This window comes from Synechococcus sp. MIT S1220 (genome assembly GCF_047303025.1).
In the GTDB taxonomy this organism is placed as follows: domain Bacteria; phylum Cyanobacteriota; class Cyanobacteriia; order PCC-6307; family Cyanobiaceae; genus Parasynechococcus.
On the sequence record NZ_CP138939.1, the window covers coordinates 283,789 to 398,592 of the forward strand.

Genomic DNA, 114,804 nt, shown 5'->3' on the forward strand with positions numbered 1-114,804 from the left:
CGAAACCCTGGCCGATTTGGCCCGACAGGGCCTGGAGTGGAGCCAGTCCGCCAGAAACGAGCAACACGAGCAATACAAGAAGCAGCCTGAACCAGAACTCCAAGTGATGGAGCCGGAACCTGCTGCATCGGCCCTCGAGTCGAGACAACCCCTATCCGAACTTCTGCGCGATCCCTTCCTTCAGGGATCCAGCGCCCCATCTCCCGCCCATGAGAAGAGAGATCACACCGGAGCCAGCAGCTCGAAGCAACGACCAACCGCCATGCCCTGGCTGGAGGATCTCGCCGGGGCTGCGAACGACGATCAACAAGGGGGCTTAAACAACGATCGACCCTCTGAACCGCAGCCCGAAGCTGTGGATGAGATCAACCTCGACACCCTTGACGCGCCAGAAGCAGCTGCCACTGCCGACGGGGAGCCGGAGCCCAAGCCAAGCCTCCCTGAATCTGGACAATCGTCGGAGCCAGAAGCCACACCAACAGAAGCTGCAGCACCAGATGCTGAAACACAAAAACCGGTCAGACAGGCAGAGCCCGCAGCTGCTCTGGAATCGACAACGACACCAGATCTGGAACCAGAACAAGCAATCGAGCAGGACGAAAGCCCGAATCCTGATCCAGAACCTGAGGTTGAACTCGAGGATCCGATGGACGTGCTGCGCGACTCATGGCTGCGCGTCACGGTGAAACTGGCGGAATCAACTACTGGAGAAGAAAAGACAACAACAAAAAAGGGCGACGGTATCCCGTCGCCCTCCTTGCTTCAACGCCTGCGAACGCTGTTGAAGCGATCAGACGGCCGCTGAACGGCGACGGCGGGTGCGACCAGCGGGCATCTCCGGTTCAGGAGCGGGGGCTGCAGCCGCAGCTGCCGCGGCCTTGGGTTCCACCTTTTCGGCAACAGCGGCCTTGACTGGAGCAGCAGCACCTGAACCAGCTCGCACCGGTGCAGGCGCAGGCGCAGCATCACGACGACCACCGCCACCACCAGAGCCACTGGGGCTGCCATGACGGGCGCCGCGGCGGGGAGCGGGACGATCATCCTTCTCTTCCATCGCCTTGGACTTGTAAGCAGGGGTGCCAGCGGGTGCAGGCTGAACCAGGCAGAGAATCAACGGCTCCACCTGAAGCTCGCGGCGCATGCGGCGACCCAGACCCACTTCCACTTCGCGTTGAACGCCCATCCAGTCCACTTCAGGCGCCTTACCACCGGTGTTGCGGCAGAGCTGCTTCCAGCGATTTTCAAGCACCCAGCTGATCTCCCGCTCCGTCCACATCGACATCTTGCGGGCATCGGCGGTGGTGACCACACCCCGGAGGTTGACGCGCGGCGGCGCGACCATCTGACCATCGGTGCTGATGGCAGCAAGGATCGTGACCACGCCGTCCTCGGCCAGCTGCTGACGCTCCTTCAGCACCCGGGCATCAACGATGCCGTTGCGGGACTGATCCAGCAATTCAATGCCGGCCTTGACGGCATCGCCCTTGCGGATCGAATCGGCCGTGAGCTCGACCACATCACCGTTGTCGATGATCAAGGTGTTGTCGGCCGGGATGCCCATGGACTGACCGGTCTTGGCATGGCAAACGAGCATGCGGTGCTCGCCGTGCACCGGCACAAAGAACTTCGGCTTGGTAAGCGCCAGCATCAGTTTCTGGTCTTCCTGGAAGCCATGGCCGGACACATGAATGCCCTTGTCCTTGCCGTAAACGACCTTGGCGCCGAGCATCATCAACCGATCGATGGTGTTCACCACTGAAATCGTGTTTCCGGGGATGGGGCTGGCGGAGAAGATGATCGTGTCGGTGGTTTTCACCTTCACCTGGGGGTGCTCACCACGGGAAATCCTGCTCAGAGCAGCCAGAGGCTCACCTTGGCTGCCAGTCATCAGCAGCAGGGTTTCACGGTCGGGCACATCATTGATCTGCTTGATTGGAACGAACAGATCATCAGGAGCTCGCATGTAGCCCAGCTCCCGCGCCTTGGCGATCACGTTGAGCATGGAGCGGCCGAGCAGTCCGACCTTGCGACCGTTCTTGATCGCCAGTTCCAGGATCATCGAGACCCGGTGAATCGAGCTGGCGAAGGTGGTGACAATCACCCGACCCTCCGCAGTCGCAATATGACGATCCAGGTTGGGGAAGACGGAACGCTCCGGGGGGCAGAAGCCGGGCACTTCAGCGTTGGTGGAATCGCTGAACAGACAGAGCACCCCCTGTTCGCCGTGATGGGCGAGGCGAGCCATGTCGAAATATTCACCGTCGACGGGGGTGTGATCGAACTTGAAATCACCGGTGAAAATGATGGTTCCCACAGGCGTGGTGATCGCCAACGAGAAGCTGTCCGCCATCGAGTGGGTGTTGCGGATGAACTCCACAGAGAAGTGCTGGCCCACCTTCACCACATCCCGGGGTCCAACGGTCTGGAGCGTGGTGCGGTCGCTGACGCCGGCCTCCTCCATCTTCCCGGTGAGCATGGAGAGGGCCAACCGTGGCCCGTGGATCACCGGGATATCGAAGTGCTTGAGGTGGTGGGAGATGCCACCGATGTGGTCTTCATGACCATGGGTGACAATCATGCCGCGGATCCGCTTCTGATTCTCGCGCAGGAAGCTGGTGTCGGGCAGCACCACGTTGACGCCGTGCATGCCATCACTGGGGAAGGCGAGGCCGGCATCCACCAGCATCAGATCATCGCCGTACTCAAAAACACAGGTGTTCTTGCCGATCTCATGCAGTCCACCAAGGGGAATCACTCGCAGGGAGGGTTCCTGCCCCTTGGCGGATCGTGCGTTGTTAGCCATGGAAAAGGATTGAAAAAAGGTTTGCTTGCGTGAGCCGTTAAGCCGGACCGAGCTAGGTCTGACGAAGGGCAGCCATGGTTTTGGACAGGGTCGTTTTCATTGCTTCTGGAAGAGGGGACAAGGGCGGACGGGGAGTTCCGACGGACCAGCCATTGAGTTCCAAGGCGGCTTTAACGGGAATCGGATTGGTGCTGGCGAACAGGGCCTTGAAGAGAGGAATCAGCGCTTCGTGATGGGCGAGGGCCATAGCTCCATCGCCGTTCAGGTAGGCCTCAATCATCGCGCGGATCTGAGAACCGACCACATGACTGGCAACACTCACAACTCCCACAGCTCCGACAGCCAGCATCGGAAGGGTGAGGCCATCATCGCCGCTGTAGATCGCCAGGCGTGGACCGCAGGCCAGGCGCAGCTGGGTCACTTCCTCGGTGGTGCCACTGGCAGCCTTGAAGCTGACGATGTTGGGGCAATCCATCAGACGTGCAGCCGTCTCAGGCTGCAGGCTGCAACCGGTTCGACCAGGAATGTTGTAGAGCATCAGTGGCAATTGCGGTGCGGCGGCCGCGATCGCACGGAAATGGGCTTCCAGCCCGTCCTGAGGAGGTTTGTTGTAATACGGAACGACAACCAGGGCACCATCTGCCCCCGCCTGCGCGGCTTCCCTGGTGGCCTCCACCGCTTCTGCAGTGCTGTTACTGCCGGTGCCGGCCAAAACCTTCGCATCAGCACCTACCGCCTGTCGCACCGCCTGGAGCAACTGGAGCTGCTCCTCCCAACTGAGCGTTGGCGATTCACCCGTGGTTCCGCACACCACCAGACCGTCGGAGCCCTGATCCACCAGATGGCGGGCCAGCCGCCCAGCCAAGGACAGATCCACGGCACCCGAAGCATCAAAAGGTGTCACCATCGCGGTGATTAATCGTCCGAAGGGGGTTGGAGACAACGCGGCGGCAGATGTCATGACTGAATCAGCAGTTCGGCGATCTGGACAGCATTGAGCGCTGCACCCTTTCGGATCTGATCCCCGCAGAGCCAAAGCTCGAGGGCATTGGGATCACTGATGTCCTGGCGAATCCGTCCGATCGCCACCGGATCTCGACCCGTGACATCGGTGGGCATCGGAAAGCGGTTGCTGGCGGGGTCATCGATCAACTCAACTCCTGGGGCATCAGCCAGCAACTGGCGTGCCTCAGTGACGGGGAATGGCTGATCGAATTCAATGTTGACAGCCTCGGAATGCGCCCGCAGCACCGGCACGCGAACACAGGTGGCGGTGAAGCGAAGATCCGGGAGGTCCATGATCTTCCGTGTTTCGTTGACCATTTTCATTTCTTCTTCGCAGTAGCTGTTCTCCTGCAACGGCGAGTTGTGGAGAAAGAGATTGAACGCAAGCGAATAGGGCAGCACTTCAGGCGTTGGCGAGCCACCATCCAGCACGGTCTGTGACAGGGTCTTGAGTTCTTCCATCGCCCGCGCACCGGCACCGCTAGCGGACTGATAGGTGCTCACCACCACCCTGCGCATCGTCCGCCTGGCGGCCAGCGGTGCCAGAGCGAGTGTGAGCAGAATCGTGGTGCAGTTCGGATTGGCGATCACACCCCTGTGCTGGAACGCCGCAGAAGGGTTCACCTCCGGAACCACCAGGGGAATCCCCTCCTCCATGCGGAAGGCACTGGAGTTGTCCACCATCACCGCACCCGCTGATGTGATCGCCTCGCGCCACTGGCGCGACACACCGCCACCGGCGGAGGCGAGCACCAGATCCACTCCGGCGAAGGCGTCAGCCGAGGCCTCTTCCAGGATGAGATCCCTGCCGTTCCAATGCTGGATCCGGCCGGCGGAACGAGCCGAGGACAACAACTTCAGATCTGCAATTGGAAAATTGCGTTCCTTGAGAAGAAGAAGCAACTCCTGGCCGACGGCTCCACTGGCCCCGAGAACTGCAACGTTGAGAGGACGATTTGGAAAAGATCTGGACAAGCGGACGGGGGTAAACGACTCAGAAACTGTTGGCCTCAGTGCTGTTCATCCATCACCACGCAGAGAAGGGAATGGAACCAGAAGCTTGTTCACACCTTACCGGCCAATGAGCAAAACAACCCTCTAATTACAATGGCCCGCTGCCCCGTCGTGCCAAGAACACCGCCATGAGTGCTGCCGCCCTGAAGGTGACCACCGAAACCCGCCCCAGCAGCCGCCTGGCGGTGACGGTGACGATCCCTGGGGAACGCAGCAAAGCCAGCTACGAGGAGGCAATCAGCAGCCTTTGCCGGAACGTCAACCTGCCCGGCTTCCGCAAAGGCAAGGTGCCCCGCACGGTTGTTGTGCAACAGCTTGGTTCGGTGCGCATCAAAGCCACGGCCCTGGAAGGACTGGTGGACAGCATCTGGCGCGATGCCATCAAGCAGGAAACGATCGAACCGATCAGTCAACCGGAGCTGAGCGGAGGTTTTGACGGGCTCCTGGAGAGCTTCAAACCCGGTGAGGAGTTCACCCTCACCCTGGAAGCGGATGTCGCCCCGACGCCCAAACTGAAAAGCACCAAAGGCTTGAAGGCGGAATTCGAACCGGTGGCCTACGACGCCGACAAGGTGGACGCGATGCTGGAGGACTCCCGCAAACAGCTTGCCACCGTGGTGCCGGTGGAAGGCCGTGCCGCTGAAAAAGGAGACATCGCTGTGCTCGGTTTCAAGGGCAGCTTTAGCGATGACGGCTCCGAGATTGAGGGCGGCAGTTCCGACTCCATGGATGTGGACCTGGAACACGGACGGATGATTCCAGGCTTCATCGAAGGGGTGATCGGGATGAAGGTGGGTGACAGCAAAACAGTGGACTGCGAGTTTCCCGACGATTACCCGAAGGAGGATGCCCGTGGACGCAAGGCGGCCTTCGCTATTGATCTCAAGGATCTGAAAACCCGTGAACTGCCCGAACTGAACGACGAATTCGCCAAGCAGGCCAGCGAACAGGAAACCTTGGCTGAGCTGCGCAAGGACCTGGAGCAGCGGCTCAAGGACGACGCGGAGCGCCGTCAGACCAGCAACCGCCGCGATGCCCTCGTCGCCGCACTGGTGGAGCAGCTCGAGGTGGACCTGCCCGAAGCGCTGATCCAACAGGAGAGCCGCAACCTGCTGGAGCAGACCGCTGCTCAGTTCGCCCAGCAGGGCATGGACGTGAAATCCCTGTTCACACCTGATCTGGTCCGCAACCTGATGCAGAACTCCCGACCGGAGGCCGAGGAGCGCCTGCGCCGCAGTTTTGCGCTGACAGCACTGGCCGAAGCTGAGGCGATCAAATTGGATGATCAGGAGGTGGACGCCAAGATCACCGAGGTGAAGAAGGAGCTCTCAGACGAGAACAAGATCGATCCGGAGCGGCTGCGCCAGGCCGTGATGGATGACCTGATGCAGGACAAATTGATGGGCTGGCTGGAAGACAACAGCACCCTCACGGAAAAGGCAGCGGAGGCCGAAGACAAGCCTGCTGGCAAGAAATCAGCAGCCAAAAAGCCAGCGGCGAAAAAAGCTGCGGCCAAGCGCTCGTCCAATACGGACGCCGAGAGCTGAGCAACACCCATAGATTGACTCCATTGTTCAAGGCCCAGAGCGCGTGATCGACGCCCGCAGTCACCACCCCATCCAGAACCGCTGGCGCTCCGAGATGCCGATCTCCGCGCCCGGCCCTCTGCCCACCGTGGTGGAGCAGTCGGGCAGGGGAGATCGTGCCTTTGATATCTATTCCCGCCTGCTGCGTGAACGGATCATCTTTCTGGGCACCGGCGTTGACGACGCGGTCGCCGATGCCCTCGTCGCCCAGATGTTGTTCCTCGAAGCCGAGGATCCCGAAAAGGACATTCAGATCTACATCAACTCACCGGGCGGCTCCGTGACAGCAGGGCTGGCGATCTACGACACGATGCAGCAGGTGGCACCGGATGTGGTGACCATCTGCTACGGCCTAGCCGCAAGCATGGGAGCGTTCCTGCTCACCGGGGGCACCAAGGGCAAACGATTGGCCTTGCCGAACGCGCGGATCATGATTCACCAGCCGCTCGGTGGCGCTCAAGGACAGGCGGTGGACATCGAAATCCAGGCCAAGGAAATCTTGTTTCTTAAGGAAACCCTCAACGGCCTGATGGCGGAACACACCGGCCAACCGCTCGACAAAATCTCGGAAGACACAGACCGCGACTACTTCCTTTCCCCGGCAGACGCGGTTCAATACGGCTTGATCGATCGGGTGGTGGACAGTTCCAGGGACGGAGGAATCGTTACGGAGGGCTGACAGCAGCGCTCCTGTTCACGATCCTTAGTGTTCAGGGAGACCAGTCTCCGGTCGCGCTCTGCAAAGTCCCACGTCTGAAGGTCCTGGCGTTCGATGGCCAAGTTCGATGCCCATCTGAAGTGTTCGTTCTGCGGAAAATCCCAGGACCAAGTTCGCAAGTTGATCGCAGGCCCCGGGGTCTACATCTGCGACGAGTGCATCGATCTCTGCAATGAGATCCTTGACGAGGAACTGGTGGACAGCCAAGGCAACAGCCGCCACGGTGCTGAAGCCGGTCGAAAAGCAGCTCCGGCAACCCGCAAGAGCAGCAAGCCGGCACCGACCCTGGCCTCGATCCCAAAACCACAGGAGATCAAATCCTTCCTGGATCAACAGGTGGTCGGCCAGAACGCCGCCAAGAAGGTTCTGTCTGTTGCGGTCTACAACCACTACAAACGCCTGGCCTGGCAGGGGGATGGCAAGGGTGAAACGGAAGAAACCGCCACACGTCTCCACAAATCCAACATCCTGCTGATCGGCCCCACCGGCTGCGGCAAAACACTCCTGGCCCAAACCCTGGCGGAACTGCTGGATGTGCCCTTCGCGGTGGCCGATGCCACCACCCTCACCGAAGCCGGGTACGTGGGGGAAGACGTGGAGAACATCCTGCTGCGTCTTCTCCAGAAATCCGACATGGATGTGGATCAGGCCCAGCGGGGCATCATCTACATCGATGAAATCGACAAAATTGCTCGCAAGAGCGAAAACCCCTCCATCACCCGTGATGTGTCTGGTGAAGGGGTGCAGCAGGCGTTGCTGAAGATGCTGGAGGGCACCGTCGCCAACGTTCCTCCGCAGGGAGGCCGCAAGCACCCTTATCAGGACTGCATCCAGATCGACACCAGCCAGATCCTGTTCATCTGCGGTGGCGCCTTTGTGGGTCTGGAGGATGTGGTGCAGAAGCGGATGGGCCGCAATGCCATCGGCTTTGTGCCCAGCGATGGACGCGGCCGCAGTCGCGTCAATCGGGAGCTGCAGGCGGCCCAGGTGTTGCGTCAGCTGGAGCCGGACGACCTGGTGAAGTACGGCCTGATCCCTGAATTCATCGGTCGGATGCCAGTGAGCGCCGTCCTCGAACCGCTCGATCAACATGCCCTGCAGTCGATCCTCACCGAACCGCGCGATGCGCTGGTGAAGCAGTTCCGCACGCTGCTGAGCATGGACAACGTTCAGCTCGATTTTGAGCCGGGCGCGATTGAAGCGATTGCCCAGGAAGCGCACCGCCGCAAAACCGGCGCCCGGGCGCTGCGGGGGATCGTCGAGGAGTTGATGCTGGATCTGATGTACGACCTGCCCTCCGACAAGGCCGTGAAGACCTTCATGGTGACCCGCGATCTGGTGGAGCAGCACACCGGCGGCAAGGTGCTGCCGATGCCGGACACCAACCAGCAAAAGACCGCCTGATCACTTGGCTGCCGCTGATCATCTGCAGGTTCCACGCCAGCACGGGCTGTTCAATCACCACGGCATCGACCTGGGCGACGGAACAGTCGCCCATTACCTCGAAGGGCGTGAAATCCTGCGCAGCCCCGTGGAGGAGTTCAGCCAGGGGCAGCCATTGAGCGTGATCGGTCACGCCAACGCCTCGCCGGCTGGGGTAACGCTCAGACGGGCGATCAGCCGGATCGGCGAACAGAACTACAACCTGTTGTTCAACAACTGCGAACACTTCGCCACCTGGTGCAAAACAGGCCGGCACCGCAGCGGCCAGATTGAGTCGATGCTGGAACGGGCCCGGAACTGGAGCCAGCTGATGCCCTCGGCGCTGATGAGTGGCCTGGAGCTGCTGGTGCAGCGGGGATTGCTGGACGACAACGCCCGTGCCCTGGCCCGCGAAGGATTGGCAAAGCTCGAACGGCTGCGCGTGAAACTGCTGCAGAAACTGGATGTGCTGCTGCAACAAGCGGGGAAAGACAGCAACAAACGGCTGCTGCTCACGGGCCAGAGCCTGGCGGACGAACTGGAGGCCGTGGAAGACCTCAAGCAACGCATCGATGCTCTGCTGGATCAACCACCAGCCCTCCCTGGATCCCGCGAGCCTGAGTAGCCTCCCAAAACAGCCTGCGGCGCATGAGTACGGCCTACCAGCCGCTGCATCACAAATACCGACCCCAGCGTTTCGATCAGCTGGTGGGACAGGAGGCGATCGCCGCCACCCTCGGCCATGCCCTCACTAGCAACCGGATCGCGCCGGCGTATCTGTTCAGTGGCCCGCGCGGCACCGGCAAAACATCAAGCGCCCGAATCCTGGCCCGCTCACTCAACTGCCTGAGCAGCGACGGCCCGACTCCAGAACCCTGCGGAAGCTGCGAACTCTGCACCACGATCGCAGCGGGCACGGCCCTGGATGTGATTGAGATCGATGCCGCCTCCAACACCGGCGTCGACAACATCCGTGAACTGATCGAACGCTCACGCTTTGCCCCGGTGCAGGCGCGCTGGAAGGTGTACGTGGTGGACGAATGCCACATGCTCTCCACCGCCGCATTCAATGCACTGCTGAAAACACTTGAGGAGCCACCACCCCAGGTGGTGTTTGTGCTGGCCACCACCGACCCGCAACGGGTGTTGCCCACCATCCTCAGCCGCTGCCAGCGCTTTGATTTCAGGCGGATTCCTCTAGAAGCCCTTGAAACCCATCTGAGCTGGATTGCAGAACAGGAAGCGATTGCGATCCAACCGGAGGCCATTCATGTGGTGGCCCAGCGCTCCCAAGGGGGCTTACGCGATGCCGAAAGCCTGCTGGATCAGCTGAGCCTGCTGCCACCGCCGATTGAAGCCACAGCGGTGTGGGATCTTCTGGGCGCGGTGCCGGAACAGGAACTGCTGGAGCTGGTGCATGCGATGAGCAGCGCAGAACCGGTGGCACTGCTTGAGGCCACCCGCAACCTGCTGGACCGGGGCCGTGATCCCGGCGCCGTGCTGCAGGGTCTCGCCGGCATCCTCCGAGATCTGGTGCTGATGGCCGCCGCACCGGACCGGCCGGAACTCACCAGCGTGTCGCCCCAGTTCCGTGATCAGCTGCCGGATCTGGCCAAAACGATCGGCCGCGCCAGGCTGTTGCATTGGCAGGCCCAACTAAGGGGCACAGAACAGCAACTACGCCAGAGCGTGCAACCGCGGCTGTGGCTGGAAGTGCTGTTGCTCGGCCTGCTCGCTGAACCGATTGCGGCTGCGGTGCCACGAGCAGCGACGACGGCACCAGCACCGCCAATGCCAATGGTGCAAATCCAACCCGCAGCAACAGCCGCAGAACCAGCTGTTGCAACGAGCGGCACCAACCTGGCTGAGTTGTGGCAACAGATCCTTGGAAGCCTGGAGCTCCCCTCCACGAGGATGCTCCTGTCCCAGCAGGCTCAGCTGGTGCGGCTGGATCCGAACCGGGCCGTGGTTCAGGTGGCCGGCAACTGGATGAGCATGGTGCAGAGCCGAGCATCCTTGCTGGAACAAGCGGTGGCCAAAGCGCTGGGAGGCTCGCGCCAGCTGATTCTTGAACCCGGCAGTGGCGGCGCCCCCGCTGTGGCGGCCCCAGCACCAACCGTGCCGGTGCCAGTTCCAATGCCCCAGGTTCAAAGCCCACCCGCAGCAACAGCCGCCGCAAACGCCGCAAGCATTCCGGCGGAACCGACCGCAGCGCCGGTTCAAACACAGCCAACTGCGCCGCAACAGCGAACAGCACCGCAACAGCCAGCAACACCGGAACAGCCTGCAGCCGCGATTACGCAGGCTCAATCACCAGCAGCCCCACCCCAAGCCCAACAACATTCGGGACAAAAATCTTCAAGCCAACCGCCGGCCGGCCAACCAACTCACGATCAACAGCCGCCCGCACCACAGCCGTCCCACCCACAACCAGCCACGCCAAAAGCCGGGAAACCACAACCAACCTCATCCAGCCAACAACCAGCGACGCAGCAACCGCAACGGCCTGCTGAAGCATCGGGACTGGACCGGCAGGTCAAAAACCTGGCGGACTTCTTCAACGGCCAGGTGCTTGATGTGGATAGCGACGGGATCAACTGATCAAACGCAGACGAACAGGGGATCACAAGCACAGGAATACACCAAATCGATTCGATGCCGACACGGAATTGCTCCCTACCCGAACTCCATCGCCGCTGAATCGTTGGGATCAAAGCTCTAGAGAACCAATGCTGATTCAGCCTGGTTGCACCAACGAACGCAGACGCCGGCCTAGCGCCTCGAGCGGTGTCGCATCCTGAGGTGCACTGCAGCGCTGGCCCGATTCTCCATCCATCCACACCGGATGACGGCCGTGCCAAAGCATCGGTCGATCGGGCTGATCCCACCAACTGAGCATCAGATTAATTTCTTCGCCACTGCGGTAAATCTCCAATTCAATGTCGCGATCGGGGTGGCGTTGTCCATCGCCATCGCGGCATTCGATCCGCACATTCAAATCATCCAGCTCCGCTGCAGCGGAAGAATCAAGCGGCACCACGGCATGGCTCCAGGGCTTGAGGCAAACATCAGCAGCCTTGGCGATCAGCACCAACAAATCCATTGGATTAGGGAAGCGCGCGGATCGAGCGGATCAACAACCGGATCGGGCCAGGGCGAAAGCCAGGGTTGAGATTGCCGCCATCACCGAACTTGGAATGCAACACCTGAATCCGGGTGATGCCGGATCGATCGAAGCGCAACGGCAAACCCACCGGTTTGGCTCGCACGGTGGGGCGGAGATCCGCAAAGGGCACCACCACCTGAGTTGTTCCGTTGGGGTTGGTGGGAACATCAATCACCCAACGCAAACCACCGGGGATCAATTCCGTGAGGCCAAGTGCTCCATCGCGGCAACCGATGGCGATCTTGAGGGTGCGGCCTTCGCCATCCAGATCCAATTGCAGTGCCGAATACGGGGATAGATCCAACGGTGGTTGCAACCGGGGCGAGCGGCAGCTGACGAAACCGCCGCCACGTTCGATCAGCTCCCCCTCCAGGAGCAGGCCATCGTCGACCACACGGCAACCAGCTCGGGAGTTGCCGCCCATGATGGTGTCATTGAGGGAAGACCAGCCGTCTAGGCTGATGGGCTCTTGTTTCCCTTCAGTCTCGGCCATCGACTCAGCCATCACAGGCACGTGAACAAACAGTAGGAAGGCACCCAGAAGCAAGGGCAACCCGGCCCAGAAGCAGCTCTTCCACTTCAGACTTCCCAGGGTCCTGCACATAGCCGCACAGCCAACGCTTAAAGGTGTCAGGGTCGTTGGCCCTTAGCGCTGAGACGAGTTCATTCAGCAGGAACAGTGCAATGCGGGTGTCGAAGGTCATCGGTCAGACGTAACTGTCTGATGTGTTCCCCTCTCTGCTCAGGCAATAAAAATCCCCGCCATCCGCTCGGAATCCGCCTTGTTCATCTGGCAGCCGAAAGTGGTGATCCAGTAGCTGCCACGGTTGGAGGAAGCTGCTGGGGCTCCAGGCAGTGGTTTCGTTAACGGTGAAACTGTCATCGGATCAGTCTCGGACATTGGCCCGCCCAAGCTCATCGCTGCTCCAGAAGGCTGAGCTGTTGATTGGCGCGATCCACCTTGCGTGCTAAGTCGCGGTGGAGGGCCAAGATGATGTCGATCGCAACTTCCGGCTCCTCGTGCTGAAGCTGCTCGAAGGTGTCGCGGTGCAGCACAAGGCAGGTGCTGTCCTCATCCGCCACGAGGTCGGCTGTGCGGGGCAGGTTGTTGAGGAAGGCAATTTCACCGATGCATACACCTGAGCTGAACGTGGCGAAGCGGATCCGTTTGCTTGTTGTCGAACTCTCGATTCCTGCACTGATAAGGCCCGTCTCCACCAAAAAGAGTTCGGACCCTGCATCACCTTTGCGGCACAGCAGATCGTTGGTGCTGTAGTTGCGTCGCTCCAGCAGCGGCATCAAACGAGTCCTGGTTTGCTCGCCGAGGTCTGCCAACAGAGTGATGGAGTTGTTGGGGAGTCGTTCGCCAACCTGCGTGCAGTGCAACTGCTCCAGGAGGCGGTTCTCGACCGTTTCAAGTGCCCTATCAAGGCTTTCGAACCAGCCCACGGCTTCGCTTTCCTCTGTTGGCCAGAAATTTTTGAGGTGTTCTCCTCGACATGCCAGGCAACAAATTCCTTGCTTCTGCAGATTGCTGAGGGCATCGCGCAGCAATTGGACACTGACTTCCGGTAACGCCAACACCTGAGCCAGGTCGAGCACGACGAACGACTCATTCGTCGTGCTGCCTTCGAGGTGGGCCAGCAGTTCTTCCACGGCTGCAAAGTCAAGAACCCCTTGCACCTGCAGCACCTTGATCCGCTCGCCGTGTTCTTTCAGGAGATCGAAATCGACTTTGCTTCGCCAGCGGCGCGAATAGCGCTTTTGGCCACTGGTGGAGGAACGAATGACCGTTCCAGCACGATTGGGCTGGTCAAAGAGGTGCAGCTCGAGTCGTTTCGACAGCTCCTCACAAACAGCGATGCCCCGGCAGGAGTTGCCGTAGGTATCCAGGGGCGGTGAGTACACAGCGATGCCAAGGCGCCCTGGCACGACGGCCATCACGCCACCGCCGACGCCGCTCTTCGCAGGCATGCCCACGTTGTAGAGCCACTGGCCTGTGTAGTCGTACATGCCGCAGCTGCCCATCACCGCGAGGACATCGGTGTTGCACATGGCATCGAGCCCCACCACGTTCGTGATGGGATTTCGCCCTTGGCAGGCAAGAGTGGCCGCCATGACAGCAAGATCGCGGCAGCTCACAGACACGGCGCACTGTCGGAAATACAGCTCCAGCGCTTGCTCAGGTGAGGATGTGATCACATCAGAGTTGCGCAGCAGGTACCCAATCGCCCGGTTGCGGTGTCCGGTGTCCCTCTCGGAGCGGAACACGTCTTCGTCAACAGAGAGGCGTTTGCGTTTGCCAGCCATATCGGAGAGGAAATCCAGCAAGATCGATTCCGCTCGTTCGGGATCGTGGGCCCAGATCAGGGCAGTGGTGGCAATGGCGCCGGCGTTGATCATCGGGTTCCGGGGAATTCCTGTGACCGGATGAAGGCTGATGGCGTTGAAGGCATCGCCAGAGGGCTCAACTCCCACCTTCGCGAGCATGTGATCTGAGGAGAGGAGCTTCAGGGCCAGCCCAAACGCGAATGGTTTGGAGATCGACTGAATCGTGAAGTCCTTCGCTGTATCCCCCACTTCGTAAAGGCGACCATCGGTGGTGGCGATGACGATGCCGAAATCGTCGGGATTGGCCTTGGCTAACTCAGGGATGTAGTCAGCTGGCCGACCTTCGCGAAGATCTCTGAAGCGTGCATAAACATCCTCCAAGATTTGCTGAATTGCCGAGGAGTTGACCACGCGGTTTCCCATGGATGTTGGTGAGACTGAAAAGGGATTTGATTGATCTCACTGCTGAAACAGTGGGAGATCTGCCTCTTCTGTTACTGATTTGCCGGCTGCATGTTGCCCCTGCCATCCGAGATGGCTGGCCAGACTTCACCAATGCCCCGGTACCGCCCCAACAACACCTACAGAACTTCAACCCCTGAGGAGTAGCTGACGACCAAGGAGATCGCCACAGCACTGGATATCCACCCCAACACGCCAAAGCGCATCAAGACCGCGGGCCTGTTTGTCGAGGGCACTCACTTCAGGAAAATGAATCCGACCAAGCAGCGGAGCCGCCTTCGTTGGCACCTGGACCGCACTCGCGCCGGGCCATGGGGTTCTGACTGCGCAGCTAGCGGCTGCTAGTCATCGCGGAGAGCTAGCCCCACACGTTCGACAGCCTCAGACCTGAATATTTGCCCGTAGATTCTGCGGATGATCTCAACGCTCGAACCGAGCAGTGTGGCCACGTCGTAATCAGAGATGCGCTTGGCCGGGTCCGACTTAATTATCTGCCGCATGAGCCGCAGCGTTGCCGCTTGGCGCACCAATAGCGGATCTGTTCACCGGTCCTGATGATCCTGCTGCCGGTTTAGGTGCCGATACTGAACACTTCGTTGGCTCTGCAGCCCGTCACTGCCACAACCCCGACCATCCATGCCGTCTCAGGTGGGAGGAACTGTTCGACCTGGAGGATATCCAACAGGCGGCCGATCAGGTGATCATCGTCGACGTGCTCACGCGTGGGCGGCAAGGATTCCTTGTACCGGTACTTCTTCGGCACCTCGAACCCGACCAAGCCGGCCAACCTGGCCAGCCGGTATCAAGCGCCAGCCGCCCCCCTTCGGTGGGTCGTCCCTTGCTTGGTGGTCGCGATGAAGTCCACAAGGTTGGCTTGCGTGACCCTGCCCCCGCGTTCCTCCTCGATCTCATGGAGGGCCAGCAGCTCCAGATTCCTGAGCTTGTTCTGCAGCGCGGAGAAGATGGCCACAACACTTGCCAGTCCTATCCGTCTCTGCATCACACAGAACGTACAGAAGGAATGCCAGCAGTGATCAACGACCTCATCACGTCATCAAGGCTGGAGAGAAAAGATCTTCACCAAAGCGGGAGCATTTGACGGGTCGTTTTCGGTTACTGCGGCGCGGTCGCTCCGCTCATAACGCCTGTCAATCGATCAATCCTTGCACCTCTAGGCAATCAATATCATTGATTGGTCAATACCATTGGCATGCGAGGGTTATATTCATTTAGATTTAAATCATCAAACTACCCGTTCAGACTACCTCTACCTCAGCGCCGCCTGAAAGGGACTTCTTTGATTGGTTAATTTATTTGATTGTCTTCAATAATTCTTACGCTTGAATAGTGCAAAATGCAGGAATAGTGCAGTTTTGCCGCAAAGAGATTAGTATTCAACAACGAATTAACACACGCTCGTCCTTGATATTAACTCCTAAGTTTTTTGCGGATGCTGAAATTACAAACAATAGCTAAAGGGCCGCTACATGCCAATTGCTAAATTTTTATGAAAAAGTAACATTAAACATGAGAATCGCAAATCATGCTGCTATAGATGATCAACTCATGTCAAAAATAAAATGAGCACCGACGCCCCTTCACTGCTCTTTACAATGACTGGTCAGAAGGGACGGATAAAAAGACTGAATAAAAGTAGTGACAATTTTAAAATTTCCTTTGATATCAGCGACGATGGTTTGGTTTGGTTCCAGGATAGGCCGGGCAGGAATTCAGGAACTGGAGAGGTGTCATATTTCAGCGAGAAATTTAAAACTTTATTTGATGGCGACATGCCTAATTCTGCACTTTCCTACACGGATAAAGGCACTGGAGATAATCACACCCTGATTATCAAAAATAAATCCTTTAAGTACAACAAGAAAAAGGAAAGGCTTGTAACAAAAGCTGTCTTAGCAAATGATTACGATGAGACAGAGAATCCAGATGGAATCTCCTGTGGAATGAAAAATTCAATGTCAGATGACGAGCTAACTAATTACAAGGGAGCGAAATTTGATACCGGGAGTCTCTTTATTGATAATATGTCTAAAGATGATTGGGCTGCTATTGGTTATTGCGTTGGCTGCGCTGCAGCCATTGGAATAACAATTTACTTTTCAGAAGAATTAGCTGATATCATGAAGCAAGTTGTTCAAATTGATACCGCGATATGCAAAGCCTGTGTCAATGAAATAATCGCAGTAGAAAATCAGTAGACATTTGGATCCCATGACCATTACCAGATGTGATATTTGTTTCTGTTGATATGCAATAGCTCGCTTCATAATCTCATGAGAGCAATTGTCAATCGGATTAAATTAAATATTAAAATTATCAATGTGAGCGTTAGCTCCCAGCTCCTTAGAAGCGACGCTATCCAACTGAATCATTTCCAGATTCAGTTCCCTTCGGCACACTCACTTGTGGAAACCTCGGTAGCAGCAACACTTCCAATATAGTTATCCTCATTCCCACCAAAGCGGGTCAGATATGCAAATTTAATAATGTATGAGCCAATATTGTGAAAAACATTGTCATTGAAGCTGGCCCAGACTGCAAATTGCTGACCCTCAACAAGCATCTGCTCTGCGGCGGGGGGCTGCATCGTGATCAAGGGAATGCCCGTTATGCCTAGCAGGTTGATGCAGCAACTCAAGGCTCAGGTGCGATCCACTGCTCTAACAAAAGGGCAACAGGCATGACAAAGGGATTCACCAGCCGAACACCGCGTCAAGCCACACCGGAAGGCAGATCGTCCGTCCCAAACACTGAGCTGATCGGCACCACTGCCATCCATGGCGCAGGGCAAGGACTTCACTTTTGAAAACTACAATCGATGACACACCAGCCAAATAATTGCGCCGATTATGCGGTATGTACGGCACTTGCCGATCTACTTCTCCAAATAAAACATCAAACAACGACCAAAGATGTCCAACAAAAATCAGATGGGCAAACAATAAGGCAATATTTTCGAAGGAAGTCTCTTAATTTTTGCCAAAACGAAACGAGCCAGATCTCATCTAGATTTTGCGATTAAGAGTATATACACTTAGGAATAGAATCAAGCGACGCGGGCTTAACCTTAAAACAAATGGAAGTTCAATACACGTCAACTCGCGCAAGCTAAATTTAAAAAATTGCGTTAATGCTTATGGCAATTTTTGGCACGGCATTCGCTAACGCCGCTCTAAAAAGCGATGGATCTGTTGTTGTCTGGGGGGACAGTCGTTTTGGCGGCAATCCTGTAGATGTCGAGGGATTAAATTCAGTTAAAAATATTTATTCAAACATATATGCTTTTGCAGCACTAAAAAATGACGACTCTGTTGCTGTCTGGGGGGGCAGTGTTTTTGGCGGCAATCCTTCAGATGTCGAGGGATTAAATTCAGTTAAAAATATTTATTCAACTGAAGTCGCTTTCGCGGCACTGAAAAATGACGGCTCTATTGTTGCCTAGGGGAGTAATTCTTCTGGCGGCAATCCTGAAGATGTCAAGGGATTAAATTCAGTTAAAAATATTTATTCAACTGACCATGCTTTCGCGGCACTGAAAAATGACGGCTCTGTTGTTGCCTGGGGGCTTAATCGTTCTGGGGGCAATCCTGCAGATGTCGAGGGATTAAATTCAGTTAAACATATTTATTCAACCAGATTTGCTTTTGCGGCACTGAAAAATGACGGCTCTGTTGTTGTCTGGGGGGACAATCGTTTTGGCGGCAATCCTGCAGATGTCAAGGGATTAAATTCAGTTAAAAATATTTATTCAACTGAAGTCGCTTTCGCGGCACTGAAAAATGACGGCTCTGTTGTTGTCTGGGGGGACAATGATTCTGGCGGCAATCCTGTAGATGTCGAGGTATTAAATTCAGTTAAACATATTTATTCCAATGACCATGCTTTTGCGGCACTAAAAAACGACGGCTCTGTTGTTGTCTGGGGGGACAATGATTCTGGCGGCAATCCTGTAGATGTCGAGGGATTAAATTCAGTTAAACATATTTATTCCAATGACCATGCTTTTGCGGCACTAAAAAACGACGGCTCTGTTGTTGTCTGGGGGGACAATGGTTCTGGCGGCAATCCTGCAGATGTCGAGGGATTAAATTCAGTTAAAAATATTTATTCAACCAGCTTTGCTTTTGCGGCACTGAAAAATGACGGCTCTGTTGTTGCCTGGGGGAGCAATCGTTTTGGCGGCAATCCTGTAGATGTCGAGGGATTAAATTCAGTTAAAAATATTTATTCCACTGTCCGCGCTTTCGCAGCACTGAAAAATGACGGCTCTGTTGTTGTCTGGGGGGACAATGATTCGCAAGAATTTGCAAGTGTATCGAGTGAATTAGGGCCAGGGTCTATAGATGTGATTCTTCCATTAATCGAAACCGCAGAAATCAAAGGAAATAGCTCATCCGGTCTTCAACTAGTCTTGTCATTTACGGAAACAATTACCAACGCCATCGATGCTTTTCAAGGATTATCACTAACCAGCAATCAAAAAGAACTCTCATTGATTCCCATTGCTGAACAAAGCAACGGCAATGAACTTAGTTTCCGAATTGGAAATGACAACGCAACAATTGAACATGGAGAAAAGATCCTTTTATCTTATACGAAACAAAAGGATGGTGGAATTCACGATCAGGCCGGCAATTCACTGGAACCCTTTGAGATCCCCATTACCAATCCAATTCCCAAACCAAAAGCGATTGCTGAAACACCAACACAACCTGATCCAACTGTCGAGCCAAATCCAGTAGTCACACCTGATCCGGTAGTCAAACCTGATCCACTCACAGGGCAAGACACCGTTTTAGCCAATGCTCAGATCAATAAATCGGCAACACGCATCAGCCTTGAATTCACCGCTGCTCTCTCCACCGCAAACACCCTCTCACCATTCAACTTCGCCATCACAGGCAGCGATGGATCCGCGATCGATCTGAGGGCTGTCAGCGTCAGCAAGAACAACGCCAATCAGCTCAACCTCAAACTCAATCAAGGCAATCAATTTGCAGCAGGCAGCACCGTTCAGGTGGCCTACACCCAGCCCTCCAACAGCACAGCCCTAACAGATGCAGCCGGCAAACCCATTGAAAGTTTCAGCCAAAGCGGCATCTCCACCTACGGCACACCTGTGGCACCCCCACCCGAGCCAACAACACCCGAGCCAACAACACCAGAATCACCGCCAGCCAAGCTGGCACCCATCGCGAAGTACGACCTCTATCAATACGAAGGCGGTCAAGACAACCGCACGACAATTTCCTTTGGAGACAGCAAACAACGCCGCAAACGCGAAAGCGGTGTGCTCAAAAATGATCTCAATGTTGAACTCGATCCAACAAAGAATCCAACCACCTTCGTCACCGCGATTCGCCTCGGCGGGGCCGCAGATTCCGGCAAAGCAGGCATCATCGGCCAACCCATCACAGGCACCTATGGCCGCCTCACCCTGAACGCCGATGGCTCCTATGCCTACAACGCCACGGAACAATCAGCCGCTGATCTGCTCATTGGTGAAACCGGGTTTGATGATTTCACCTACACCATTTCCGATGGCACCAACAGCTCATCAGCGTCATTTAGTTTTGCCATCGCTGGCAGCAAGGAACGGCCGGTGGAACCAAATCCCGATCCAATAGAAACCCCGTCAACAACAACGCCAGAGGGCAACAACACCACACCCGCCACTGGCACCGGCACTACGATCAACATCGAAAACCTCACGATCAAGCTCGGCAAAGGCAAAACAATTGATTTAATCGGTGATCTGATCAGCCATGCCAAAACCAAAGGCTTCCTGAGCGCCAACCTCTTCCAGGCCAGCGATACCAGCAATCAACTCAAAGCCAAACTGCCGCCCCAACTGGGCTTAAGTCACCAGGGCACAGACGCCTCTGCAAACAGTAAACAGGCCAAGCTCATCCTCAAGGGGATCTACAGCACGCTCAACAGCAAAGACCGCAAGGCCCATCAACGGGATGCCATTCGTTATCTCAGTGGTCTGCCAGGCAAGCGGTCAGCGCGCGTAGATCTGCGCAGCATCACTCCTGAATCCCTGCGCAACGACAACCAACCCCTCAAAACCCTCGGCCTTGTTGGCACAACCAAAGGGCGCAACCTCAATGAGGCCTTGATTCTCGATGGCCGCAATCTGCCCAGCCAAACCAACATCCGGCTGGATCACATCGGTTTCCTCTCACTGTTTGGCGACATCCGCATCTCCAGCGGCAGAGGCGACAACCATGTGATCGGCGATCGCGCCGCCCAAACCATCAACCTCGGCAACGGTGAAGACACCGTGATCGGTGGTGCCGGCCAAGACACCCTCCATGGCGGCAAAGGAAACGACAGCCTCGATGGTGGCAACGGCGATGATGTGCTGATCGGCGGACCAGGTGCTGATCAATTCCGACTCTCCAAAGGCCAGGATCTCATTGAAGATTTCAACCTCAACCAAGGAGATCTGCTGATCACGAGCAACCCCGGCAAACTGAGCATCAACCAACAGGGAGACAATCTGCTGATCACCGGCCCCGGCGGTATCGACACCCTCTTGGCCGATATGGATCGCCGTGCCTTCCTGGCTGCTGATCCGTTTGGCTGATCGCCGTGATCCCTGCCACCGCAATTGGCCCTCAGCGGCATCAAAGCCACTGCCCCAGCAGCCACACCGCTCTGTTGCTGGTGGATGGGCACGCCCCCGATCTGCAGCATTGGCTTCCTGCGGCCAGGATCCCAGCCCAGACCATCCCAAGCAGCACTGATCCCCTACAGGCCATCAGTCGACTGCTGCATCAACAACGGCTGCAGGGTGCAGCCATTCAGGATCTGCATTTGATCGCCCATGGCAACAGCCGAGGTTTATGCATCAATCAGCATTGGCTCGACGCTGCAGCAATACAAAAACAACGATCACTGCTGTGGCGATGGAAGATCCAACGGTTGTTTCTCTGGAGTTGTGAGGTTGGTCAAAACCACGCCCTGATCGCATTGCTTTCAGAGCACAGTGGTGCCGACGTGTTCAGCAGCAAAACCAAGCTCAATCAACACACCCAGCAGCTGCTGCATTCCGCCACTGGCGCAACACAATGGCTGAATGATGTTGTTGCAGCATCGGCCATTCAGCAGTGGCAAGGCGAACTCAATACACCGCTAGACAATGCGGACTATGAATACAAAGCAGGCAAAGAAAAAACAAACACCTTAAAAACAATTCCAAGCGGTCACAACGTCACCTCTTTCACGATCAATGGCACAGAAGGAAGCGTTGGATCGGATATCTATGTTGATGGAACCTACGGGCGGTTCAAGTTAGATAGCGGCGGCAATTTTACCTACATCACCGACCGTGAAAGCGCCGTTGCCCTTGGGCAAGATGTGAAAGGCGTTGAACAGGTGAACTACGCCACAGCATCCAATGCAGATCCCTCCATCACGGCCTCAGGAACCATCTCTTTTACTGTCGTAGGCCTCAACGACACACCAGAGATCACGCTTCGCTCAAGCACAGCCAATCCTGAGTTCAGCCAAGGCTCAAGCAGCCTGATCGCCAATCAAACCAGCGTCGCCGAATTCAGCATCAATGATGTTGACGCCGGTGAAGCGATTCAAAGCATCAGCCTTGATCTCGACGACAATTCAATCCAGGCCTACAACCTCCAACCCAATCCACCGCTCAGCAGCTTGCCGGCCACGCTGAAGGTGGTACTAAGCCAAGCCGGCATTGATGCCATCAACGCTGGCAATCAACTGCCTGGCTTCAAACTCAACGCGACCGACCGCTCAGACGGTTTCGCCAAAACAGGAAAATCCGAAAAAATTCGACCAAAAGTCAACAGCAACCCAAGCCAACCCAATGGCACGCAACGTTCGCAAATCACACTCGAGGGGATCTTCAAGGTTAAGGAAGATGATCCCACCCCAGCCTCCGGCACGATCAGCATCAGCAATTCAGATCCCAGCAACAATCCAAGCTTTCCGGATCTCAATCTTGCTGGGCAATACGGCAGCTTCAGCCTTGCCTCCGGCCGTTGGCGATACGAACTAGACCAAAGCAAAGTTCAACATCTCACACCCGGCAATGCCAACAAAATCGGCGAAACATTCAACCTGAAAGCAACCGACGGCAGCAGCAAAAACATTGAAATCACGATCATTGGAACCAAAGATGACTCCGTGTTTTCTGGTGATCTCACGGGGAGTGTGCAGGTTGGCATCCCCAGCCGGGCCATCGCCACAGGAACACTCACCATCAACGATGCAGACCATGGCGACAACCCAACAATTGCTGGCAGCCAACAGATCGGCAACTATGGATCCTTTGGCTTTCTCAATGGCCAATGGCGCTACAGCTTGAACGCCGCCAAGGCGCAAACCATTGCCAAGCAGCAAAGCAAAACGGAACAATTCAAACTTCAAGCATCCGATGGTCAAACAACCACCATCACGATTGCCATTGACGGGCCAACACCAGATCTGACCAAAACCCCAACCACGACTCCAACCAAAACGGAGCCAGGGATCACTGGGACCATCACCCCAAAAAACACCAGCAACCTTCAAGGCCAGGGCCCAGCCGCAGCAATCCCAACCGTCAACAACACAAGCGTGACGGAGCTCAACATCGAGATCACTGACGATGAACAAATTGGGCTGCAACGCACGCTGATTCGCAACCAGCAAGCCACTGCGATTTGGCGCACGATCTCCGCCGATTCCAAGGCCAAAGCTGATGCAAACCAAGTGAGAATCAAGCTGCCTGCCCAACTGGCCTTAACCATTGATCAAACCCAATCCGGCTTCACTCGCGAAGACGCCAAAGCGCATCTGAAGGCCTTGCTGCACCGCATCAGTGGTGCAAAACAACGGCGGGCCATTCAACAAATTGCACGGTATGTGGAACAACAACCGCAAGACACCATCGGCGATCTTGATGCCGTGTTGCTCACCCCAAGGCAGCTCGATCGCGATCCAGATGAACCCTCTGCCTTGAGCCTAAAAACGCCACAACAGGACACTGAAAGACACCAACCGCTGGTCTTCGATGGGCGCGCCCTAGCCAAAGGCAGCCGGCTGAGGACGAACCAACTGGGATTTCTCTATCTGTTTGGCGCGATCGAAGTGCATGGCGGTACGGCCGCCAACCAGGTGATCGGCGATCGCTCCAACCAAACCATGAACCTTGGAGCTGGAGACGACATGCTCAGCGGTGGGCACGGTGATGATCAGCTCTTCGGGGGCCGAGGTGATGACCTTCTCGATGGCGGTGCGAACAATGACGAACTCACGGGAGGCAAAGGGGCCGATCTGTTCCGCCTCTCCAAAGGACATGATCAAATCCTGGACTTTCAACTGAACCGTGATCAGCTTTCGTACAAGGGGCCAATCCAGCAACTCTGGTTGACGCAACAAGGCGATGATCTGCTGATCGAGAGCCGAAATGGCATTCAAACGCTCCTGATCAACATCGATAAACGCGATGCCCTCATGAGCGACCTCTTTCTCACCTAAAACCAAACCATCTCCGCAAACACCATGCTCCTGTTCGCTGACCTTGCCCTAACACCGGCCTATGAACTGGTGTGCCGGCCTGATCACACACAAACGATCATGAATGGCCAGCCTGCTCCTGAAGATTCCAAGAAGGATGCGCAATTCAGCTTGAAGCTGGATGCCAGCGACGAACCCATAGCGATCGCTCCCACCAATCTTGCAGCGGACTCCGATCAAATTGTTCACCTCATTGATGAGAAGCCTGTGCGTGATGGTGAACGCATCACCTATCGGATTGGCTACATACAACCGATGTTTCCATCCAACGGCGATGCAACCCTCGAAGGCCTGAGCAAGCTGGCGCACATCGCCGTCAGCGGCGATCTTGCAGTGAATACCAAAACGCTCACCTTTCAGATGCAACAAACCTTGCGGATAAAATTAAACGTGAACATGCCGATTACCAAGCAAGAAGATCTCCACATGCAATTCAAGGGTGCATGTGTCAAACAAGCCTTGCAATCTCAGAGCTAAGGGCAGCACGTGAACACGCCAGCTTGAACCTCGTCAAGGAATCCTGATCAGCAATCAAGGCAGGGCAATGAACAAATAAACAAATGAAGAATCAATCAACCCAAATTGGTAATCGCATCATTGGAGATTGTGATAAACGACATCCCAGCGGCGTTGGCATCACTGAAGCCTGTTGATGTAAAGCCTTGCATGTACACCGTGTTTCCGTTGTAAGTCACTGTGGTGACGGCCGCGCCAGTGCTCACCGACACCTGGGAGGTGGTGTTGGTCGCACCACCAAAGGCCATCACGAACCCGGTTCCCTGCAGGTTGGATGAACTCATCCCCGTTTCAAAGATCAACGTATCGCTGCCATCATTGCTGCCAAAGAAATAGGTGGTGGCATTCGCCGCAGAGAATGTGGACTTGAACGTAAAGGTGTCATCGCCTGCACCACCGATCAGGCTTGTACTGGTCAGTTTGTTTCCGAATACGAACTGGTCCCCATCATCATGTCCACTGACAACGCTGTTAAGAACCTCATCTATGATCGATACCGTATCGGCGCCAACCCCACCGATCAGTGTTGATGATTTGAACAAGTCACGCGCATCGAGATAATCCGAACCAGCACCTGCATCAACAGTCGTTTTCGAATCAACAGCGCCATTGATATACAGAGTATCGTCGCCTGCGCCTGCATAAACGGCAGCGGTGTACACGCTCCCAGTCAAGGTAATGGAATCAGCACCAGCTCCAGACATCAAAGACGCTGTCCTTACAGCATAACCACCTGCTCCATCTGAAATTTCAATCGTGTCAGACCCTGCTTCTCCATAAAGAGTTGATTCAGTAATCCCTTTATTAAGGTCAACAAAATTTGATCCGCTTCCCGTGGACTCTGCACTCGAACCAGCAAACAAAACCGATTGACTTTTGACCACTTCCTTCACATAAAGCGTGTCATTTCCCTGACCTCCAAAAAGCGAACTGCTTTGAAGATCACCATCAATCACAGCGAGACTGTCTGATCCAATGCCACCACGAATTTCGGTGTCAATCGCATCAGGTGATCCATCAAAGATCAGTGAATCGTTTCCAGATCCGCCAGTGGCAGTCGATTCATTGAACACTTGAGTAAAGCCAGGTTGAAGAAAAATCGAATCATTTCCCTCGCCACCAGAGAAGCTGCCCTTGATTCCACCAGCATCAAAACGAATCGTGTCATCCCCGGCCGCCCCAGCAACAGTGGCGCTGTTGAATGTTTGCGTCGAACCCTGACCTATTTCAAGCTTGTCATCACCTTCATCCCCATTAACGCTGACATTTTTGGCCCTCTCGAATGGAATAAATTCTCCCGTTTCCGGTGTTCTGACCTTCATCGTGTCGTTTCCAGCACCGCCAACAATCGTTCCATCCTCCATCAGAAAAACATGAAGGCTGTCATTGCCCACACCACCAGCAACTGACACATTCTTATTGATATTGTCGTTTAATGTACCAATCAAAAGCGTATCTTCTCCCTTCCCCGCCATCACCGTTGATGTCAGGATCAATTCGGCTTTGATCGTGTCGTCGCCGCCGCGGCCATACACAGTTGATCCAGAAAGCTGTTCAATATCCATCGTGTCATTTCCATCCTTCTCATCACCTTCTTCTCCATCCAAAGACACCAACAAACCATTTAGTTTGGTTTTGCCGCCCAGCAGGTAATCTTCACCAGCACCCAATCGAATTTCAGACTGGAATAAATTATCAGCACCTGTATAAATATAATTTAGTGTGTCATTTCCTTGCCCTGCATAAACCGAGCTATTGACTAAACGACCAGACACGAATAGAGAATCATTGGCAGCACCTCCCTTGAGCAATGATTGAAACAGTTCCTGAGCAGCAGTAATCGACAGCGTGTCCTGCCCGGCTGAACCTAAAATTGTTGAAGTCAGAATGTTTTGCGTAACACCAACTTCAATCCAATTTTGACCAAGTTTTGTGGCCGCCTGATTACCCCCATAAATCGATACATTGACGAGTTCCCTCTGATTCGAAGCCAACGCAATTGTGTCGTCACCCTGCCCAGCCTGAAGCAAACTTGATCGCGCTAATCCTGATAGCACGAGGGAGTCGTTGCCGAGGCCACCGGAAACCGTTGATGTCGCGACATCACTGGCAAACAATGTATCTGAACCAGCACTGGTTGCCACATAGGCATTCGCAACAGTTTCAGACACCAGAATCGAATCTGAACCATCCTGAGCATCGCCAATTTCACGACCTCCCAGCACCGTGGAGGCTGAAATCGATCTGGCATAGATCGTGTCTGCACCAAGACCACCTTTCATGAGACTTTCTCCCTGAAGAGATTGTCCAACAGACAAGGAATCTGATCCTTCACCACCACCAACGATTGCTCCTTTCATCACAGTTCCAGCAATCATGACGCTGTCATTCCCCTTATTGCCCTGGATCACAGAGTTGGTGATTGATCCGCTGATTGTGATCGAATCATTACCATCTGATGCGCCAGGCAATCCTCCATAAAGCGTTGTCGTTCTAATCGAAGCCTGCACAACAATCGTGTCGTCACCAGTCTCTGCTGCGAGATAGCTTCTCGTTGGCGCAACAGAAAAAACAATCGAATCATTGCCCTGACCGGCAACAATGGTTGAAAAACTAAACGGACCCTTGACAGACACTCGATCATTACCTTCACCCCCCAAAATTGAACCACCCGTATATCGCAGAGGAAGCACTAAGGAGTCATCTCCCTGACCAAGTCGCACTACATCGCCTACGCCAACACCAAGTACCGTGTCATCACCAGCGAACCCCTGAATCCGATCCGATGCAGTCGTTGCTTGCAGTGAATCAGAGCCATCTGTGCCTGAAATCAAGTTCAGCGCCATAACCGCAGGAATCCAAAATTGCAACCCCACCGCAACGACCAAACCCATCAAAGGGATAACAGCCGCAGCACGGTTGATTGCCTAGGACTAACTTCTAACATTTTTTTCAGGCCACTCTCAGGATTCACTCAATTTGACAAGAATTCATCAAGAATCAGACCGTCATCGAACACCAACAAACATATACAGCCATCCATTCGCCAAAACTCTTCTCCATAAACAATGAAGCACCACGTCTAAGTCAGTGCAAACTCCACCCTCCAATCACTTGAAAACACCTTGTCATCTGAACAAGGGAACGAACCCTGTCGTCCCAAAAGATTCACCCAAAACAATGCCCAAAACATGCATGATCTATCCCATCAGCCCGTCATCGAATGCTGCTTGCTGAGGCAGCTGCCCTTCCGGCCTGCAAGCTGATCTGCCAATTGAATCCCACAACGGCCACACGCAACGGCCTTCCCCATCCCGCCGAGCACATCCCACCACTGCGATTCACGCTGTGGATGGCGGAGGGAGCCCAACCGATCCAGATCAGGCCCGTGAATTTGATCCAACCGATGGCAGGTCTACGCCATCTCGATCGCCATCAACCGGACCGGATCGGAGACACAGTGCACTATCAAATCAACGCACAAGCTCCTGCCTCCGCCTTCATTCGCACAGGGCATGCATCCCCGGATCCTGGTGCGGACATCAGCCTGATCCAGGGACAGTTGCGCCTGGACCCAATGCGCATCAACTTCCAGCTGCAGCTGACCATGACCCCCGCCATCAATCGAAGCCAAGCATCTCAGCCGCCCAAAAAGCCATTCAACTTTTCAGCCCAAGGAATCTGCGCGGAACGGGCGATTCCAGCGGGTGACGCCTCAGAGGAGCCCACCGATCGCCGAACCCACCCTCCGCTGCATTGATCCAGCAGACCTCAAACCTGCACAGGCTGCTGCTCACCGGCATGGCTGGTCTTGGCCCAGACCAGACGTTTCGGCAGCACCGTCATCTTCAACGTGACCCAGGGAATCACCACGAACCAATGCACGAGATACGTAATCGCGATCAACAGGTTGATCGGCCCCGGTGAGGGAACCGGCGGCCCTTCCTTGGCGCCACGGCAACCTCGCCAATACGCCAGACCCGACACACTGAAAGCAACGAACGACAGAGGCCAATAGATCGGCATGCTGCGGCTGAGCAGGCTGGTGCTGAGATCAGCGAAGGAAATCACCGGCAAGCCGTACTGGAGCAGGAAAAAGCAAGCCAGATCCCAGCGCTGACGCAAGGTCAACTGCTCACCCATCAACGCCGGCCAGTAATCAAAGAAGCGCTGCAGGCCTCCTTCGGCCCAGCGTTGCCGCTGCCGCCAGAGGGCCGTCAGGCTGGGAACAGCCTCCTCCTGCACAGGCGGATCCCAAAGAATTCCCACCAACGCTCCATGGGTGAGCAGTCGGAAGCTCAGGTCCAGGTCATCGGTAACGGTGTCTTCATTGAATCCACCCGAAGCCTCCAGCACGGAACGGCGAATCAATTGGCCGTTGCCCCGCAGTTCCGCCACCCCTCCGGCACCCAGTCTTCCCTTTTGGATCACGGCATCAAGCGCCATTTCCATCGCCTGAGAGCGCGTCAACCAATTGCGATCGGCATCCACCACCGCCTTGCGCAGCTGAACAGCCGACCAGCCCCCATCAAGGGCATAGGGCACCAGGCGTTCCAGCAGATCGTCCTGCAACTGGGCATCGGCATCCAGCACCAGCAGCCATTCCCCCTTGAGCTGCGTCAAAGCCGTATTCAGCGCCCCGGATTTGCCACCGCCCGCATCGCGCTTGCGATGGATCACATTCAGCTGGGGGTGGCGCTCGGCCAGCGCATCAAGAATCTGGGGAGTGCGGTCAAGGCTGCCGTCATCAATCACCCAAGTGGACAGCCGACCTTTCGGATACCGCAACGCGGACAACCGTTCCACCAGCCGTGTCACCACCGTTTCTTCATCCCGTGCCGCCACCACCACATCCAGGCTTGGCAGAGCATCCACATCCAGAGACTGAACAGGATCGACAGGATCGCTCTTGCGGGCCCGCATCACCGTGCGCAGGCCATAGCCGCCAAGCATGACCGCCAGGCTGATCGCCGGAAGCAGGGAGCGGGCTGGATCCAACCAATGCGGTGCTGCACCAGCACACCCACAGGCGAACAGGAAAGCTGCCGACTTCACTCTGCGGTGATCACCAGTTGCAGTGACCTGGGTCATGCACCCGTTCAAGTGGGAAGAACTCTAAGGGGACTGAACAGCTGCAGGCAGGGGTCCGTAGACAGTCCCTGGGTAGTAGTGGGCCAGGATCGCTTCAGTCGTCCAGCCCCGCCAGGCCAGATCAATCGCCCCGGCCTGGGACAAACCGGCCCCATGACCGAAGCCGCCACCGCGCAGGAACCAACGGTTCGGCCCATCGGCATCGATCACAAACAAGGTGCTGGGAAAACGCCGCAGCGTGCGGCGAATCCGATCCAGACGAAGCACCACCGGCGGGGCATCTCCGGATCCCGCCACCTGCAACGCCAGCACCCGTCCGCTGGCTCCCCGCTCGAGCACGGAGAGCTCCAACGGCAAGGTCAGCCCACTGGCCTCCGCACCCAGAGCTTGCTGGATCTCAGTCGCTGTGAGGCTGCGGGTCCAGCGAAACAGCGGATGGTCAGCGCCGTAGGCCCCGGAACGATCGGCCAGCAGCGCATTCACTGCTGCTCGCTGCTGCATCGGCAGGCGATGACGCCCCACCCAGCCGGAATCACCATCCAGCTCCGCCTTCAAATACGGAGCCGGATCCATCGCCCAGGCCTCCGGACCTGCCGCCATCACACCGCCATTGGTGGCGTGATACACAGCACTGATCGGTGTGCCCTGCCAGCTCAGCAGACGCCCCGTGGTCGCCGCGATCGCCTGACGCACCGCAGCACCGGCCTGGCGCGGATCGCTGTAGACCTGGCACTGGGTGTCACTGCAGAGGTGGTAGCCATCAATGCGGAAGCGATGGCTGTTGGCGAGAGCCCAGGTGCGCGCCAGCACCGTCTGCGCCCGCAGCGCCGCCGCCGGCGAACCGGCCCCAATCTCATGGGGCACCACCCCCTCCAGATAACGCTCGAGCGGCACCTGCTCCACCAAAGTCCAGCTGCCGTAGGCATCCGCTTGCAGCCGGAAGGGGCCGCCATAGACCCCGCCCTTCCAGCGCAAGCCCTGGGGCGCCTCGATCTGAACCGGAGCCTCGAGGGTGATGCCGCCTTCCGCTGCTTCAAACACCGGTTTCACCACCGAAAGGATCACATCGCTCCACTGGCGGACCCGCAGACCATCCGGAACTGCTGAACCGAGCGGAGCCCACACCTCCCACTCCCCGGGATGGGCCACCAGAGCTTCCACGCCGAGGGTGCGCCAGCGGCGCGCCACACGATCGGCCGACTCAAAGCTGGCAAAGGGTCCGGCCACCTGGCGGGCCAGCGTCAGCGGTGTATCAAGCGGCGCGGACCGCCAGCTAATCGTCAGACGGGCGTCCGTCCATTCCCGGCCTCGAGCATCGCGCAGGGTGAGTGGTCCAGCAGCGCTCTGCAACCGCAGCACCGGAGCCTTGGGCTGTCCACCGAGATGATCAGCAAGAGCAACCCAAAGGGTGGATCCTGTGGCGTTGGGCTGCGGGGGGGGCGGGACCACCTGGTGGGTGGAAATCGCAACACTGGCCTGCGCAACACTGGCCTGCGCAACACTGGCCGGCGCGACACTGTCCTGGGCATCACTGTCCTGAGCAAAACCGTCTGGCGGGGCAGGGGTGTCTTCGGGTACCGGAGCGCTGGACGACTCCGACGCGGGCGTGGTGGGCGTTGCTGGCACCGAACCCACATCTGCGGCACGGCATCCCGCAACCATTGGAAACAGAAGCGCGAGCGCCAGCAGGCGGAATCTCATCAAAAGGTCGCGTCACGTCGTATTCTTGTCGTTTGTGCCAGGACGAGCAGACATGCCCAAGCTGAAGACCCGCAAAGCTGCCGCCAAGCGGTTCAAGGCGACCGGCACTGGCAAGTTCATGCGTCGGCGTGCTTTCCGGAACCACCTGCTCGATCACAAGACTCCGAAGCAGAAGCGTCACCTCGGCACCAAGGCCGTGGTGCATGAAACGGACGAGCTCCGTGTGGTGCGGATGCTGCCGTACGCCTGATCGGCTCAGCTCCACATCGTCCATCTGCACTGACCCAACTTTTTCAACGTCATGGCTCGCGTCAAGAGAGGCAACGTCGCCCGTAAGCGGCGTAACAAGATTCTCCGGTTGGCCCGAGGCTTCCGCGGCAGCAACGGCACCCTGTTCCGGACCGCCAATCAGCGGGTCATGAAAGCCCTGTGCAATGCATACCGGGATCGCCGTCGCCGCAAGCGTGATTTCCGCCGGCTTTGGATCGCCCGCATCAATGCCGCTGCTCGGGTGAATGGCGTGAGCTACAGCCGTTTGATGGGTGGTTTGAAGAAAGCAGATGTGCGGCTCAACCGCAAAATGCTCGCTCAGCTCGCGGTTGTTGATCCCGGCAGCTTCACCAATGTGGTGACAGCAGCCAAAGCCTGAGTTCATCAGATTCCAATTGGTGAATCTTCTGCCCCAGACCTATCTCCTGGGCCTTGTCGGCCTGCTTGCCATTGCTGCGGTGGTGGTGGCCCGGCAATTACTAAGTGTGCGCCGCGATGAAATCAAGCTGATCAAGCTCGAACAGGCAGGCACTGCCGGATCCAGAGAAGCGTCTGATCTGTATGAGCTGGCATCTGTGCAACTGCGCAAACGGCTCTATCCCCAGGCCACAGCAACCCTGAAACAAGCTGTCAAACGACTGAAAGATGAACCTGACGAAGCGCGGGCCTTAATCGAAAATGCACTCGGCTTCTCCCTGGCAGCTCAAAAAGAATTCGAAACGGCCGTTCGCCACTACAAGTCGGCCCTGAGAGCCAAACAGGATTATCCAGTGGCTCTCAACAATCTGGCCTTTGCCCAAGAAAAACTGCTCGATACTGATGCAGCAATGGACAGTTATCGAAAAACCTTGAAAGTTGAACCGAACAACGCGACTGCAAAAAAACGCTTGAAGCGGCTTGAAAAGCGTGCCGCTTGATCAACATGCCCACTTGAAACAGCCCGATTGACGGGCGAATGAATCACCAGAGAGGCATCACGGGGACTGATTCGCACGTCGACGACAGCGCCAGACGTCCTCCGATTGCACCAGATGGGGCATTGGTGTTGACCAAACGTGGTGGAGACCAACTGGTGGGGCTGAAGTCCTGCAGACCCAAGAACATGCCACCGGGTTCCATTCCGGCGACCAGAACATCCGCCAAGGGAATCAGATCGAGTTGATCGGATTTGGCATGGAGATTGCCCTGGACAGGCGTGGTAACCGTTCCGAGGTTCATGCTTCCACGGATATCGACCATCTGACCCATCGGCTTGAGTGACGAAAGGTTCAGGGACACATCAACGGTGGGATTGCCATCGAAAGGCTTAAACGTTCCGCACCACTGACGCGGCAGGGTGTCGGCAAGCACAGTGGCCCTGGCGACTGGATCGAAACTCTCGACGAATTTGGACTCCACCTCCACAGGAATCGCCAGCTGAATCGGATCCAGCGGAAGCTGGGGGTTCTGCTGAAAAGGCACCTGGCTGCCGATCGGGAGATCCATGGCAAGCAGGAATGGCATGGAGGAAGGATGATGATGATGGGCACGGTAGGGCGTTTTGCCTAGCCGTTCGGGAACGCCATGCCGTTCCGTCAACCTCACCAAGCGTCATGGTTTCGACGTCCAACTCCTGTGACCTGCTAACCATTGCCGGGAAGCCGTTCCAAAGCCGCCTGTTCACCGGCACTGGCAAATATCCAGACCTGACGCAGATGCAGCAGAGCATCGAACGGTCGGGATGCCAGATGGTGACCGTGGCTGTGCGTCGCGTCCAAGCCGTAGCTGCCGGTCACGCCGGCCTGATGGAAGCGATCGACTGGACGAAGATCTGGATGCTTCCGAACACCGCAGGCTGCGCCACAGCGGACGAAGCGGTGCGGGTGGCACGCCTGGGGCGTGAACTGGCCAAGCTGGCCGGCCAGGACGACAACAACTTCGTGAAACTGGAGGTGATTCCCGACAGCCGCCACCTCCTACCGGATCCGATCGGCACCCTCGAAGCCGCGGAACGGCTGGTGGCCGAAGGGTTTGCCGTGCTTCCTTACATCAACGCTGATCCACTGCTGGCAAAACGGCTGGAGGAGGTGGGCTGCGCCACAGTGATGCCACTGGGGTCACCCATCGGCTCCGGCCAGGGCCTCAACAATGCGGCCAACATCGCATTGATCATCGAAAACGCCACGGTGCCGGTGGTGGTGGATGCCGGAATCGGCGTGCCAAGTGAAGCGGCTCAGTCCCTTGAAATGGGAGCTGACGCCGTGTTGATCAACAGCGCGATCGCCATGGCCGGCGACCCGCCCGCCATGGCCGAAGCGATGGGACTGGCCGTAACGGCTGGCCGTAACGCCTACCTTTCCGGACGCCTACCAAAGCTGGGTCAGGCTTCGGCCAGCTCGCCCACGACTGGACTGGTGTCAAGTTAAGAGAGGTGAAGTCCAGTAAATCCTGCGACACATTCCAAGCCGATAAGCAATAAGACCCATAAGGTCCTGCTACTCGCGCTGCGGCCATGCAAGTCACCACCGAAGACGGCGGACGTTTAAACGCCTTCGCGAAAGAGCCCCGCATGGAGGTGATGGATGCGGAAACAAGCCGTAGCCGCGGGCGCAGCTCCCTGACGATGGTTGTCGCTGGCAGCATGCTTGTCGGAGCACTGGTGTGGGTAACCGTCGCGATCAGCTGAAAATCCCTGTAGTAGCTTGCCGCTACTGAGCGTTCTGCTCGTTCCTGCAGGAGTCTTGGGTGAAAGTTCTCGTTCTCGGCGGTGACGGCTTCTGCGGCTGGCCCTGTGCGGTGAACCTGGCGGATCAGGGTCACGACGTTGTGATTCTCGACAACCTCAGTCGTCGCAAGATCGACATTGATCTGGAGGTTGAATCGCTCACGCCGATCGCCAGCATGAGCGAGCGTCTCCAAGCCTGGGAGGAGACCGGCGGCAAGCCGATGCGCTTCGTGCACATTGATATTGCCCATGAATACCAGCGGCTGCTTGATCTACTGCTGGACGAACAACCTGATTCGGTCGTTCATTTCGCCGAGCAACGGGCTGCGCCTTACTCGATGAAAAGCAGCGCCACCAAGCGCTACACCGTCGACAACAACGTCAACGGCACGCACAACCTGCTTGCCGCCATCGTTGAAAGTGGCCGCGATATCCATGTGGTGCACCTCGGCACCATGGGTGTCTATGGCTATGGCTCCCACCGCGGCGCCACCATCCCCGAGGGGTACCTCAAAGTGGAGGTCCCCCAGCCGGATGGGAGTCGCTTCGAGGAGGAAATTCTCCACCCGGCAAGCCCTGGCAGCGTCTATCACATGACGAAGACGCTCGATCAGCTCCTTTTCCTCTACTACAACAAGAACGACAAGGTTCGGATCACAGACCTGCACCAGGGGATTGTGTGGGGAACCAACACAGATGCCACCGATCGCCATCCTCGCCTGACCAATCGTTTTGATTACGACGGTGACTACGGCACTGTTCTGAATCGCTTTCTGATGCAAGCCGCCATCGGTTATCCGCTCACCGTGCATGGCACCGGCGGACAGACCCGCGCCTTTATTCACATCAGAGATTCCGTGCGGTGTGTTCAGCTTGCGCTCGAGAATCCCCCTGAACCAGGCGATCGGGTCAAAATCTTCAACCAGATGACCGAAAGCCACCAGGTTGGAGAACTAGCCAAGAAAGTTGCTGCGCTCACTGGAGCGCAAGTGAACAATCTTCCCAACCCGCGCAATGAAGCCGTTGAGAACGATCTGATCGTCGACAACCGCTGCTTTATCGAACTGGGTCTCAACCCCACCACCCTCGATGATGGATTACTGAAAGAGGTTGTGGAGATCGCCACCCGCTTCGCGGACCGTTGCGATCGCAACCGCATCCTTTGCACATCGGCCTGGACCAAGACCCAGGCCCAGGCCATCGGCTCCGCCTCCTGATCGGGCTCCACCCTTGAAAATCGCCTTCTTCACCGAGACCTTCCTTCCGAAGGTCGACGGCATCGTCACCCGACTCACCAAAACGGTGCGGCACCTGGTGGAAGCAGGTGATCAAGTTGTGGTGTTCTGCCCGGAAGGCTGCCCGGACAACTACATGGGAGCCCAGCTGATCGGTGTGCCGGCCATGCCCCTACCTCTCTATCCGGAGCTGAAACTCGCCCTGCCCAGGCCAGCGGTCTCCGAAGCGATTGACAACTTTCAGCCGGACCTGATTCATGTGGTGAACCCGGCAGTGCTCGGCCTGGGGGGGATTTGGCTGGCGAAGACCAAGGGAATTCCCCTGGTGGCGAGCTACCACACCCATCTGCCGAAGTACCTGGAGCATTACGGCATGGGCATGCTTGAACCTGTGCTCTGGGAATTGCTGAAAGCGGCCCACAATCAGGCGCTGCTCAACCTCTGCACCTCCACAGCGATGGTGCAGGAACTCAGCGACAAAGGAATTCAACACACCGATCTGTGGCAAAGGGGGGTGGACACTGAGCTGTTCCGCCCGGAACTGCGCAGCGAGACGCTGCGGAAGCGGTTGCTCGGCGGCCATGACGACCGCGGTGCCCTGTTGCTGTACGTCGGCCGGCTCTCCGCTGAAAAGCAGATCGAGCGGATCCGTCCTGTGCTCGAAGCCTTGCCGGATGCCCGGTTCGCCCTGGTGGGCGATGGACCGCACCGGCAGCAGTTGGAGAAGCATTTCGAAGGCACAGCCACCACGTTTGTGGGCTATCTGGCCGGCGAGGATTTGGCGGGCGCCTATGCCAGCGGAGATGCCTTCCTCTTCCCGTCCAGCACCGAAACGTTGGGACTGGTGCTCCTAGAAGCCATGGCCGCAGGCTGTCCTGTCGTGGGAGCCAACCGCGGCGGAATTCCCGACATCATCACCGATGGGGTGAATGGCTGCCTTTACGAACCCGATGGCAGCGACGGAGGAGCCGCCAGCTTGATCGAGGCGACACGCAAACTGCTCGGCAACGATCTTGAACGTCAGGCCCTACGCCATGCGGCCCGAAAGGAAGCGGAGCGCTGGGGCTGGGCTGGTGCGACAGACCAACTGCGCGGTTATTACCGCCGGGTGCTGGAGCAAAAGCTGAGCGTCGCAGCCTGAGCCCTGAAGCGGTTGGCTGGAATGATCAAGGCTGGCTTGCGTCTATTTCGCGCGCGTGCGATTCCACTCCTCAAGAACCTTCTTCGCCATCGGCAACGCGTGAACCGATCCACCGCCCGGGGTGTTCTGCGCAAAGGCCACCACCACAATCTCTCCATTGGGGTACGGCGCATAACAACCAAACCAGGCATGGTCCGGACCACCCGTGCTGTCTTCAGCCGTTCCTGTTTTGCCAGCTCCGGGGGGGATACCCGGTCCATTCAGGCCGGCACCAGTTCCATTTTCAACAACCTTGCGCAAACCCTGCCGAATCATCTTGAGGGTGGAAAATTTCATCGGAACTCGCGTCTTGTATTGCGATGACGTCCAGTCGATCTCCGCATCGGCCAGGTGTGGTGTCACCAACCAGCCCCCGTTGGCAAAAACGGCGTATGAACGCGCCAATTGCAGAGGGGTGATCTGAACCACCGACTGGCCGATCGAGGCGCTGGCCATGTCCTCGGGAATCCAGGGTGTGCTTCCAGGCTCCGACCAGCCCCTGCCTTCCGCCGCCCAGGTTTCGTCTCCAACCAATCCGACGCTCTCCTCCCAACCGATTTCAATACCTGTTTTCTGAGCGAAGCCAAGCAGATTGGCGGCTTTCTTGAGCTCCAGTGAACCGACACCGACGCCCACCTGATAAAAAAATGTATTGCTTGAAAACCGCAACGCATCGTCGTAACCGATGGTGCCGAACCCTGCACCGTTGTGATCAGGGAAACAGTGACCGCCATAGGTGATGCAGGCGGTAGTCGGCAATTTGATGGTCGGAGGAAACTTGCCCGACTCCATCCCCGCCATGGCCGTAATCGGCTTCCACGTGCTGCCGGGGTCGTAGGCATTCATGGCCCGGGACAACAGGGGCTTTTTGGGATTTTTAAACAGGGCGTCGTATTCCTTCTGAGTGGTCACCAGCTTCGAAAAAAAGTTCGGGTCAAAGGTGGGCTTGCTGGCCAGCGCCAGGATCGCGCCATTGCTTGGGTCCAACGCCACGACTGCTCCACCGGGCTTGTCAGCCAAAGCCTGCTCCGCCACCCGCTGCAGATCGAGGTCGAGCGTCAGCGTTAGATCCTGACCCGCCACTGAAGGACGATCACCCAGGTAGCGCTGCACCTCACCCATCGCATTCACCTCCAACATCTGGCCGCCCCACTTGCCGCGCAGGTGGCTTTCATAGGCAGCCTCCACGCCGATCCGACCAATCCGATCGCGAATCTTGTAGCCCTTCTTGGCCAAGGTTTTGTATTCGCTTTCGGTGATCGGCTGGGTGTAACCGAGGGTGTGGGCGGCCAACGTGCCGTGGGGATAAAAGCGAAGGATGTCCACATCGACCTGTGCGCCTTGAAGGGACGTGGCCTGCTCGCGGAAGCGCAGTACTTTTTCTGGACTGAGATCAAGCGCAAGGGTGGTGCGGTATCCGTCACGGTCCACGCCGCGCTTGCGCCGTTCATCGAGCTGCTCTGGATCCAGCTCCAACAACTCCGCCAGCCGATCCTTTAACGCCGGCCAACTGGCATCCGTCACCAGGCGTGGTTCGAGATAAAGCGAATAGGTGAGCTTGCTGGAGGCCAGCACCCGCCCCTTGCGATCCAGCAAGCGACCACGGATCGGTGATCGGGGCACCAGTCGAATCCGGTTTTCATCCGCCAGTTGGCGGTAGCGATCCTGTTCAAGGAGCTGCATCCAGACCAGACGGGCCACCATCGCGCCGCAGCAGCCCAAAACAAGCAGCAACAACACGAGGGGTTGCTGACGCAAACCGGTCTGGCGTTGCTGAATGCGGGTCTTCTGGCTGGAGACCGCCATGCTCAGGACTCAGTCTGAGGATCCACTGCCTGCAGATGGCCGCGCAACAGCACCAGACGCGTTTCAATCCGATGCAAGGTCTCGAGCAGCTGGATGCGCTCATCATCAGCTGACGACTGATCAGCGGGAACCTCCGTGACATCCACAGGCTCCTCCACCGACACCGTGACCGGCATCACTGGATTGCCCAGGCCAGGACTGACCTGGTCGAGTTGCTCCCTTACAGACCGTGCCGCAGGCTCCCCCTCCTCACGCAGATCAGCGATCGGGTCCTGAGAGCCGGCCGTGAATGCTTCCGCCACCTTGGCAGGGCCTCCATCACGAGCTCGCTCGAACATCGCCAAACCGACCGGCAACACCTCCTGCATTAAGGACAGGCGCAGCTGGTCGAGGGGGTTGTCCGCTGCGGAACGCTCGGCCATGGAGCCAGTGTCAACGGACTCCAGTCTGTCCTGCGGGAAGCGAGAGTGTCGGGCAGGCGGCTTGGCGCGCAGCAAAGGACCAGCCTGCAAATCCTGAAAGCACCATCAGCATCACAATCGGCACCAGCGCCTTCTGGGTGGTGTCCAACACGATCCATTCCCGCCAGGCCCGCCAAAACCGGCTGCGTTCGAAACGCCGATGTTCGCGGGTCTCTTCGCGGGTGCGTCGCCGCAAGGCCTTCTCGACCCAGCGCTCAAAAGCGCGCTTCTTGGTGATCGTCATTTTGCGCTCCACCTCCAGCATCTGGCCGGAGCCCAGCTCGGGGTGGAAGGTGCTGATCAGCTCCAGGCTTTTGAGAAACATCTCCACAGCCCCGTCGCGCATCGCGACCTGGTGATCATCGAGCTGGTCCCAGTCGAGTTCCGGGTAAAAGCGAGTTCGATTAGCCAGGATCTGATCTTCACCGAGCTGGCCGGGTTCCCGCAGCCAACGGTCGGTGTTGCTGTCAAATCGGCGCCAATACAGAAAGGGGTTGAGGTAGATCGTTCGCCCACCCAGCTGAATGCTGTCCTGCTGCAGTCGTCGCTGCAGCTGCAGATCCTGCTGTTGTGTCGCCGTCACAAGACATGAGCTGATGGACCAACGTATCGACCATGACGCCCCACTGCCAGGGTGCCGATTATTCCCACTCAATCGTGCCCGGCGGTTTGCTGGTGATATCCAGAACAACTCTGTTTACGCCCTTCACCTCATTGACGATGCGGTTCGAAATCGTCTCCAACAGGTCGTAGGGCAAGCGGGACCAATCCGCGGTCATCCCATCCTCGCTGGACACGCAGCGCAAAACCATCGGCCAAGCGTAGGTGCGCTTGTCACCCATTACACCTACGGAGCGCACCGGCAAAAGCACCGCGAACGCCTGCCAGATCTCGTGATACAGCCCGGCTTCGCGGATCTCCTCGCGCACGATCAGGTCCGCATCCCGCAGACAGTTCAACTTTTCATCGGTCACTTCACCAAGGATGCGGATGGCCAGACCAGGGCCCGGGAAGGGATGACGGCGCACAATTTCCTCCGGCAGCCCGAGGGTGCGGCCCACCTTGCGCACCTCATCCTTGAACAGCTTGCGCAGCGGTTCCACCAGCTTGAACTGCAGGTCTTTCGGGAGACCTCCCACGTTGTGGTGGCTCTTGATCTTCACCGCCACCCGCTCCCCGGTTTTTGGATCCACGTTGGTGCCGGCGCTTTCGATCACATCCGGATACAACGTTCCCTGGGCGAGGTAGTCGAAAGGACCCAACCGCCTGCTTTCCTCTTCAAACACACGGATGAATTCGGTGCCGATGATCTTGCGTTTCTGCTCAGGATCGGTGATGGATTTCAGCTTGCCGATGAATCTCTGTCGGGCGTTGATGTACTCCACATGGATGTTGAACTTGCGGTCAAAAAAGTCCATGAGGAATTCAGGTTCCCCCTTCCGCATGAATCCCTGGTCGATGAACATGCAGGTGAGCTGATCACCGATCGCCTTCTTCAATAGGAAGGCCAGCGTCGATGAATCCACTCCTCCCGAAAGCGCCAACAGCACCCGTTTCTCACCCACCTGGTCCCGAACCTGGGCAACGGCTTCATCGATGAACGCTGAAGTGGTCCAGTCGGGATCACAGCCGCAGATGTGATAAACGAAATTTCGGATCAGAGCCATTCCGCAGGTGGAGTGCACCACCTCGGGGTGGAACTGAACGCCATAGAGGCAACGCTGCAGATTGGCCACGGCCGCCTCCGGGGTGTTGGCGGTGTGGGCCAGCCGGACGAAGCCCTCGGGCAATGCCTTCACGGAGTCGCCATGGCTCATCCACATGGTTGAGCCGTTGTCGACGTTGGTGAGCAGATCCGTCGGGTCGTCCACCTCCAGCGGTGCCTTGCCATATTCCGCCTTGCCGGTGGCCGCTTCCACTACGCCACCAAGCTGCTGCACCATCAGCTGCATGCCGTAACAAACCCCCAGCACGGGGATGCCCAGATCCCAGATCCCGGGATCAGAGAGGGGCGCGTTCTCCGCGTAAACCGAGCTGGGGCCCCCGCTGAGAATGATTCCCTTCGGCGCCAGCCGCTTCAACTCTTCAACAGAGGTGGCATAGCCCATCACCACCGAAAACACCTCGGTTTCGCGCACCCGACGGGCGATCAGCTCGGAATACTGGGAGCCGAAATCGAGGATCACAATGGCCGGCTGACGCTGACCGTCGGAAGAGCGCTGAGTCATCAGAACAGAACTGGGACAGGTCGCGTCGACCGTCAATCCTTCAGGGTAAAGAAGCGTTGAGCAGCCACAGGGCCCTTCCAGCGCAGGATTCGGTTGCGATCGAACAGGGCCGCAGCCACCTGGATGGGCCATCGGCCGTACCGGGCGACATACTCAGCGGCGCGCTGTTCCACCGTCGCAGCCAGGCAGCTGCCCAGGCGCCGTACGGCATCCGGGTCATGCTGCGCCAACCCCTGAAACGCCGCCTCAACCGATTCGGCAGTCCGCAGCTGCATGAGCAGATCCAAAGAGAGACCACAATCCAAAGCCAGAGCAGTCAGCACCTCCAGCCGGCCATCCGCCAGATGGTGGTGGGTGTGAAAAATCCCCCCCGCCAGCTTGATCAACTTGCCGTGGTATCCCAACAGAAGCAGCTCACGGACCCCGGCTTCGGCAGCGGCAACAAGCACCGGACCAATCCAGTTGCCCACCTTCAGGCAAGGGGTCAACTCATGCTGACGAGCTAGATCAAGACCATTTTCGCCGATCACCAAGATCAGGCGAGCCGCACCATCAGGCTCCGCCGCGATTCGAGCCAGCTGGTCCAGCACCGACTGGAGCTGGTCAGGTGCAGCACTGCGCTGCACCTCGGCCTGCAGACCGATCAGTGCCAAACCATCCACCACACCGAACGCGGCATTGCTGGTGCGTTCCGCCAGATCGCGGCCCCGGGGGAACACCAGCTCCAACTTCAGCTGCCGACCCTCGGGCAACAACGGCGTCAGATTGTCGAACAGCAGATTTCGGGCAAAGGAGGAGATACAGAGCGCACCCGAGGATCCATGCCGGCCAACACCCTCCCCCGCGATGAGCTCAATTGCCTCCCGTTGCGCCGAAACCCACTCGGCATAGACCCAGATCTCCAGTCCGCGGGTGAGATCCAAGCCAGGACCAGGGTCGCAGTGGCTGATCGCCAGCGCTGAACCGCCATCCCCAAGCGGCGCAGATGAGATCACAGGGACAGCCAATGGATCCTCACGATCCGGAAGCACCAAGGACTGATGCGGCTCAAACGGCTGCTTCAGCAGAGTGCACAGGGCCGCACGGGCCGCGGCCGCCACCCACACCGGCAAAGTCAGTCCGGACAACACAACCGCATTTGGAAAACAGGGACGCTGTTTTCTAGAGTCGCCGATTGGCATCCCCGAGCCATGCAGGACAAGCTCACCCTGATGATTCCGGGCCCGACCCCGGTGCCCGAAACGGTGCTGAGAGCGATCGGCCGCCATCCGATCGGCCACCGCAGCGGGGAATTCCAGGCCATCGTGCGACGTACGACAGACCAGCTGAAGTGGCTACATCAAACCAACGGTGATGTGCTGGTGATCACCGGAAGCGGCACAGCGGCCATGGAGGCTGGGATCATCAACACCCTCAGCCGTGGCGACAAGGTTCTGTGCGGTGACAACGGAAAATTCGGCGAGCGCTGGGTGAAGGTGGCGCAGGCCTTTGGCCTGGATGTGGAAGTGATCAAGGCGGAGTGGGGTCAGCCGCTGGATCCTGACGCGTTCCGGACGGCACTCGAGGCGGATTCAGCCAAGGCGATCAAGGCTGTGATCCTCACGCACTCGGAAACCTCAACCGGAGTCATCAACGACCTGAAAACGATTAGCAGCCATGTGAAAGCCCATGGAACTGCTCTGACCCTTGCTGACTGCGTCACCAGCCTTGGAGCGACAGATGTCCCCATGGATGCCTGGGGAATTGACGTGATCGCATCCGGTTCACAGAAGGGCTACATGATGCCGCCGGGCCTGAGTTTCGTCGCCATAAGTGATCGGGCCTGGCAGGCCTATGAACGCTCCGATTTGCCGAAGTTCTACCTCGATCTCGGTCCGTACAGAAAAACAGCAGCGAAAGACAGCAATCCATTCACACCATCCGTCAACCTGTATTTCGGACTGGAAGCGGCCCTCGAGATGATGCAGGCCGAAGGCCTTGAAGCCATTTTCACTCGCCATGCCCGCCATCGCGCTGCTGCGCAAGCCGCAATGAAAGCGATCGGCATGCCGCTGTTCGCAGCCGAGGGGTACGGCAGCCCTGCCATCACCGCCGTTGCTCCGGACGGCATCGATGCCGAACAATTACGCAAGGCTGTGAAAACCAAATTCGACATTCTTCTTGCTGGCGGACAGGATCACCTCAAGGGGAAAGTGTTCCGGATTGGCCACCTGGGTTTCGTCTGCGACCGCGATGTGATCACAGCTGTGGCAGCCATCGAAGCAACGTTGCAATCGCTTGGCCTCCATCGCGGAACTATGGGGTCTGGTGTTGCTGCAGCAACTGCCGCATTGGCCTAAAACAGTGTCGGGCGAATGTCTCGCCCGAATGCGGGTGTAATTCAGCGGTAGAATGTCAGCTTCCCAAGCTGAACGTCGCCGGTTCAAATCCGGTCACCCGCTTCATCAACATTAACTAGTTTGTTTAAGACCTTGGTTTAATCAATTGCAAAACCTGAGGCCCTGTTGCTTTAGCACGACGTTCCTGAGCCAAACCCTTGAGAATTGAAGAACCAGCTTCGGAAATCATTCCTGAAACGGCTTGTTGACGTGCCTGCTCAAAAAAATCAAGCGCAGCCTTGACATGAATCTCCCGTTGATCCGACGCAGGATTTGTTCGCGACAGCGTGAGTGTCAAAAGAAATTAATAACACCTATGAACAAATCTTAGCGCGCAGTTGAAGGATTTCTGATCCATTGAGGAGCTGGAAACAATTCAATTGTTGATGTTTGACAAACTGCCAGACATCACGTTCCTGGTTCTTCTGCATTGCCTCCACGTTCGGCAATCTGCTTATTCAGCGCTTCAGAACGCTCTGAATCACCACGCATCAAAGCGATAGCGAGGGAGAACTGCAGTTTTTCGAGCTGATGGTCACGATCTTCAAAGCCTGATCGCGATTCAGGACTCCGTGATGGCGTTGAAGAAGCCACTGTTCCGGAGCGGGTAGCACCAGCGGCAGAGATGGTGGAGGCCATAGTTGCCTTTCTTTTTATTTTGGCACCCAGCGCCAGCCTTATGCGGCGATTCCCCCATCATTCTGATGTTCCAAGTGGTGGCCATCCTGCCAAGGCTGCTCGTCTGCTTCACACTGATCGTCGCCAGCCGAATCATCCGACTCTGCTGAACACGCCTCAGCATCCATAGACGACGATTCATCCAGGGGCTGAGCTGCTGATGCAGAGGAGACGGCCTTGGCGTCCTGCTGATTGAAATCCAGCTGGAGGGAAGCCGGTGCAATCTCTAACGATGGCGTGTTCTGATCGGTGCCACCATCTGTTAGCGCACGGTCTGTTGGCGCACCGTCTGTTGTCTGCAGTAACTGCCGGGTTTCCTTCAGAAGCTGATCGATACCGTCGAGGGTTGCCAACTCCTGGTCAGGAATGCGATGGGAATCCTGTTGCTGCTGACGCAACCGGAGCTCAAGCGCTTCCTGACGCTCCTCGAGTTTGATCAGACGTTGTGAAAGGGCCGTGATCGCCTGGGCCAAATCCTCCGCAGTGCGTGTGATCCGGAAGGACACGGATGAACTCATGGCCGCAGGTCGTGCATTGGCCTGATAACAACACATCGAAGCCATCGCCTCAAGATCAGACTGATCAACATCTGCGTGAAACCGATGCCCCCCTTGGTAACGCTGTTGATCTACCTGCTGGCCGGCACGGCGATCGGACTGCTGGCACTGCTCAGCCGGATTCCCGCAGCTCCACTTGCTGGTGCCCTCCTGGGAGCCGGTCTTGTGAGCATGAGTGGAAAATTCGAGGTCGCCTCCTGGCCCAGCGGCACGCGAACCATCCTGGAAATCGGCATTGGGACCGTGATTGGGACGGGTCTGACCCGTGCCTCATTCGAACAACTGCAGAATCTTTGGCGACCCGCCGTGCTGATCACCGTGGCCCTTGTGGCCACAGGTCTGGTGGTCGGTCTCTGGAGCAGCCGGCTGCTGGGAATCGATCCGGTCGTCGCCCTGCTCGGGGCAGCTCCAGGCGGCATCAGCGGCATGAGTCTGGTGGGAGCGGAATTCGGTGTCGGCGCAGCGGTCGCCGCACTGCATGCCGTGCGCCTTATCACAGTGCTTCTAGTGCTGCCTCTGATGGTGCGCCTTCTCACGCCGATCAGCCTGAACAACTCCTGAGCACCCCCTCGACAACTGCGATCCGAGCGATACGTTTGATCAAGCATTTTGGTTTGGTCCCATGCGTCGCTCCGGTCACACCCTGGCCCTCTGCGCCCTCGGCCTGATCGGGTCTCTCGCGGGCATTCAATCCTCAGCTCTTGCCGCTGATTCCACCGAGGAAAAGGGCGCGAAGATTTACTGCTTCATGCGCTCCAGCGGTAATGATCATTCCGTGAGCTGGAATGCCTCCTACGCCGTGATCAAGCGACAAGGCAATGGCATGTTCAAAACATCGCCGGAACATGCGTCTGTGATGATCACCGAAGCTGTGGTCAACGACCCTGGCAATTTCCCCGATTGCGGTCAGTACCTTGGTGATCTCTTCGGAGGAAGCAACAAATCTTCCTCCGGATCCAGCCTCAACACAGCGACGAGCACAGGCACGCTCACCAATTACGACAACCAAGGCGACCGTTACGCCTACTGATCGGCCACAGAATTCAATCCCAGTGCAACGGCTAGGCATGGCGGTGATCCTGCTTGGAACACTCGCCTGTCAAGCGCCAACACCTCCCACAGCAACGGACAGGCAACGGTTTGAAGAGCCTGAACCGAATTGCCTTGAGGAATTTGAGAGCAGCAAATTGGACGATGCCCTGACCCGTTGCAATGCCCAGGTTCGATCAAACCCGGGAGTCATCGCTCCCCTCAATGACCGTGCGCTCGTTCTGAGTCTGTCGGGACAGCACGATTTGGCCTGCGCGGATGTGGAGACAGCGTTGGATCTTTTGCGCAGGACGGTCCCGGCGTCCAGCTCCAGCAAGATCAATGATCCGATGCTGCGCCATGAACTGGAAGTGCGTCAGGCCACTTGCAGACAACGCCGGACCATCGAAGCCAACGACTGACGTTCCACGGCGATGCGGCGAGGGCCAAGCAAAATTTCGATCTGTCGAGCTTTGCTGGCCACCAGGGCGTCCACCAACTGATCAGCAGGTCCAAGCTGCATCCAGTGGCAGAGCAAACCACTGCCCATGCCCAAGCGATGGCAGCGATCCTCAGCCTGATCCACATCACCGGGGGTCCATGGCCTCTCCAGCAAGACCACATGCTGCGCACGATGCAAGGTGAAACCAAGCCCACCTGTGCCGAAGGTGGCGAACAAAAGATCACTTTCACCATTCTGGAAGCGATCAACCGCCGTCTGCCGTTCCAGGGGACGTTGACGGCCGGTTAGCAATTCACCGCCGGTCTGTTGCTGCAACAGCATCAGAGGCTGAACAAAAGAGCTGAACACCACAACGGCTTCAGCTTTTGAACGCAACTGCAGCAGGAGCATCCGTGTGGCCGGCAACTTGAACTCAGCAGCGATCTGACGCATGGCCGTGAGCACGGCAAGGGACTCGGCATCGTTCCGAACCTGCCCTAAGGCCACCCTGCGCCTGTAATCCTCAACCACCAGATCAACGCGGTGGTCAAAACCCAGGGATTCCGCTTCAGCGAGCGCAATCGGGTGCTGCTGACGATGTTTCGGAGGGAGATCCAGCACCTGCTGCTTCCGTCGATGGAGAATCAGTGGGCGGGTCAACTTCCGCAAATCTTGCAATTGGCTGGCACCTCCCGCTTCCCATTGCTGGCGTCCCCGTCGTTCACGCCAATGGCCCTGGCAATACAAGGCTTCGTATTGGCGCTGATCACGGGCAATCGGATGATCGATTGCAGCCAACAGCGGAAAAAGCTGTTTTGGCCGTGCGTTTTTCATTGGCGTTCCCGTCAGCATCCAGATCGCCCGCAGGCGTGGATGCCGGGCCAGTTTCAGTAGGGCTTCCGTTCGGCGGGCCTGCAGCGTCTGGGCATAGTGGGCTTCATCCACAACGAGCAGCGTGCCTGCCTCCGGTAGTTCGGAGGGCAACCGCGCCCAGCTCACCAGTTCAATCGAAAGAGCCAACACATCCGCTTCACGCTGCCAGTGGGGGTGCAGTCCCACGGGAGCTACCACCAGGACCCGCAAATCAGCGGCGCGGACCATCGCGCGGGCAGCGAGCAGGGCGGAAAGTGTTTTTCCAAGGCCCATTTCGTCGGCAAGAACGGCACCACGACGGGCCAGAAGCCAACGGACAGCGGAACGCTGATGGGTGAGGGGCTGACGACCATCGCAGAGAGTCTCGTGGAGATCTGCCAGCGCAATCAGTTGACGATGGGGGGGCATCGGCGGCAACGGCTGGCGACTCCAGTGCAGCCACTGAGCCAACTCAGACGCGACAGGAAAGCGATCACCCAGGCTGGCCTGCAAGGCGTCGGCTGCCCTCAGAGGAAATTCCCAGCCCTTGGAGACCCCACGCCAATTGCCCCTGGGCCGAACGCGTCGTAATTGGGCCTGAGTGACCGCATCAAATGGACTGACCACACGGATCAGCCCAGATGGAGAGAGGTCCAAATAACAACGGTGAGTCGCTGTTGACTTAATGGACGGCCCTCCAAACATTCATCTTAATGGTTGCGAGCAAGCAAGCAAGTATCTGAATCATTGCGACAACAATGCAATCAAAGATCAATGAAATTGCAGCCTCCGATACATTGACTTCAGGCGCTTTACGGGCACAATTGTCTTAACCGAGAACCTCGGATGCATAACAGGGATGCAGTTTTCCTCGACGAACTTTGTCCCAAATTGCGAGTCCGACGATGGCGTCAATCACTTCACTCTCATACTGGTAAAAGTTGTATTTATTGCGGTAAACCATCTGAATCAATTGATCACATTCTGCCTCGCTGCCGCGGCGGCTTGAGTGTCACTGAAAACTGTGTTCCAGCTTGTCTGTCCTGCAATGGTCAGAAGTCTGACGCAGATGTCTTCGACTGGTATCGACGTCAACGGTTCTATGACCCTCGACGCGCCATGGCGATTCGCGCCTGGATGGATGGAGACCTGCGCCTGGCACTCCGGCTTCTCCAATGGGCTGAACCAACCCCTCGAGCCGTTCCTTCAAAATCAGACGACAGCGGCCTCACCTTTCAGGTGGCCTGATCAAACCCCGCTCACCAGACCCTGCATGCCGCAGGGGAGTGGTGACGGAGGCAGATCGAAGCCTGTTCGTTGGGCTCTTCAGGGGCCGCGAAAGCAGCGCAAACCAGCAGGGCAGCGGTGATCACGATTCGCATCGACCAACCACGATGACGATGCAGCGAAGCTTGGGAAGAATGGCCAATGGAGCAGACCATGAACACGGAACGGAACTAATACATCTGTACTGATGCTGAATGATCTTGTCAACCGCAGCCGGCCGCTTCCCGCCGGCTCGAAGATGCTGATTCTTGGTGGAGGCTTCAGCGGTTCTACCCTTGCAACACTGCTACGTGCGCAGGGAACGCCTGTGATCTGCACAAGGCGGAATCCAGAACCAAGCGGAACGCACCTCTGCTTCGACAGCGACAACCCAGATCAAGGCCCGAAACCAGAGGACCTGGAGGGCACCACCCATGTGCTCAGCACCATCCCGCCAAGCCGTGATGGCCGAGAGCCTGTATTGACGAACCTTCTGCCGACCTTGCGCGACCTGCCGCTGCGCTGGGTTGGCTATCTCTCCACCACAGGTGTCTATGGAGATCGGGGCGGCGACTGGGTGAGTGAAGCGGACCCTGCAACACCGGGGCAGGACCGCAGCCGACGGCGACTCGCCTGCGAAAACGCATGGCAACGGACCGGTCTACCGATGCAGATCCTGCGCTTACCAGGCATTTACGGGCCAAAACGATCGGTGATCAATGGCCTGCAACAAGGCAGAGCAAGGATGATTCACAAAACTGGACAAGTGTTCTGCCGGATTCATGTCGAAGACATTGCCGGAGCCTGTCTGCATCTCATCCACAAGGCTGAAGGGGGAGCGTGGCCTTCGGTCGTGAACATCAGCGACGACTGCCCCGCACCCAGCGAAGAGCTGCTGGGGTTCGCCGCCGATCTGATCCAGATGGAACCACCACCCTTTGAAGATTTCGACGCCGCAAGTCAGAGCATGAGTGCAATGGCTCGCTCGTTCTGGAGTGAAAATCGTCGTGTTAGCAATCATTTACTTCGCAACACGCTCAAGTACGAGCTCCTTCACCCCGATTTCCGGGTTGGCCTACGCGACTGCTGGCTGCAAGACCCCCTTAATCCAAACCGGAAGGAGACTCTGGATCCCCGATCAACCACTGGTTGAAGTCGAAGGGCTCATCATCACCAAGCGCTCCAGCACCCAGGTCGTTCAAAAGTCGGTCCCAGTGGATCTGAAGCCACTGCTGCCGTACACCCGTCGCCAGACCCACCAGCAACAACCCCAGCAGGAGCAGTCTCAGCACAACCATGACCTCCTTATATGACGCTAACCAACGGCTGGTGATCAGCCTGGGGGATCCCGCGGGGATCGGCATGGAGGTCGTGCTTAAAGCATTGGCATCCCCTGATCTGCCAGCGACGATGCGCCCACTTCTGGTGGGCTGTCGCCGTTGCCTGAACGCCACCTACACCCACTTGAAGAGCCAGGGCTGCACAACCGTCGCTGATCCGGACCGGCTCGAAGTACTCGATCAGCCGCTCAATCCTTTAATCACCCCCGGCACACCCAGTGCATTCAGCGGTGCGGCCAGCTTTCAATGGTTGACCGAAAGCGTCAGATGCCTGACTGATTCAGGAGGTCGCGCACTGGTCACAGCGCCGATCGCCAAACACCTCTGGCATGCGGCGGGCCATTCCTACCCAGGACAAACAGAGCGGCTAGCAGAGCTGGCCCATCAGACACGATCCTCAATGCTGTTCACAGCGGTGTCTCCTCAGACCGGCTGGCGACTCAACACGCTGCTCGCCACAACCCATATTTCCTTGAAAGAGGTTCCGGCGGCGCTCACACCAGAGCTAGTCGAACACAAGCTCAACGTGCTGCTCAACTTCTGCAGGCGCTTCAGCTCCAAGCCCCGTCTGACAGTTGCAGGTCTCAATCCCCATGCCGGCGAGGAAGGCAAGATCGGCGAGGAAGAAACGGAATGGCTCAGCCCGCTCCTGCGGAAGTGGAAAGCGGCCCATCCCGACATTCGGCTAGACGGGCCGCTGCCTCCGGACACCTGCTGGATCCAAGCGGCACAGGCCTGGAATCACCACAGCTGCCATGAGAAAGCTCCGAACGGAATCCTTGCCCTTTATCACGATCAAGGCCTTATCCCTGTGAAGCTGCTGGCCTTCGATGCCGCCGTCAACACCACCTTGGAGTTGCCCTTCCTGCGCACGTCTCCCGATCACGGCACCGGTTTCGACATTGCAGGACAGGGACTTGCCCGACCGGACAGCATGATCGCTGCGATACAGGCGGCCTGGGAACTGAGTGAGACCTAAGCAGGCCGCACGCGCATCAGCACCTGACCAAACTCCACTGGAGTGCCATTGTCGACCAGGATCTCGACGATTTCACCGCTGACCTCCGACTCCAATTCGTTCATCAGCTTCATCGCTTCGAGGATGCAAATGGTTTGGCCGACATTGATGCGGGTTCCAACCTCCACAAACGGGTCTTCACCGGGGGCCGGTGCGCGATAGAAGGTTCCGACCATCGGTGCGGTGACATCCAACAGGTCGCTTCTGCTCGAGGCCGCCGGAGGAGGAGGCGAACTCGAGCTGGGATCCACGGCCGCAACCGGTGCTGCTGCTGCCGGAACCGGTGCAGCCACCACAGGAGCCATCACCGCCTGTGTCGGCAGGTTGCGACGCACCTCCAGGCGGAAATCATCACCTTCGAGGCGAAATTCCTGGATGTCACTGTCTGCAAGAGATTCCAGCAGACGATGCAGTTGTTCGTGATCCAGCTGCATGGCAATCAGTTCTCGCGACCGAGGTAAGCATCGTTCCGAGTGTCCACCTTGATCTTTTCACCGATGGACAGGAAAAGAGGAACCATCACCTGAGCACCGGTTTCCAAAATGGCGGGCTTGGTGCCACCGGTTGCGGTATCGCCTTTCACACCCGGATCGGTCTCCTTGATCGCCAGAACAACGGAATTGGGCAATTCAACCTCCAGAGGCTTGTCGTTCCACGACACCACGTTCACCTCCATTCCTTCCTTCAGATATTTGCGGCTATCACCGATCTGAGCAGCACTGAGGCGCGTTTCCTCGTAGGTGCTCATATCCATGAAAACGTAATCCTCACCCTCCATATAGGTGTGCTGGAGGGAGGATTTCTCCAGCATCGCCTGGGGAATCATTTCTCCAGCCCGAAATGTTTTCTCGACGACGTTTCCGGTCTTGACCGCCTTCAGCTTGGTACGCACGAAAGCGGATCCCTTGCCAGGCTTGACATGCAGAAACTCCACCACGCGCCAAACGGCACCATCAATCTCAATCGTGGTGCCGGTGCGAAAGTCGTTGCTGGAGATCATCCCGGCGGAACGTTTCAGGGGATCATACGGCTGTGCCAAAGTCCGATCAGCACTGGGGTTCCCCCTTGGTCCATCAGCGTTTCAAGGCCGTTCTGGTCGCCCTGATCTGCATCGCAATGCTCAGTCTTTCCGGCCCTGCCTGGGCCGGTTTGCCCCAGGGCAATGCTGTGAAGGATCCTGCGGCGATCCTGCGAGATGCCCTGCCCTTTGACCAGCAGGACATCCGTGAACTCCAGCATCGGCTGGAGGGAACCAGCAACGACCTGCGCGCCAAACGCTGGAGTGCACTCGCCAAGGCTGTGAATCGCTCTGAAGCGCTGCTGAATACGCGTCGAGCCACGATTGTCACAGCCCTTCCCGACGCGCTGCAGGGCGAGGCAGACGCCCTCCTCGATCAGGTGGCCGTGGGGCTCAACACGATGAGAGAAAAGGTCGACACCTCCGACAAACCAGGTTTCATTAGCAGTCGCCGCAGCACACTCAAGGACATCGGGGCTGTTGAGGCTCTTCTGGTGCCATCGGATTACACGGTGGATATCCCGGCTGAGTTCGATGCCCTTCCGAGACTGGAGGGACGGGCGACCGTTGAAATCCAGACCAGTCAGGGGACGATGATCGCCGTCGTGGATGGATACAACGCTCCACTCACCTCTGGAGCCTTCATCGATCTGACGCTCAGAGGCTTCTATGACGGTCTGCCCTTCAACAGAGCGGAGGACTTCTATGTCTTGCAGAGCGGTGATCCCGAAGGCCCAGCCATCGGCTATATCGACCCAAAAACCAAGCAGGAACGGCACGTTCCTCTCGAAATCCGCGTTCCTGGTGAACCCGAAACCTTCTATAACGAAACCTTCGAGGACGTCGGCCTCTACAAAGCGACACCAACACTTCCATTTGCCACCCTGGGAACCCTTGGCTGGGCTCATTCAGCCCAGGCCCTGGATGACGGGTCCTCCCAGTTCTTCATGTTCCTCTATGAAGCGGAACTCACTCCCGCTGGTCTGAATCTCGTGGACGGCCGGAATGCCGCGTATGGCTATGTGGTGGAAGGATTCGATGTTTTGGAAGAACTCAGCACCGACGATCGGATCAAAACCATCAAGGTGATCGATGGCGACGATCGCCTCAAGCCTCACGCATGACGGAAACCCTGGCTGGACTGGGAGAAACCGAGCTGCTACAACGCCTGGCCCGGTTCGCTCCCGCTTACCAGCTGAGTGACGACACGGCCTGCCTGGTCGCTGACGCCAGACCCCTGCTCATCAACACCGACGTCCTGGTGGACGATGTGCACTTCAGTGAAACCACCACCGCACCAGAGGATGTGGGCTGGCGAGCCGTCAGTGCCAACTTCTCAGATCTCGCTGCCAGCGGCGCGATCAGCATTGACGGAATCACCGTGGCACTGGTGGCCCCAGGTGACACCAGCTGGGACTGGGTCAAGGGGGTGTACAGCGGCATGAGCGAAGCTCTCTCGTGCTTCGGCGGGATTCTTCTCGGCGGGGATTGTTCCACCGGCCAGGAGCGTCTGCTCTCACTCACCGCCCTTGGCCGTCTCGGTCCCTGTCATCTGCATCGCGGCCATGCCTGTCCAGGTGATGTCCTGGTGACCAGTGGTGTCCATGGGCTCAGCCGACTGGGACTGGCGCTGCTGCAGAGCGATCCTCTGGCAGATCGCTCAATCCTCAGCGCTTCCCTTCAGGCTGAAGCAATCCAACGGCATCGACGGCCGACACCTCGCTTCGATGCTCTCCAGGCCCTCTTGAACTGCAAGCCCTCGCAACTTCCCTGGCGAGCCGGTGGAACCGACAGCAGCGACGGCCTTCTGGCAGGGATCCGCGGAATGTGCGCCAGCAGCAAATGCGGAGCGCTGCTGGATCGTGATCAGCTGCCGCAAAGTGTTGACTGGCCCGAAGGTCCGCCGTGGGATCGCTGGTGCCTGGCTGGAGGTGAAGACTTCGAGCTGATCTTGAGCCTTCCGCCGTCATGGGCTGATGCCTGGCTGCAAGCCTTTCCGGAAGGCCATCGCCTCGGTTCATTTCATGCGGAGACTGATGCTGTTCTCTGGAGCGATGACCGCACCCCTGTCGTGGCGCCGGGATTCGACCACTTCGACAAGCCATGACCACAAAAAAAACCCTCCCCGAAGGAAGGGTTTGAATCATCTGCTGCGCAGATCGATCACTTCCAGTTCTTGGCCACCACTTCGGCCAGGTCAACCACTCGCTGGCTGTAGCCCCACTCGTTGTCGTACCAGGCAAGGATCTTCACAGCCTTTTCACCCATTGAGTAGGTGAGGTCCGCATCAAAGATGGTCGATTCGTCGGTGCCGGCGTAATCGGTGGAGACGAGGGGCAGATCGCTGTACTTGATGATTCCCTTCATGCCGTTCTCGGAAGCGGCCTTGATCACGGCTTTCACTTCATCAACGCTGGTGGCGCGGGAGGGCCCGAAGGTGAGGTCAACGGCCGAGACATTCGGAGTTGGAACACGCATGGCGAAGCCGGTGAGCTTGCCCTTCACCTCGGGATAAACCAGGGCAACAGCTTTGGCAGCACCAGTGGTGGTGGGAACCATGTTCAGAGCTGCTGCACGGGCACGACGCAGGTCGCGGTGACTGTTGTCAAGAATCCGCTGGTCGCCCGTATAGCTGTGGATGGTCGTCATCAGACCCCAGTCGATGCCGAAGTTCTGATCAAGCACCTTCACGATCGGCGCCAGGCAATTGGTGGTGCAGCTGGCGTTACTGAGGATGTTCCAGTCTTCATGGCGGTATTGATCGTCATTGACACCAACAACGAAGGTGCCGACACCGGGGCCCTTGCCGGGTGCCGTCAAAATCACCTTGCTGGCGCCAGCCTGGATGTGCATGCTGGCTTTTTCATCGGTGTTGAACACACCGGTTGATTCGATCACCAGATCAACGCCCCAGTCCTTCCAGGGGCAGTTGAGAGGATTGCGATCAGCGAAGAATTTGATTTCCTTGCCATTGACGATCATCGTGTCGTCATTCGTCTCGATCTTGACGCTCGGATCAAGCTTTCCAAGAATCGAGTCGTAGGTCAGCAGGTGAGCGCTGGTCTTGGGATCGGATGTGGAGTTCATCCCGACAATCTCCAAACCGGTGTCAGCGCCACGGCTGATCCAACCCCGCATCACATTGCGACCGATCCGGCCGAATCCATTAATCGCAACGCGCAGGGTCATGGCAGAAGCGGGGTTGCCGCGTTAAGGGTTTTGGCCGCCGATCATACAGAAATAAGCAAAAATTCCTTCTGCATCACCTACTAATTTTTTGTACTGATCAGAGACAAATCGTCCTTAACGGCCCAAGACGCCCTTGAACACCTGATCTATCTTTCGAATCTCTGACGTCACCCCTTGTCTCGTCCGCTCGACTCCCAGCGCCCCATTCACTTCATCGGAGTCGGTGGTGTTGGTATGTCTGCACTAGCAAGAATTCTGGCCGACCGTCAGCATCCGGTCAGCGGTTCTGACCCGCGCGAGAACAACAGCGTCCAACAGCTGCGCGACTGTGGTGTGCGCGTTTTCGCAACCCAGACAGCCGACACGATTGATGGGCTTCTGAACAGTTCCAGCGGCAGGCCGATCGTGGTGATCAGCACAGCGATCCCGGAAAGCAACCCTGAACTCGCCAGAGCGAGGGACATCAATCTTGAGATCTGGCATCGATCCGATCTGCTGGCAGCACTGATTGCCCAGCAACCTTCCATTGCGGTAGCCGGCAGCCACGGAAAAACAACCACAAGCACCCTGATCACCACCCTGCTTCATGCAGTTGGTGAGGATCCAACCGCTGTCATCGGTGGTCTCGTTCCCTGTCTAGGCAGCAATGGTCACTCCGGCCTTGGACGGCTTTTGGTGGCCGAAGCAGATGAATCGGACGGATCACTGGTCAAATTCCAGGCGTCCCTTGGCGTGATCACAAACCTGGAACTCGATCACACCGACCATTACAAGAACCTCAACGATCTGATCGCCACCGTTCAACGGTTCGGCAGAGGCTGCAAACGCCTTCTGGCCAATCACGATGATCCAATTTTGCGGGACCATTTCCGCGCTGATGCCTGGTGGTCTGTCACCAGCCCGGAAGGCGTCAACTACGCCTCGGTGCCTCTGGCACTAGAGGGGGATCGTTCGGTCGCGCGTTTTTACGAGAACGGGACCCCAATCGGAGAGTTCACGCTGCCGATGCCTGGCCTTCACAACCTGAGCAATGCCACTGCAGCCTTGGCTGCCTGCCGGATCGAGGGTTTGGCCTTCGACCAACTCAGATCAGGTCTGGCCAGTCTTCGCAGCCCTGGTCGACGCTTCGACCTGCGCGGCACCTGGAAGGAGCGCCACATTGTCGATGACTATGCCCATCACCCCAGTGAGGTGAAGGCCACCCTCGAGATGGCGCGACTGATGGTGACCGGCGGACGCAGCCCGCTACCCACGCCACCGCAACGGCTCCTGGCCGTGTTCCAGCCGCACCGCTTCAGCCGCACCCAGGAATTCCTCCAAGACTTCGCGCAAGCTCTGCAGAATTGCGATGTCTTGTTGCTGGCACCGATTTACAGCGCAGGAGAACAACCGATCCCAGGGCTGTGCAGCGACAAACTGGCCAGTTGCATTCGCCGCCTGAAGCCTGAGCTGAGCATCGAGGTCGCCAACGATCTCGACCAGCTCGTGGATCTAATCCAGACGCACAGCAAACCGCAGGATCTTGTTCTGGCGATGGGTGCGGGCGATATCAACAGCCTTTGGTCTCGCTTGGCCAGTTGCGAAGACGCTGCACTCCCTCCAACGTCAGCGATGGCAGCCTGACTTCAATGTCCCCCCTGCAACCCCGCTCCAGGGTCCCCTTGGCGGACTTCACAACCTGGCGTGTCGGCGGACCGGCCGAATGGCTGGCAGAGCCGAGCAGCATTGAAGAAACAGCCGCCTGGTTGAACTGGGCCAGCAAAGAAGGTGTGCCCTGCCGGGTGATCGGGGCCGGTTCCAACCTGCTCATCCACGACGATGGCCTGCCAGGGCTGACCCTCTGCCTGCGCAAGCTGCAAGGGGCTGAGCTTGACAGCAGCTCAGGACTGGTTCACGCCCTGGCGGGTGAACCGATTCCTTCCCTCGCCAGACGCGTAGCCCAGAACGGATTGAGTGGATTGAGCTGGTCCGTCGGGATTCCCGGAACCGTTGGCGGAGCCGCTGTGATGAACGCAGGCGCCCAGGGGGGGTGCACTGCTGAATGGCTGGAAGCCGTTGAAGTCATGCCCCTGGATGGGGGCGAACCGTTCGAGCTGAAACACAAACAGCTGAAATTCGACTATCGCCACAGCCTGCTGCAACAGGAACCACTGTTGGTCCTCGCGGCCCGCTTCCGGCTTGAGCCTGGACACGATCCCAAGGCCCTGCGTCGCCAGACCAGCAAAAATCTCAGTCATCGGACCACCACCCAGCCCTACACACAACCGAGTTGCGGCAGCGTATTCCGCAATCCAGAACCGCTCAAAGCCGGCCGTTTGATCGAAGATCTCGGTCTCAAGGGAACGCGAATCGGCGGGGCGGAAGTTTCCACATTGCACGCAAATTTCATTGTCAACACCGGCCATGCCACAGCGAAGGACATCGACCAGTTGATCGGTCTGGTGCAGCAACAGGTTCGAGAGCATCACGATCTCAACCTGCATCCGGAAGTGAAACGCCTTGGATTCCCGACCACCCCCTAACCTGCGGCTCACCTCAGCAGCACAATGGCAGGCTTCGGACTTCCCAATTTCGGCCAGCTCACCGAAGCCTTCAAGAAGGCTCAGGAAATCCAGCAAAACGCTCAAGCCCTGCAGGACGAGCTGGATGGGATGGAGATCGAGGGACGAAGCAGCGACGGTCGAGCCGGCGTCTGGTTGTCCGGGAATCAGCAACCACTGCGGGTTGAACTCGACCCGACACTGCTGCAGGAAGGTCAGCAAGCCACGGAAACTGCAACGCTGGAAGCCTTGAAAGCTGCCTATGAGCAGTCGACCGCCACGATGAAAGGCCGCATGGAAGAGCTCACAGGAGGACTCAATCTCAACCTGCCCGGGATGGGCGGCTGAGGTTCTTCAGATCATCCAGGGCCTTGATGTAGAACTCGTAGCGCTCCCAGTCCCGGCTGACTCCACAGCCGGGCTCGCCACGATGCAGACAATCCCTGAACCGACACGGCCAGGGATCCAGCTGCCGTCGCAACTCAGGAAACAACACCCCCAGTTCACTCGCATCAACTGGTATGTCCGGTCGGTTGAAACCGGGCGTATCTGCAACACGCGCCCCTGGACTCAGAGAAAACAACTCCACATGCCTGGTGGTGTGTCGCCCTCGCTGGAGGCGTCCGGAGAGATCAGCGACGCGCAGGGAAAGTTGAGGCATCAGCGCATTGAGAGCGCTGCTTTTACCAACACCCGATGGTCCGCAGATCACGGCCAGCGAAGACGACTGCAAGCGTTGACGCAGACAGTCGATCCCTTCACCAGTGGCACTGGAGATCAAGAGCGGGTCATAGCCCCATCCGCTCAGACGGGAGCGGTAGGCACGGCGATCAGCCGCATCAATCAGGTCGCATTTGGTGAGCAGGAGCTGTACCGCCAGGCCAGTTCCTTCCGCCGTCAGCAAAAAGCGACTGGCCTGATCCGGATCAAAGCGTGGTTGGTCGATCGAGAGCGCCACGACAACAGTCGAAACATTGGCGACCGCAGGACGGGACAACCAACTGGAGCGCGGCTCCACATCTGCGACCACCGCTCGGGCCTGATCAGCATCAATGGCATCGAGATGAACCCGATCGCCGACGTAGACCACCGCACCGCGATGGGCTAGACGGGTTCGTCGTGTGCAAAGCAAGCGATCCGGCACGCCAGCAGGGGCATGATCCAGCTGAACCTCGAGGTAATTGGCCTGCAGGGCCACAACGGTGCCAGCCGAATCACTCACTTTGCTGATTACAACAAATGATCTGAAGCGTGATCGATCCTTCCTCTTCACCGATGACCTCAACCTGATGGCCGGCCTCCCGCAATCCAGGAATCACCATCGCTTCGGGTTCACCGCGATCAATCCGCACCTCAAGGGAGGAACCGCTCTGCATCGATTCCAATGTCAGACGACAACGGATGAAGTTCACCGGACAGGGTGTACCCCGTAAGTCCAGGGAACCCCCACTCATCACTTCTGACCGAAGAGCCTTGCAAACAGACCGCTGTTGTGGTGGTGATGCTGTTTGCCCCGAGCGGAATGATGACCGGCCAGCTGCTCCAAAAGTCCCCGCTCGTCGTCGGAGAGACGCGAGGGCAACTGAACAGTGACAGCAATGCGCTGATCACCGCGGGCAACCGGATTGCCGAGCTTGGGAATACCTCTACCAGAAAGGGTGAGAACAGCTCCCGGCTGCGTCCCGGCTGGGATCTCAAGCTCCGTCGTTCCGTCCACGGTCTCAACCTCGATGGTGTCACCCAGAATCGCCTGGAGATAACTGACCTTCACGTCACTCAGGACGGTCAGTCCGTCGCGGCGCAACTTGGAATGCGACTTGACCGTGATGAACACGTACAAATCACCGGATGGACCCCCTCGCATGCCGGCATTGCCCTCTCCGGACACCCGCAATCGGGTGCCGGTGTCCACACCAGCGGGGATATTGATCCGTAGTTTCTTGCGCACCTGATGCACACCCTGACCTCCACAGGCGGAACATGGGTCGGCGATCACCTGACCAGTCCCTCCACAATTGGGGCACTCTGCTACTTGGGTGAAACTGCCGAATGGAGTCCGGGTCGCGCGCCGAACCTGACCTGCACCCCCGCAAGTACCGCAGGTCGTGGGTCCACTGCCCGCTTTGGCTCCACTGCCGCCGCAGGTCTGGCAGGTCTCTAGATGGGGAATCTTGATTTCCTGCTCCTCACCGAAAACCCCCTGCTCAAAGCTGATCGTGAGGTCGTAACGAAGGTCATCTCCCTGCTGGGGACCGCGACGACGCGGACGCCCCCCGCCGCCAGCTGACGCACCACCAAATCCACTAAAGAAGGTTTCAAACAGATCGGCGAAACCACCCATGTCTCCCATGTCGGGGCCACCGGCAGCACCACCAAGACCGGCCTCACCGAACTGGTCGTAACGAGCTCTTGTTTGAGGATCACTGAGAACCTCATAAGCACGACCGACTTCCTTGAACCGATCCTCCGCTCCTGGCTCTTTGTTGATGTCGGGGTGATATTGGCGGGCTAAGCGGCGGTAAGCGCGTTTGAGGGTGTCAGCATCGGCATCACGACTGACCCCAAGCAGGTCGTAGTAGTCAGCCATCAACCCTCCTCCGCAGCAGGCTGTTCAGCGTCAGCAGGAGCAGACGGTGCGGGAGCATCGCCGGGACCTGGTCCCATGGAGACCTTCACCATGGCGTGACGCAGGACTCGACCATTGAGGTGATATCCACGCTGAAGCTCTTCAACCACCACATCTTCGGGGTGCTCATGGCTCTCCTCACGAAGGACGGCCTCATGCAGTGAGGGATCGAATTCCTGACCTACCACTTCCATTCGGGCCACTCCCTGCTGCTTGAGAACCTCAACCAATTGTTTGTAAAGGCCTTGATAACTCCGATGCAGGGCCTGGGCTTCCTCTCCCTCAGGATTCAACTGCTGACGGGCCCGCTCGAAGTTGTCCACCACTGGGAGAATCTCACTCAAGGTGGAGCAAACAAGCTGCTGACGAAGATCGTCCTGATCTCGGCTCTGCCGTTTGCGGAAATTATCGAAATCAGCCGCGATGCGCATGTATTGGCTCTGGAGCATCTCGTGCTCCTGTTTGAGGGTCTGCAGTTCCTGCTCAAGCTGCTGCAGTCGCTGACTGGGATCGGCTGCCGTGGATGCACTCACAGCATCAGGGCCCGCCTGGTCTGATTCAGGGGCGACGGACACCTCGCTGGGCTCAATGGTCTGGTCCTGCGCAGGGTTGGAGGCGTCGCCGCTCATGCTGACCGGTCTGAATTTGGTGTCTAGACATGTTGAAGGGCGACGCTCACCTCCCACAAGCTGCGGAAGCCCGCACCTTTCTGCTGTGCTCCAACTGTGACTCAGACCAGGCCAATTCGCGTCGCCTCTGACAGCGCCCAACAACGGCTGGAACTGGAACTTCTGCTAAAACAAGCCGTGCCCGAACCGGCCCAGTTGAAACGGGCCCTACCTCTGCTGGAGAATCCCATCACCGAGATGGATCGCGCGGCATGGTCGGCATTTCCAGCCATGCCGCTCGCACTCGATGCGCACCATCTCGATCTAGCTGTTCCAAGCCATTGGAATGAAGCAGATCGGTTAAACCTGATCAGTCGCTTATCCGGTATCAAGCGGGAGCTCCGCCTTCATCCCACCCTGGAAAGCGATCTGAACGCGGTTCTGGCCCTGCCGGAACAGCAAAAAAAGCCACAAGAGCAACAGTTACAGAACCCCGCTGCAAAATCATTGCCGGCGTTATCAGCCGAGCCACAAGCCAACTCCGAACCAGAGCAGACCCAACAGAAGATCGAGAGCGGAGCCTCAGTCGAGGAGACCGCATCCAGTTTTCTGGAGGGATTCAGTGCCGATGGGATTCTTGACGATGAAATCGATGACGATGCCCAGCTAAACAGCAACACCATCGATCTTGAGGAGAGCTTGCGGGATGCCGAGGCATCACCCGTGGTGACCCTGGTGGATCGGATCCTGTTGCAGGCCATGTCCGTGAGTGCCAGCGACATTCACGTTGAGCCACAGCAGAAAGGGCTACGCCTGCGATACCGCCAGGACGGCGTACTTCAGCAGTACGTGGAGCCGCTGCCCAATCGCCTGATCCCAGCGGTGACATCCCGTTTCAAGATCCTGGCGGATCTGGACATCGCTGAACGTCGCCAGGCTCAGGATGGCCGGATCCGGCGTAAATACAAGAACAGGGTCATCGATTTTAGGGTCAACACCCTGCCAAGTCGATTCGGCGAAAAAATTTGTCTACGTCTTCTGGACAGCAGCGCCACCCAGCTGGGGCTGGACAAACTCGTGAGTGACCCCAACGCCCTTGATCTGATCCGAGAGCTCGGATCCAAACCCTTCGGGATGATCCTGGTGACTGGTCCCACCGGATCGGGCAAATCGACAACGCTTTATTCGTTGCTATCGGAACGCAACGACCCTGGGCTCAATATTTCAACCGTTGAAGACCCGATCGAATACACCCTGCCGGGAATCACCCAGTGCCAAGTGAACCGGGAGAAGGGATTCGATTTCGCAACAGCCCTGCGAGCTTTCATGCGCCAGGATCCGGATGTGCTGCTCGTGGGTGAAACCCGCGATCTTGAAACAGCCAAGACCGCGATCGAAGCGGCACTCACTGGGCACCTGGTACTCAGCACCCTTCACGCCAACGACGCACCGAGCACCATTGCGCGCCTCGATGAAATGGGCGTCGAGCCGTTCATGGTGGCTGCCGCATTGATCGGGATCGTTTCCCAGCGGCTGCTGCGACGGGTCTGCAGCACTTGCCGAGAAAGTTTTCAACCGAGTGAACAGGAGCTGGGACGGTTCGGGTTGATGGCCAGCCGGGAGGCGAACGTGACGTTCTACAGGGCCCATCAACACAAGGATGGTGAACCGATTTGCCCGACCTGCAACGGCAGTGGATACAAAGGACGGGTGGGTGCTTTCGAAGTGCTGCGCATCAATGAGGAGATCTCGACTGCAATTTCGAAAGGATCAACCACCGATGTTCTCCGGCAGCTCGCCCTGGAATCCGGAATGGTGACGTTGCTCGGCTACAGCCTGGAACTGGTACGGCGAGGCCACACCACCCTTGAGGAGGTTGGCCGAATGATTTTGACGGATTCAGGCCTCGAATCCGAGCGCAGGGCGCGTGCTCTAAGCACAATGACTTGTGAAGGGTGCGGGGCCGGCCTACAGGAAGGCTGGCTGGAGTGCCCCTACTGCCTGACACCACGACATTGAGGAGCCGGTCATGGATCTGATGATCGAAGACCTGATGGAACAACTGGTCGAGGGTGGCGGCAGCGACCTTCACATCGCATCCGGCCAACCGCCATACGGCCGCTTCAGCGGAGAACTGCGTCCGATGACGGAGAGCGCACTCTCGGAGGAGAACTGCAACAAGCTGATCTTCTCGATGCTGAACAACAGTCAACGAAAAACCCTTGAGCAGACCTGGGAGCTGGACTGCGCCTACGGACTCAAAGGAGTGGCTCGCTTCCGCGTCAATGTTTACCGCCAGAAGGGCAGCTATGCCGCCTGCCTCCGTGCGCTCGGAAGCACGATTCCAAGCGTTGAACTGCTCAACCTGCCTCCGGTAGTGCTGGAAACAAGCAAGCGACCACGGGGCATGGTTCTTGTCACCGGCCCAACAGGCTCAGGGAAAACCACCACGCTGGCCGCCCTGCTCGATCACATCAACCACACTCGAAGCGAACACATCCTCACGATCGAAGATCCGATCGAATTCGTTTATCACAGCGACAAAAGTCTGGCGCACCAAAGACAGCTCAATGAAGACACCCGCAGCTTCTCCAACGCACTGCGCGCCGCACTTCGGGAAGATCCGGACGTGATCCTGGTGGGTGAAATGCGCGACCTGGAGACCATCCAGCTTGCGATCAGTGCCGCTGAAACAGGGCACCTGGTTTTTGGAACACTCCACACCAGCTCGGCTGCACAAACCGTTGACCGGATGGTGGACGTCTTTCCCCCCGCCCAGCAAACACAGATCCGTGTTCAGCTTTCCGGAAGCCTGGTGGCTGTGTTTTCTCAAACGCTCTGCCGGCGCCAGAACCCGAAACCTGGAGAATTCGGTCGCGTGATGGCCCAAGAGATCCTAATCAACACGCCCGCCACAGCGAACCTGATTCGAGAAGGCAAGACAGCCCAGCTTTATTCCCAGATTCAGACCGGAGGGGAGCAAGGAATGCAAACCCTGGAAAAAGCGTTGGCCGATCTGGTGAACGGCGGCGCTATCTCCCGAGGTGAAGCGATTGCCAAAGCGAGCAAACCCGCAGAACTTGAACGTCTGATCAGCGATGACTGATTGCAGCTTCCCTGAGTGATGGCCTCATTCACCGCCAACTATCTGGGATCCGCCGGCCAGACCCGGACGATCACAATCAAGGCCGATGACCTGACGGAAGCGAAACGACTGCTGAGACGACGCGGGATTCGTGCAACGGACGTCAAAGCAAGTCAAACCAGCCAGAACGCCAAAGGCAAAAACGCAAAAGAAACAAATGGAGTGTTTTCATTCGACATCAACAAAGCCTTCGAAAAACCGCCAGGAGTGAAAGAAAAAGCAGTCTTCGCAAGCAAGCTGGCAGCTCTTGTTGATGCAGGTGTTCCGATCGTGCGCAGTCTCGATCTGATGGCCACACAACAGAAACTGCCGATGTTCAAACGTGCTCTGACCAAAGTGAGCCTCGATGTCAATGAAGGCATTTCACTCGGGGCTGCCATCCGGCAATGGCCAAAGGTGTTTGACCAACTCAGCATCGCCATGGTGGAAGCCGGTGAGGCCGGTGGTGTTCTAGACGAAGCCCTGAAACGCTTAGCGAAACTACTGGAAGACAACGCCAAATTGCAGAACCAGATCAAAGGAGCCCTCGGTTATCCCGTGGCGGTTCTGGTGATCGCCATTCTTGTATTCCTGGGAATGACCATTTTCCTGATTCCCACTTTCGCTGGAATCTTTGAAGACCTGGGCGCTGAACTACCGGCTTTCACGCAACTGCTTGTGGATCTCAGCAATCTTCTCCGGTCGATGGTGGCGGTGTATGCCGTCGGTGGACTATTGATCCTGATCTGGCTTCTGAATCGTTACTACAACACACACAACGGTCGACGAACGATTGATCGACTGACGCTGAAAGTACCCCTGTTCGGTGAGCTGATTCTAATGACAGCCACAGCCCAGTTCTGTCGCATCTTCAGTTCACTGACACGCGCAGGTGTACCAATTCTGATGTCCATGGAAATTTCCAGCCAGACAGCAGGAAACTCAATCATTTCCGATGCAATTCTCAATTCACGTTCCCTGGTGCAAGAAGGAGTGTTATTGAGCACATCACTAATCCGCCAGAAGGTTTTACCAGATATGGCTCTGAGCATGCTTTCAATCGGAGAAGAAACCGGGGAAATGGACAAAATGCTCAGCAAAGTAGCTGACTTTTACGAAGATGAAGTGGGGGCGATGGTGAAGGCACTCACATCAATGCTCGAGCCAGCAATGATTGTAGTTGTTGGAGGAATTGTTGGCTCAATCCTGCTAGCAATGTATTTACCGATGTTCACCGTATTTGATCAAATTAAATAGTATATGATTTTTAAAGTCCTTTCCTTTTCTCAAGCAGAAAATTTTTATTGGCAATAATTCATTTTATTTATTTAATTTAATACATCTTTTTGGATCTTACAAATAGCGTCAACGTCTTCACTCCTAAGTTGCTCAAATTAATTTAGTTTCCTTAATAGTTAATCGCTTAAACAGTTGCCCTCCTCTCACCAATCGACGCAGATCAAATCAGCCGATATTAACAAGCAAGAAAGCGGACAATTTCTCAACTCAGTACGACAACAGCTTTCGCTTATCTGCACTTAATCAACTGCGGCCGAGGCCGCAATCGCCTGACCCGCTAGCCAACCGCCACTCCAGCAAGCCTGAAAGTTAAAGCCACCGGTCACCCCATCCACATCCAGCAATTCACCAGCGAGGTACAACCCAGGACAACGCCGACTTTCCATGGTGGCCAGGTTCACTTCGCCCAGGTCCACCCCACCAGCGGTGACGAACTCCTCTCCGAACGGCCCACGCCCCTTAATCGACAGTCGCTGGGCGCAAAGGTTCTCCACCAACTGACGCTCCGCCTTTAAGGGCAGATCGGCCCACCGCAGGTTTCCATCCACTCCAGCCATCACCAGAAAGGCTTGCCACAACCGACGCGGTAGATGCTCAAACGGCTTGGCTGCCGCAAGGGTGCGCCGGGCCTGCTCCTGACGCCACCGCTGCAGCCGCTGCTGGACCTGCTGGTGCCCAAGGCCAGCGCTCCAATCCACCTTGAGCTCTCCTTGATAGCCGCTCTGATGAAGTGCCCTCGCCGCAAAGGCCGAGAGCCGCAGCGTGGCCGGACCGCTCAGACCGCGATGGGTGATCAGCACCCGACCGATCTGTCTGAAACGCTGATCATCCAGCTTCAGATCAAGGCTCACATCATCGATGGCGATCCCGCTGCAAGGAGCCAGCTCCCTGCCCTGAAGCGACAGGCTGAACAGGGATGGCACCGGCGGAACAACGCGATGACCAAGGGCCTCTGCCATCTTGCGACCGCTGGGATGTCCGCCGGTGGCGAGCATCAGTTTGTGAGCCCGCAACGGTTTCTCTAGGCCGCGGCCATCAATCTGAAAACCGCCTTGTGGGTGCAAACTCACCTGCTGCGCCATGGCCCGCGTCCGTAGCTGCACCCGTGAAGCCTTGGCTGCGTTCTGCAGACACTGAATCACAGCCTCAGAGCTGTTCTGCTGCGGAAACATCCGACCATCCGGCTCCTCAACGAGTGTGAGCCCATGCTCATCGAACCAGGCGATGGCATCTCCGCAGGCGAAACGACTGAATGGACCACGCAGGGGACGGCTGCCTCGGGGGTAATGGGTTGCCAGTTCACGGGGGTCCCAGCAGGCATGGGTCACGTTGCAACGCCCACCTCCACTGATGCGCACTTTCTGCAAAGGCTCTGGCGTGCCCTCCAGGACACAAACCTGCCCCACCCCCTGCTCAGCAGCCGTGATCGCAGCCATGTAACCGGCAGGACCGCCACCGATAACCAGCAGATCAAGCGGGCTGGAAGCGCAGGGCAACTCCGTTGTTGCAGTAGCGCTTGCCGGTGGGCCGGGGACCGTCATTGAACACATGACCCTGATGCCCTCCGCAGCGTCGGCAGTGGTATTCCGTGCGCGGAATGATCAGTTTGAAATCTACTTTCGTCGCAATCGCCCGATCAATTGGCTTCCAGAAACTGGGCCAGCCGGTTCCGCTGTCGAACTTGGCCTCTGAGGAGAACAGCGCCAGGTCGCAGCCAGCACAGTGATAGGTGCCTTTGCGCTTTTCATCATTCAACGGACTGGTGAAAGGGCGCTCGGTTCCCTCCTGACGCAGGACGTTGTAAGCCGCAGGTGTCAGACGTTGTTTCCAGGACTCAGGACTGAGATCCCACTCAGAATCAGTGGCCTTGGAAGCAGCCAAAACAGCCTGAGGCCTCCAGATGGAGCCGCAAACAGCAGCCGTCACGGCATGAAGTAAGGAGCGACGGGAGAGAACGGCAGCGCTCAAGGACATCGATCCTGATGGGTTTGAACTTTGGCGGTTCTAATGGATTGATGACGACAGCCGATCCAAGCGTCCAACCTGCTTATCGCTTCAGCGTGGCGCCGATGCTCGACTGCACGGACAGGCATTTCCGAGTACTGATGCGTCAGATCAGCCGCCATGCCCTGCTCTACAGCGAAATGGTGGTGGCGCAAGCGCTTCACCACAGCCAGAGACGCGACAAATTGCTCGATTTCGATGCAGTGGAGCATCCGATCGTCTTGCAGGTGGGGGGCGACGATCCAAGCTTGCTTGCCGATGCTGCACGGATGGCATCGGACTGGGGGTACGACGAGATCAACCTGAACATTGGATGTCCCAGCCAGAAAGTTCAGGCAGGCAATTTCGGCGCCTGTCTGATGGCGGAGCCGGATCTCGTCGCCCGATGTGTGGAGGCAATGCATTCCGCCACAAGCGGTGAACTGCCTGTCACCGTCAAGCATCGGATCGGAATTGATGATCTCGATAGCGATCTGCTGCTGACCGCCTTCGTGGATCGAGTGGCAAAGGCCGGTGCCTGTCGCTTCGCGGTCCATGCCCGCAAAGCCTGGTTGGAAGGGTTGGATCCCAAGCAGAACCGCACGATTCCGCCCCTGCAGCACGAACGCGTCGTTGCTCTGAAACAACGACGTCCGCATCTAGTCATCGAAATCAATGGCGGGCTGGAAACAACAGACGACTGTCTGAAGGCACTCCAGAGTTGTGATGGCGCCATGGTTGGCCGTGCTGCCTACGCACACCCACTCCGCTGGAGGGACGTGGACACCATGATCTATGGAGACAGTCCACGTCAGGTCCTGGCATCAGATGTGGTGGACGGATTGATCCCCCACGCTGCAAAACATCTCAACAGAGGTGGTCGACTCTGGGACCTATGCCGACATCTTGTTCAGTTGGTTGAAGGAGTCAAAGGAGCACGCCGCTGGAGACGTGAGCTCGGAGAACGAGCCCAACGCAAGGGAGCTGATTTAGAAGTGCTGGAGGAGGCCAAGCGGCAACTGCGAGACGCTGGCCTCTAGAGAGCTTCAGCCCTCAGCGCCTCCATAGCTGGAATAATCATCTCCACCAGAACTTCCACCACTGGATGAACCGCGGCGACGGCGGCTGCGCCCGTCGTCATAACCGCCGCCCCCTGCATCACTTGGGGGGCTACCAGCATTGCTGTCTCTAGCCCCGTAGCTGCGATCTTCCCAGCCGCGAGCACCGGAACGACGTTCACCAGCGTCCTGTCCGCCGCCACCGCCGTAACCGCCACCACCACCGTCGCGGCCGCCACCGCCATATCCACCACCGCCTCCGCGATAGCCGCCACCGCCGCCGTAGCCGCCTCCACCGCCACCGCCACCGTAGCCACCGCCACCGTAGCCGCCGCCACCGCCGCCGTAGCCACCACCACCGCGTCGAGGAGCACTCCCTCGAGGCTCAGCCTTGTTGATTCTGAGAGGTCGACCCATCAATTCGGCGCCCTGCAACCCTTCGATTGCCGCCTCTTCAGTTGCTTCATCTGACATCTCCACGAAAGCGAAACCACGCTTACGTCCGGTGTCACGCTCCAATGGAAGGGCACAGTTCATTACCTCACCGAACTGGGCAAACAGCTCGATTACATCTTCCTGCTCAGCGCGGAAGGGGAGATTGCCGACGAAAATACTCACGTTTTAAGTGGACCGGGTACGAATGGAAGGACCGAAGAAAGGACCTGGAACATCGCCATAGATCCATGACTTCGAAAGAGAAGCGCGTACCTTTGGCTCCATAAGCGTAGACCCGTCTGCGCAACTGAGGCATCCCTTGCAGGAGATCAAGCTGTTCCGTTGAGTAAATCAGACCAGCGCGCTAACTGTTCCTCAACTCGAACGAAGCCGGTCCCCCCCTCGCTAGTCCTTGCTGCGACAACGGCTCGAGGAGCCAAAGCAGCATGCAGATCAGATTCAAAGGCGGGATGCAGGTCCTTCCAATCCGACAAGCTCAGATCGCGCAACAGACATTTCCGCTCCAGGCAGCGGCGCACCACTGCTCCCACCAACTGGTACGCCTCGCGGAACGGCACACCCTTAGACACCAAATAATCCGCAACATCGGTGGCATTCGAGAAATCGCGTTCAACCGCTTGTTCCAAGCGCTCGGCGCGAAAGTAAAGACCTTCCTCGAATAAGACCGCCATCGCTTCAACACAATCGCGGGTGGTGCGAACGGCGTCGAACAGAGCCTCCTTGTCTTCCTGAAAATCCTTGTTGTAAGCAAGGGGAAGACCTTTGATCATGGTGAGCAAAGCCTGGACGTGGCCGAAAACCCTCCCGCATTTTCCGCGCACCAGCTCAGGCACATCAGGATTTTTCTTCTGCGGCATCAGGCTGCTTCCAGTCGCACAACGATCACTAAGGCGAACAAATCCAAACTCCTCTGATGCCCAAACGATCACCTCCTCTGCCAGCCGACTGAGATGTGCCATCACGAGGGAAGCTGCCGCGGAATACTCAACACAAAAATCCCGATCACTTACAGCATCCAAACTGTTGAGATAAATCCTTTCAAATCCCAGGTCTGAAGCGGTCATCCGCCGATCGATCGAGACGGGCGTGCCCGCTAGAGCCGCAGCACCAAGAGGGCAGACATTGACACGGCCTCGAACATCCCGAAGCCTGTCCCGGTCACGCTGAATCATCTCGATATAAGCGAGCAGATGGTGGGCAAGGCAGAGCGGCTGTGCCCTCTGTAGGTGGGTGTAACCGGGAATCAGGGTGTTGCGATGCTGTTGCGCCTGCAGCAGGAGTGCATGCTGCAGGCGGTCAAGGTCTCCATCCAATTCATCCAAACGGCGCCTCAGCCAAAGCCTCAGATCGGTACCGACCTGATCATTGCGACTTCGGCCGGTATGCAGCTTCTTGCCCACCGCTCCGAGCAGCGCAATCAGGCGACGCTCAACAGCGAAGTGCACATCTTCATCCTCAAGACCTGGCTGAAAACGACCCTGCGCAGCTTCGGTGCGAATGGTTTCCAGCCCCTGCACCAGCTGATCGGCTTCTTCGCCGTTGATCACACCACAACGGGCCAACATTCGGGCATGGGCGATCGATCCGTCGAGATCCTCCTGAAGCAGGGTGAGATCAAAACCAATCGAAGCGTTGAAGACTTCGATGAACGGATGCAAGCCCTCCTCAAACCGATCGCTCCAGGTCGCTTCGGAACCGCCAGTCACACCACCTGCCATCGGACGATCTGCACCTGAACTCCTCAGCTTGTCAGGCCAGTGGACGCACTCCGACACTGGGGAGTGTGACCGCCTCGGGTACTTTCAAAACCACCATCGAAGCGTCGTCTTCCAGTTGACGATCCCGACCGACAAAGCGATCGAGCCGTTCAAACAACGTTTCCAGAATGCCCTGGGATCCCTGGCCACTCCGACAGGCACTCTCCAGTGCACGGATCAACCGGGCTTCATCAAAGCGATCACCCGTGATCCCAGGGGCCTCGGTGACTCCATCGGTGTAATACAAGAGCACGTCCCCAGGTTCCAGACGGACTTCACCACTGCAGTAGTCCGCCTCTGGCTGAAGACCGATCAGCAAGCCAGCGGCATCCAACCGGTTGATGCAGCGCCGTTCAGCACACCAAAGCAATGGTGGGTTATGGGCAGCATTGGCAAATCGAAGCTTGCGGGTTCGCGGATCGAAATCGGAATAAAACAGCGTGACGAATCGATGGGACTGAGCCAGGTCCTCCTGGGCCAGCTGATTGAGATCGTGAAGAATGCGGTCCGGGGGAAGACCACTGAGCACCTCAGCCCTGAGCATGCCGCGCAGCATGGTCATCAGTAGTCCAGCAGGCACTCCCTTGCCCATGACATCCCCCATCACCAGAGCCCAACGCCCCCGTTCCCGCCTGCGCCCCATCAATTCCGGCCGAGTGGGGATGAAGTCGTAGTAGTCACCTCCCACCTGAAAGGCCGGCCGGCAACGGGCTGCCAACTCCACGCCCTCAATCACCGGGCAGCGATCAGGTAGCAACTGGGCCTGAATCTCGGCCCCGATGCTCAGCTGTCGGTCAACCCGTTCGTGGCGACGGGCCTCCTGCAACATCTGATCATTTTCAATTGCCACCCCTGCGAGATCGGCCACCAACTGCGCGTGGCGACGATGCACCTCTGTCCAGACCAACTCACCACGGCGATCAAACACGTAGAGCCGGCCCCGCGGTCGACCACGAGCCACCACAGACGTGGCGAACATTCCGGCCCGCGGCAGCAACCGCTGGACCAAACGGTCCATATCAAGCAGCAGACTTTCTTCCGTACCAAAACCTGCGCTGTGACCCGGTTCAAACGCAGAAAGACGCCTTAACAACTCCTGACAGGGTTCTGCAGGAACCGCCTGAAGCTGATCGCGCCATAGACGACCATCCGCCTGGAACGGAACAAGCAAGGCCCCTTCAACCGTCAGCAGCCGCGATGCCACCACTGGCACGAGCTCCAGGAAGCGATGCAGATTGGTGAAACTGCGCAACGCAAATGCGAGGGACACCAACAAGTCCTGATTACGTCGTTGCTCGCGGCTGAGACTGTCAAACAGTTGCCGCAGGGACGACATCGCCTGCGGCGTGGGATTCGAGCTCCGGAGCTGTGGTGCTGGATGTCGACGTGGTGGCTTGCTGCTCACGGCTCAGCCACCGATGGGGCTGCAACGTAGCAACGGTTCAGCGACCGGCCAGCAATGCCTCCACGAATTCAAAACTGTTGAAAGGGCGCAGATCCCTCAGACCTTCTCCTGCACCGATGAATCGAATCGGCAGACCAGCTTCGGAGGACACTGCGAGAGCCACACCGCCACGGGCGGTGCCATCCAATTTCGTGATGACAACTCCTGTGAGTCCAGCCGCCTGGGCGAAGGCCATGGCCTGACGAAGACCGTTCTGGCCCTGACTGGCATCCAGCACCAGCAATGATTCCACTTTGGCTTCCGGAGCAAGGCGGTCAATGATCTTCCTGACCTTCTGAAGCTCCTCCATCAGGTTGTGTTTGGTCTGAAGGCGTCCAGCGGTATCCACCAGCAGAAGATCGGTGCCGCGCGAACGCGCAGCACCGATTGCATCGAACACCACTGCAGCGGGATCGGCATTGTCGCTGGGGTTGGAAACAACGGGCACATCACTGCGTTCACCCCAAACCTGCACTTGCTGAACCGCAGCGGCCCGGAAGGTGTCCGCCGCCGCAATCAGAGCGGAGTAACCACTCCGAACAGCAAGATTGGCCAACTTGCCGAGGGTGGTTGTCTTACCGACACCATTGACGCCAACCATTAGCCAGATGTTGAGGCAACCCCGTTCCGGGGCTAGAAGCTCAAGACCGCTCTGCTCGATCGGGGCATCCAACAAACCCCGCAACTGTTCCTTGAGGAACCGGATTCCCTCCTCTGGATCGACCACGTCCTGGTTCATGCGCTGCCTCAGGGCACCGAGCACCTGATCCGTGGCTTGCACGCCGGCATCAGCACGCAAGAGAAGCATTTCCAGATCGTCGAGAACCTCTGGGGTGAGTGGATCATCGCCCAGATTCTCCAATAGGCCGGTGACAAAGCCCTGACGGGTCTTCTCAAGCCCGCGGCGCAACCGACCAAGCCAGTCGATCTCCTCAAGAGACACTTCGTCGGACTTCCGGCCCTGAGCAGCAAGAACTTCTGCTGACCAGGTGAAATCCTCATCGAAGGCACCCAGTTCAGGATCAGCTGCATCGATCGGAGCGGCAGTGGGCCGCGGAGCAGGAGTGGAGACAGGTGTCAGAGCAGCGGCACGAGCGTTCTGCTCCTCGTGCCGCTGCTGGCGTTGCGCCGCAGCCATTTCCAGCAGAGACAGACCAGCTGCTGAGGGAGCAGGCTCCGGTTTTGGCGTGGTTTCAGCCGGAACAGGAGGTTCATCAACCAGAAGCATCGGCTCAAGGTCCGGCGTCGAAACGGTTGAATCAAACGCAGACGGAACACCAACAGGATCTGATTCTGGAGAAACCAGGGGTTCCGGAGGATCCGTCGCCGTCGAGAGGGGTTCGGCCTCAGCTGTTGGAGAGGGTTCAGGCGCAGCGGATGGTTCCGGTTGAGAGGCAGTGGCTGCCTGCTGTGCCTTTAGCCGGGCATAGGCCTCTCGCGCCCAGACCAGGGCTTCGTCCTCTTCGGTGGTTTGCAAGGAGTCGGGCTCGCCACCCGTCACGGGTTCTTCATCAGCCTCTTCAATTGAAGAGTGTTCAGGCGCAGACGACGACTGTTGACCATCCGTTGATTCTGCTGATTCCCCACTCGACTCGGGAGCGGATGGCGCCTGACCCTCTGTCTCCGGTTGATCGGGCCGGCGATTGAACCAATCAAAAACCATCAGGCCGAGGCAGTCGCTGCCGCATCATGAAACCGCCTGAGCACACCGTTGATCATGCGCCGACCTTGTTCATCGCTGTAGCGATTCGCCAGTTCAACGGCCTCATTAAAGGCAACAGGAGCTGGTGTGGAGAGATTTTGAAGATCAACCACGGCGAGGCGCAGGATGTCGCGATCAATCCTCGGCAGGCGGCTCAAACGCCACCCCTCCATCACAGCGTCCAATCCTGAGTCAATACTTGAACGATGTTCCAGAACCAGAGCGACCCTTTGCATGGCTGCCTGACGGATGTTCTCTTGGTCCCCCAGCAGCAGCAAACGCGGCAGTTCCATACAGGCCGAAAGACCATTCAGCACCTGTTCGGCTGAACCAAGGGCAATCCGCAGGTGCGAACGAATCGATTCAACCGGAACGGCTTGGCCTTCCTGCAGCTCACTGTCCAAAAGACCCTGCTGAGCCTGTTCCAGTTCGCTGGCACCCGCATCGAGCGTTTCCCGCCAATGCTGCATCAGGCTGTCGAGCGCTTTCTGAAGCAGGCTTTCCATCGGAAGATCCTGCGATGCCCTTTTTTTCTGCTGATCGGGAACCTGACCCAAAACAAGCAGTGCCAATTCACGGGAAAGAGATCTTGACTGCATCAGATCAACTCGTGGGTGAAACAGACGAGCGCAACTGGGCCATCAGACTCGAAAAACTGCGATTCACCGGTGCTTCCCTTTCGTCAGGATTGACAATGCCGGCCGAAATAATCGTTCGGAAGGCCTCTTCAACACTGATATCAAGCTCACGAACAGATTGTTCAGGAACCAATGTGTACCAACCGGTCGTTGGATTGGGAGCCGTTGGGATGAACACGCTCAAGAGCGGTTGCTGAAGATCAGATTGCAGAGAAGGGCCAACCTCACCCGTAACAAAACCGACGCTGAACAAGCCCTCACGGGGATATTCAACGAGGACAACCCGGCGAAAACGACTGGAATTATCCCGAAGAAAGGTTTCTAGGAGCTGTTTAAGGGTTTTGTAGACCGAGCCTGCGAGGGGTATACGCGTCAGGGTTCCCTCGCCGAACTCCAGCAGCCAGCGACCGACGATGTTTCGGGCCATCAACCCGATCAACAGGATCCCCATCAGGGGAACTGTCAAACCCAACGCCAGATTGATCAGGTCCTGGAGCAGGGGGTTGAGCGTAATGAAGGGATTGAACTGCTTTGGAATCGATGTCAGGAACGCCAAAACAAAGCGGCTGACGATCGTTGACAACCAGATCGTCGTCGCCAGTGGGATCACCACGAGGAGACCGGCGATCAGATCATTTTTGAGATCTTGTCGAAGCCTCGCGGTCAACGGCAGATCCGGCCTGGGGTTGGACTGAACCAAGGAGCTTCGGAGCCCGGAGTCTGGTGGAATGAAACCAACCTAACCAGCACTCCGGACAGGTCGAATCAAAGAACGGCGGCGAGTGCGAGCAATGCGAAAGCGATCGCAAGGACCACAGCACTTCCCGTACCACCAATCAAACGCTGACTAGAAGCACGATTTTGCTGGGATTCCAGCGCCGTTTTCTGCTCATCGAACTGGGCGATCTGCGTGTCGACGAAATCCTCAGCGGCACGAACCTTGTCTTCTGCTGATGCATCAGCCGGCAGCTGACCAGCCTGTGCCAGCTGCTCACCAATCGCCTTGACCTGCTTTTCGTCCTCCCTGACCTTGCGAGCCTCCGTCAGGGTCTGACGCAGTTGCTCCAGGCGCTGGGCAGCCGGTCCTTCAGCGGTGTTCACACTGAGCGACATCGGCACAGCAATCACCATGCCAATGGTCAGGAGAGCTGAAACAACACAGATAATCCAGCGCAACGGCGTGAACCGCTGTTCAGGCAAATCAAGTCGGGAACCGATCAAGGAAATCAACAGGCCCATGAAGCCCATGGGTGCAATCGCCACCAACGGACCGATGACCTGAGGTCGTGCTGTGTCGTCCGACCAATCAATACCGGTGAGGACCGCAGACATCTGCAGCACCAGAACTACCACCATGGTGAGACCCAGCCACCGGAGGACGGGACCGAACCGTCCGTTCCCCGTGCGTCCCATCTCGGATGCGCTCACGTCAAGATGCAGAAAAAGCGCCCAACTTTACGTTCGATGATCGAGCGTTCCGTTGATCAACAGGACGACCTGAGCACTGCCCTGAAGCAACGGGCTCGAGAAGAGGGCTTCAATCCCGTCGGGTTGGCGCGTTTGCCTGGCAGTCCGCGACTGCGCCTGCGGACCCAGGCCCTTCAACGGTGGCTGGATCAGGGCCATCAGGCGGATATGGCCTGGATGGCCGCTCCCAGACGTCTGGATGCAAGCCAATTGCTTGATGGCGCAAGAAGCCTACTAGCCGTAGGCCTCAACTACTACGTCGCTGCCGAGACGCAGGACGGTTGCCTGAAAGTGGCTCGTTATGGGTGGGGTCGTGATTACCACCGCGTGGTGGATCAACGCCTGAGACGCGTTGGCCGTTGGCTATCCCAACAGCGTCCTGAAGCCAAATGGCGCGTTTGCGTTGATTCAGCCCCTCTTCTGGACAAAGCCTGGGCTGAGGAGGCCGGCCTCGGCTGGATCGGGAAACACAGCAATCTCATCCATCCCAGCCGGGGATCCTGGATGGTGCTCGGCCATCTCTTGACCACGGAAGACCTGCATCCGGATGAACCGTCGAGAAGCCTCTGCGGACGCTGCACAACTTGCATTGATGCCTGCCCGACCGGAGCGATCAGCGAACCCTTTGTGGTGGACGCCAGGAGTTGTCTGGCATTCCACACCATCGAAAACCGACAACCCGATCTGCCGGTTGCGATTCAAAACGCACTGGGACCCTGGGTCGCCGGCTGTGACATCTGTCAGGACGTCTGTCCCTGGAACCACCACAGCCTGCCCGCGTCGCATGACCCCGAAATGCAACCACGGGCGTGGTTGCTCGAACTCAAGCAATCGGATGTACTCCGATGGGATGACGTGACCTGGGACGACAAACTCCGCGGATCAGCCCTACGTCGGATCAAGCCCTGGATGTGGCGCCGCAATGCTGCATCAGCAAAGACGGATCAGCCCACTAACCTTTGAAGACTTTCTTTAAGTCATGGTCGACCGCAGCAGGACGCCCTCTCGATGGCGACAGCGCCTGGCTGCGACTCTGATCGGATTGGGTTGCCTGAGTTGGACCAGCCCAACCCATGCCCTTGTTCCTTACGTCTACATCCCGACGACGGAAGAACTGAAGGGTTCCTCGATGGGCATTGGCCGGACGGCTGCCCAACTTCTGCAACTCGGCCAACCCAAGGAGGCTGCGAAGTTGGCAGCCCTCGCTGTGCGACTTCAACCGGAAGACGAACGACTCTGGACGGTGCTTGCTGAAGCGCAATTGCGCAGTAATGAATTGGAAGAGGCCAGTCGCTCCCTTGCAGCAGCCAAGCAACTGAATCCCCAAAAGGCCGGTCTTTGGTTCGCCGAAGCTGCAATCGCACTACGCACCGAACGGCCTGATGAAGCGATCGACCTACTGGCTCGTGGTTTGCAGCTCGAACCCGATAATCCTGCTGCCTACTTTGATCTAGGGAACGCCCGGATCATGCGCGATGAACTGGAACTAGCTCTGAAAGCCTTTGAACGGGCCACATCCCTCAAGCCAGATTTCTGGGAGGCTCTTAACAATCAAGCCCTAGTGCTTTACGAAATCGGCAACCGGGACGAAGCGATTAGACGTTGGCGTCGCGTCCTGGAAATCGAAAACAATCCTGAGCCGATGCTGGCCCTGGCAGCAGCTCTGCATCAACAAGGCAACAACCGCGAAGAGGCTTTAAGCCTTGCAAACACTGCCCTTTCCAATGACCCTAATTACGTCCTGCCACCCCATCAAGTGGAACAGCTGTGGGGAGCTCGCATCCGCCAAGCAGCTGCCCAGCTGCTTGATCAAGAGGAGTTAGCCGATACGGTTGAACGTGCACAGGCCAACGCAACCTGGAAGAAAAACCGTTGACCATCTGTAGGCTGAGCGCCTTCCGCACTGGGATCAGCGGACGGAATGGCTGAGGAGCGCGTCGAACCGATTGCTCTGCATCAGGAGATGCAGCGTTCCTATTTGGAATACGCGATGAGCGTGATCGTGGGACGGGCCCTGCCCGATGCCCGCGATGGCCTCAAACCTGTTCAGCGCAGAATCCTCTACGCGATGCAGGAACTGGGACTCACCCCTGATCGCCCCTACCGGAAATGCGCCCGCGTCGTTGGGGATGTGCTTGGTAAATATCACCCGCACGGTGATCAAGCGGTTTACGACGCCCTCGTCCGACTCGTTCAAACCTTTGCTAGTCGCCATCCACTGCTCGATGGCCACGGCAACTTCGGCTCCGTGGACGACGATCCACCGGCGGCGATGCGATACACCGAAACCCGGCTTGCACCGATCGCCCACCAGGCACTGCTGGAAGAAATCGGCGACGACACCGTCGACTTCGCTGCCAACTTCGATGGATCACAGCAAGAGCCGACTGTTTTACCCGCCCAGTTGCCATTCCTCCTGCTGAACGGCTGCTCAGGCATCGCCGTGGGCATGGCGACGAGCATTCCTCCACACAATCTCGGCGAGGTAGTCGACGGGCTGATCGCCTTGATCCGCAAGCCAGATCTCAGTGACGAGCGCTTGCTAGAGCTGATCCCCGGACCCGATTTCCCCACCGGTGGTGAAGTGCTGCTCAGCAGTGGACTGCGGGACACCTACTTACGCGGGCGCGGCAGCATTCCGATGCGTGGAGTTGCCCACATCGAGGAAGTCCAGCCTGGTAAGGGACGCCACAAACGCAATGCGGTCGTGGTGACCGAATTGCCTTACCAACTCAGCAAAGCCGGTTGGATCGAAAAGCTGGCGGAATCTGTCAATGACGGCAAAATCGGCGGCATTGCCGACATCCGGGACGAAAGTGACCGGGAGGGCATGCGGGTCGTTGTTGAACTTCGCCGGGATGGCAATCCCGAGAAAGTGCTCGCTGATCTGCAGCGCCGCACGGCTCTGCAAAGCAATTTCGGCGCGATTCTGCTGGCCCTCGTCAACGGTCAACCGCAGCAGTTGTCACTGCGGCAGTTGCTTCAGACCTTTCTCGACTACAGGGAACTCACCCTGATACGCCGGACCAGCCACGCTCTTCGAAAAACCGAAGACCGGCTGGAGGTTGTTGAAGGTCTGATCACTGCACTGAACAACCTGCAAGCGGTGATCGCCATGATTCAGGAGGCTGCGGATGCAGCTTCGGCCCGCGCCAGCCTGATGGTGCGCCTTGATCTGACTGAACGACAGGCGGACGCGGTTCTCTCGATGCCCCTACGTCGCCTAACAGGACTGGAACAGGAAAGTCTGCGCAAGGAACTCGAGGAACTCCGACAGGAACGGGAACGGCTGAAGCTGTTGCTTGAAAACAGAGATCAGCTGCTGGATGCCCTGGTGGCAGAACTGAAAAAACTGCGCAAACGTTTCGCGACGCCACGCCGCACTCGCCTGGTGGAGGGCGGAGACGAGTTAATGGCAGAGCGGGCCGCCAGCCAGCGCCCCAACACCGAACTGTTGCGACAACAGGCTCTCGCTGCACTCCCCGGTGATGGTCGACTGCTGATCCAGGCGGATGGCCAGGTGAAAGTGATCAGCCCACAGGTGCTGGGCCGTCTTCACATCAATGAACCAATCGCCCTGGGCGATGAACCATCACCAGCCCGACTGATCCTTCCAATCGAACCACCCCCGAAGCTTCTCGCGATCAGTGAAGGTGGGCGTATTGCTCTATTGCGCTGGGAATTCGCCGGGCAACAACCAGGGTCCATCGACCGCTTCCTCCCCACCGGATTGGATGGTGATCCTGTGATCGCGATTGAACACCTTCCCGATGGAGATGCGGCCGACCGAAGCCTTGGGTTGCTGAGCAGTGATGGACGCTTCAAACGTCTTCCCCTCAGTGAAATCCTCGACCTTTCCGGTCGCGCCACCAGTGTGGTGAAGCTGAAGGAAGGGATCACACTCCGAGCAGCCATGATCTGCCGCAATGGAGCTGACCTGGTGCTATCCAGCAGCATTGGTCGGATGCTGCGTCTGCCGGTGACGGACGAATCATTGCCGGTAATGGGTCGACTGGCCCAGGGACCGATGACGATGCGACTATTTCCCGGTGAAAGCATCTGTGGCGGACTCTGCCTAGACAGCAAGGACGGCCAAACAACCGTGTTGTTGAGCACGGCTCAAGGGCGGATCAGCCGAATCGACGCCATGGAGCTGCGCCGTTGCCGTCGCGGCGACCTTGGTGAAATGGCCATCGAACTGGGAGACATCAAGGATCCGATCACAGCGATCCGACCAGGGCACGGTCTGATCGGGCTGATGACGAATCAGAAGCGGCATGGACGCGTCGAAGCTTCGAACTATGCATGTGTCGAAATCGGAGCTGAGTTCTCTGATCGAATCGATCTAAGGGCGGGGGAGCAGATCACCGATCTGATCCCTCTGCAGGGCTCGGAACCATCCAACTAACACCATGAACCCGGGTTACAACCGCCCCGCAATGCCAGCTGGTTCCTTCATCAATTTCGAAGCAAGCAGGTTCTGATCCATAGCAATCGGGTACTGACCATCGAAACAGGCAGTGCAGAAATGGCCTGACTCGGCTCGAGCTGCCTCGACCATGCCCTCCTTTGTGAGATACGCCAGCGAATCAACCTTCAGTTGCGCCTCGATCTCCTCGAGTGTGAGCTGGGCAGCAATCAGCTGGTCCTGAGTATCCGTATCGATGCCATAGAAGCAGGGATGAGTCACAGGCGGAGAACTGATCCGCATGTGCACTTCCGTGGCACCAGCTTCACGAAGAGCCACAACCAATTTGCGACTTGTCGTTCCCCGAACGATTGAATCATCAATGACAACGATGCGCTTACCTGAAAGAACATCCGGCAAGGGATTGAGCTTCACGCGAATCCCGGCCTCACGCATGGCCTGGGTAGGTTGAATGAAGGTTCGCCCCACATAGCGGTTCTTGATCAGACCATCGGCATAGGGAATGCCGCTGACCTGAGAGAAACCGATGGCTGCGGGAATTCCTGAATCGGGCACTCCAATGACCAGATCCGCATCCACAGCAGATTCCCGTGCCAGGGTCTGACCGATCCGTTGCCTGTAGCTGTAGAGGGACTCGCCGAAAAAGCGGCTGTCCGGACGAGCGAAGTAGATCATTTCGAACACGCAGAGGCGGTTCGGCTCATCACTCCATTGGACGCGGCTGGGTTCATCCACCCCCAGCTGAAAGTGAACCAGTTCTCCGGGCTGAACGTCATCGGTGTAGCTGGCACCAATGATCTCGAGGCCACAGGTCTCGCTGCTCACCACCCAGTGTCCGGAGTCAGGTTCCCCCAACTGACCAAACACCAGAGGACGGATCCCGTGCCCATCACGAACAGCAAACAGCCCATCAGGGGTTCCGATCACCAGGCTGAAGGCCCCCTTGCAGAGCTCCAGCGCAGCACGAATCGCCTCTGGCCAGTCAAGACCGCGATCCACAGCCTGTTGAAGCGCAAAGGCGATCAGTTCAGAGTCCGTTGTTGATGTGAACTCAGCCTGTCCGTCATCTACAAGCTGCCGTAATTCGGCAACGTTGACGAGATTACCGTTGTGGGCCAGAGCAAACGCTCCGAGCCGGGTCATCAGGACCACGGGCTGGGCATTGCAGACGCGACTGCTGCCAGTTGTTGAATAACGGTTGTGGCCGATCGCGAGATCACCGGGCATGCGCGCCAGCACGTCCTGGTCAAAAACCTGACTGACCAGGCCCATGTCCTTGTGCAATCGCACATTGCCGGCGTTGAAGACAGCGATGCCTGCGGACTCCTGACCACGGTGCTGAAGGGCGTAGAGACCGAAGTACGCCAAATTGGCCACGGGTTGTTCGCCCGCTAACACGGCGAACACACCGCACGCTTCCTCCATCCGATCGGGACGCTCCACCTCAAGCCGTTGCGCAGGGAGCATCGCTTTCAGAATTCCTTCATGATTCTGCATCACCCCGAAGTCGGCGCGGAAGACCCTCAGCATGAGCGCGGCGCAAGTGATCCACGCCCAGAGTCCAGATCTCACGATCACCAAGCCGCAGATGCAGCCGCGGCTGCTGGGTCACTGTTCCAAGCTCCGTGACCGGCAAGGACGTGCTGGAGACCAGTTTTTGCCAGTCGCCAAGGCGTTCCGCCTTGACGGAAACCACGATGCGAGCGCCTCCCTCAGCGAACAGGACCCGGTCCAGACGTTGCGGTAGATCTGGCCAATGCATCTCCACACCGAGATCGGACGCGATGCAGGATTCGGCCAGTGTCACGGCCAAGCCTCCATCGCTGCTGTCGTGGGCTGACGCCACAATCCCCATCGCAATGGCCTGGCGCACCAAAGCCTGAACCTCTGCTTCCAACTCAAGATCCACCCGCGGAGGACGGCCTGAGAGCGATCCACACACCATCTGCTGATAACTACTGCCAGCGAGCCCCAGCCGCTCATCCCCCTGCTCATTCAGCGGTACCCCCAACAACCAAACGGAGTCCTGCGCCTGGCGCCAAGCCAGACCCACCACTTGAGACACGTCTTCCACCAGGCCAACCATGCCGATCACCGGGGTGGGATGAATGGGCTGCAGACGTCCGTCATCGCGTCTGGTTTCGTTGTACAGGGAGACATTGCCTCCGGTCACAGGAGTCTTGAATCCACGGCATGCCTCAGCGATTCCGCGACAGGCCATGGCCAGCTGCCAATAGCCCTTCGCCGTTTCCGGGGATGGAAAATTGAGGTTGTCGGTGATCGCAAGCGGCTCGGCGCCCACGCAACTGAGATTTCGAGCTGCCTCGGCCACAGCTGCCATGGCACCGCGCTCGGGATCAAGAGCAACCCAGCGGTTCGGACAGTCCACGGTTGCAGCCACACCACGACGCTCTTCAAGCATCGAATGCTGCGAACGCAGGCGGATGACAGCTGCGTCAGCCGCACCGGAGGACACCACCGTGTTGGCAAGAACCTGCTGGTCGTACTGGCGATGCACCCATCGTTTGCTGGCGATCGTTGGATCATCCAGAAGCCGCAAAAGAACGGCAGCAGAGTCAGGCGGATCCGGTAGTTGGGATTCACTCCATTGCCAGCGCTGTTGAAGATCGGCCGGAGGCTGCTGCAACAGCTCATGGTGTTCAATCGGTGTGTCGTCAGCCAATGCCGTGGCAGGCACCTCAGCAGCCACGGCACCGCGATGCAGCACCCTGACCAAAGGCTCCTCAAGCACACGACCCACCACGGCCGCCTGCAAACCCCAGCGGCGGAACCGCTCCATCAAGGCGTTCTCCCGTCCCTGACGCACCACAAACAGCATCCGTTCCTGGGATTCGGACAACAGGAATTCATAGGGGGTCATCCCCTGTTCCCTGGCAGGCACACGGTCGAGGTCGAGTTCAACCCCAAGACCACCCTTGGCTGCCATCTCCGAACAACTACAGGTGAGACCAGCGGCACCCATATCCTGGGCGGCCACCACATCACCGCTGGCAAAGGCCTCGAGGCAAGCCTCAATCAATCCTTTTTCCAGAAAGGGATCGCCCACCTGCACCGCCGGTCGGTCATCCAGCGAATCAGCACTCAGTTCGGCACTCGCAAAGCTTGCGCCACCCATCCCATCGCGGCCTGTGGTGCTGCCCACATACACCACGGGATTCCCAATGCCGTTGGCGCCGGATTTGACGATCTCCTCGGTCTCCATTAAGCCAAGTGCCATTGCATTGACGAGGGGATTGCCGGAATAGGACGGGTCAAAACAAACCTCACCACCCACGGTCGGAACGCCGACACAGTTGCCGTAGTGGGCAATGCCAGCGACCACCCCTTCCATCAGGCCCACATTGACCGGATCGTCCAGCGGGCCGAAACGCAGGGCATTCAACAGGGCGATCGGCCGGGCGCCCATGGTGAAAATGTCGCGGAGAATGCCACCGACCCCTGTGGCCGCTCCCTGAAACGGTTCCACAGCAGAGGGATGGTTGTGGCTTTCGATCTTGAAGGCAAGTCGATGACCGCCACCAAGATCAACCACGCCGGCATTTTCACCAGGCCCAACAAGAATGCGTGGGCCCTCCGTGGGGAAGTCACGCAACAGCGGTCTTGAATTGCGATAACAGCAGTGCTCTGACCACATCACCCCAAACATCCCCAGCTCGACACGGTTGGGCGTCCTGCCAAGACGCCGACAGATCTCGTCCCAGTCCCTTGGCTTCAATCCCTCCTGTCGCAGCGCCGCTGCCGCGTCATATCCAGTTGCATCAGAAGAGGAAACCACGTATCACTGAGCGCTTCAACCCAGTGTTGCCGACGGCCTCATCGGGTCAGCTAAATCCAGGGATCCTGATCTCCTGAGTTCGACCCGCGTCGTGATCGCGACGCCCAGGCTGCGTCATCCCAATCCTCCAGTGGGTCATCGCGATCCAGTGCGTCCTGCTTGGGCTGCGATGGGGGCCCCGCCTCGTCATCCCAGGAGGGCTCCTCCAACCACCCTTCCAACCGATCGCCCGCCTGGTCGCCCATCTGCCGCAACTGATCACGCCAGCGCTGCGTGCGTTGCAGGAGGTCCTGCCGAACACTGGATCGCGCCAGGGGCAGATCTTCCAAACTGACGACCCCTGTGGAGACCAGGCCTGGCTGCTGATCAACAATTCGATCGGGGGTCAGTCGCCAGCGCGACGTGCCGGGTAAACGAGGATCGCTGCGCGCAACGAGGTAGTGACGAATCGCGCCGGTGGCGGTCTCAAACACCAAATCCACCACCGACGCCAGTCGTTCGCCATGGCGATCGAGAAGATCGGCATCCATCAATGTGGGCAAACGGTCCAGGGTGACCTGGTCGGTAAGGGACGGCTCACCACGCACGTAAATCTGTTGATCGGTCAATCCACAGCACTGATCCAGTCGCCAAACTTCCCGTGACAGCCGCAAGGCAGAAGGACGACTCACCCAACCGAGCAGACGATGCACAGGTGGATGCATCCAAGCCATCACCCCCGGTCCATGATCCAATCCCAGCTCACAACGCACCGTGTGATGCAGCAGATCACTGAGCAGCAACTGATCAGGAAGGCTCAAATCAGGATCGGATCTGGACAGGCATGACCAGATAAGTGAAACCGTCAGTTTCCTGCTCGGGTTTGAGCACCGCCGGCGTGGTCGGTGCATTGCAGTGCAAGACAACCCGTTCACTGGCCATGGCCTTCAGGCCGTCCAGGAGATACCGGACATTGAAGGCGATCTGCATCGCATCCCCACTCAGGCTGGCTGGTAAAGACTCGGATCCGCTGCCGACATCCTGGGCATCAGCACTGATCTGCACCAGGCCCTGATCGGGCTCACTGCTGAACTTGACAACGTTGTTGTGTTGATCCGCCAGAACCGCGATGCGTTCAAGTGCGGCAATCAAGCCTCGGCGGTCCAAGCCCAATCTGCGGCTGAAACCATCCGGGATGAGCTGTCGATAGTTGGGATACGTGCCTTCCAACGTGCGGCTGGTCACCATCTGATCAGCTGCGAGAAAGACCACTTGTCCGCGGTCGCAGAACAGGCTGACTGGTTCCTCTGAGCGCCATCCAGCCATTAAACGCTCCACCTCGCGGAGTGATCTGGCCGGGAGGGTGACCGCCAGATCTGCACTGTCCTCATCAGCGTTAGCACTGGAGTCGAGATCAACAGCTGGATCAACCTGCAATGCATCGTTGACCTGCAAAACGGCGAGCCGATGTCCATCGGTGGCAGCAGCTTCAAGAGAGCGTTGATTGAATTGAAGGTGCACTCCGGTCAACAACTGCTTGGCTTCATCAGCGCTGCTGGCAAACAAGGTGCCCTTGAGGGCTTCAACCAAGCCAGTGGCCTGAAGCTTGAGCGACTTACCACTCTCCACCATCGGTAGATCGGGGTAGTCATCAGCGGGCATTCCCCGCATCTGATAGTTGCCACTCAAACTTGTGAGCTGCACCTGTTCACCGGACTCTTCAGTGGCGAGGGTGATCGGTGAATCGCTTGACAAGCGGGAAACGATTTCACCAAGCAAGCGAGCCGGAAGTGTGATCGCACCACTCGCATCAACAGTGGCGGACAGTGATGTCTGGATACCGAGATTGAGATCAAACCCAGTCAGGCTCAATCGACCGGTACCGGCGTCAGCGGTCAAGAGCACATTGGCAAGAACCGGATGGGTCGGACGCGTCGCAACAGCACGACTGACGAGCTGAAGAGCTGCGTTGAGTTCCGACTGGGAGCAAACCACTTTCATCGTGCTTTTGAGCCAGGTCCCGATCGGAGTTGCACCACGGTTTCACAGGGCTGTGCGAAGTGCAATGGGATCCGTTTCTTTTTTTTGGTTGTTCTAAAGCTGTTTTATTGAAAAGAAAAAAAGAAAAAACAGCCGTAGTAGGGCCTGAGGAATCTGGGGAAATCGCGTTAGAAACAAGTGTTGACGGGGAGTTACAGGGTTTAAAACCGATGGAAAACAATTTCCCTGTTGTGGGGAGGATCGGGCTTTTCCACTTTTGCTCAGCCTGTGGAGAGCTGGGTTTTGAAATCGAGTTTGAGTAGAGGGGTGATTTCCCCAGGTTGTGGGGGTGGTTGTTCGACGTCTTCCTCAGTCGCTTTGTCGATTGTCAGGCTGGGATATGTCATGAAAAGCCATCAAAAACCCCACTTTGCGGTGGCATGGTTCTTTCAAGTGGATGGTGTCAGGTGATTGTGCGTGGGATCAGAAACCCATCACACCCGCCACCGTGGCCAGATTGGGGTCGAGATCCGTATGGAATGCGGCATCGTTGTTGCTGATTGCGCAATCGGGATCCTTCAAGCCATTCCCTGTGAGAACGCACACGACGGTGGCGTTGGCAGGAACCTCGTCTTTGCGCTTCAGGAGTCCGGCGACCGAGGCAGCACTGGCTGGTTCGCAGAAGATCCCTTCCTGACCACCGAGCAATTTGTAGGCCTCGATGATCTCAGCGTCGGTGACATCCAGAAAGGCTCCATTGCTCGCTTTCCGGGCAGCGATCGCTTTGGCCCTGTTCACCGGGTTGCCGATGCGGATCGCGGTGGCAATCGTCTCTGGATCGGTGACTGTGGTGTCGTTCACCAGTGGTGCTGATCCACTGGCCTGGAAGCCCATCATGCGGGGCAAGGTGCGGCTGTGTCCGGCCTGCTGGTACTCCTGAAAACCCATCCAGTAGGCCGTGATGTTGCCGGCATTACCCATCGGAATACAGAGCCAGTCAGGAGCATCCCCAAGGGCATCAACGATTTCAAAAGCCGCTGTTTTCTGACCTTGCAGTCGAAAGGGATTGACAGAGTTGACGAGGGTGACGGGATATTTATCAGCTGCCTCTCGCACGATGTCCAGGGCCCGGTCGAAGTTTCCACGGATCGCCAGCACTTCCGCCCCATAGACAAGCGCTTGAGCGAGTTTGCCCTGAGCGACATATCCATCAGGGATCAGAACGAAGGCACGCATGCCTCCCCTGCGTGCGTAGGCCGCGGCCGCCGCGCTGGTGTTGCCGGTGCTGGCACAGATCACCGCTTCACAACCGGCTTCCTTCGCCTTGCTGATCGCCATCGTCATGCCGCGGTCTTTGAAGGACCCTGTCGGATTAAGACCGTCGTATTTGACGAACACCTTGACGCCGTTGCCGATGCGTTCGGCGACGGCAGGCACCGGGATCAGAGGCGTCGCTCCTTCACGAAGGGTGATGATTGGAGTGGCTGCTGTGACTGGAAGCCAGGCTCTATAGGCCTCGATGAGTCCAGGCCAGTCCTGCATCACAGGGGTGGCTGCGAAGCGCCGACGAAGGTTCTGGAACACGGACTCCAGCTGGACAGAGGGACGAGCCGGAATCTAGGCGTCAGGGCTGTGACTCATTCTTGAGGCCGTCCAACGGGGAATCCGAGAAGAATTTCACCAGTCCGGCGATCGACTCTGCTTTTTCGATCACTGAAAACAAAGCCGGAAGATTCACGGCCATCACCTGGTTCGGATACGCCTTCAGGAAGCTCACAGCCGTTAACCCTCCGTCTTCCAGTTGAAGACCATTCACTACCCCGGCGCGTAGGGCTGGAACGCTTGCGGATGCCTGGGGTGTGTAGATCGGATAGATGATTTTGGCGATTCTTTGAATGATCGCCTCACCGATCCGGGTGTTGACCAAGCGGCTCGTCAGCACCAAGGGAAGATTCAGCTTTTGATTGAGCAGCTTTGAAACCTCCTCCGGATCCTGGCCGGAGAGGTCGAGCAGATTCTTGAGAAGGCCGATCGCTTCTCCAGATTCCGCTAGGTGTTCGATGTCTTTGACAGGAATTGAACGCCTGAAGGCACCACTGACGAGTGCAACATCCTTCGCCGCATGTACGGGGTTGGTGATGCCCTGAACTGCTATTGCACAACCGGCAGCCATGGCCAGACAGGAGTGGCGACAGCTGAAGCGGCTCGACATCGTGACATCCAAGGTGGCCGGAATCTAGGGGCTTACCCCAGCGGCCACCTTCACCAAACGGACAACTCCGCGTTCGGCCAAACCCTGCGCCACTTGCAGACCCATGCGTCGTGTGTCCGGTTCGCGCATCACCCTTGGCATTCGTTTGAGCAGCAGATCAGGGGTGAAGCCTGGGAGCGATTGCAGAACTTGAATCAGTTCCCGCACCGGTTCCAGTTGCAGCAGTGGATCTGAGAAACCCAATGATGAATTGGCGATGGCGGACGGTTGCAGCCGTCTTGGAAGACGCCTGCCGAGACGTTGCATCGTTGACCAGCCAAAAGCATCGAGGCGATCAACCGTGGCGTCGACCAGTTGATCCCTCAGCAGACCCGCTTTGGGTGAAAACAGAAAATCCAACAGTTGATCGAGAAGAGTCTCGAGGTCCAACTGGGTCTGACTTGCGGCACTCGACACCAGATTTTCCAGACGTGTCCAGCGGAAGGCGTCACCGTCGAACAACATCTCCTTGAGGCTCTGGCGCAGTTGCGGATCCGGGTCTTCCATCAGCCTCCTGGCGAAATAGGGATAGGCCGCGCCGAGGATTTTGAATTTTGGATCCACACTCAAAGCAATGCCCTCGAGGGTGACCAGTGAGCGGATGATCAGGGCGTAATAGGGCGGTACTCGAAATGGAAATTTGTACATCACACCAGACATGTCGTCGGTCACGGCCTTGAAATCCATTCGGTTCACCCCTGCCTCCAGGGCCTGGCTAAACACTTTTTCGAAGGCTGGAACGATGGGATCGAGATTCACATCCTCAGCGAGAAACCCAAGCGTGACGAAATCCTTGGAGAGCTTTCCGAAGTTGCGGTTCACGAGATGGACCACCGCCTGAATTAATCCCGTGCGGGATTCGCGGCTCACCTCACTCATCATCCCGAAGTCGAGATAACAAAGTCGACCGTCCTTAAGGGCCAGGAGATTTCCAGGATGGGGGTCGGCATGAAAGAAGCCGTGTTCCAGTAACTGCTGCAGGCTGCAGTTCACGCCCACGTCCACCATGTCGTCGGGATCGATGCCGAGCTCACGAACCGCGTCGAGATTGGTAAGTTTCACGCCGTCGATCCACTCCATCGTCAATACCCTCCGGCTGGTGGCGGACCTGTAGATCGCAGGTACAGCGATCCGAGGATTGTGCCTGTGAAGCTTCTGAAACGTCTCGGCGTTGTCTGCTTCATTGAGGTAGTCCATCTCCTCGAACACCCGTTTGCCCAATTCGTCAATCAGGGCAACGAGATCACTGCGGATCAGGCCGATGTTGCTGTTCAGCCATGCGGCGATATTGCGCACGATGTAAAGGTCAAGGGTGATCTGTTCGCGCAGCCCGGGTCTCTGCACCTTCACGGCGACCTTTTGCCCATCCCTGAGAATGCCTTTGTGGACCTGTCCGAGCGAAGCCGCCGAGATCGGTTCCCGGTCGAGTTGTTCGTAGATCTCGTCCACGGATGCTCCGAGGTCCTCCTCGATGCAGGCCATGGCCAGTTCGCTTTCAAATCCAGGAAGCTGATCCTGAAGCTGGGCCAGCTCCTCTAACAACAATGGAGGGACGATGTCTGGTCGGGTGGAGAGGGCCTGTCCCGCCTTGATGAAAGCTGGTCCGAGATCCACCAGCAGTTCGGCACATTCACGTGCTCTGTCGCGAGCCCGCTGTTCATCCTTGAGCAATCTGAAGATCCAGTCGAATCCGATTCCCAGTAGCAGCAGTCCAATGGGTATAAGCGTCTGCCAGATACGGCGGATCAGACGCTGGGGATGGCCGGCGTAAATGCGAGTGATGGCAGCGGGGTCGTACTCGAGCAGCCCGGCGGCTTCAATGAAATCGCCGAGATCCGCCACCATCGATCATGAGTTTTAAACGACCCCCCTTCTAAACGAATCGAACCACCGCTACGGTCAAGGCGATCACCGGTTCATGCAGTGCTCATCGGTCTGCAGCTGCAGAACATCGCGCTGATCGACAGCCTTGAGCTGAATTTCGATACTGGCTTCACGGTCCTGACGGGCGAGACCGGGGCTGGGAAGTCGATCCTTCTCGATGCACTCGATGCCCTACTCGGCGGAGCTCAGGGGGCGTCGGGCGTGCGGCTGCTTCGCAACGGCTGTGATCGGGCTCGCATCGAAGCGAGCTTCGTGATGAACGCAGGCATCCAGAACTGGATGGAGCAGGCCGGTCTGGAAGCGGAGGACGACGACCTGCTTCTGACTCGGGAATGGCGCAGACAGGACGATCGCTACAGCAGTCGCTCCAGGTTGAACGGAGTGGCTGTCAATCGTCAGCAACTGGTGGATCTGCGACCCCTGTTGATCGACCTCACGATGCAGGGTCAGACCCTGCAACTTTCACGACCAGGCCAGCAGCGGCGCTGGCTGGATCGCCTCGGTGGGGAGGAACTTTTTGTTGAGCTTCAGGCAGTTCGCTCCTGTTGGCGTGTCTGGCGTGAGGCTGTCACAGCTCTGCAGTTGCATCAGGAGGAGGTCACACGTCTCGAACAGCAGCGGCAGGAGTTGCAAGAGCTGCTCGACAGCCTGGAATTGGGGGGTCTCGATGACCCCGCCGAGGAGCAACGGCTTGAGCAGGAGCAGGACCGTTTGGTTCACGGTGTGCGGCTTCAGGAAGGGTTGATGGCGGTCTTTGGTCGGCTCCGGGACGGAGCTGAACAGGCTCCCTCTCTGCAGGAGCACTTCGGCGCAGCGATCCATGAGCTGCAGAGCATGGCGCTACTCGATGGATCGCTTCAATCGCTTCGCGATCAAGCGCTCGACCTGGAGGCCGGTGTGGATGATCTGCTTCGTTCTCTGGATCTGTACGGCTCAACACTGGAGAGTGATCCTGAGCGTCTGGATCGAATTCAGGAACGTTTAGCTGATCTCAAACGGTTGCAACGCCGGCATGGACTCGATCTGGTGGGGTTGATCCAGCGGCGTGATGCCTTGCGGAGCCAGCTTGGCGATGGTGCAGCCAATGCCGATCTCGCGGCGTTGCGTCGGACGGAATCTTTGGCGCGTCAGGCGCGTGATCAAGCCAACGACCGTTTGCATGACCTACGCCATCGGGCTGGCGACTGTCTGGAGTCATCCCTGACGAAGCTTCTGCGTCCAATGGGTCTGGACAATGTTCGTTTCCAGGTTCAGCTAACTCCGATCGACCCTTCGGAACAGGGGGGTGATCAGGTGAGCTTTCTGTTTTCAGCAAACCCCGGTCAGCCGCTGGCTCCCCTTGCGGATGTGGCCTCCGGTGGGGAGATGTCGCGATTTCTTCTTGCTTTGAAATCCACACTGGCGTCCGTTGATGGCTCCAGCACCTTGCTGTTCGATGAAATCGATGCGGGCGTCAGCGGGCGCGTCAGTGGTGCGATGGGGGCTCTTCTCCATTCCCTGGCGCGACATCGCCAGGTGTTCTGCGTCACGCATCAGCCGTTGGTCGCTGCGGCGGCCGATCACCACTATCGGGTCAGCAAGACCGTGTCCAACGGCGTTACCCATTCGCAGGTGTCCCACCTGCGGGACACTCGGCAACGGCAGCAGGAACTGGCTGAGTTAGCTGGTGGCGAGCAGGCCCAGGCCTATGCGGCCAGTCTTCTGGAGCAGAAATCGTCCTGAGATCAGCTGTTCTCCTTAAGATCTAATGCTTTCATTACGGCGTTATGGGGCGATCTGCAGCCGAAAACACGACTCGGCCCAGTCCCCTCAACCTTGCTCGTCGCAGTGAGGACGATGTGATTCGGGTGCGGGGAGCGCGTCAGCACAATCTCAAAGACGTTGACGTCACCATCCCCAGAAACAAATTGGTGGTGTTCACCGGGGTGAGCGGCAGCGGCAAGAGTTCCCTCGCCTTCGACACGATCTTTGCGGAGGGCCAACGCCGATACGTTGAAAGCCTGTCGGCCTATGCACGCCAGTTTCTTGGACAGGTTGATAAACCGGATGTGGATGCCATTGAAGGGCTTTCACCGGCGATTTCGATCGATCAAAAATCGACCAGTCACAACCCCCGCTCCACGGTTGGGACCGTCACGGAGATCCAGGACTATCTACGCCTTCTGTTCGGCCGCGCCGGTGAGCCCCATTGCCCCAAGTGCGGGCGCTCGATACGACCGCAAAGCATCGACGAAATGGTCGATCAGATCCTGCTCCTGCAGGAGGGAACCCGATACCAGCTGCTGGCACCGGTCGTACGCGGCAAGAAGGGAACACACACCAAGTTGATCAGTGGCTTGGCCGCTGAGGGGTTCGCCCGGGTGCGGATCAATGGCGAAGTGCGCGAGTTAGCGGACAACATCGAACTCGACAAGAACCACAGCCACAACATTGAAGTGGTGGTGGACCGGCTTGTGTCCCGCGAGGGAATCCAGGAGCGCCTGACTGATTCGCTGCGCACCGCTCTGAAACGTGGCGATGGTTTGGCGCTTGTGGAGGTGGTTCCCAAAAAGGGTGAGGAGCTCCCCGAGGGTGTGGATCGTGAGCGTCTTTACTCCGAGAACTTCGCCTGTCCGGTGCATGGCGCCGTCATCGAGGAACTCTCGCCGCGTCTTTTCTCCTTCAACAGTCCTTATGGCGCCTGTGAGGCCTGCCATGGCATCGGACATCTGCGCAAATTCACGGTTGACCGGGTGATCCCCGATCCGTCTCAACCTGTTTATGCCGCAGTCGCACCGTGGGCGGAGAAAGACAACAGCTATTACTTCTCCCTCCTGTATTCCGTGGGAGAGGCGTTCGGGTTCGAGATCAAGACTCCCTGGAATGAACTCACCGATGAGCAGAGAGATGTGTTGCTCAATGGCAGCCGTGAGCCGATCCTGATTCAGGCAGACAGTCGATACCGAAAGGGCAAAGGCAGCTATACCCGTCCCTTCGAGGGGATTCTGCCGATTCTGGAACGGCAATTGCGGGATGCCAGTGGTGAATCCCAGCGCCAGAAATTGGAGAAATACCTTGAGCTTGTTCCCTGCGCAGCCTGCGGCGGGCAGAGGCTCCGTCCGGAAGCTCTGGCAGTGAAGGTCGGCCCTTTCCATATTCCCGAGCTCACGGCTGTCAGCGTCGGTCAAACGCTTGAGCGGATTGAACAGTTGATGGGCGTTGGGGCCTACGAAGCAGACAAGCCTCTTCTGAACGACCGTCAGATTCAGATCGGAGATCTGGTGCTTCGGGAGATCCGGTTGCGCCTGAAATTCCTACTGGATGTGGGCCTCGATTACCTCAGCCTCGATCGCCCGGCCATGACGCTCTCCGGAGGAGAAGCGCAGCGGATCCGACTGGCGACGCAGATCGGTGCCGGCCTCACAGGCGTGCTGTACGTGCTGGATGAACCCAGCATTGGCCTGCATCAGCGGGACAACGATCGCCTTTTAAACACCCTGGTCCGGCTCCGGGACTTGGGCAACACGCTGGTGGTGGTGGAGCACGATGAGGACACGATCCGTGCCGCTGACCATGTCGTGGACATCGGTCCTGGAGCTGGAGTCCATGGTGGTCACATCGTGGCGGAGGGGTCTTTTGATGATCTGGTTGCCAGCAGTGAATCGATCACCGGTGCCTACCTCAGTCGCCGTCGTTCCATTCCGACTCCATTGGAACGACGGGACAGTGGTACGAGGTCGCTCAAACTGATCGACTGCAATCGCAACAACCTCAAGAACATCAGCATCGAGTTCCCCTTGGGAAGGCTGGTTTCCGTCACCGGTGTGAGCGGCAGCGGCAAGAGCACCTTGGTGAATGAGTTGCTGCATCCGGCCCTTGAGAACGGCCTTGGTTTGAAAGTTCCCTTTCCCAATGGCCTTGGCGAATTGAGGGGACTCAAGTCGATCGACAAAGTGATCGTGATTGATCAGAGTCCGATCGGCAGGACGCCGCGATCAAACCCGGCCACCTACACCGGCGCCTTTGATCCCATCCGTCAGGTGTTTGCAGCCACCGTGGAAGCCAAGGCCCGCGGCTATCAAGTCGGTCAGTTCAGTTTCAACGTCAAGGGCGGTCGTTGTGAGTCCTGTCGAGGTCAGGGTGTGAACGTGATCGAAATGAACTTCCTGCCGGATGTCTATGTCCAGTGCGATGTCTGCAAGGGAGCGAGGTTCAACAGGGAGACCCTCCAGGTCAAATACAAGGGTCACACCATTGCTGATGTGCTTCAGATGACGGTTGAGCAGGCCGCTGAGGTGTTTGAGGCCATTCCCCAGGCGGCGGATCGCTTGCGGACGCTGGTGGATGTTGGCTTGGGATACGTGAAGTTGGGTCAGCCGGCCCCAACCCTCTCCGGTGGTGAAGCTCAGCGGGTCAAGCTCGCCACAGAACTGTCGCGGCGGGCCACTGGAAAGACGTTGTACCTCATCGATGAGCCGACAACGGGTCTCAGCTTTTACGACGTGCACAAGTTGATGGATGTGATGCAGCGCCTTGTGGACAAGGGCAACTCAATCATTTGTATTGAGCACAATCTGGACGTAATCCGTTGCAGTGATTGGATTATTGATCTTGGTCCTGAAGGGGGCGACCGCGGCGGCGACATTCTTGTGACAGGCACTCCTGAGGAGGTTGCCCAGCATCCGACCAGTCATACGGGACGGTATTTAAGGCGTGTTCTGGAGCAACATCCGCCCCAACTTCCGTCCATCGCCGCCTGATGCTTCGCTTCAGTCCGCGCCTGGCCGTCTTGGTGAGCAGCGTCGCGCTCAGTTTCAGCGCTGCTCCAGCGTCGTCGGTTGAGCGTCTCGTCTTGCGAATGCCGTTTCTCGAAACGAGCATCACCATCAACATCGACGATGATGCTCAGGCCGCTGGGCAGATGATCCGCTCCAGCCCTGATCTCGCCGATCTTCAGAGTGCCAGCGGGGGGCAGTTGCTTGCTCTGCTCGAGAAGGTTTTTCTCGCTCCTCTTCCGATTGAGACCAAGGCCTTTCTCGAAGGATCCACCGGTCAGCCCCTTCTGGAGCAGGCTCTGTTGGCAGCAGCGTCCCTTGTCGAACTCGAGGGTGTGGAGCTCGATTCCAGTGGACGGATGCTGACGGATGCGTTGATCCGGGCCGATCGGAACGGGCAGGCCAACGTGCTTGGTTTTCTGCGTGAAATGCCTGGGGAACAGGCCACGGTTGACCTGTCCAGGGTCTTCAGTGTCATGAACCGCTTGATCGCCAATCAGATCGAAGGGATTGCACTGGCTAAATCCACACAGGCGGCCTCGGTCACCCCTGCTCTGCAGGCACCGCTGCAACCGTCCTGGACCCGTTCAGAGCTTCGAATTGACGTTGACCATCGTTCCGCACAACTGCGATTGCTTGTTCTGCAGCCCAAAGCCGCTCGCAACGGACGTTTGGCGGTGATTTCCCATGGTCTATGGGACGATCCGGAATCCTTTGAAGGTTGGGGAGAAGTTCTTGTTTCAGCGGGGTACACGGTCTTCATGCCGGACCATCCCGGTAGTGATTTCAACCAGCAGCAATCGATGCTCGCAGGCGATCAGCCGCCTCCGGGTCCGGAAGAACTGCGCCTTCGGCCGTTGGATGTGACCGCCCTGTTGGATGCGATTGACCAGGGGCGCCTGCTGGCTGGTCAACCGTTGAATACGGAATCCGTCGCTGTCATTGGTCATTCATGGGGCGGGACGACATCCCTGCAATTGGCGGGTGCCGTTCCCACGGATCAGAAGCTCAGGGCCCGGTGCGCTGATCAGAACCATTCGGAACGGAACATCAGCTGGGTTTTGCAATGCAGCTGGTTGTCAGGAATTCATCAGGCCGGTCTTTCCGATTCTCGAGTCGGAGCTGTGGTCGCTGTCAGTCCCCCGGTGCGATTGCTGTTTGATCCAGTCAGTTCCCGGAGTCTTCAAGCGAAGGTTCTGTTGGTGAGTGGCACTCGCGATTGGGTGGTGCCGTCTGGGCCTGAGGCTGTTGTTCCAATGCGTTCTTCTGGTGCTTTACAGGCCGGTCATCGCTTGGTGCTGGCGGAAGGAGCGGATCATTTCAGCTTGCGCAGTTTTCGCAATGAAGCCCGTCCTGCAGCTGTCGGACCACTCCTCCTCGCTTGGCTCAATGAACAACTTGATATCTCAGGTGCTGTGACCTTCACTGGCGGTGGATGGGGAGATGAAACTGTGCGACTGGTGGACGTCAGTAACAAGCTTTGAAAAGTTGTGATCTTTCTTGATTAATTGTTGTTGTGATTGAGGTCTGATTGAGTGCAGAAATCAAAGCGTGAAAGCTATTTCAGCGATCGAATGATGATTGATTTTTAATTCATAAGGTTTTTTTTACTTTTAAGCTCTGTTTTCGCATCTAAACAACTTCAACACCCAGCAAAGGGTGGTTGTTTTGGGAGGCTCAAAGGATGGGATTTCGGGTGTTGCACCTGCATCTGCATGGTCTCTTCCGATCCCATGACCTCGAACTTGGGCGGGACGCGGATACGGGTGGTCAGACGCTGTACGTGCTGGATCTGGTTCGCTCTCTGGCAATCCGGCCGGAGGTGGAACGCGTTGATGTGGTCACACGTCTGATTCAAGACCGCCGCGTATCCCTCGATTACGCCCGCAGTCGGGAATCCATTGCTCCAGGTGCACGAATTCTTCGTTTTCCGTTTGGTCCCAAACGCTACCTGCGCAAGGAGTTGTTGTGGCCCCATCTTGAGGAGCTGGCTGATCTACTGGTGCACCATCTCAACCAGCCTGGTGAGATGGTCGATTGGATTCATGCGCACTATGCCGATGCCGGGCTGGTCGGTGCTCTTGTTAGCCGTCGTCTTGGCATACCGCTTGTCTTCACGGGTCATTCGCTCGGTCGTGAGAAGCAGCGCCGACTTTTGGCAGCCGGTGGTGATCGTCAACAGATTGAACAGACTTATTCCATCAGCCGTCGCATTGAGGCGGAGGAGCGTTCCCTAGCTCAGGCTGATCTGGTGATCACCAGCACCCGCCAGGAGGCGGAGGACCAGTACGCCCGCTACGGGCATTTTGATGCTGATTGCGCGGAGGTTGTTCCACCAGGTGTTGATGCCTCACGTTTTCATCCCATGGGTTCAGCCCAGGAGCGAACCGATGTGCAATCCATGCTCGGTTCGTTCCTGAGACATCCGGATCGGGCCCCATTGCTTGCGATTTCAAGGGCGGTGCGTCGCAAAAATATTCCGGCTCTTGTGGAGGCGTTTGGATGCTCCAGGGTGCTGCGTCAACGCCACAATCTGGTTCTGGTTCTTGGATGTCGGGACGATCCGCGCCAGCTTGAACGGCAACAGCGTGATGTCATCCAACAGGTCTTCGATCTAGTCGATCGCTACAACCTGTATGGGTTGGTCGCGTACCCCAAGCAGCATCGTCGTGAGGAGATACCTGCTTTTTACAGGTGGGCTGCTCACCATCGCGGCCTGTTCGTGAATCCAGCACTCACCGAACCATTCGGACTCACGCTGTTGGAGGCTGCGGCCTGTGGACTGCCGATGGTGGCGACCGACGATGGAGGTCCGCGGGATATCCAGGCACGCTGTGACAACGGTTTGTTGGTGGATGTGACCGATCCCTCCGCTTTGCAGGAGACCTTGGAACGGGCCGGGGCCCATGATCAGCAATGGTTGCGCTGGAGTGAGAACGGTGTTGAGGCGATAAGCCGTCACTTCAGCTGGGATGCCCATGTGAATCGTTATCTGGCCCTGATGGAGCAGAGGTTGCGTTCCGCTGGGGGGTCCGTTGCGCCTCGTTCAGAACCTGAAGGCACCATTCCCGCCCGTCTGCTTCTGCTCGATCTGGACAGCAGCCTTGAGCTACCGGAAGGAGAGGCCCTGGCTGATTTGAGGGAGCGGCTCTGTGTTGATGGATTTGGAGATCGGCATGGGCTTGGCATCCTCACGGGTCGATCTATCCAGATGGCGCGTCAGCGGTATCGGGAGTTGCACCTTCCGGAGCCTCAGGTGTGGATCAGCCGAGCCGGCAGCGAGATTCATGTTGGTTCGGAGCTTCAGCCTGATTGGCAGTGGCAGCAGCGCATCGAAGCCGATTGGCAGCGTCAGCTGGTGGTGCAGGCCTTGGAAGATCTGCGTGATCACATCACGCTCCAGGACCCCCAACACCAGGGACCCTTCAAGGTCAGTTACCTGCTGCAGGAGCCGGGTCCAGAGATCCTGACCCTTGTTCGGCAGCGGTTACGTCGTGACGGCATCAAAGCCGAACCTCAGTTGCGGTGTCACTGGTTTCTCGATGTTCTGCCTCAGGGCGCTTCCCGCAGTGAAGCGATTCGCTTCCTGGCTCTGCGTTGGGGTCTGCAGTTGGAGCAGGTGCTGGTGATGGCCAGTCAACAGGGGGATGCTGAGCTCATGGGTGGTTTGCCTGCAACGGTCATACCCGCCGACCATGATCCCTGCTTGTTGCGTCAGCGTCAGCAGCAGAGGGTTTTTCTCTCCAATCGATCAAGTGTGGCGGCTGTTTTGGATGGCTTAAACCATTTTCGCTTTGTGGGTCAGCGTTGATCGCCAGCTTTATTTCAATTGATTGTTGAATAGATTCTCAACTTGATTGTTGTCTTGATTTTATTTGGTGTAGTTCGGTGATTCTTTGATATTCACAGACGCTTGATCAATTTATAGATGGTCTGCGAGCAAGGGGATGCAGTCGATGCATTTATTTTCAAAGGAGAATGGGCTGCGAAGATGGAATGTTTTCGTTGTGATCTCAGGTGTTGCGACTTGGTCACTTTGGTAAAACTTTGATGCGGGCAGCGGCACGATCGGCTTTGCCTCGCGCTTCTGAAAGATCACTGCCACAGGCCAATGCAACTCCCATTCGCCGTCCCGGCCGTGCCGTGGGTTTCCCAAACAACAGCACTTGTGTTTCTGCTTCGTTCAAGGCATCGCTAACACCTTCGTAGGTCACGTTGTCTAGCTGCCTGCTAGCAAGGATGACACGGCTTGCGGCTGGCTTGTTTGTGGTGATTTCAGGGATGGGTAAATCCAGAACAGCTCGCAGATGCAGCTCGAATTCGCTCATGTTCTGACTGATCAAGGTGACGAGACCTGTGTCATGGGGGCGGGGTGAGAGTTCCGAGAAGATCACCTCATCGCCGCAGAGAAAGAATTCAACCCCGAAAAGTCCGGCACCACCAAGGTTGTCGGTCACCGTTTTGGCCATTTCTTGCGCCTGCTTCAGCTGCCGTTCGCTGAGGTGGGCGGGCTGCCAGCTGCATTGGTAATCACCGCCGACCTGCTCATGGCCAATCGGTGCACAGAACAGGGTTTGGCCATTGCCTTGCCGGATGGTGAGCAGTGTGATCTCCAGATCGAATTTCAAAAATTCCTCCACGATCACCCGGTTGGATGTGCCTCGTGCTCCGTCGATGGCTGCGCACCAGGCCGCCTCAAGATCAGCAGCAGCGTGCACAACACTTTGTCCTTTTCCAGAGGAGCTCATCACCGGTTTCACGACAACCGGCCAGCCCAGCGGTTCGGCCACTTGTTTCAGTTCCTCTCCACTGGCGGCGTAAGCGAAGCGGGCTGTTCGTAGCTGGAGCTCGATTGAAGCGAGATCGCGGATCTGATCGCGGTTCATCGTCACCGCTGTGGCACGGGCGGTGGGAATCACCCGGATTCCCTCCTGTTCCAATTCCGCGAGGGCAGCGACCGCCAGCGCTTCGATTTCAGGAATCACCACATCGGGGCGATGTTTGCGCACCACTGCAAGCAGTTCTTCGGGATCGGTCATCGGAAAAACCTCCGATGCATCGGCCACCTGCATGGCGGGCGCGCCGGCGTATCGGTCGCAGGCGATGACGCGACACCCCAAGCGCTGAGCTGAGATGGCCACTTCCTTACCGAGTTCGCCGCTGCCCAGCAGCAGAACGGTGCGGGGAAAGTGGCTCATCTGTGGTTTAGTCCTGTGTCTTCATGTTGCTCCTTGCGTAGCCGATCAACCACACGGCGACGAAGGCCAGGGACGAGGCGGCGAAGTAAATCAGAACCCACTTGAGGATCCGATCCGGATTCGTTGCAGCGGCTGCCAGTTGTTGTTCGATCCAATGAAGCATCAACGGATTCCTTGGCTTGCTGCGATGTCCAGTTTAAGGATGACAACAATCTTCTGATTGGAAATCAGATCGTTCGCGCGAACGAAGACTTTCTTTTGAAACTAGATTTCTATTGTGCGCTGTTGGTGTGGTGTCAGGTAGGGTGGAAAGTTGATGGATTTGATTAGTTTTGATTTCAAATATTTTTTGATTCTGATGATCTGATCTTGAGGATGGGGTTAAGTCGATCTAGGCTAGATGTACGTCTCTTGTCTATTTAATTAAATGAAAGATTTTCATGGAGGAGTATTTTTATGGTTTCTTTTTAATCTTTGTTGTTGTCGTGTTGATCAGGGATGAGATTCAGTTGACGCACAGGAGATTCCTCGCTGATAAATCCCCAGGCCTGGAACGTTGCTGGATCTGGATGGGTGATGCGTTGTTCTTTTCCGTTTTTTTGCATGACGAAGCCCTCCTCAGCCATACGGCGCATCAGGCGTGCTGATTCCTCAAAACGTGACGCCATCGCTTCGAGGCTTGAGCAATCTGCCGTTAAACCAGATTCTCGCCATGTGAAGTAAGTCATTCGTTAACAATTGATTGAGGATACTGATATTTTCAGATTATTGTGCATGAGTGCGATGGTGCAAGCATTGTTATTTTAATCAAACTGTCTTTAATTATGTTTTAGTTTAGAAACTGCTTGATCTTTTTTGTAGCGGATCTAATGTATTGATTGCTGTATGTGCTGTTACGCAAAAACATCATTTGTTGATCATTTGTTTAGTTGATTGGTCTCAGAATTAAGCCGATCACAACAAGGGCCATGGTCACGAGCCAAAAGCATGGCACCACGCTGCTTTCGCTTGTCCCTCCTAACTCGAAATGGTGGTGCAATGGGGCCATCCGAAATACCCGTCGCCCCACACCATCAGGTCCTTTTGTGGCCTTGAACACCCACACCTGGATGATGACGGAGAGGGATTCGGCCAGAAACACGCCTCCCATCACAAGCAGCGCCCAGAGACTGTCTGAGATCAGGGCAACTCCCGTCAATGCTGCACCCATGGCCAGGGAGCCCGTATCTCCCATGAAGGCACGCGCTGGATTGCGGTTGTGCATCAGGAAACCCAGCCAGGCTCCAGCCATCGCCATGCAGAAACCGGCCAAGGCCGGATCACCGCTGTTGCCCCGTAGCAACAGTTGCAGGGCAAGCCCGGTAAACACAAGTGCTCCGCACCCACTGGCCAAACCATCCAGACCATCGGTGAGATTGGTGGCGTTGCTTTCGGCCAGAAACACAAACAAACCAAGAGGCCAGATCAGCGCCCCTAAGGGCAGCTCCCATCCGAAGGGAAGCGACACCAGTTCTGGAATCCAGCCTTGGGACGCAGCAACGGCCAAGAACAGCACAGCTGCCGCCGTTTGCAGCACTAACTTGCCGCGCGGTGTCAGACCGGTGTTTGTGTGCTTGGTCAAGCTGCGCCAATCGTCGAAGCCACCGATCAGCATGTAAGCCAGGCTGATTCCAGCCACACTGAGCAGACGCAGAGCGGCTTCACCTTCGCTGCTCACCAGGCTTCCGACCACGGCTCCAACGGGAACAACCAGCAGCCCTCCCATCGTGGGAGTCCCGGTTTTTTTCAGGTGGGCCTGTGGACCTTCTTCGCGGATCACTTGGCCCATTTTCAGGGCTCTTAACCCAGGGATCCCTGCAGCAGTTACCACCGCTGCAACTCCCGTTGCGATGAGTAGCGGCAGGCTCAACTGCGAATTCGGAATCCACTTGTCGGACGCAAAACTTGTTCCGACCACCAGCAGAATCAGCAGGGTCGAACTGAATGTTCCGTTGTCACACCAGGATGACCGTTTGCTTGTCGCAGCTGCACTGGCGGGATCGGTCACGTCTGACGGGCTGGACGCAGGGACCCTAGGTGAGCTCCCTGCGCCCGACATCCACAGGCCAATGGATTGACGACAGTCTCAGTCTCAGTCTTCCCACTCTTCTTGGTTCTGTTCGTCTGCGTTGTTGTAATCCTCTTTCTCTCCCATCAGTGCGGAGAGTTCTTCCTCTTCGACGGTGCTGACTTCAGGTGATCCCGAATCCTCGTCGGCCACCAGCCGTCCGCTTGTTTCCAGCCAGCTCAACAGATCTGGCTCTTCACGCAGGGGCAGCACTGGGGCAGGATCATTGCGCCCGTAGCGGGTTAAAGAAGGATTGACACTGTCGAGTGTGCTCATGCTCGGGGGCACAGTCCAATCCTCCATCATAGTTCAAAGCCTCCTTCAAAACCCTTGAATAAGGCACAACTGCTTGCGATCAGCTGGGGGGCGGCCGCGTTGTTCAGCTTCGGGCTGCACAGCTGGGGACGCTGGCATCCGGAACCCTTGCTGGCTCCGATGCCTGTGGTTCTGCTGCTGGTGTTCAGTCCTGCTTTGCTTCTGGGTGGCTGGTTGTTGAACCGTGAGAAGGGAGAATCAGTCGATTCAGATCAGGAGTGCCGTTGATGGGCCGCGCGAACAAGGTGGTGCTCGCCTATTCCGGTGGAGTGGACACGAGCGTCTGCATTCCGTATTTGAAGGAGGAGTGGGGTATTCAGGAGGTGATCACCTTTGCCGCGGATCTCGGTCAGGGTGATGAATTGGAGCCGATTCGTGCGAAGGCACTTGAGGCCGGGGCCAGTCAGTCTCTCGTGGGCGATCTGATTCAGCCGTTTATTGAGGAATTCGCGTTTCCCGCCATCCGGGCCAATGCTCTCTATGAGGGTCGTTATCCACTGTCGACTGCGCTGGCGCGTCCTCTAATTGCTCGACGATTGGTGGAGGTGGCTCGGGAGATCGGAGCCGATGCCGTCGCCCATGGCTGCACCGGCAAGGGCAACGATCAGGTGCGTTTTGATGTGGCCATTGCCGCTCTAGCGCCGGACCTCAAGGTGCTCACGCCAGCCCGGGAGTGGGGGATGAGTCGCGAGGAGACCATCGCCTATGGCGAACGTTGCGGCATTCCTGCTCCCGTCAGTAAGAAATCCCCGTATTCGATTGATCTAAACCTGCTGGGTCGCAGCATCGAGGCAGGTCCCCTGGAGGATCCAATGGTGGCTCCATCTGAGGAGGTGTTCGCCATGACGGTTTCCATTGATCAGGCCCCAGACCAGGCTGAAGAGATTGAAATTGGTTTTGAAGCTGGAAATCCAGTCACGATCAACGGCCAATCCCTGAGTCCGGTCGAGATGATCCGGGAGGCGAACCGCCTCGCTGGTCGCCATGGCATCGGTCGTCTCGACATGATCGAAAACCGCGTGGTTGGAATCAAATCCCGTGAGATCTACGAAACCCCGGGTTTGTTGTTGCTGATTCAGGCGCACCAGGAACTCGAGAGCCTCACGCTTGCGGCAGATGTGCTGCGGTCGAAGCGCCAGCTTGAAATGCAGTGGGCTGACCTCGTCTATCAGGGACTCTGGTTTGGCCCCCTCAAGGATGCTTTAGACGGGTTCATGGATCGGACTCAGGATCATGTCAACGGCGTTGTCCGTCTCCGCCTGCAGAAGGGAACGGCCGCTGTGATCGGTCGCGGTTCGACCAGCAGCAGCCTTTACGTGCCGGAGATGGCGTCGTATGGAAGCGAGGATCAGTTTGATCACCGCGCTGCAGAGGGATTCATCTACGTCTGGGGTTTACCGACCCGTTTGTGGTCCGCCTCTCAAAGGCGCTCAAGCTGAGTTGTCACGACGCCTGAGAAATGTTGGCACGCGGGGAATGGGAAACCGGATCACATGTCCCATCTCCCCACTCACCAGGGCAGGTTGTCCTGCGTTCTGATCGGAAGTCTGCTCAGCGAGTAGTCGATACCGCTCAAGAAGCGGTTCAAGTCGCTGCTGGAACTTGCGTTCAAAAAGCTCGGGTAGGTCAGCAAGCAGTGTTTCGTACGACTGGATCCTCTCTTCGAGTTCAGTGATCTTGTCACGCAGCGCTTGGACGTCCTGGACGTCAATATTTCGCGTGCTCCAGTCTGGTTCCGGCGCTCGATGTTTAGATTCAAAGAGGTCCATGGTTGGACGGTATCGCCCGACCATGGACTGCACAAGCGGGATCAGTCCGCCGATCCGGCAGGTTGACTGGTTGCAGCCTCTTGGGTTTGTGCTGCAGCTTGCTCGCTTCCAGGAATCACCCGGGGAGCTGGCAGAGGACCTTCCTGTTTCACAGTCAGATACCGGATCACGTCTTCACTGAGACGCATCGCTTTTTCAAGCACTTCCACGTGCTGGCCGTCACCGTTGTGGCTCAGCTGAACGTAGATGCCTTCTTTGTGCTTATCGATCGGATAGGCAAGCCGCCTCTTGCCGCGCATCTGGTTGTCCAGCACTTCGGCACCGGTTTCCACGAGCATGTCGCGGTATTTGGTGAGATGACTTTCAACTTCCTCTTCCGGAATATCCGGGCGGAGGATGTACATGGTTTCGTAATAGGGCTCGAGCGTCATGGGCTGGTCAACAGGATCGACAGGCTCACCTTGGTGAGCGACGGATCCAACACCTTATCTCCTGAGGGTTCTCAGCTTCGCTCTTCAGTAAAGCTGCATCCGCACGGCTTGACTGATGCCGGGCAGGTCAGGCTCACGTCCGCGTAGGCATTCCACCAGGGCAAACAGCACAATCGCCAGAACGGCCAGCAGCACTGTGCTGGCGAGGGTCCCGATCAGAAGCGTTCCACCTCCCAACGGCCTGAGCAGCATGCTGAAGGCAAAGCTCAGCAAAACGAGCACGATGTCTGTCAGGAGAGCCTGCAGGGTGTTGAACCGCAGGAAGTAGGGCACCTCGGGATTGCGGACAACCGCCAGGAACAGCACAAAGAACAGCAGCAGTGAGCCGAATCCAAATGGCACGATCTGCTGCAACAGCAGGATGGGCTGGGCCGGCAGGATCAGTAGTTGAAGAATTGGATAATCGATGAACAATCCGCCGGGCACCAAACCGAATTTGATTGCATCGCTCCAGGGCAGGAGGTAGACGAGCACACCAAGCAGCCTCTGCCAGACCGGGATTTCCAAAGGCATCTGGATCGACTGCATTGACGCTAAGGCTTTAAAGCCGTTTCAGCTGCCGAGCGCATAACGGAAACGGGGACATCGTCGCGGCCGCTCCATAACCTGAGCGAGGCCGCACCCTGTTGGACCAACATTTCAAGGCCATCGATGCAGGTGAGGTTTCGCTTGGCACCCCATGCCAACCATGGGGTTGGGCGTGGGATGTAGATCAGGTCGTAGAGGGTGGTTGATGCGGGAAGCAACGGCCAAATCGTTTGATTCAGAGGCATGGCACCCGCCTCACCATGCTGGGCCATGCCCACGGGCGTGGTGTTGACCACCAGATCCATCCCGCCGACTTTTCCTGCGAGCACGGCGTCATCGTCTAGGCATCCCTGCAAAGGTGCTTGGTCTGACGAGAGATCCCGCAAGAAAGGATCCAAGGTTTCGGATCGCCGTCCCACCACCGTGATTTCCTCAAGATTCAGGGTTTGAAGACCTGCGACAACCGCTCGAGCTGATCCACCACAGCCGAGCACCATGGCCCGGCGACCAGTCCATCGGTTTCGATCGCCGAGAGGAGCAAGAAATCCTTCCACATCGGTGTTGGTGCCTCGCCATCCGTCCGATTCCAGTGGAATCAAGGTATTCACGGCACCGAGGCGCTTCGCCAGCGGCGTCAATTCCCTGCAGAGGGCCGCGACGGATTGTTTGTGGGGGATGGTCACATTCAGGCCGCGACAGCCCACGGCGTGGAGTCCTGACAGAACATCAGCCAGAGCATTGCTCTCACAGGGGAGTGTGAGGTACGACCAGTTCATCGCCATCGCTTCGAGAGCGGCGTTCTGCATCGCTGGTGACAGCGAATGGCGGACCGGATTGCCGAGCAGGCCCAAGAGGACAGTGCTGCCGTTGATCATGGCGTCGCCGGATCGCCCGTCCAGCCTGCCTGTTCGGGAACCCCACCTCGCCGTTCCCCTGCTCTCCTGTGGAGGATGACGTCGTTCAGAGACGTTCCTTCAGGAGGTGGGCACAGATGGGCAAAGTTGTCGGTATTGACCTTGGCACCACGAACAGCTGCGTTTCCGTGATGGAGGGTGGCAAGCCCACCGTCATCGCCAACGCCGAGGGCTTCCGCACCACGCCCTCAGTGGTCGCTTACACAAAAAATCAGGACCAGCTTGTTGGTCAGATCGCCAAACGCCAGGCGGTCATGAACCCTGACAACACTTTTTATTCCGTCAAGCGTTTCATCGGACGTCGTGTTGACGAGGTGAACGAGGAATCGAAGGAAGTGAGTTACGGCGTTGAGAAGGCCGGCTCCAACGTCAAGGTGAAGTGTCCGGTTCTCGACAAGCAGTTCGCACCCGAGGAGGTGTCTGCGCAGGTACTCCGAAAGCTGGCGGAAGATGCCGGCAAGTACCTCGGCGAGACCGTCACCCAGGCGGTGATCACCGTTCCTGCTTATTTCAACGATTCCCAGCGCCAGGCCACCAAGGACGCCGGCAAGATTGCCGGCCTGGAGGTTCTGAGGATCATCAACGAGCCAACGGCTGCAGCTCTTGCCTACGGCCTCGATAAAAAGAGCAACGAGCGAATTCTGGTTTTCGACCTGGGTGGTGGCACGTTTGACGTCTCCGTTCTGGAAGTCGGTGACGGCGTATTTGAGGTGCTCTCAACCGCCGGTGACACCCACCTCGGCGGCGACGACTTCGACAAAGTGATCGTCGACCAACTGGCAGAGACTTTCAAGTCGAACGAAGGTATCGACCTGCGTCAGGACAAGCAGGCTCTGCAACGTCTGACCGAAGCTGCCGAGAAGGCCAAGGTTGAACTGTCCAATGCCACCCAGAGCGAGATCAACCTGCCGTTCATCACGGCAACCCCTGAGGGTCCCAAGCACCTGGACCTCACACTCACCCGGGCCAAGTTCGAGGAACTGGCCGCCAAGCTGATCGATCGCTGCGCCATGCCTGTGGAGCAGGCGCTTAAGGACGCCAAGCTCTCCTCGTCTGAGCTGGATGAAATCGTGATGGTGGGTGGTTCCACCCGCATCCCGGCCGTGCTGGAGCTGGTCAAGCGCATCACCGGCAAAGATCCCAACCAGACCGTCAATCCCGACGAAGTGGTTGCCGTTGGTGCCGCCATCCAGGGTGGTGTTCTTGCCGGTGAGGTGAAGGACATCCTGTTGTTGGATGTCACGCCTCTATCGCTGGGTGTTGAGACGCTTGGCGGAGTGATGACCAAGATGATTTCCAGGAACACCACAGTTCCGACCAAAAAGTCGGAGACCTACTCCACCGCAGTGGATGGCCAGACCAATGTGGAGATCCACGTGCTTCAGGGCGAGCGCGAAATGGCTTCCGATAACAAGAGTCTCGGAACCTTCCGGCTGGATGGCATTCCTCCGGCGCCGCGTGGTGTGCCTCAGATTGAAGTGACCTTCGATATCGATGCCAACGGCATTCTCAGTGTCACCGCCAAAGACAAGGGCAGTGGTAAGGAGCAGTCCATCTCAATCACCGGGGCCTCCACCCTGTCGGATACCGAAGTCGACAAAATGGTGAAGGATGCTGAAGCCAATGCAAGCGCCGACAAGGAGAAGCGTGAGCGCATCGACCTGAAGAATCAGGCCGAAACCCTCGTTTATCAAGCTGAAAAGCAGATGGGCGAGCTGGGCGATAAGGTGGATGCCGATGCGAAGGCAAAGCTTGAGGAGAAGCGTCTCAAGTTGAAGGAAGCCACTGAGAAAGAGGACTACGACGCGATGAAGACCCTCTTGGAAGAGCTCCAGCAGGAGCTTTACACCGTGGGTGCCTCCGTTTATCAGCAGGCCGGTGCTGAAGGTGCTGCGGCGCCTGGAGGCGATTCTGATGCGGGTGCGTCTTCTGCTGGTGCAAACGGAACGTCCGATGGATCAGCTGATGATGTGATCGACGCAGAATTCACCGAAACCAAGTGAGGTCTGGCGACTGAATTTCATGAACAAGGGGGGCCTAGGCCCCCCTTGTTTTGTTGATGGTTCTGGGTGATCCGAACGACTACTCGCCGATCTTCTGAACAGCTGCCAAGGATTGAGTAATCACACTTTCGGGCAGGCTCACATAGCCAAGGCCTGGAGCTTTGGATTGGGATTCGTTGGAAAGCATATATTCGAATGTTTTCTTCAATGCGCTTGCTCTGTCACCATTTCCGGTCTCATAGGCCAGGATCCATGTGAAGGTCACGATCGGATATCCCCTGTCTGGATTTGGGTTTCCTCCGATTAAATTTGGTCCGATATCAATAGAACCAAGCGCTTTGCTTTCACTTTCTTGTGTTGGCTTGACCGATTCGCCAGAGGCATTGGTGACGGCTGCAGCTTGTAATTGACCTTTCACATAAGCTGACTCAACGTAACCAATTCCACCTGTGATTTGATTCAACTGGGCCGAGACTCCTTCATTGCCTTTGGAGCCGACACCTGTCGGCCAATTGACTGTTTTGTCGGCTCCAATGTCGTTCTTCCAGGTGTTGTTGATTGCCGAGAGATGTTTGGTGAAGTTATAGGTGGTGCCGGATCCATCCGAGCGATGAACGACTGTGATCGCCTGATCAGAACATCCCAATTCACTGAAGTTCTTGATCTTTCCAAGGAAAATGTTCGCGAGTTGTTCCTGGTTTAGTTTCAGATCACAGCCGTCGAGGTTGTAAGCCACAGCAATGGCTCCAGCTGTCATTGGAATTTGAAGAACGCCACGGCTGATTTTGGCGATCTCTTCGTCTTTCATTGGTTTGTCGGAAGCTCCGAAATCAACCGTTTCTGCGGTGAATTGTCGAATCCCTGCACCCGATCCAATCGATTGATAATTAACGGTGATCCCTTCATTATTCAGTTCCTGGAACCAGCGCTGATAGATCGCGGCTGGAAAGGAGGCGCCAGCGCCGGAGAGCTTGCTGGTGGCTTGTTCTTCGCCTCCAGAGCACGACGTCATCGTCATGCTGGCAGAGAGACAAGCGAGGGAAGCAAGTGCCTTCAAAGCGTTGGGTGAGTTCATGAATGATGGAAGGAGAATTCAGCACTTGTATTTGTCGATACAAAATAAAGCGATGTTTGTATTTTCTTGTTTAAGAACTCTTTAGGGGCAGGTTAAAAATTGGTTTCCATCAAGTCATCCAGCTGGTCCTTGATCCATTCTGCTGTTGCCGGGGTCAACAGCACGCCATTTCGATAATGTCCAGTCGCCAGGATTAGTCCAGGCTCGAGCATTTCCAGCATTGGTGCGGCCCGATCGACGGGCCGTGCCCGCAGGCCGCACCAAGAACCGGAGACCTTCGCTCGCTCGATCCAATCCGTTGCTTTACCCAGGAGGCGTTGCATCGCGCTCAAATGGGTGGGATCTGCCTGCTCTCCAGGTTCCAGCGTGGCCCCCAGCAGCAGCGTGCAGGGTCCCGTTGGGATCAGGTTGAAACCCTTGTGAACCAGTACCGCTGGCCATGTGTTCCAGTTTTTGGGGGGGGCATCGAGTTCGAGTGCCAGCACCTGACCGAGGACAGCAGACATGGGACGTTGATGGCCGAGTGGTTCGAGGAGTGCTGCACTGTCAAGGGCCGAGCAGATCACAACAGCTGCGTGGAGGCTGCTGTCTCCATCGTCGCTCTCGATGCGCCACAGCGATCCAGCCTTCACTCGTTCTCGGCTCAATCGGCAGACCTTTACGTTCTTCTGCTGGATCGGACCTTGGTGGATTGCCTGTCTCAGCGCTTTTTGAAGAACCAGGGGATTGATCCATCCGTCCTCAGCGGATCGAAGCCCTCCCGCGCAGGGGAGTGGGCAATGTTCAGCCCTGACCAATTCGAGACCCAATTCTGGTCGTTGCTCCACCAGCTGCCGCTGCCGTTCAAAAGCGCTGGAATCTTCAGCCAGCTGCAGCAGTGGAGACTGGAATCTGAGTTCGGGCGCGAATGGTTGGAGTGTTTCGATCCAACTGGGCCATAGGGTCATGCTGGAGCGTCTCAGTCGCCAGCCGCGGCCACTGGACCTGCGGAAGACATTCCCCATCAATACGCCAAGCGAAGCGGTTGTTCCGTTCAGACCGTTTGGCTTGGTCGTGCGATCGCACGCTTCGGAAAGCCGTGGGTCAAACAGGGTGACCTCATGACCATTCCGGCTGAGGTGCCAGGCGGAACCGGCGCCAACGGCACCGGCACCGATGATGGCAACGGAGCGATTCAGCTCAGAGCCTCACTGGGAATAAAGGCCGAGTAGGCATCAAACCCAGATGCCACAGCGCTGTAGGCCTTTTGCATGCAGTTGGAATCCTGCAAACGGGCAGCCTCATCGAGGTCCGCGAGGGCATTTTTGAGGTTGGCGGCGAGTTTGGTCGCCTCCTTCTTCTGCGACCGATCGAGTCGCTGGTTGATGTAGAGCATCTCTCGACCGACTTCCTGCATCGGCCCGTGAATCATGTTGCGTGTGTAGGTCCAGTCGTCATTACTCACAAGACGAGCCAGTTCCGGTAACCGTTGCTCTGCAGCCTTGAATGCGGCAGCTTGACGGCGGATCACGGCGAGGTCAGCAGGCTTGAAGGAATCCGCGAAGGACGGTGCCGGCGTGATCAGGCCCAGTCCGAGGGCGATGCATAGGCAGAACGCAGCAACTTTTCGGAGGGCGTTCAGCATGGTGAAATGAAGATGTCGAGGGACTTTAACCAGCTCCGCTGCCGCGGGAGAATCTGTTTTTAAGAGCATTTCCGTGAGCTCCGCGACGATCATCCTTCAGCTGATCTGTCCGGATCGACCCGGATTGGTGAGCGAATTGGCGGGTTGGGTGGCTGCCAATGGCGGCAACATCCATCATGCCGATCACCACACTGATGCCGGAGCAGGTCTGTTTCTCAGTCGGATTGAATGGCAGCTTGATGGCTTCGGGATCCCACGGGAAGCCCTTCCCGCTGCAGCGAGTGCATTGGCGGAGCGTCTTGAGGGCCAGGCCGAGCTGCATTTCTCGGATGATTTACCTAAGGTCGCCATCCTCGTCAGTCGTCAGAGTCATTGCCTGTTCGATCTGCTCTGGCGCGTCCAGAGCGGTGAATTGCCAATGCAGGTGCCTCTGGTGATCTCCAATCACCCGGATCTGGAAGCACTGTGTTCCAGCTTTGGCGTTCGTTTCATCTGCGTTCCCACATCTCCTGATCACAAACAAGAGGCGGAGGAACGGATTCTTGGGTTGCTGGATGAAAACGGTGTCGAGCTGGCAGTTCTGGCCAAATACATGCAGGTTCTGAGCGGCGATTTCCTCAGTCGTTTTCCAATGGTGATCAACATTCACCATTCCTTTCTGCCGGCCTTCAAGGGAGCTCGGCCGTACCACCGCGCCTGGGAGCGGGGCGTCAAGCTCATCGGTGCCACGGCTCATTACGTGACCGAAGAACTGGATGACGGCCCGATCATTGAGCAGACCACTGTTCCTGTGAGTCACAGGGACGAGGTGGACGACCTGATCAGGAAAGGCCGTGACACCGAACGCATGGCACTGGCGCGAGCGTTGCGTCTTCACTTGCGGCGTCAAGTCATGGTGTATCGGGGCCGAACCGCCGTTTTCGCGTGATCAGCCGCGCTCCCCTTAGTGGTGGACCGGGTTGGCTGGCGTTCCAGGCGGGTTTGTTTTTGTTGCCGTCCAGCGCGTTGTTGGCAGCGATTCCTCTGTTCGTGTCCTGCGTTGCGGGCAGTCGAGGCCGTCAACCCAGTCTTTGGCAGGACCGCTGGATGGTGCCACTGCTTCTTGCCTCGGTCCTGATGGTGATCGGTGCTTGCATGGCGGAGACCGGCGGCCTGGCTTGGGCTGGCCTCGCCAATTGGATTCCGTTCTTTTGGGGATTTTGGGCGTTTCGGCCGTTCCTGGACTGCGTTGAACGGAGGCAGCGCGCCGCTCGATGGCTGCTGGCTGGAACGGTGCCGGTGTTGGTGACCGGTTTCGGTCAAATGCTGTTTGGCTGGTCCGGTCCCTGGCAATGTCTGGGAGGTGCAATCATCTGGTTTCTCGGTCCGGGTGGTCAGCCCGAAGGTCGACTCTCCGGTTTGTTTGATTACGCCAACGTGGCTGGAGCTTGGCTCGGTGTGATCTGGCCCTTTGCGCTGGCTGCCGTGCTGCATCGTCGTGATGCCCGCTGGTGTCGAGCACTGGCGCTGCTTCTGTCAGCTTTGATCGTGGCTGCTGTGATCCTCACCCGTTCCCGCAATGCCATGGCCGCGTTGATGGTGGCGCTGCCCTGGGTGCTGGGGCCGTTGCAGTGGGGTTGGCTTTTTCCCCTGCTGCTCTTGGCGACTGCACCGATCTGGTTGATTGTCTGGCCCGGGGCACCCACGGGCTTGCAGCAGTGGGCGGCAGACCTCTTGCCAGACAGTGTTCGTCAACGGTTGCTTGAAAAGCAGGCCACTGGCAGCCTCACCAGGCTTGCTCAGTGGCGGTTTGGGCTGGATCTCATTGCCCAGCGTCCATGGTTGGGTTGGGGAGCAGCCGCATTCAGTGTTTTATATCCGATTCACGCTCAGAGGAAATGGCATGGCCATTCCCACAACCTCCCTCTGGAGTTAGGTGTGAGCCATGGTCTGCCCGTGACTGTTCTTGTGGTGAGCGTGGTGCTGGCGCTTCTCGTTTTGGCATTGCGTCAGGGGATCCTCCGGTCCGCGACGATGGACCGTGCCTGGTGGGCGGCCACGTTGGTGATGGTTGCTATGCACGCCAGCGATCTTCCGTTTTTCGACAGTCGCCTGAACATTCTCGGTTGGGTCTTGCTTGCTGGACTCTGCGGCTTCAACCAGGAGAGCTGGTCTGGTTCAGGGCTTGATCGTGATGCTCCCGCAGTTTTGCCGGAGTCAGCGGACCCCTGAGGTGGATCCAGGGCAAGGTGCAATTTTGATCCCATTCCTCATGGATCACCGTTGCCCACGGCGGGGGAGCGGGTAGATCCGGACCAGGGATCGGTTTCAGCTCGCCGTTTAAAGCGGCGCGGTAGGTCTTCTTCCAGCCACCCATGCTTTCGCGCCCCTCGCCAACGGCAGCGATGACCGGTGCAAGACGACGATCGCTGCGGGACAACAGAGCTTGAATCACGCTCCAGCCATAACTTTCCGGTCGGAACTCAATCCCTTTCGGTTTCAGTGTCTTGGCAAGGCGCTTCAGCCGTTTCTCCGCTTCGGGCCGCACCCCCTGCCATTGGAAGGGCGTTTGGGCTTTCGGTACAAACGTGCTCACACCAAGGGTGAAGCGCAGGCCACTGGTGTTTTTTTTCAGGGCCAGCAGCAGCTCGCCCGTTGCCTCGACATCATCGTCGGACTCCGTCGGCAGGCCGACCATGCCGTAGAGCTTCAGTCCGGAGAGGCCACCTTGTTTGGCGTGACGGGCCGCTGCATGGATGGCTTCCGTGGTCAGCTTTTTGTTCACCACCTCCCGTATCCGTTCACTTCCACTTTCGATCGCGATCGTGAGCGATCGACTACCGCGTTTGGCGAGAATTCGTCCCAGTTCTGGAGTCACTGTTGCGGCGCGCACGGAACTGACACTGATGCGGGTGTCATCAAACCGGTCCTGGTCGAGCCAATGGAGCAGATCGCTGAATTGCGGATGCTGGGTCACGGAGGCGCCGAGCAGGCCCAGCCTCCGCGTTGCGGTGAGTCCTTTTTCAACGGCAGGAATCAGTCCGTCATCAAGGGATGGGGTCCGGAAGGGCAGTGTCAAATAGCTCGCTAGGCAGAAGCGGCACAGTTCCGGACAGCTTCGCACCACCTCCACCATGTGGATGTCTGGCCAGGCGGCCTCCGGCGTCACCACCGTGGAGTGGCTGAGGGTGTTGCCACGCCAGGTCTGCTTCTCCACCAGCGCGGGAATCTCGGAGTTCAACGGTTCCACGGCCAGGAGACTCCCGTCGGCGTCGTAGCGGGGGGCATACAGCGATGGCACATAGACGCCCGGCACCTTGGCGAGTGTTTGCAGCCGTCTGGCTCGTGGCTCGTTCCTGCACCCTTGCAAGGCATCGATAAAAGCGGGGAGCAGCAGTTCGCCATCGCCGAGCAGCACTGCGTCAAAAAAGGGCGCGAGTGGTTCAGGGTTTGCTGTGAGCACAGGTCCGCCACCGAACACGATCGGGTCGTTGTCCTTGCGTTCCACGGCCCAGATGGGAATCCGTTGGTTGCGCAGCAGCTCCGGGAGCACCGGTCCATCCAGTTCCCAGCTGAGGGATAGACCGAAGAGGTCGCAATGGCGTGGCAGTGGATCACCCTGATCGGTGAACAAGCGGCGCACGTCCACATCGCTGCGACGTGCAAGGGTCGCCCAAATAATCTGATAGCCCAGGCTGGTGATCCCTACGGAATAGGTACTGGGGAAGGCCAGGACCGCCTGCAGGGCGTTGGGCTCCGGCAGGACCGGATCAAAGAGCAGAGTTTCCTGGTTCAGTGGTCTGGAGCTGTTGGAGGTGCGGGGGGTATGAAGGGCCGGCGATGGCGTTCCAGACGACGTTCAAGCGTTTCTTCCACGGCCAGTTCCATTCCCATCTGGCGCTCGTAGATCGAGTGTTGATTGAAGATCCGTGCCACAACGAAACTCATCAGGCATGCCACAAGGATTGGTTTGAGGATCAGAAGATCCTTGGTAAGGGCAAAGGC

At 57.6% G+C, this 114,804-nt stretch carries 112 protein-coding genes and 1 tRNA gene (2 of these 113 cut by a window edge); 51 read left to right on the top strand and 62 right to left on the bottom strand.

Annotated features, from left to right (window positions below; translation table 11 throughout):
- Positions 1-805 carry the 3' portion of a hypothetical protein gene (locus tag SIB64_RS01410; protein ID WP_413441564.1) on the top strand. Its footprint begins 266 nt before the window's first position, so 805 of the gene's 1,071 nt are visible here — the last part of the coding sequence; its start codon lies off the left edge, out of view; the stop codon is at positions 803-805.
- On the opposite strand, the gene SIB64_RS01415 is transcribed toward SIB64_RS01410, so the two are convergent.
- The 3 genes from SIB64_RS01415 to SIB64_RS01425 are packed head-to-tail and all read right to left on the bottom strand — an operon-like array spanning position 791 to position 4,783.
- Positions 791-2,803: a ribonuclease J gene (locus SIB64_RS01415; protein WP_413441565.1), complete on the bottom strand. Its 2,013-nt coding sequence runs from the start codon at positions 2,801-2,803 to the stop codon at positions 791-793. The two genes, SIB64_RS01410 and SIB64_RS01415, sit on opposite strands and share 15 nt — an antisense overlap.
- Before the next feature lie 52 nt (positions 2,804-2,855).
- The gene (dapA, locus tag SIB64_RS01420; RefSeq protein WP_413441566.1) at positions 2,856-3,764 is read right to left on the bottom strand and encodes a 4-hydroxy-tetrahydrodipicolinate synthase; all 909 of its coding nucleotides are present in this window, start codon (positions 3,762-3,764) and stop codon (positions 2,856-2,858) included.
- Complete coding sequence (locus SIB64_RS01425; RefSeq protein WP_413441567.1) at positions 3,761-4,783, bottom strand: aspartate-semialdehyde dehydrogenase; 1,023 nt, start codon at positions 4,781-4,783, stop codon at positions 3,761-3,763. Before SIB64_RS01425 ends, dapA begins: the two co-directional genes overlap by 4 nt.
- Before the next feature lie 167 nt (positions 4,784-4,950).
- On the opposite strand from SIB64_RS01425, the gene tig reads away from it, so the two are divergent.
- From tig to SIB64_RS01450, 5 genes are all read left to right on the top strand, one after another.
- On the top strand, positions 4,951-6,369 hold the full coding sequence (gene tig / locus SIB64_RS01430) for a trigger factor (RefSeq protein WP_413441568.1): 1,419 nt from the start codon (positions 4,951-4,953) through the stop codon (positions 6,367-6,369).
- A 43-nt stretch (positions 6,370-6,412) separates the two neighbouring features.
- Positions 6,413-7,087 (top strand): ATP-dependent Clp endopeptidase proteolytic subunit ClpP, encoded by a 675-nt coding sequence (clpP, locus tag SIB64_RS01435; protein WP_413441569.1) that lies wholly within the window; start codon positions 6,413-6,415, stop codon positions 7,085-7,087.
- Positions 7,088-7,180: 93 nt separating this feature from the next.
- Positions 7,181-8,530, top strand: a complete 1,350-nt coding sequence (gene clpX / locus SIB64_RS01440; RefSeq protein WP_413441570.1) for an ATP-dependent protease ATP-binding subunit ClpX — start codon at positions 7,181-7,183, stop codon at positions 8,528-8,530.
- A gap of 4 nt (positions 8,531-8,534) precedes the next feature.
- Entirely contained in the window at positions 8,535-9,173 is a 639-nt protein-coding gene (locus SIB64_RS01445; RefSeq protein WP_413441571.1) for a lecithin retinol acyltransferase family protein, read from the top strand.
- Positions 9,174-9,196: 23 nt separating this feature from the next.
- On the top strand, positions 9,197-11,149 hold the full coding sequence (locus SIB64_RS01450) for a DNA polymerase III subunit gamma/tau (protein ID WP_413441572.1): 1,953 nt from the start codon (positions 9,197-9,199) through the stop codon (positions 11,147-11,149).
- A gap of 136 nt (positions 11,150-11,285) precedes the next feature.
- Here SIB64_RS01450 and SIB64_RS01455 read toward each other — a convergent pair whose 3' ends face one another.
- From SIB64_RS01455 to glsA, 5 genes are read right to left on the bottom strand one after another with little or no spacing between them, the layout of a single operon-like run.
- Entirely contained in the window at positions 11,286-11,651 is a 366-nt protein-coding gene (locus tag SIB64_RS01455) for a hypothetical protein (protein ID WP_413441573.1), read from the bottom strand.
- A 4-nt stretch (positions 11,652-11,655) separates the two neighbouring features.
- A complete protein-coding gene (locus SIB64_RS01460; RefSeq protein WP_413441574.1) occupies positions 11,656-12,207 on the bottom strand; it encodes a CIA30 family protein in 552 nt (183 codons plus the stop codon).
- Between the two features lie 4 nt (positions 12,208-12,211).
- Positions 12,212-12,418: a hypothetical protein gene (locus SIB64_RS01465; RefSeq protein ID WP_413441575.1), complete on the bottom strand. Its 207-nt coding sequence runs from the start codon at positions 12,416-12,418 to the stop codon at positions 12,212-12,214.
- Between the two features lie 38 nt (positions 12,419-12,456).
- Positions 12,457-12,597, bottom strand: coding sequence for a hypothetical protein (locus tag SIB64_RS01470; protein ID WP_413443093.1), 141 nt, complete (start codon positions 12,595-12,597; stop codon positions 12,457-12,459).
- 32 nt (positions 12,598-12,629) lie between these two features.
- Positions 12,630-14,468, bottom strand: coding sequence for a glutaminase A (glsA, locus tag SIB64_RS01475; protein WP_413441576.1), 1,839 nt, complete (start codon positions 14,466-14,468; stop codon positions 12,630-12,632).
- Positions 14,469-14,476: 8 nt separating this feature from the next.
- Here glsA and SIB64_RS01480 point away from each other — a divergent pair, with 8 nt between their 5' ends.
- The gene (locus tag SIB64_RS01480; RefSeq protein WP_413441577.1) at positions 14,477-14,647 is read left to right on the top strand and encodes a hypothetical protein; all 171 of its coding nucleotides are present in this window, start codon (positions 14,477-14,479) and stop codon (positions 14,645-14,647) included.
- On the opposite strand, the gene SIB64_RS01485 is transcribed toward SIB64_RS01480, so the two are convergent.
- Positions 14,637-14,795 carry a hypothetical protein gene (locus tag SIB64_RS01485; protein ID WP_413441578.1) on the bottom strand — a complete coding sequence of 53 codons (159 nt, stop codon included), beginning with the start codon at positions 14,793-14,795 and terminating at the stop codon, positions 14,637-14,639. The two genes, SIB64_RS01480 and SIB64_RS01485, sit on opposite strands and share 11 nt — an antisense overlap.
- A 223-nt stretch (positions 14,796-15,018) precedes the next feature.
- Here SIB64_RS01485 and SIB64_RS01490 point away from each other — a divergent pair, with 223 nt between their 5' ends.
- Positions 15,019-15,606 carry a hypothetical protein gene (locus tag SIB64_RS01490; RefSeq protein ID WP_413441579.1) on the top strand — a complete coding sequence of 196 codons (588 nt, stop codon included), beginning with the start codon at positions 15,019-15,021 and terminating at the stop codon, positions 15,604-15,606.
- 481 nt (positions 15,607-16,087) lie between these two features.
- On the top strand, positions 16,088-16,723 hold the full coding sequence (locus tag SIB64_RS01495; protein WP_413441580.1) for a hypothetical protein: 636 nt from the start codon (positions 16,088-16,090) through the stop codon (positions 16,721-16,723).
- A gap of 182 nt (positions 16,724-16,905) precedes the next feature.
- Here the strand turns inward: SIB64_RS01495 and SIB64_RS01500 are convergent, their stop codons facing one another.
- A complete protein-coding gene (locus tag SIB64_RS01500; RefSeq protein ID WP_413441581.1) occupies positions 16,906-17,112 on the bottom strand; it encodes a hypothetical protein in 207 nt (68 codons plus the stop codon).
- 549 nt (positions 17,113-17,661) lie between these two features.
- On the opposite strand from SIB64_RS01500, the gene SIB64_RS01505 reads away from it, so the two are divergent.
- From SIB64_RS01505 to SIB64_RS01520, 4 genes are all read left to right on the top strand, one after another.
- Positions 17,662-17,967, top strand: a complete 306-nt coding sequence (locus SIB64_RS01505; RefSeq protein ID WP_413441582.1) for a hypothetical protein — start codon at positions 17,662-17,664, stop codon at positions 17,965-17,967.
- A gap of 969 nt (positions 17,968-18,936) precedes the next feature.
- Entirely contained in the window at positions 18,937-21,117 is a 2,181-nt protein-coding gene (locus SIB64_RS01510) for a VCBS domain-containing protein (protein WP_413441583.1), read from the top strand.
- 5 nt (positions 21,118-21,122) lie between these two features.
- Entirely contained in the window at positions 21,123-24,023 is a 2,901-nt protein-coding gene (locus tag SIB64_RS01515) for a VCBS domain-containing protein (protein ID WP_413441584.1), read from the top strand.
- 24 nt (positions 24,024-24,047) lie between these two features.
- Entirely contained in the window at positions 24,048-24,539 is a 492-nt protein-coding gene (locus SIB64_RS01520; protein WP_413441585.1) for a hypothetical protein, read from the top strand.
- Positions 24,540-24,634: 95 nt separating this feature from the next.
- Here the strand turns inward: SIB64_RS01520 and SIB64_RS01525 are convergent, their stop codons facing one another.
- Complete coding sequence (locus SIB64_RS01525) at positions 24,635-27,472, bottom strand: beta strand repeat-containing protein (protein WP_413441586.1); 2,838 nt, start codon at positions 27,470-27,472, stop codon at positions 24,635-24,637.
- A gap of 329 nt (positions 27,473-27,801) precedes the next feature.
- On the opposite strand from SIB64_RS01525, the gene SIB64_RS01530 reads away from it, so the two are divergent.
- Positions 27,802-28,338, top strand: a complete 537-nt coding sequence (locus tag SIB64_RS01530) for a hypothetical protein (protein ID WP_413441587.1) — start codon at positions 27,802-27,804, stop codon at positions 28,336-28,338.
- An 11-nt stretch (positions 28,339-28,349) separates the two neighbouring features.
- On the opposite strand, the gene SIB64_RS01535 is transcribed toward SIB64_RS01530, so the two are convergent.
- Together SIB64_RS01535 and SIB64_RS01540 are read right to left on the bottom strand one after the other, a co-directional pair.
- Positions 28,350-29,669, bottom strand: coding sequence for a glycosyltransferase (locus SIB64_RS01535; protein WP_413441588.1), 1,320 nt, complete (start codon positions 29,667-29,669; stop codon positions 28,350-28,352).
- A gap of 24 nt (positions 29,670-29,693) precedes the next feature.
- Complete coding sequence (locus SIB64_RS01540; protein WP_413441589.1) at positions 29,694-31,370, bottom strand: SpoIID/LytB domain-containing protein; 1,677 nt, start codon at positions 31,368-31,370, stop codon at positions 29,694-29,696.
- Positions 31,371-31,422: 52 nt separating this feature from the next.
- Between SIB64_RS01540 and rpmI the strand changes: the two genes are divergently transcribed.
- From rpmI to SIB64_RS01555, 3 genes are read left to right on the top strand one after another with little or no spacing between them, the layout of a single operon-like run.
- On the top strand, positions 31,423-31,620 hold the full coding sequence (gene rpmI, locus SIB64_RS01545; protein ID WP_413442816.1) for a 50S ribosomal protein L35: 198 nt from the start codon (positions 31,423-31,425) through the stop codon (positions 31,618-31,620).
- A gap of 51 nt (positions 31,621-31,671) precedes the next feature.
- Positions 31,672-32,019: a 50S ribosomal protein L20 gene (gene rplT / locus SIB64_RS01550; protein ID WP_413441590.1), complete on the top strand. Its 348-nt coding sequence runs from the start codon at positions 31,672-31,674 to the stop codon at positions 32,017-32,019.
- A gap of 19 nt (positions 32,020-32,038) precedes the next feature.
- Complete coding sequence (locus SIB64_RS01555) at positions 32,039-32,557, top strand: hypothetical protein (protein ID WP_413441591.1); 519 nt, start codon at positions 32,039-32,041, stop codon at positions 32,555-32,557.
- Positions 32,558-32,600: 43 nt separating this feature from the next.
- Here SIB64_RS01555 and SIB64_RS01560 read toward each other — a convergent pair whose 3' ends face one another.
- Positions 32,601-33,143, bottom strand: coding sequence for a hypothetical protein (locus tag SIB64_RS01560; RefSeq protein ID WP_413441592.1), 543 nt, complete (start codon positions 33,141-33,143; stop codon positions 32,601-32,603).
- Positions 33,144-33,232: 89 nt separating this feature from the next.
- On the opposite strand from SIB64_RS01560, the gene SIB64_RS01565 reads away from it, so the two are divergent.
- The 4 genes from SIB64_RS01565 to SIB64_RS01580 all read left to right on the top strand — a co-directional run bounded on the left by SIB64_RS01565 (position 33,233) and on the right by SIB64_RS01580 (position 36,720).
- Entirely contained in the window at positions 33,233-34,045 is an 813-nt protein-coding gene (locus SIB64_RS01565; RefSeq protein ID WP_413441593.1) for a thiazole synthase, read from the top strand.
- Positions 34,046-34,131: 86 nt separating this feature from the next.
- The gene (gene psb34 / locus SIB64_RS01570; protein WP_413441594.1) at positions 34,132-34,305 is read left to right on the top strand and encodes a photosystem II assembly protein Psb34; all 174 of its coding nucleotides are present in this window, start codon (positions 34,132-34,134) and stop codon (positions 34,303-34,305) included.
- Positions 34,306-34,364: 59 nt separating this feature from the next.
- On the top strand, positions 34,365-35,561 hold the full coding sequence (locus SIB64_RS01575; RefSeq protein ID WP_413441595.1) for an NAD-dependent epimerase/dehydratase family protein: 1,197 nt from the start codon (positions 34,365-34,367) through the stop codon (positions 35,559-35,561).
- 13 nt (positions 35,562-35,574) lie between these two features.
- Positions 35,575-36,720, top strand: a complete 1,146-nt coding sequence (locus SIB64_RS01580) for a glycosyltransferase family 4 protein (protein WP_413441596.1) — start codon at positions 35,575-35,577, stop codon at positions 36,718-36,720.
- A 42-nt stretch (positions 36,721-36,762) separates the two neighbouring features.
- Here SIB64_RS01580 and mrdA read toward each other — a convergent pair whose 3' ends face one another.
- From mrdA to cbiD, 5 genes are read right to left on the bottom strand one after another with little or no spacing between them, the layout of a single operon-like run.
- Positions 36,763-38,565, bottom strand: coding sequence for a penicillin-binding protein 2 (gene mrdA, locus SIB64_RS01585; RefSeq protein WP_413441597.1), 1,803 nt, complete (start codon positions 38,563-38,565; stop codon positions 36,763-36,765).
- 2 nt (positions 38,566-38,567) lie between these two features.
- Positions 38,568-38,987 (bottom strand): hypothetical protein, encoded by a 420-nt coding sequence (locus SIB64_RS01590; protein WP_413441598.1) that lies wholly within the window; start codon positions 38,985-38,987, stop codon positions 38,568-38,570.
- Positions 38,988-38,997: 10 nt separating this feature from the next.
- Positions 38,998-39,609: a hypothetical protein gene (locus SIB64_RS01595; RefSeq protein WP_413441599.1), complete on the bottom strand. Its 612-nt coding sequence runs from the start codon at positions 39,607-39,609 to the stop codon at positions 38,998-39,000.
- A gap of 58 nt (positions 39,610-39,667) precedes the next feature.
- On the bottom strand, positions 39,668-41,254 hold the full coding sequence (guaA, locus tag SIB64_RS01600; protein ID WP_413441600.1) for a glutamine-hydrolyzing GMP synthase: 1,587 nt from the start codon (positions 41,252-41,254) through the stop codon (positions 39,668-39,670).
- 32 nt (positions 41,255-41,286) lie between these two features.
- On the bottom strand, positions 41,287-42,435 hold the full coding sequence (gene cbiD / locus SIB64_RS01605) for a cobalt-precorrin-5B (C(1))-methyltransferase CbiD (protein WP_413441601.1): 1,149 nt from the start codon (positions 42,433-42,435) through the stop codon (positions 41,287-41,289).
- A 9-nt stretch (positions 42,436-42,444) separates the two neighbouring features.
- On the opposite strand from cbiD, the gene SIB64_RS01610 reads away from it, so the two are divergent.
- Both SIB64_RS01610 and SIB64_RS01615 read left to right on the top strand, forming a co-directional pair.
- Positions 42,445-43,593, top strand: a complete 1,149-nt coding sequence (locus SIB64_RS01610) for a pyridoxal-phosphate-dependent aminotransferase family protein (protein WP_413441602.1) — start codon at positions 42,445-42,447, stop codon at positions 43,591-43,593.
- A 30-nt stretch (positions 43,594-43,623) separates the two neighbouring features.
- A tRNA-Gly gene (locus SIB64_RS01615) sits at positions 43,624-43,695 on the top strand.
- Between the two features lie 22 nt (positions 43,696-43,717).
- On the opposite strand, the gene SIB64_RS01620 is transcribed toward SIB64_RS01615, so the two are convergent.
- The 3 genes from SIB64_RS01620 to SIB64_RS01630 form a co-directional block, all read right to left on the bottom strand.
- Complete coding sequence (locus SIB64_RS01620; RefSeq protein ID WP_413441603.1) at positions 43,718-43,930, bottom strand: hypothetical protein; 213 nt, start codon at positions 43,928-43,930, stop codon at positions 43,718-43,720.
- A gap of 110 nt (positions 43,931-44,040) precedes the next feature.
- Complete coding sequence (locus tag SIB64_RS01625; protein WP_413441604.1) at positions 44,041-44,271, bottom strand: hypothetical protein; 231 nt, start codon at positions 44,269-44,271, stop codon at positions 44,041-44,043.
- Between the two features lie 38 nt (positions 44,272-44,309).
- Complete coding sequence (locus SIB64_RS01630) at positions 44,310-44,873, bottom strand: hypothetical protein (RefSeq protein ID WP_413441605.1); 564 nt, start codon at positions 44,871-44,873, stop codon at positions 44,310-44,312.
- A gap of 39 nt (positions 44,874-44,912) precedes the next feature.
- On the opposite strand from SIB64_RS01630, the gene SIB64_RS01635 reads away from it, so the two are divergent.
- The 3 genes from SIB64_RS01635 (at position 44,913) to SIB64_RS01645 (ending at position 46,318) form a co-directional block, all read left to right on the top strand.
- Positions 44,913-45,428 (top strand): AbrB family transcriptional regulator, encoded by a 516-nt coding sequence (locus SIB64_RS01635; protein ID WP_413442817.1) that lies wholly within the window; start codon positions 44,913-44,915, stop codon positions 45,426-45,428.
- A gap of 61 nt (positions 45,429-45,489) precedes the next feature.
- Positions 45,490-45,897 (top strand): DUF6554 family protein, encoded by a 408-nt coding sequence (locus SIB64_RS01640; protein WP_413441606.1) that lies wholly within the window; start codon positions 45,490-45,492, stop codon positions 45,895-45,897.
- Between the two features lie 37 nt (positions 45,898-45,934).
- On the top strand, positions 45,935-46,318 hold the full coding sequence (locus SIB64_RS01645; protein WP_413441607.1) for a hypothetical protein: 384 nt from the start codon (positions 45,935-45,937) through the stop codon (positions 46,316-46,318).
- Here SIB64_RS01645 and SIB64_RS01650 read toward each other — a convergent pair.
- A complete protein-coding gene (locus tag SIB64_RS01650; RefSeq protein WP_413441608.1) occupies positions 46,273-47,895 on the bottom strand; it encodes a DEAD/DEAH box helicase in 1,623 nt (540 codons plus the stop codon). The two genes, SIB64_RS01645 and SIB64_RS01650, sit on opposite strands and share 46 nt — an antisense overlap.
- 141 nt (positions 47,896-48,036) lie before the next feature.
- Here SIB64_RS01650 and SIB64_RS01655 point away from each other — a divergent pair, with 141 nt between their 5' ends.
- On the top strand, positions 48,037-48,438 hold the full coding sequence (locus SIB64_RS01655; protein WP_413441609.1) for an HNH endonuclease: 402 nt from the start codon (positions 48,037-48,039) through the stop codon (positions 48,436-48,438).
- Between the two features lie 11 nt (positions 48,439-48,449).
- On the opposite strand, the gene SIB64_RS01660 is transcribed toward SIB64_RS01655, so the two are convergent.
- The gene (locus SIB64_RS01660) at positions 48,450-48,632 is read right to left on the bottom strand and encodes a hypothetical protein (protein WP_413441610.1); all 183 of its coding nucleotides are present in this window, start codon (positions 48,630-48,632) and stop codon (positions 48,450-48,452) included.
- A 32-nt stretch (positions 48,633-48,664) separates the two neighbouring features.
- On the opposite strand from SIB64_RS01660, the gene SIB64_RS01665 reads away from it, so the two are divergent.
- Complete coding sequence (locus tag SIB64_RS01665) at positions 48,665-49,609, top strand: SDR family oxidoreductase (protein WP_413441611.1); 945 nt, start codon at positions 48,665-48,667, stop codon at positions 49,607-49,609.
- Here SIB64_RS01665 and SIB64_RS01670 read toward each other — a convergent pair.
- Positions 49,560-49,754, bottom strand: a complete 195-nt coding sequence (locus SIB64_RS01670; RefSeq protein ID WP_413441612.1) for a hypothetical protein — start codon at positions 49,752-49,754, stop codon at positions 49,560-49,562. The genes SIB64_RS01665 and SIB64_RS01670 overlap by 50 nt on opposite strands.
- Between SIB64_RS01670 and pdxA the strand changes: the two genes are divergently transcribed.
- A complete protein-coding gene (pdxA, locus tag SIB64_RS01675; RefSeq protein ID WP_413441613.1) occupies positions 49,753-50,775 on the top strand; it encodes a 4-hydroxythreonine-4-phosphate dehydrogenase PdxA in 1,023 nt (340 codons plus the stop codon). The two genes, SIB64_RS01670 and pdxA, sit on opposite strands and share 2 nt — an antisense overlap.
- Here the strand turns inward: pdxA and accB are convergent.
- Both accB and efp read right to left on the bottom strand, forming a co-directional pair.
- A complete protein-coding gene (accB, locus tag SIB64_RS01680) occupies positions 50,772-51,254 on the bottom strand; it encodes an acetyl-CoA carboxylase biotin carboxyl carrier protein (protein WP_413442818.1) in 483 nt (160 codons plus the stop codon). The two genes, pdxA and accB, sit on opposite strands and share 4 nt — an antisense overlap.
- The gene (gene efp / locus SIB64_RS01685) at positions 51,254-51,814 is read right to left on the bottom strand and encodes an elongation factor P (protein ID WP_413442819.1); all 561 of its coding nucleotides are present in this window, start codon (positions 51,812-51,814) and stop codon (positions 51,254-51,256) included. Before efp ends, accB begins: the two co-directional genes overlap by 1 nt.
- Before the next feature lie 32 nt (positions 51,815-51,846).
- On the opposite strand from efp, the gene SIB64_RS01690 reads away from it, so the two are divergent.
- Entirely contained in the window at positions 51,847-52,956 is a 1,110-nt protein-coding gene (locus tag SIB64_RS01690) for a peptidylprolyl isomerase (RefSeq protein WP_413441614.1), read from the top strand.
- The gene (gene thiL / locus SIB64_RS01695; protein ID WP_413441615.1) at positions 52,953-53,939 is read left to right on the top strand and encodes a thiamine-phosphate kinase; all 987 of its coding nucleotides are present in this window, start codon (positions 52,953-52,955) and stop codon (positions 53,937-53,939) included. The genes SIB64_RS01690 and thiL overlap by 4 nt, the downstream gene beginning before the upstream one ends.
- Positions 53,940-53,995: 56 nt before the next feature.
- Here thiL and gap read toward each other — a convergent pair whose 3' ends face one another.
- The gene (gene gap / locus SIB64_RS01700; protein ID WP_413441616.1) at positions 53,996-55,021 is read right to left on the bottom strand and encodes a type I glyceraldehyde-3-phosphate dehydrogenase; all 1,026 of its coding nucleotides are present in this window, start codon (positions 55,019-55,021) and stop codon (positions 53,996-53,998) included.
- Between the two features lie 174 nt (positions 55,022-55,195).
- On the opposite strand from gap, the gene murC reads away from it, so the two are divergent.
- The 3 genes from murC to SIB64_RS01715 are packed head-to-tail and all read left to right on the top strand — an operon-like array spanning position 55,196 to position 57,909.
- Positions 55,196-56,644, top strand: coding sequence for a UDP-N-acetylmuramate--L-alanine ligase (gene murC / locus SIB64_RS01705; protein ID WP_413441617.1), 1,449 nt, complete (start codon positions 55,196-55,198; stop codon positions 56,642-56,644).
- 5 nt (positions 56,645-56,649) lie between these two features.
- Positions 56,650-57,543 carry a UDP-N-acetylmuramate dehydrogenase gene (gene murB, locus SIB64_RS01710; RefSeq protein ID WP_413441618.1) on the top strand — a complete coding sequence of 298 codons (894 nt, stop codon included), beginning with the start codon at positions 56,650-56,652 and terminating at the stop codon, positions 57,541-57,543.
- A 24-nt stretch (positions 57,544-57,567) separates the two neighbouring features.
- A complete protein-coding gene (locus tag SIB64_RS01715; RefSeq protein WP_413441619.1) occupies positions 57,568-57,909 on the top strand; it encodes a YbaB/EbfC family nucleoid-associated protein in 342 nt (113 codons plus the stop codon).
- Here the strand turns inward: SIB64_RS01715 and rsgA are convergent.
- The 4 genes from rsgA to grpE are packed head-to-tail and all read right to left on the bottom strand — an operon-like array spanning position 57,884 to position 60,816.
- Positions 57,884-58,792 carry a ribosome small subunit-dependent GTPase A gene (rsgA, locus tag SIB64_RS01720; RefSeq protein WP_413442820.1) on the bottom strand — a complete coding sequence of 303 codons (909 nt, stop codon included), beginning with the start codon at positions 58,790-58,792 and terminating at the stop codon, positions 57,884-57,886. The two genes, SIB64_RS01715 and rsgA, sit on opposite strands and share 26 nt — an antisense overlap.
- The gene (locus tag SIB64_RS01725; RefSeq protein WP_413441620.1) at positions 58,776-59,015 is read right to left on the bottom strand and encodes a sulfurtransferase TusA family protein; all 240 of its coding nucleotides are present in this window, start codon (positions 59,013-59,015) and stop codon (positions 58,776-58,778) included. The genes rsgA and SIB64_RS01725 overlap by 17 nt, the downstream gene beginning before the upstream one ends.
- The gene (dnaJ, locus tag SIB64_RS01730) at positions 59,015-60,148 is read right to left on the bottom strand and encodes a molecular chaperone DnaJ (RefSeq protein WP_413441621.1); all 1,134 of its coding nucleotides are present in this window, start codon (positions 60,146-60,148) and stop codon (positions 59,015-59,017) included. Before dnaJ ends, SIB64_RS01725 begins: the two co-directional genes overlap by 1 nt.
- A complete protein-coding gene (gene grpE / locus SIB64_RS01735) occupies positions 60,148-60,816 on the bottom strand; it encodes a nucleotide exchange factor GrpE (RefSeq protein WP_413441622.1) in 669 nt (222 codons plus the stop codon). Before grpE ends, dnaJ begins: the two co-directional genes overlap by 1 nt.
- 237 nt (positions 60,817-61,053) lie before the next feature.
- Here grpE and SIB64_RS01740 point away from each other — a divergent pair, with 237 nt between their 5' ends.
- Genes SIB64_RS01740 through SIB64_RS01750 form a run of 3 tightly spaced genes read left to right on the top strand, consistent with a single transcriptional unit; the run spans position 61,054 to position 65,176 of the window.
- Positions 61,054-62,814, top strand: a complete 1,761-nt coding sequence (locus SIB64_RS01740) for a GspE/PulE family protein (protein ID WP_413442821.1) — start codon at positions 61,054-61,056, stop codon at positions 62,812-62,814.
- Between the two features lie 10 nt (positions 62,815-62,824).
- Positions 62,825-63,901 carry a type IV pilus twitching motility protein PilT gene (locus SIB64_RS01745; protein WP_413441623.1) on the top strand — a complete coding sequence of 359 codons (1,077 nt, stop codon included), beginning with the start codon at positions 62,825-62,827 and terminating at the stop codon, positions 63,899-63,901.
- Between the two features lie 18 nt (positions 63,902-63,919).
- Positions 63,920-65,176 carry a type II secretion system F family protein gene (locus tag SIB64_RS01750; protein WP_413441624.1) on the top strand — a complete coding sequence of 419 codons (1,257 nt, stop codon included), beginning with the start codon at positions 63,920-63,922 and terminating at the stop codon, positions 65,174-65,176.
- Positions 65,177-65,457: 281 nt separating this feature from the next.
- Here the strand turns inward: SIB64_RS01750 and SIB64_RS01755 are convergent, their stop codons facing one another.
- Positions 65,458-66,759: an NAD(P)/FAD-dependent oxidoreductase gene (locus SIB64_RS01755; protein WP_413441625.1), complete on the bottom strand. Its 1,302-nt coding sequence runs from the start codon at positions 66,757-66,759 to the stop codon at positions 65,458-65,460.
- Positions 66,689-67,192 (bottom strand): peptide-methionine (R)-S-oxide reductase MsrB, encoded by a 504-nt coding sequence (gene msrB, locus SIB64_RS01760; protein WP_413441626.1) that lies wholly within the window; start codon positions 67,190-67,192, stop codon positions 66,689-66,691. The genes SIB64_RS01755 and msrB overlap by 71 nt, the downstream gene beginning before the upstream one ends.
- A gap of 41 nt (positions 67,193-67,233) precedes the next feature.
- Here msrB and dusA point away from each other — a divergent pair, with 41 nt between their 5' ends.
- The gene (dusA, locus tag SIB64_RS01765) at positions 67,234-68,241 is read left to right on the top strand and encodes a tRNA dihydrouridine(20/20a) synthase DusA (protein ID WP_413441627.1); all 1,008 of its coding nucleotides are present in this window, start codon (positions 67,234-67,236) and stop codon (positions 68,239-68,241) included.
- Between the two features lie 6 nt (positions 68,242-68,247).
- On the opposite strand, the gene SIB64_RS01770 is transcribed toward dusA, so the two are convergent.
- The 7 genes from SIB64_RS01770 to SIB64_RS01800 all read right to left on the bottom strand — a co-directional run bounded on the left by SIB64_RS01770 (position 68,248) and on the right by SIB64_RS01800 (position 75,684).
- The gene (locus tag SIB64_RS01770; protein ID WP_413441628.1) at positions 68,248-68,877 is read right to left on the bottom strand and encodes an RNA recognition motif domain-containing protein; all 630 of its coding nucleotides are present in this window, start codon (positions 68,875-68,877) and stop codon (positions 68,248-68,250) included.
- A 146-nt stretch (positions 68,878-69,023) separates the two neighbouring features.
- The gene (gene argH, locus SIB64_RS01775) at positions 69,024-70,433 is read right to left on the bottom strand and encodes an argininosuccinate lyase (RefSeq protein ID WP_413441629.1); all 1,410 of its coding nucleotides are present in this window, start codon (positions 70,431-70,433) and stop codon (positions 69,024-69,026) included.
- 31 nt (positions 70,434-70,464) lie between these two features.
- Positions 70,465-71,808 carry a PP2C family protein-serine/threonine phosphatase gene (locus tag SIB64_RS01780; protein WP_413441630.1) on the bottom strand — a complete coding sequence of 448 codons (1,344 nt, stop codon included), beginning with the start codon at positions 71,806-71,808 and terminating at the stop codon, positions 70,465-70,467.
- A gap of 106 nt (positions 71,809-71,914) precedes the next feature.
- Positions 71,915-73,579 (bottom strand): signal recognition particle-docking protein FtsY, encoded by a 1,665-nt coding sequence (ftsY, locus tag SIB64_RS01785; protein WP_413441631.1) that lies wholly within the window; start codon positions 73,577-73,579, stop codon positions 71,915-71,917.
- Positions 73,579-74,217: a transcription antitermination factor NusB gene (gene nusB, locus SIB64_RS01790; protein WP_413441632.1), complete on the bottom strand. Its 639-nt coding sequence runs from the start codon at positions 74,215-74,217 to the stop codon at positions 73,579-73,581. Before nusB ends, ftsY begins: the two co-directional genes overlap by 1 nt.
- Positions 74,218-74,221: 4 nt before the next feature.
- Positions 74,222-74,956 (bottom strand): DUF502 domain-containing protein, encoded by a 735-nt coding sequence (locus SIB64_RS01795; RefSeq protein ID WP_413441633.1) that lies wholly within the window; start codon positions 74,954-74,956, stop codon positions 74,222-74,224.
- 65 nt (positions 74,957-75,021) lie between these two features.
- Positions 75,022-75,684, bottom strand: a complete 663-nt coding sequence (locus SIB64_RS01800) for an HpsJ family protein (RefSeq protein ID WP_413441634.1) — start codon at positions 75,682-75,684, stop codon at positions 75,022-75,024.
- Between the two features lie 36 nt (positions 75,685-75,720).
- Between SIB64_RS01800 and queG the strand changes: the two genes are divergently transcribed.
- The 3 genes from queG to SIB64_RS01815 are packed head-to-tail and all read left to right on the top strand — an operon-like array spanning position 75,721 to position 80,131.
- Positions 75,721-76,686: a tRNA epoxyqueuosine(34) reductase QueG gene (gene queG / locus SIB64_RS01805; protein ID WP_413441635.1), complete on the top strand. Its 966-nt coding sequence runs from the start codon at positions 75,721-75,723 to the stop codon at positions 76,684-76,686.
- A gap of 16 nt (positions 76,687-76,702) precedes the next feature.
- Entirely contained in the window at positions 76,703-77,599 is an 897-nt protein-coding gene (locus SIB64_RS01810) for a tetratricopeptide repeat protein (protein WP_413441636.1), read from the top strand.
- A 45-nt stretch (positions 77,600-77,644) separates the two neighbouring features.
- Positions 77,645-80,131 carry a DNA gyrase/topoisomerase IV subunit A gene (locus SIB64_RS01815; protein ID WP_413441637.1) on the top strand — a complete coding sequence of 829 codons (2,487 nt, stop codon included), beginning with the start codon at positions 77,645-77,647 and terminating at the stop codon, positions 80,129-80,131.
- A 15-nt stretch (positions 80,132-80,146) separates the two neighbouring features.
- Here SIB64_RS01815 and purF read toward each other — a convergent pair whose 3' ends face one another.
- From purF to dnaN, 4 genes are read right to left on the bottom strand one after another with little or no spacing between them, the layout of a single operon-like run.
- Positions 80,147-81,649 carry an amidophosphoribosyltransferase gene (gene purF / locus SIB64_RS01820; protein ID WP_413442822.1) on the bottom strand — a complete coding sequence of 501 codons (1,503 nt, stop codon included), beginning with the start codon at positions 81,647-81,649 and terminating at the stop codon, positions 80,147-80,149.
- Entirely contained in the window at positions 81,636-83,948 is a 2,313-nt protein-coding gene (gene purL / locus SIB64_RS01825) for a phosphoribosylformylglycinamidine synthase subunit PurL (protein ID WP_413441638.1), read from the bottom strand. Before purL ends, purF begins: the two co-directional genes overlap by 14 nt.
- Before the next feature lie 50 nt (positions 83,949-83,998).
- Positions 83,999-84,748, bottom strand: a complete 750-nt coding sequence (locus SIB64_RS01830) for an RNA methyltransferase (RefSeq protein ID WP_413441639.1) — start codon at positions 84,746-84,748, stop codon at positions 83,999-84,001.
- A 1-nt stretch (position 84,749) separates the two neighbouring features.
- On the bottom strand, positions 84,750-85,928 hold the full coding sequence (gene dnaN, locus SIB64_RS01835; RefSeq protein ID WP_413441640.1) for a DNA polymerase III subunit beta: 1,179 nt from the start codon (positions 85,926-85,928) through the stop codon (positions 84,750-84,752).
- A gap of 29 nt (positions 85,929-85,957) precedes the next feature.
- On the opposite strand from dnaN, the gene SIB64_RS01840 reads away from it, so the two are divergent.
- Positions 85,958-86,230 carry a hypothetical protein gene (locus SIB64_RS01840; protein ID WP_413441641.1) on the top strand — a complete coding sequence of 91 codons (273 nt, stop codon included), beginning with the start codon at positions 85,958-85,960 and terminating at the stop codon, positions 86,228-86,230.
- A gap of 160 nt (positions 86,231-86,390) precedes the next feature.
- On the opposite strand, the gene thrC is transcribed toward SIB64_RS01840, so the two are convergent.
- From thrC to SIB64_RS01855, 3 genes are all read right to left on the bottom strand, one after another.
- A complete protein-coding gene (thrC, locus tag SIB64_RS01845) occupies positions 86,391-87,449 on the bottom strand; it encodes a threonine synthase (protein WP_413442823.1) in 1,059 nt (352 codons plus the stop codon).
- Between the two features lie 82 nt (positions 87,450-87,531).
- Positions 87,532-88,119: an alpha/beta hydrolase gene (locus SIB64_RS01850; RefSeq protein ID WP_413441642.1), complete on the bottom strand. Its 588-nt coding sequence runs from the start codon at positions 88,117-88,119 to the stop codon at positions 87,532-87,534.
- 24 nt (positions 88,120-88,143) lie between these two features.
- Entirely contained in the window at positions 88,144-90,003 is a 1,860-nt protein-coding gene (locus SIB64_RS01855) for an ABC1 kinase family protein (protein WP_413441643.1), read from the bottom strand.
- A 78-nt stretch (positions 90,004-90,081) separates the two neighbouring features.
- Here SIB64_RS01855 and recN point away from each other — a divergent pair, with 78 nt between their 5' ends.
- The 4 genes from recN (at position 90,082) to SIB64_RS01875 (ending at position 98,607) form a co-directional block, all read left to right on the top strand.
- Positions 90,082-91,764, top strand: coding sequence for a DNA repair protein RecN (recN, locus tag SIB64_RS01860; protein ID WP_413441644.1), 1,683 nt, complete (start codon positions 90,082-90,084; stop codon positions 91,762-91,764).
- Between the two features lie 44 nt (positions 91,765-91,808).
- Positions 91,809-94,781 carry an excinuclease ABC subunit UvrA gene (gene uvrA, locus SIB64_RS01865; protein ID WP_413441645.1) on the top strand — a complete coding sequence of 991 codons (2,973 nt, stop codon included), beginning with the start codon at positions 91,809-91,811 and terminating at the stop codon, positions 94,779-94,781.
- Entirely contained in the window at positions 94,781-96,280 is a 1,500-nt protein-coding gene (locus tag SIB64_RS01870) for an alpha/beta hydrolase family protein (protein WP_413441646.1), read from the top strand. Before uvrA ends, SIB64_RS01870 begins: the two co-directional genes overlap by 1 nt.
- A 200-nt stretch (positions 96,281-96,480) precedes the next feature.
- Complete coding sequence (locus tag SIB64_RS01875; protein WP_413441647.1) at positions 96,481-98,607, top strand: HAD family hydrolase; 2,127 nt, start codon at positions 96,481-96,483, stop codon at positions 98,605-98,607.
- 220 nt (positions 98,608-98,827) lie between these two features.
- On the opposite strand, the gene purT is transcribed toward SIB64_RS01875, so the two are convergent.
- The 5 genes from purT to SIB64_RS01900 all read right to left on the bottom strand — a co-directional run bounded on the left by purT (position 98,828) and on the right by SIB64_RS01900 (position 102,377).
- Complete coding sequence (gene purT, locus SIB64_RS01880) at positions 98,828-99,994, bottom strand: formate-dependent phosphoribosylglycinamide formyltransferase (RefSeq protein WP_413441648.1); 1,167 nt, start codon at positions 99,992-99,994, stop codon at positions 98,828-98,830.
- A 7-nt stretch (positions 99,995-100,001) separates the two neighbouring features.
- Positions 100,002-100,157 (bottom strand): hypothetical protein, encoded by a 156-nt coding sequence (locus tag SIB64_RS01885; protein WP_413441649.1) that lies wholly within the window; start codon positions 100,155-100,157, stop codon positions 100,002-100,004.
- A 304-nt stretch (positions 100,158-100,461) separates the two neighbouring features.
- Positions 100,462-100,722 (bottom strand): hypothetical protein, encoded by a 261-nt coding sequence (locus SIB64_RS01890; protein WP_413441650.1) that lies wholly within the window; start codon positions 100,720-100,722, stop codon positions 100,462-100,464.
- 197 nt (positions 100,723-100,919) lie between these two features.
- Positions 100,920-102,041 (bottom strand): phospho-N-acetylmuramoyl-pentapeptide-transferase, encoded by a 1,122-nt coding sequence (gene mraY / locus SIB64_RS01895; protein ID WP_413441651.1) that lies wholly within the window; start codon positions 102,039-102,041, stop codon positions 100,920-100,922.
- A gap of 84 nt (positions 102,042-102,125) precedes the next feature.
- Complete coding sequence (locus SIB64_RS01900) at positions 102,126-102,377, bottom strand: DUF3134 domain-containing protein (RefSeq protein ID WP_413441652.1); 252 nt, start codon at positions 102,375-102,377, stop codon at positions 102,126-102,128.
- A gap of 54 nt (positions 102,378-102,431) precedes the next feature.
- Between SIB64_RS01900 and SIB64_RS01905 the strand changes: the two genes are divergently transcribed.
- Together SIB64_RS01905 and SIB64_RS01910 are read left to right on the top strand one after the other, a co-directional pair.
- On the top strand, positions 102,432-102,644 hold the full coding sequence (locus SIB64_RS01905; RefSeq protein ID WP_413441653.1) for a hypothetical protein: 213 nt from the start codon (positions 102,432-102,434) through the stop codon (positions 102,642-102,644).
- A complete protein-coding gene (locus SIB64_RS01910; RefSeq protein WP_413441654.1) occupies positions 102,644-103,855 on the top strand; it encodes an argininosuccinate synthase in 1,212 nt (403 codons plus the stop codon). Before SIB64_RS01905 ends, SIB64_RS01910 begins: the two co-directional genes overlap by 1 nt.
- On the opposite strand, the gene SIB64_RS01915 is transcribed toward SIB64_RS01910, so the two are convergent.
- The 4 genes from SIB64_RS01915 to SIB64_RS01930 all read right to left on the bottom strand — a co-directional run bounded on the left by SIB64_RS01915 (position 103,847) and on the right by SIB64_RS01930 (position 106,079).
- A complete protein-coding gene (locus SIB64_RS01915) occupies positions 103,847-104,185 on the bottom strand; it encodes a hypothetical protein (RefSeq protein WP_413441655.1) in 339 nt (112 codons plus the stop codon). The genes SIB64_RS01910 and SIB64_RS01915 overlap by 9 nt on opposite strands.
- Before the next feature lie 41 nt (positions 104,186-104,226).
- Positions 104,227-104,616 (bottom strand): 30S ribosomal protein S6, encoded by a 390-nt coding sequence (gene rpsF, locus SIB64_RS01920; RefSeq protein WP_413441656.1) that lies wholly within the window; start codon positions 104,614-104,616, stop codon positions 104,227-104,229.
- Between the two features lie 84 nt (positions 104,617-104,700).
- Positions 104,701-105,183, bottom strand: coding sequence for a Tic20 family protein (locus SIB64_RS01925; protein ID WP_413442824.1), 483 nt, complete (start codon positions 105,181-105,183; stop codon positions 104,701-104,703).
- Positions 105,184-105,209: 26 nt separating this feature from the next.
- The gene (locus SIB64_RS01930; RefSeq protein WP_413441657.1) at positions 105,210-106,079 is read right to left on the bottom strand and encodes a shikimate dehydrogenase; all 870 of its coding nucleotides are present in this window, start codon (positions 106,077-106,079) and stop codon (positions 105,210-105,212) included.
- Positions 106,080-106,195: 116 nt separating this feature from the next.
- Between SIB64_RS01930 and dnaK the strand changes: the two genes are divergently transcribed.
- Positions 106,196-108,121 carry a molecular chaperone DnaK gene (gene dnaK, locus SIB64_RS01935; protein ID WP_413441658.1) on the top strand — a complete coding sequence of 642 codons (1,926 nt, stop codon included), beginning with the start codon at positions 106,196-106,198 and terminating at the stop codon, positions 108,119-108,121.
- Positions 108,122-108,200: 79 nt separating this feature from the next.
- Here the strand turns inward: dnaK and pstS are convergent, their stop codons facing one another.
- From pstS to psbQ, 3 genes are all read right to left on the bottom strand, one after another.
- The gene (gene pstS / locus SIB64_RS01940; RefSeq protein ID WP_413441659.1) at positions 108,201-109,196 is read right to left on the bottom strand and encodes a phosphate ABC transporter substrate-binding protein PstS; all 996 of its coding nucleotides are present in this window, start codon (positions 109,194-109,196) and stop codon (positions 108,201-108,203) included.
- 92 nt (positions 109,197-109,288) lie between these two features.
- Positions 109,289-110,356 carry an NAD(P)/FAD-dependent oxidoreductase gene (locus SIB64_RS01945; RefSeq protein ID WP_413442825.1) on the bottom strand — a complete coding sequence of 356 codons (1,068 nt, stop codon included), beginning with the start codon at positions 110,354-110,356 and terminating at the stop codon, positions 109,289-109,291.
- Positions 110,357-110,370: 14 nt separating this feature from the next.
- Positions 110,371-110,820: a photosystem II protein PsbQ gene (psbQ, locus tag SIB64_RS01950; protein WP_413441660.1), complete on the bottom strand. Its 450-nt coding sequence runs from the start codon at positions 110,818-110,820 to the stop codon at positions 110,371-110,373.
- A gap of 73 nt (positions 110,821-110,893) precedes the next feature.
- Between psbQ and purU the strand changes: the two genes are divergently transcribed.
- The gene (gene purU, locus SIB64_RS01955; protein WP_413441661.1) at positions 110,894-111,748 is read left to right on the top strand and encodes a formyltetrahydrofolate deformylase; all 855 of its coding nucleotides are present in this window, start codon (positions 110,894-110,896) and stop codon (positions 111,746-111,748) included.
- The gene (locus SIB64_RS01960) at positions 111,745-113,031 is read left to right on the top strand and encodes an O-antigen ligase family protein (RefSeq protein WP_413441662.1); all 1,287 of its coding nucleotides are present in this window, start codon (positions 111,745-111,747) and stop codon (positions 113,029-113,031) included. Before purU ends, SIB64_RS01960 begins: the two co-directional genes overlap by 4 nt.
- Here SIB64_RS01960 and SIB64_RS01965 read toward each other — a convergent pair.
- Together SIB64_RS01965 and SIB64_RS01970 are read right to left on the bottom strand one after the other, a co-directional pair.
- Positions 112,955-114,595, bottom strand: coding sequence for a B12-binding domain-containing radical SAM protein (locus SIB64_RS01965; RefSeq protein WP_413442826.1), 1,641 nt, complete (start codon positions 114,593-114,595; stop codon positions 112,955-112,957). The genes SIB64_RS01960 and SIB64_RS01965 overlap by 77 nt on opposite strands.
- On the bottom strand, positions 114,592-114,804 hold the 3' portion of the coding sequence (locus SIB64_RS01970) for a ClC family H(+)/Cl(-) exchange transporter (protein WP_413441663.1). Its footprint extends 1,224 nt past the window's final position; the window shows 213 of its 1,437 coding nt (coding positions 1,225-1,437); its start codon lies beyond the right edge, outside the window; the stop codon is at positions 114,592-114,594. Before SIB64_RS01970 ends, SIB64_RS01965 begins: the two co-directional genes overlap by 4 nt.

Excerpts from the sequence above, each read along its gene's own strand:
- SIB64_RS01415 (WP_413441565.1), bottom strand. The coding sequence starts at position 2,803 with ATGGCTAACAACGCACGATCCGCCAAGGGGCAGGAACCCTCCCTGCGA.
- dapA (WP_413441566.1), bottom strand. The coding sequence starts at position 3,764 with ATGACATCTGCCGCCGCGTTGTCTCCAACCCCCTTCGGACGATTAATC.
- tig (WP_413441568.1), top strand. The coding sequence starts at position 4,951 with ATGAGTGCTGCCGCCCTGAAGGTGACCACCGAAACCCGCCCCAGCAGC.
- clpX (WP_413441570.1), top strand. The coding sequence starts at position 7,181 with ATGGCCAAGTTCGATGCCCATCTGAAGTGTTCGTTCTGCGGAAAATCC.
- SIB64_RS01450 (WP_413441572.1), top strand. The coding sequence starts at position 9,197 with ATGAGTACGGCCTACCAGCCGCTGCATCACAAATACCGACCCCAGCGT.
- SIB64_RS01455 (WP_413441573.1), bottom strand. The coding sequence starts at position 11,651 with ATGGATTTGTTGGTGCTGATCGCCAAGGCTGCTGATGTTTGCCTCAAG.
- SIB64_RS01460 (WP_413441574.1), bottom strand. The coding sequence starts at position 12,207 with ATGGCCGAGACTGAAGGGAAACAAGAGCCCATCAGCCTAGACGGCTGG.
- SIB64_RS01465 (WP_413441575.1), bottom strand. The coding sequence starts at position 12,418 with ATGACCTTCGACACCCGCATTGCACTGTTCCTGCTGAATGAACTCGTC.
- SIB64_RS01470 (WP_413443093.1), bottom strand. The coding sequence starts at position 12,597 with ATGACAGTTTCACCGTTAACGAAACCACTGCCTGGAGCCCCAGCAGCT.
- glsA (WP_413441576.1), bottom strand. The coding sequence starts at position 14,468 with ATGGGAAACCGCGTGGTCAACTCCTCGGCAATTCAGCAAATCTTGGAG.
- SIB64_RS01495 (WP_413441580.1), top strand. The coding sequence starts at position 16,088 with ATGAGCACCGACGCCCCTTCACTGCTCTTTACAATGACTGGTCAGAAG.
- SIB64_RS01500 (WP_413441581.1), bottom strand. The coding sequence starts at position 17,112 with ATGCAGCCCCCCGCCGCAGAGCAGATGCTTGTTGAGGGTCAGCAATTT.
- SIB64_RS01505 (WP_413441582.1), top strand. The coding sequence starts at position 17,662 with ATGGCAATTTTTGGCACGGCATTCGCTAACGCCGCTCTAAAAAGCGAT.
- SIB64_RS01520 (WP_413441585.1), top strand. The coding sequence starts at position 24,048 with ATGCTCCTGTTCGCTGACCTTGCCCTAACACCGGCCTATGAACTGGTG.
- SIB64_RS01525 (WP_413441586.1), bottom strand. The coding sequence starts at position 27,472 with ATGGGTTTGGTCGTTGCGGTGGGGTTGCAATTTTGGATTCCTGCGGTT.
- SIB64_RS01530 (WP_413441587.1), top strand. The coding sequence starts at position 27,802 with ATGCTGCTTGCTGAGGCAGCTGCCCTTCCGGCCTGCAAGCTGATCTGC.
- SIB64_RS01535 (WP_413441588.1), bottom strand. The coding sequence starts at position 29,669 with ATGACCCAGGTCACTGCAACTGGTGATCACCGCAGAGTGAAGTCGGCA.
- SIB64_RS01540 (WP_413441589.1), bottom strand. The coding sequence starts at position 31,370 with ATGAGATTCCGCCTGCTGGCGCTCGCGCTTCTGTTTCCAATGGTTGCG.
- rpmI (WP_413442816.1), top strand. The coding sequence starts at position 31,423 with ATGCCCAAGCTGAAGACCCGCAAAGCTGCCGCCAAGCGGTTCAAGGCG.
- rplT (WP_413441590.1), top strand. The coding sequence starts at position 31,672 with ATGGCTCGCGTCAAGAGAGGCAACGTCGCCCGTAAGCGGCGTAACAAG.
- SIB64_RS01560 (WP_413441592.1), bottom strand. The coding sequence starts at position 33,143 with ATGCCATTCCTGCTTGCCATGGATCTCCCGATCGGCAGCCAGGTGCCT.
- SIB64_RS01565 (WP_413441593.1), top strand. The coding sequence starts at position 33,233 with ATGGTTTCGACGTCCAACTCCTGTGACCTGCTAACCATTGCCGGGAAG.
- psb34 (WP_413441594.1), top strand. The coding sequence starts at position 34,132 with ATGCAAGTCACCACCGAAGACGGCGGACGTTTAAACGCCTTCGCGAAA.
- mrdA (WP_413441597.1), bottom strand. The coding sequence starts at position 38,565 with ATGGCGGTCTCCAGCCAGAAGACCCGCATTCAGCAACGCCAGACCGGT.
- SIB64_RS01590 (WP_413441598.1), bottom strand. The coding sequence starts at position 38,987 with ATGGCCGAGCGTTCCGCAGCGGACAACCCCCTCGACCAGCTGCGCCTG.
- guaA (WP_413441600.1), bottom strand. The coding sequence starts at position 41,254 with ATGACTCAGCGCTCTTCCGACGGTCAGCGTCAGCCGGCCATTGTGATC.
- cbiD (WP_413441601.1), bottom strand. The coding sequence starts at position 42,435 with ATGCCAATCGGCGACTCTAGAAAACAGCGTCCCTGTTTTCCAAATGCG.
- SIB64_RS01610 (WP_413441602.1), top strand. The coding sequence starts at position 42,445 with ATGCAGGACAAGCTCACCCTGATGATTCCGGGCCCGACCCCGGTGCCC.
- SIB64_RS01625 (WP_413441604.1), bottom strand. The coding sequence starts at position 44,271 with ATGGCCTCCACCATCTCTGCCGCTGGTGCTACCCGCTCCGGAACAGTG.
- SIB64_RS01630 (WP_413441605.1), bottom strand. The coding sequence starts at position 44,873 with ATGGCTTCGATGTGTTGTTATCAGGCCAATGCACGACCTGCGGCCATG.
- SIB64_RS01635 (WP_413442817.1), top strand. The coding sequence starts at position 44,913 with ATGCCCCCCTTGGTAACGCTGTTGATCTACCTGCTGGCCGGCACGGCG.
- SIB64_RS01640 (WP_413441606.1), top strand. The coding sequence starts at position 45,490 with ATGCGTCGCTCCGGTCACACCCTGGCCCTCTGCGCCCTCGGCCTGATC.
- SIB64_RS01645 (WP_413441607.1), top strand. The coding sequence starts at position 45,935 with ATGGCGGTGATCCTGCTTGGAACACTCGCCTGTCAAGCGCCAACACCT.
- SIB64_RS01650 (WP_413441608.1), bottom strand. The coding sequence starts at position 47,895 with ATGTTTGGAGGGCCGTCCATTAAGTCAACAGCGACTCACCGTTGTTAT.
- SIB64_RS01655 (WP_413441609.1), top strand. The coding sequence starts at position 48,037 with ATGCATAACAGGGATGCAGTTTTCCTCGACGAACTTTGTCCCAAATTG.
- SIB64_RS01660 (WP_413441610.1), bottom strand. The coding sequence starts at position 48,632 with ATGGTCTGCTCCATTGGCCATTCTTCCCAAGCTTCGCTGCATCGTCAT.
- SIB64_RS01665 (WP_413441611.1), top strand. The coding sequence starts at position 48,665 with ATGCTGAATGATCTTGTCAACCGCAGCCGGCCGCTTCCCGCCGGCTCG.
- pdxA (WP_413441613.1), top strand. The coding sequence starts at position 49,753 with ATGACCTCCTTATATGACGCTAACCAACGGCTGGTGATCAGCCTGGGG.
- SIB64_RS01670 (WP_413441612.1), bottom strand. The coding sequence starts at position 49,754 with ATGGTTGTGCTGAGACTGCTCCTGCTGGGGTTGTTGCTGGTGGGTCTG.
- efp (WP_413442819.1), bottom strand. The coding sequence starts at position 51,814 with ATGATCTCCAGCAACGACTTTCGCACCGGCACCACGATTGAGATTGAT.
- thiL (WP_413441615.1), top strand. The coding sequence starts at position 52,953 with ATGACGGAAACCCTGGCTGGACTGGGAGAAACCGAGCTGCTACAACGC.
- gap (WP_413441616.1), bottom strand. The coding sequence starts at position 55,021 with ATGACCCTGCGCGTTGCGATTAATGGATTCGGCCGGATCGGTCGCAAT.
- murB (WP_413441618.1), top strand. The coding sequence starts at position 56,650 with ATGTCCCCCCTGCAACCCCGCTCCAGGGTCCCCTTGGCGGACTTCACA.
- SIB64_RS01715 (WP_413441619.1), top strand. The coding sequence starts at position 57,568 with ATGGCAGGCTTCGGACTTCCCAATTTCGGCCAGCTCACCGAAGCCTTC.
- SIB64_RS01725 (WP_413441620.1), bottom strand. The coding sequence starts at position 59,015 with ATGAGTGGGGGTTCCCTGGACTTACGGGGTACACCCTGTCCGGTGAAC.
- dnaJ (WP_413441621.1), bottom strand. The coding sequence starts at position 60,148 with ATGGCTGACTACTACGACCTGCTTGGGGTCAGTCGTGATGCCGATGCT.
- grpE (WP_413441622.1), bottom strand. The coding sequence starts at position 60,816 with ATGAGCGGCGACGCCTCCAACCCTGCGCAGGACCAGACCATTGAGCCC.
- SIB64_RS01740 (WP_413442821.1), top strand. The coding sequence starts at position 61,054 with ATGGATCGCGCGGCATGGTCGGCATTTCCAGCCATGCCGCTCGCACTC.
- SIB64_RS01745 (WP_413441623.1), top strand. The coding sequence starts at position 62,825 with ATGGATCTGATGATCGAAGACCTGATGGAACAACTGGTCGAGGGTGGC.
- SIB64_RS01750 (WP_413441624.1), top strand. The coding sequence starts at position 63,920 with ATGGCCTCATTCACCGCCAACTATCTGGGATCCGCCGGCCAGACCCGG.
- SIB64_RS01755 (WP_413441625.1), bottom strand. The coding sequence starts at position 66,759 with ATGACGGTCCCCGGCCCACCGGCAAGCGCTACTGCAACAACGGAGTTG.
- msrB (WP_413441626.1), bottom strand. The coding sequence starts at position 67,192 with ATGTCCTTGAGCGCTGCCGTTCTCTCCCGTCGCTCCTTACTTCATGCC.
- dusA (WP_413441627.1), top strand. The coding sequence starts at position 67,234 with ATGACGACAGCCGATCCAAGCGTCCAACCTGCTTATCGCTTCAGCGTG.
- argH (WP_413441629.1), bottom strand. The coding sequence starts at position 70,433 with ATGGCAGGTGGTGTGACTGGCGGTTCCGAAGCGACCTGGAGCGATCGG.
- SIB64_RS01780 (WP_413441630.1), bottom strand. The coding sequence starts at position 71,808 with ATGTCGTCCCTGCGGCAACTGTTTGACAGTCTCAGCCGCGAGCAACGA.
- ftsY (WP_413441631.1), bottom strand. The coding sequence starts at position 73,579 with ATGGTTTTTGATTGGTTCAATCGCCGGCCCGATCAACCGGAGACAGAG.
- nusB (WP_413441632.1), bottom strand. The coding sequence starts at position 74,217 with ATGCAGTCAAGATCTCTTTCCCGTGAATTGGCACTGCTTGTTTTGGGT.
- queG (WP_413441635.1), top strand. The coding sequence starts at position 75,721 with ATGATCGAGCGTTCCGTTGATCAACAGGACGACCTGAGCACTGCCCTG.
- SIB64_RS01810 (WP_413441636.1), top strand. The coding sequence starts at position 76,703 with ATGGTCGACCGCAGCAGGACGCCCTCTCGATGGCGACAGCGCCTGGCT.
- SIB64_RS01815 (WP_413441637.1), top strand. The coding sequence starts at position 77,645 with ATGGCTGAGGAGCGCGTCGAACCGATTGCTCTGCATCAGGAGATGCAG.
- purF (WP_413442822.1), bottom strand. The coding sequence starts at position 81,649 with ATGCAGAATCATGAAGGAATTCTGAAAGCGATGCTCCCTGCGCAACGG.
- dnaN (WP_413441640.1), bottom strand. The coding sequence starts at position 85,928 with ATGAAAGTGGTTTGCTCCCAGTCGGAACTCAACGCAGCTCTTCAGCTC.
- thrC (WP_413442823.1), bottom strand. The coding sequence starts at position 87,449 with ATGCAGGACTGGCCTGGACTCATCGAGGCCTATAGAGCCTGGCTTCCA.
- SIB64_RS01850 (WP_413441642.1), bottom strand. The coding sequence starts at position 88,119 with ATGTCGAGCCGCTTCAGCTGTCGCCACTCCTGTCTGGCCATGGCTGCC.
- SIB64_RS01855 (WP_413441643.1), bottom strand. The coding sequence starts at position 90,003 with ATGGTGGCGGATCTCGGCGATTTCATTGAAGCCGCCGGGCTGCTCGAG.
- uvrA (WP_413441645.1), top strand. The coding sequence starts at position 91,809 with ATGGGGCGATCTGCAGCCGAAAACACGACTCGGCCCAGTCCCCTCAAC.
- SIB64_RS01870 (WP_413441646.1), top strand. The coding sequence starts at position 94,781 with ATGCTTCGCTTCAGTCCGCGCCTGGCCGTCTTGGTGAGCAGCGTCGCG.
- SIB64_RS01875 (WP_413441647.1), top strand. The coding sequence starts at position 96,481 with ATGGGATTTCGGGTGTTGCACCTGCATCTGCATGGTCTCTTCCGATCC.
- purT (WP_413441648.1), bottom strand. The coding sequence starts at position 99,994 with ATGAGCCACTTTCCCCGCACCGTTCTGCTGCTGGGCAGCGGCGAACTC.
- SIB64_RS01885 (WP_413441649.1), bottom strand. The coding sequence starts at position 100,157 with ATGCTTCATTGGATCGAACAACAACTGGCAGCCGCTGCAACGAATCCG.
- SIB64_RS01890 (WP_413441650.1), bottom strand. The coding sequence starts at position 100,722 with ATGACTTACTTCACATGGCGAGAATCTGGTTTAACGGCAGATTGCTCA.
- SIB64_RS01900 (WP_413441652.1), bottom strand. The coding sequence starts at position 102,377 with ATGAGCACACTCGACAGTGTCAATCCTTCTTTAACCCGCTACGGGCGC.
- SIB64_RS01910 (WP_413441654.1), top strand. The coding sequence starts at position 102,644 with ATGGGCCGCGCGAACAAGGTGGTGCTCGCCTATTCCGGTGGAGTGGAC.
- SIB64_RS01915 (WP_413441655.1), bottom strand. The coding sequence starts at position 104,185 with ATGGACCTCTTTGAATCTAAACATCGAGCGCCGGAACCAGACTGGAGC.
- rpsF (WP_413441656.1), bottom strand. The coding sequence starts at position 104,616 with ATGACGCTCGAGCCCTATTACGAAACCATGTACATCCTCCGCCCGGAT.
- SIB64_RS01930 (WP_413441657.1), bottom strand. The coding sequence starts at position 106,079 with ATGATCAACGGCAGCACTGTCCTCTTGGGCCTGCTCGGCAATCCGGTC.
- dnaK (WP_413441658.1), top strand. The coding sequence starts at position 106,196 with ATGGGCAAAGTTGTCGGTATTGACCTTGGCACCACGAACAGCTGCGTT.
- pstS (WP_413441659.1), bottom strand. The coding sequence starts at position 109,196 with ATGAACTCACCCAACGCTTTGAAGGCACTTGCTTCCCTCGCTTGTCTC.
- psbQ (WP_413441660.1), bottom strand. The coding sequence starts at position 110,820 with ATGCTGAACGCCCTCCGAAAAGTTGCTGCGTTCTGCCTATGCATCGCC.